Raw genomic sequence first — 114,697 nt, forward strand, 5'->3', positions numbered from 1 at the left:
CGGCGAGGTCACGGCGACGCCGATCGAGATGATCGACGCGACGGCCTGAACTACTTCATCAAGCCCGCGGCGGTCAGCGCGCGGGTAATGATCTGGCCGAGATCGAAGCCGCGGTCGCGCTTCGGCTCGGCCTTCCCGTCGGCGACCTTCGCACGGATCGTGCGGGCGAGATGCGGCGCGGGCGCAGGCTTTTCCTCCACCCGTTTCGCATCATGGATCCAGCCGGTGAGGCCGAAGAATTTTGCGATGTGATACGACGAGGAGATGCCGGCCTCGATCAGGAACGCGCCTTCGATGCCATAGCGCTGGTCGTTGTCGGCAAGGCCGAGCGGCGTGCCGTGCGCCATGCCTGTGATGGCATAAGACTCGACCAGCGTCTCGCCATCCTCGTTCCACCAGGTCTGGCGCGGATAGCCGTCGACGACGGTCTCGGCCATCGGCGCCATCGGCAGATCGTGCAGGTCGAGCCACTGCTTGACGATCTCGTTGGCGTTGCCGGGATTGACGGTGCGGTCGGCACTGCCGTGCCACACCGACATCTTCGGCCAGGGCCCGCGATGATTGGACGCCCGCCGCACGAAATCGCCGAGCTCGCGCTCGGGGCGAACGGGCGAATGAAACATGCCGTCCAGCGCCTCGCGCAGATTCGAGGCGATGCCGTAAGGCAGGCCTGCGATCACCGCGCCGGCCGCGAACACTTCCGGGTAGGTCGCGAGCATCACCGAGGCCATGCCGCCGCCGGCGGAGAGGCCGGTGATGAAGATGCGCCTGGGATCGATGCGATGGGTCTCGACCATATGCGCGACCATGTCGCAGATCGAACGCGCCTCGCCGCTGTCGCGTGTGGTGTCTTCGGGGCTGAACCAGTTGAAGCAGGTGTTGCCGTTGTTGATGCGCTGCTGCTCGGGCATGACAAGCGCGAAACCGTAGTGACGCGCGAGCGTCGACCAGCCCGCGCCAAGATCGTAGGCTGCTGCTGTCTGGCCGCAGCCGTGCAGCACCACGACGAGCGGGCGCGGCATCTGGAGCTGCGCCGGCACGAACGCAAACATGCGCAAGGCGCCGGGATTGTCGCCGAAGCCGGTGACCTCTTGCAGCGGGCTGGAGCTATCGGCGCTCGCGCCGAAGTCGGGCAAGCGCAGACCGTCCATCCTTGGCAGACGTTTCAAGAGGTCGACATTTCTGGCTAGCGACACGGCAAGTTCCTGGTGGGCGGCTTCAACCTTTACCCAGACCAGATAGTTGCTGCAGTGCAAAATGAAAAGGCCGTGTGCTGCCGATCCTCGCTGAAACACGGGAATCCCCGGGGAATTCGCACATATTAACCGCGCTGCCTCAACTTCGTGCAGATGCGCGGCGCATCCACGTCAGGAATGCGGCGCAGATCATGATTAACGCCGCAAACAGCGCGAGCGAGACGAGAAAACCTGCGCGCGCTGATTGCGACGCCTCGATCGCGAAGAACACCGCGCCGATTGCGGCCACTCCGGCCGCGTTTCCGACCTGCGCCGTCGTGCCGTACATGCCGGAGGCCGAGCCCGCGGCGACGGGTTTGACGCTCGCGAGCACCGCGCCCGAGAGAGGCGCCATCACCAGCCCCTGCCCGTAGCCGAAGATGATCATGATCAGCGCAAGCAGGATCGGTGTCGGCGCAGCGACATAAGCTGCAACGAGTGCGAGCGCGGCAAGGCCCGCGATCTGCAGCCCGCAGCCTTCCATCAGGACCTTGGTGCCGCGATGTCTTGCTCGCGCGGCGCTGTGGCGCGAGGCCACGACAAAGGCGAGCGCGAGCGGAATGAAGGCGAGACCGGCGGCGAGCGGCGCAATCTTGAGGCCGCGCTGCATGAACAGCGTCATCACCAGATAGAACGAGAGATTTGCGACGAAGAAAAAGAAGGCGGCGCCGAGCCCGCGCAGGAACGCGGCGTCTTCCAAAAGCGCGAGATCGATCAGCGGCATGCCTCCGGCGCGCGCGACCGCGTGTTCCAGCGTGGGGAAAGCGAACAGGATCATGCCGCCTGTCGCCATCACCGCCCACAGCCATGGTGCCCAGCCGACATCGTGGCCGAACAGCAGCGGCCCGATCAGGCACAGCAATCCCGCGAACAGCACGACGCTGCCCGTGAGATCGAGCTTTGTGCCCGTCCGCCGCGGCACGGCAGGCATGATGCGCCAGGCGGCAACCGCGATGACGAGGCCACTGGGCACGTTGACGAAGAACACCGAGCGCCAGCCGGTATGGGCAAGGTCGATCGTAACCAGCAGGCCGCCGAGCAGAAAGCCGGCGGCGCCCGCAAGGCCAAGCACGATGCCGTAGATGCCGAAGGCGCGGTTGCGTGACCCGTCCGTGAACAGCAGATGCAGCGTCGCCAGCACCTGCGGCACCATCAGCGCCGCGGTGGCGCCCTGCGCCAGCCGGGCAATGATCAGCTCCACGCCCGACTGCGCCAGGCCGCACCACAGCGACGTCGTCGTGAAGCCGAGCACACCGGCGAGAAAGACGTTCTTCGTGCCATGGATGTCGCCGAGCCGACCGCCGGTGACGACCAGCGTCGCATAGGCGATCAAATAGATCGCGATGACGGATTCGATCTGCGCTGGCGTGGCGCGCAGATCGACCGCGATGGTCGGGATCGCGACGTTCACGATGAAGGCGTCGACGCCGAACATGAACTGCGCGGCGACAACGATCGCCAGCACCCACCAGCGGCGAGTCGAATCGACAGGCTTTGTAACGGTTTGATGCATTTTGGCGCAGCCCCGGGATGGTCGCCATCGGACCATTCCAGACTGCGCGCGGTGTTGCGATTACCTCGGAGGTAGGATCCGCGTGCTGTTGGCCTGTCTGCGCGAGCGCGGAGAGGAAGAAGAAACACGCATGCCTGCATTCCGCCATGCGGGACATCGCGCGATTGCGTTCGTGGCATCGCCCAATTAGCCTCACGGCGCCAACAAACAGAAAATGACAGCCGGAGAGAACGCCATGGCGCGCCTGAAGTTTGGAGCCTTTCTTGCCCCGCATCACCCGATCGGGGAGCATCCGATGCTTCAGTTCCGGCGCGATCTCGACCTGGTCGAGCAGCTCGATGCGCTCGGCTATGACGAGTTCTGGTGCGGCGAGCATCATTCCTCCGGCTGGGAGATGATCGCGTCACCCGAGATGTTCCTGGCCGCGGCCGGCGAGCGCACCAAGCGGATCAAGCTCGGCACCGGCGTGATCTCGCTGCCCTATCATCATCCCTTCAACGTCGCCCAGCGCATGGTGCAGCTTGACCACATGACCGGCGGCCGTGCCATCTTCGGCTCCGGCCCGGGCGCACTGGCGTCCGACGCCCACACGCTCGGCATCGACCCGATGACGCAGCGCGACCGCCAGGACGAGGCGATCGGCGTGATCCGGCGCCTGTTCAACGGCGAGCGCGTCACCGCCCAAAGCGAGTGGTTCACCATGAACGACGCGGCGCTGCAGATCCTGCCGTTGCAGGAAGAGATGCCATTCGTGGTGGCGTCGCAGATCTCGCCGTCGGGCATGACGCTCGCCGGCAAATATGGCTGCGGCATCATCTCGCTGGGGTCGATGACGACGCAGGGGCTGATGTCGCTGCAACAGCAATGGCAGTTCGCCGAGGATGCCGCCAAGAAACACGGCACCACGGTCAACCGCGCCGACTGGCGCGTGCTGCTGAGCTTCCACATCGCCGAGAGCCGCGAGCAGGCGCGCAAGGAGGCCGGCGCCGGGCTGATGCGCTGGCACAACGAGTATAATGTCGGCACGCTGCAGCGACCGGGCCTCACCGCATTCTCCTCGCCTGACGAGGCCGTGGACAAGACCGCCTTCGTCGACGGCGCGGCCTCCACCATCGGCACGCCGGACGATCTCGTCAAAACCATCAAGAACGTGATGGAGGTCTCCGGGGGCGTCGGCGCCGTCATCGGCTTCGTGCACGACTGGGCCAATCCGGAGGCGACGCGCCGGAGCTGGGACATGGTGGCCCGCTACGTCGTGCCCGAAATCAACGGCTATATCGACGGCCTGCGCAGGTCGCAAAAATTCGTGATCGAGAACCGCGCGATCTTCGAGCGCGCCGGTCAGGCCGTGATGGCCAAGATCATGCAGAACGAGAAGGCCGCCGAGGCGCTGAAGGTGACCGGCGTCGGTCGCGTCGCCATTCCCGCCGTGAATGCGCCGGATTTGCAGAAGGAGGCGGCCAAGCGATAGGCCTGTCTCCATTCATCGTCCCGGGGTGCGCGCAACGCGAGCCCGGGACCCATAGCCACAGGCCGCAGCTTTACAAAAGCTCGGAGTTACCGGCTTCGCGCCACAAGTTCTCCCTGTAGTTATGGGTCCCCGCCTACGCGGGGACGACGCTGCCGTCTACAATTTGCCGCCAAACAACCGTCGTATCTCGGTGCCCGGATTGTGCTACGCTGACAGCGTCGGCCATCAGGAGCAACGCCATGTCGATGCAGAATGTCGCGCCTGCGCTTCCATACATCGCGCCCAGGCGCAACGAACTGACGCACATTCCCGGCGACGAGGGCTGGCCGATCATCGGCAAGACGTTTCAAACGCTGGCCGATCCCAAGGGGCACGTCGAGGCCAACGGCGTCAAATACGGCCCGGTCTACCGCACCCATATTTTCGGCGAGACCAATGTCGTGCTGCTCGGGCCCGAGGCCAACGAGCTCGTGCTGTTCGACCAGCAAAAGCTGTTTTCGTCCACGCACGGCTGGAACAAGGTGCTGGGCCTGCTGTTTCCACGCGGCCTGATGCTGCTCGATTTCGACGAGCACCGGCTGCATCGCAAGGCGCTGTCGGTCGCGTTCAAGTCCGGGCCGATGAAGTCCTATCTCAGCGATCTCGACCGCGGCATTTCCGCGCGCGTCGCGCAGTGGAAGGCCAAGCCCGGCGAGATGCAGCTTTATCCGGCGATGAAGCAGCTCACGCTCGATCTCGCGGCAACGTCCTTCCTCGGCGCCGACATCGGACCCGAGGTCGACGAGATCAACCGCGCCTTCGTCGACATGGTCGCGGCCGCCGTCGCCCCGATCCGCCGGCCCCTGCCCGGCACCCAGATGGCGGCCGGTGTCAGGGGACGGAAGCGCATCGTCGCCTATTTCCGCGAGCAGATTCCGCTCCGGCGCGGCAATCACGGCGGTGACGATCTGTTCTCGCAGCTCTGCCGCGCCACCCATGAAGATGGCGCGCTGCTGTCCGAGCAGGACATCATCGACCATATGAGCTTTCTGATGATGGCGGCGCACGACACGCTGACCTCGTCGCTGACTTCCTTCATTGGCGAACTCGCCGCCAATCCGGACTGGCAGACCAGGCTGCGCGACGAGGTCGTTGCGCTCGGGCTCGCGGCGGACGCGCCGACAAGCTTCGATGATCTTGAAAAGATGCCGCTCTCGGAGATGGCGTTCAAGGAGGCGCTGCGGATCAAGCCGCCGGTGCCCTCGATGCCGCGCCGCGCGATGCGCGACTTTACGTTCCAGGGCTTTACGATTCCCGCCGGCACCGCGGTCGGCGTCAATCCGCTCTACACGCACCACATGAAGGACATCTGGCCGGAGCCGGATCGCTTCGATCCCTTACGCTTCACCGAGGACGCCCAGCGCAACCGCCATCGCTTCGCCTGGGTGCCGTTCGGCGGCGGCGCGCATATGTGCCTCGGCCTGCACTTCGCCTATATGCAGGCGAAATGCTTCGCGCGGCACTTCTTGCAGAACATCGAGGTCTCGCTCGAGCCCGGATACAAACCGGACTGGCAGATGTGGCCGATCCCGAAGCCGCGGGATGGGCTGAGGGTGCGGATCAAGGCGGCGTAGCCACAGCCGTCATTGCGAGCGCAGCGAAGCAATCCAGAATCTTTCCGCGGGAACAGCCCCGGATTGCTTCGTCGCTTCGCTCCTCGCAATGACGCAAATCAGGTTTTGTGCGCGAAGGGCGCGTCTTTGCCCCCTTACGGCTCCGGCGCCGGAGCCGCTACGCTCCTCCGTCAAATGCTTTGCGCAACGCCGACAGCCCCTGCTGCTGCTGGGTCCAGTTGCGGCCGCCGGTGACGGCACCATCGACGACGAAATCATGACCATTGACGAAGCTGGACTCGTCGCTGGCCAGGAACACCGCGGCGTGGGCGATGTCGTCAGGCAGACCGGCGCGCGGGATCGGCTGCGCGCTCTTGTAGACGTCACGCAACATGGCAGGCGTCTGCTCGGCAGCATCGGTCGAGAGCCCCAGCGCCTTGCCGAAAATGCCTGTCGCGATCGCACCCGGCGAGATCGAGTTGACGCGCACGTTGGATTCACCGAGCTCCATCGCGACGCATTTCGTCAGATGAATCACCGCAGCTTTTGCCGCCCCATAGACCAGCGAGGACGAATAGCCGGCGAGGCGGCCGGCGATGCTGCCGTTGTTGATGATGCTGCCGGAGCCCTGCTTCTTCATATGCGGCGCGGCATGCTTCATGCCGAGCATGACGCTGCGCACCAGGGTCGCCATCGCCGCATCGAAGCGCTCGACCTCGAGGCCCTCGATGCCGCCGGTCTGGGCCGGGCCGCCGGCATTGTTGAACAGGCAATCGATCCGGCCGAATTTTTCCACCGCAAGCGCGATCAGCGCCTGCATCTGCGCTTCGACGGTCACATCCGTCTGACGGAAGACACAGTAGCTGCCGAGCTGCTTCGCCAATGCCTCGCCTTCCGATATACGCCGGCCTGCGATCACAATTTTGGCGCCTTCGGCAACGAAGACTTCCGCAGTCCGCAATCCGATCCCGCTGGTCGCGCCCGTGATCACCGCAACCTTGCCGTCAAGCCTGCCCATGGAATGTCCCTGTTTTCGAATGATTTGAAGCCAAATTGCGGATACCGGTCGATGTCATCGCCGCGACAATCGGCGCCGCAACAATCACTATTCCTGCCTGATGGCGACAAGACAAGCTTTGCTTGCGCATGCGAGATGCGTAACATCATGACCCGTCTCTCGTTTTTCGAAGTTTTACCGCGACCGGGCTGCGCATGGGGAAGCTGATCGACGAATTCCGAAAGGGGTGGCAAGGCGAGGCAGTGCCGTCGCTCGGCCTGAGCATCGCGTTCGCCGTGGCCTGCCTGCTGGTTGCGACCCTGGCCCGCTGGGGCCTCGCGCATGTGCGTCCGGACGTCTACTTCACGCCGTACTTTCCGGCCGTGTTCTTTGCCGCCGCCTTCGGCGGCTTGCGGATCGGCGTGGTGACGGCGCTGGTCGGCGGCGTGCTCGGCGTCGTCGTGAATTTCGATCATTCGTTGGCCGATCGCGCGCGCTTTGCCTTGCTGACACTCTATTGGGGTGTCTCTGCGCTGACCATCTGGGGCGTCGAGCACTATCGCACGATGCTGACGGAGCAGCGCCGGATCTCCAAACGCCTGATCGAGGAAGAGGACTATCGCAAGCTGCTGGTCGACGAGCTTCAGCACCGGCTGAAGAACAAGCTGTCGACCGTGCATGCCGTGCTGCACCAGGTGTTGCATGACCAGCCCCAGGTCTGGGCTCGCATCGACCCGCGGCTACGATCGCTGGCCGCGACCGACGATCTGATCTCGCGGATCGACAAGGCCGGCTGCGACATTCGCGACCTCCTGATTTCCGAGCTCGGCCCCTACGGCCATGTCCGCTTCACCCTCAATGGCGACAGGCTGTTCCTGCCGCCGAAGCTCGCCGTGACGCTGTCCTTGATGTTTCACGAGCTCGCCACCAATGCCGGCAAATATGGCGCGTTCTCTGCGCCGCGCGGATTATTGCAGGTGTCATGGACCGTCAGCGATGATCGCCTGACCATCACTTGGGACGAAACCGAGGGACCGATCGTCGGCGATATCTCCGAGCCAGGGTTCGGCACCAAGCTCCTGAAGTCGGCGCTGTCAGCCTTCGACGGCAAGACCGAGGTCTCCTATTTGAAGACCGGCCTGCATTGCACCATGCAATGTCGCATTCCCCGGAACGGATGACGAGCGGGTAGCTGGTCCCAGCAAAAGCGAAAGAGAACCGCGCCCTTTTGCTCGCGCTTTTGCAAGCGCTGTTGACCCTCTGTTAATGACGATCGATCGCGCGCCTCGCCGCGCGCCAAGTTTCTTGCAAAACACCCCCGTATTTCTGCGGACCCCTTAACCAAACCTAAGAGGGAACTGCGCATGATCGCGCCCATTGCAAACGCGCGCCAACAACAAGATTCATGGCTTCTATGAACGACAATGCTTATAGCGGCGCGAACGAAGCCGAACTCGGATTCCTCAAGGAAATCGTTAGAATGCTGCCTGCCGGCCTGACCGTGCAGGACGCGCAAGGCAAGCTTCTGCTGGTTAACGATGTCGCGGCGTCCCAGCTCGGCATGGACGGCAGCCGACCCTCGCCCGATCTCGCGCCGCGCCGCGAGGCCTGCCAGCAAGCATTGAGGTCCGGCCAGCCCGTTGTCTCCGAGGAAGCGCTCCATGACGGAGCCGCACGCCAGGTGCTGCTGACCACCCATCGCCCGGTCCAGCTTGCCGGACGCGCGCTCCTGATCTCGGCCTCCTCCGACATTACCGAACAGAAGAATTTCGAGGACCAGCTGTTTCGTTCGGCCTATTTCGACGAGCTGACCAGCCTGCCCTCGCGGCGGGTGATCGAGCATCGCGCCAACAGCCTGCTGTCACGCGACCAGGCCGGCGATCGCTTCGCGCTGGCTTTCCTCGACGTCGATAATTTCAAGCACATCAACGACTATTACGGCCACGCCGTCGGCGACGCGCTGCTGATCGAACTGTCGAAGCGGCTCGGGCGGGACCTGCGCGATTCCGACATGCTGTCGCGCATTTCCGGCGACGAGTTCCTGCTGCTGCTGTCGCCGATCCAGAGCCAGGAGGAGGTCGCCGAATTCATGAAGTCGACGCTGGAACGGCTGACCGCGCCGTTCTTCATCGACAATTCGGAGCTGTTCGTTTCCACCTCCGTCGGAGTCAGCCTCTATCCCGATCATGGCCGCAGCTTCGAGACGCTGCGCCAGAATGCCGACATTGCGATGTACCGCATCAAGAACAACGGCAAGGGATCTGCCTCCTTCTTCGATGCCGGCATGGAGCGCGAGGCCCTGGCGAGGATGAAGATCGAGCAGTCACTGCGGCTCGCCATCCTCGAAAAGCGCTTCTGCTGCGCCTTCCAGTCCAAGGTCGATATCCGCACCCAAGCCGTGAAGGGCATCGAGGCGCTGGTGCGCCTGCGCGACGACGAGGGCGTGATCCAGGCACCGGGCTCGTTCATCAACCTCGCAAGCGAGCTCGGACTGATCGACGAGCTGACCCATCTCGTGCTGGCCGAGATCGTCAAGTCGGTCGACCTGATCAACGAGACCTTCGGTGCCGAAGCCACCATCAGCATCAACGTCGCCGCCAAGCAGGCCGGCAACCCCGAATTCATGCGCGATTTCGCGCAGGCGCTCGATGATACCGGCTTTCCACAGCGCTTCATGATCGAAGTGACGGAAGACGCCTTCGTCGCCAAGAATCATTTCCAGAGCGAAATCCTGCCGATGTTCCGCAAGCTCGGCGTCGGCATCTCCATCGACGATTTCGGCACCGGCTATTCGTCGTTGTCGGCGCTGGCTGACATCACCGCCGACGAGATCAAGATCGACCGCTCCTTCATCACCGACATCCATAAGCGCCCGCGCAGCCAGGGCATTCTGCGCGCGATCGAATCCCTGAGCGAGGCGCTCGGCATGACCGTGATCGCCGAGGGCCTCGAATCCTACGAGGAGCTCGCCTATCTCCAGGCCGCGACCAAGATCCGCTACGCACAGGGCTATTATTTCGCCCGGCCGATCTTCCTGGAGGAGTTGAAGCTGGCCACCCCCGCCTCGAGCGAATCCCGCGGCAGCGTGTCCGCGCGCCCGATGCAGCAAAATCGGCAGGGCTATTCGCGCGCGAACGGATATCGTCGATAAGCCAAGAGCGCCTTGCAATAAGCTTCGATTAACGATGCAACGCAGCGTGCCATGCGGGCGCCGCACAGCCGGCACGCAACGCTCCCCGGTTCTCGCGTGGGTGGATCTCCGTAGAAGTCCGCAACCGGTTTAAGCCGCGGGTAACCGGCTTTCCTAAGTATTGCGCCATCTGTCCATAGTATTTCTGGTCCTCCAGGGGAGTGGGATGCGCCAGGTTTTCCAACAGGTGGCAGCTGCAATGTTCTCGGTCGCGAAGAGCGGCCGGGACGCGGCCGTGCGACGTGGGCCCGTGCTGTGGCTGACCCTCTCCGGCGCACTGCTCGTCGCCGGCATCTTCGCCGTGACGGCAATGGCCGTCGGCGAGTTTCGCGAGCGCACGCTGGCCAACCGCGAGCGCGAGCTGGAAAATACCGTCCAGCTAATCGCGCGGCACTTCGATCAGCAGTTTGAAGATTCCGACGTCGTCGCGGCGGATCTGATCGGACAGATGCATCTGCCCGACATCACCTCGGCGCAGATGTTCCGCGAGCACATGTCGGGGCCCGAAGCCAACCGGATGCTGCGGGGCAAGGTCAGCGCGGTCTCCTATCTCGGCGACATCGCGATCTACGACGCGGACGGCGAGTTGATCTCCTGGTCCCGCGCGCAGCCGCTGCCCAAGGTCAACGTGTCTTCCCGCGCCTACTTCCAGACCTTCAAGACCAATCCGATGTCGGAGCCGGTGCTGCTGGAGTCCGTGCGCAGCTTCCTCATCCACAAATGGACCACGGTCGTTGCGCGTCGGCTCAGCCTGCCGGACGGTACCTTCGTCGGCGCGATGGTCCGGCGGATCGATCCCGACAGCTATCAACGCTATTTCGCCTCGGTCGCCCTGGCCGAGGGCGCCGCAATCTCGCTGTTCGACCGCGAAGGCGTGATGCTGGCGCGCTATCCGAATATCGAATCGAGGATCGGCATCAGCTACAAGAGCGCGCCACTGATGCAGAAGGTGCTGACCCAGGGTGGTCAGCAGACGCTTCGCGTCAAGAGCCCGGTCGACGGCGAAGAGAAGCTCGGCTCGGCCGCGTCGCTGACGCATTTTCCGCTGGTCATCATCGCGACCAACACCACGTCGGCCGCGCTGGCCGACTGGCGGCAGCAGACCGGCTTCATGGTCACCACCGCGACGCTGTCGGCGGCGGTGATCGCGCTGATCCTCTTCATGATCATCCGCCAGATCAACCGGCAGAACCGCGAGGCCCAGCAGCGGCTGGAGGCGGAGCGGCTGCGGCTGGACACCGCCCTCAACAACATGTCGCAAGGGCTGATCCTGTACGACGCCGGCGGATATATCGTCACCTGCAATCGCCGCTATGCCGACATGTTCGGCCTCTCGCACGACGTCATCAAGCCCGGCTGCCACATCCACGAGGCGATGTACCACCGCAAGGAGCGCAACGCTTTCAGCGGCAACGTCGAGGAATTTTGCGCCGACGTCTTGAGGGACGTTGCCGAAGGCAAGGTCACCACGAAATTGCATCAACTGCCCAATGGGCGCGCTTTCCAGGTCATCAACACGCCGCTCGCACAAGGCGGATGGGTCGCCACCATCGAGGAGATCACCGAACGGCGCAATCTGGAGCAGGAGCGTGACCGCAATTACACGTTCCTGCGCGAGATCATCGACCACATCCCGTCGCAGATCACGGTGAAGGACGCCTATACGCGGCACTACCTCCTGGTCAACCGGATTGCCGAGGACATCTTTGGGGAAGGCGGCAAGACGATCGTCGGCAAGACGGCGGCCGACATCCTGCCCGAAGCCGATGCCGAGGTCGTCACGCGCGACGATGACATCGTGCTGCAATCGCCCGACCGGCTGCTGCAGAAGGAGCAGAGCTGGAGGACCCCGACCGACGGCCAGCGCCACACCATTTCGAAGCGCATCGGCATCTGCGACAAGGCCGGTGAGCCGCGCTACATCATCAACGTCATCGAGGATGTCACCGAACAGCGCAAGGCGGCCGAGAAGATCGCGCATATGGCACACTACGACGCGCTGACCGACCTGCCCAACCGCGTGCTCTTCCGCGAGCAGATGGAGCGCGAGCTGGAGAAGGTCGCCGGCGGCGCGCAATTCGCGCTGCTCTACATCGACGTCGATGAATTCAAGGGCATCAACGATTCGCTCGGTCATCATGTCGGCGACGAGCTGCTGATGGCGATCGCCGGCCGCATCCGCGCCTGCCTCAAGCCGGGCGACCTGATCGCGCGGCTCGGCGGCGACGAGTTCGCGGTGATCCAGACGGGAATCGAATCATCCGCCGACGTGCTGGCCTTCGTGACGCAGATCCATGAAGTGATCCGCCGCCCCTATCATTGCCTCGGCCACCAGCTCTCCACCGACGCCAGCATCGGCATCGCACTGGCGCCGCAGGACGGCGCCGATCTCGACCAGCTCATCAAGAATGCCGACCTCGCGATGTACGGCGCCAAGGCGGGAGGACGTCGCACCTACCGCTTCTTCGTGCCGGCGATGGATGCGAGCGCCAAGGCGCGCCTCACGCTGGAGCAGGATCTACGCCAGGCGCTGATCGATGGCGGCTTCGAGATCCATTACCAGCCGCTGGTCAATCTGCACACGGGCGTGGTCTCCGGCTGCGAGGCGCTGCTGCGCTGGCGCCATCCCGAACGCGGCATGGTCTCGCCGGCCGAGTTCATTCCGATCGCCGAAGATACCGGCCTGATCAACGAGATCGGCGACTGGGTGCTGCGCACCGCCTGCAACGAGGCCGCGACCTGGCCCGCCGATGTGCGCATCGCCGTCAACGTCTCGCCGGTGCAGCTCAAATGCGACACGCTGGCGCTGCGGATCGCGGGAGCGCTGGCCGCCTCCGGGCTTGAGCCGCGCCGTCTCGAGCTCGAGATCACCGAGGCGGTGCTGATCCGCGACGACGAGGCGGCGCTCTCGATCCTGCACCAGCTCCGCGCGATCGGCGTGCGCATCGCGCTCGACGATTTCGGCACGGGCTATTCCTCGCTGAGCTATCTGAAGCGCTTCCCGTTCGACAAGATCAAGATCGACCGCTGCTTCGTCGCCGACATCGCCGAGACCAGCGGCTCGCCCGTGATCGTGCAGGCGGTGGTGAACATCGCCGCGGCCAGCGACATGACCACGGTCGCCGAAGGCGTCGAGACCGAAGCGCAGCGCGAGATGCTGCGCACGCTCGGCTGCACCGAGATGCAGGGCTACCTGTTCAGCAAGCCGAAGCCGGCCGCCGAGGTGCGCGAGCTGTTCGGCCCTGACAACGCCATGCCTGTGGCAGCGGTGGCCTGACATGGCAAAACTCATCAGGTCTTCCGCCAAGACCGTCGACGTCGCCGATTCCTACGCGGTGCGGCTGATGCAGCATCTGGTGGTGCCGACCTTCGTGATCGATCCGAAGCGGCGTGTCGTGATCTGGAACAGGGCCTGCGAACGGCTGACCGGCGTTGCCGCCGCCGAGGTGATCGGCACCAACAAGCATTGGCAGGCCTTCTACGAGACCAGGCGCCCTTGCCTTGCCGATCTGGTCGCGCAGGATCGGCCCGAGCAATTGCCGGAGTTCTATTCGGAATATGCGGCGCGCGGCCACAACGGGCTCGGCTTTTCCGCGGAGAACTGGTGCGTGATGCCGAAGCTCGGCAGCCAGCTCTATCTCGCGATCGATGCCGGCCCGATCCATGACGAGGCCGGCAATCTGATCGCCGTGGTGGAGACGCTGCGCGACCTTACCGACCAGAAGCGCGCCGAGATGGCGCTGAAGGAGCTCGCTACCAAGGACGGGCTGACAGGGCTCTCGAACCGCCGCTCGTTCGACCAGATGCTGATGAGCGAATGGACCCGCGCGCAACGGACGCAAAAGCCGCTGGCGCTGCTGTTCGTCGACGTCGATCACTTCAAGCTGTTCAACGACGAGCACGGCCACCAGAGCGGCGACGAGTGTCTGCGCGCGGTCGCCGGCGTGGTCAACCGCCACGCGGTGCGCCCGCTCGACCTCGCCAGCCGCTATGGCGGCGAGGAGTTCGCGCTGATCCTGCCTGAGATGAGCTGCGACGATGCCTGCGCTGTCGCCGAGGAAATTCGCCGCGCCGTTATGGCCTTGGCGATTACTCACGGTGCCAACGGCGCCGGTCAGCACGTGACCCTCAGTGTCGGCGTCGCCAGTCACATCCCCGGCGAGGCCGACGGTGCCCCCGACCGGCTGCTGGGTGCGGCCGACCAGGCGCTCTATGCCGCCAAGCGCCTCGGCCGCAACCGTGTCGTCTGCTCCGAGCGGGTGCTGGCCGAATTCGCAGGCCACGGCCGGGATAGCATGCCAGTTCCTGGCCTCACCCCGCGCAAATCGGCCTGAAGCGCGACGTTTGCCGCAGCAAGACCGGTTGCCCGCCCCTCGCCGTTAGGCTAAATGAGGCCTCGCTGCACCCGTAGCTCAGCTGGATAGAGCGTTGCCCTCCGAAGGCAAAGGTCACACGTTCGAATCGTGTCGGGTGCGCCATTTCCTTCCAGACCGACCTCAATGCGGGCCTGGTGCTCCCGATCTCAGTGCCTGATGTGCTCGAACACGACGATCACGCCGGTCGGCTCGGGCTCGTGCGCCATCAGCCGCGTCAGATCCGCATCGCTCCAGTCGGCGAGGCTGACGACTTCACCGGTCTCGCGGTCCGAGCCGAGCGACGGGGCTAATTCCAACACTTTCAATCCCATCTCGTCGACGAAGAACGTGTGTTCCCCGAACATGCTGTTGAGCTGGGGCATGGCGGGATGCTCGTCGGGCAGCACCTGGGCGCCGAGCTGGTTGACGGTTTGCTTCACCTGTTCGGATGTGAGCTTCATGAGCTGCTCCGTTCTGTCGTTCGAGTTTGTGGAACCGAGCCGGAGCGCGTTGTTCCCTGCGCCGTGTTGTCTGGCTCAACCTCCCGAACGGGTGCTGCGCACAAATGTTCCTGCGAAATGAATTTCGTGATCGCACGTGGCGCTCGCCGCGCCGGCGGCGCGAGATCGCCACATGGTCTTCAAGATCCGCACGCCCGCAGCGCTAGTCCGCAGCTTCAACGATCCTGATATCGCGATCGGCGCCGTTGCCGAGCAGATCGTGCGCGGCCTTGTAGGCAGGGCTTTCATAGGCAGCCCTCGCCCGCTCGACGCTGTCGAACTCGATGAGGACGACGCGTTCCATCTGGCCGAGTTCGAAGGTCGCAGCCGGCATTCCCCGCGCCAGCACGCGACCACCGGCGGCCTCGATGGCCGGACGCGACAATTTGGCGTAGGCCGCCATGGCCTCGGGATTCCTGATTGCGCGATAGGTGGCGACCCAATAGGCTTTGGCCATTGTTGTTCTCCTCGCTTGTTTGAGAGCTAATGCTCGCTTCGGTTCTCGCCGACCGAGAGCGCACAGATGCGCGACAGATAGGTGTAGGGCAGACCGGTCTCCTCGGCCCAGGCATTGAATTGCGCCTGCACCTTGGCGAGATCGCCCTTCGACTTGACCTCTTCGGCAATGTCGAGGCCGGTCTCGCGCAGGCAGGCAACGACGTCCTTCGAGGTGACAAAGCCATCCCAGCCGACGAAGCGCAGCAGCATCTGGCCTGTATTGCCGCCGAGCCTGCTACCGCGCTTGGTCAGGAGATCGAGCAGACCTATCTCGTTGGACGGCGGCCATTTCGCCAGAAACTTGCCGAAGCTGCCGTGCTCCTTCGCGACCTCCTGCACGAAGGCGGCATTCTCGCGCACCGACATGATCTTGGCGCCGTTGCGCACGATCCGCGCATCGCGCAGCAGGCCTTCCCAATAGTCTTCGGGCTGGAAGGAGAGCTTGGCCGGCTGGAAGAGATGGAAGGCGTCTTCGAAACCGCCCCACTTCGCGTCGATCACGCTCCAGGCAAAGCCCGCGCAAAACACCCGCTTCGTCATCTCGGCAAGGATGCGATCGTCGCCGAGCCTGGCCAGGCGTTTCAGGTCGGGCTTGTCGGGCATCAGACTGTCGAGCGCCTTGGGGCCGCCCTTGCGCTTCTCGGCGCGGGCACGAATGGTCTTGAAGGACGTCATACGATCACCCGCGTTCAAGGGTACTGCACGACATCAGAATTCAGTGATCCGGTCCAGCCCCGCGACGGCATGCACTCGTCACGCGGCTGAAAGCGAACCCCGCGCTCCTGCATGGGGCGTGTCACGCCCGCGAGAGCGACGGCACCTCCTCCGGCATGATGGCCTGGAGGCCGCCGAAGCGTCGCTCGCGGCCATGGAAGGAGGCGAGCGCCGCGGCGAGATCGCCCGCATCGAACTCGGGCCACATCCGTTCGGTGAAGTGCAACTCGGCATAGGCGCCTTCCCAGAGCAGGAAGTCCGACAGCCGCTTTTCGCCGGAGGTCCGGATGATGAGATCGACGTCGCGCAAACCGGCCTCGCCGGTGACGAGTTGCGAGAACGCTTCGCGGGTCAGGCTGGTCAGCGCGGCGGCCTTCGCCGCGGCATTCAGGATGGCGTCGCGCGCGGAATAGTCGACGGCGATGCGCAGATGCAGCGTGGTGCCGCGCGCTGTAGCGTCCTCCGCGCGCGCGATGGCGTTGGCGATGCCCTCCGGCAGGCGATCGCGGCGGCCGATCACGTTGAGCCGTACGCCGTTCTTCACCAGGCTCTGCACTTCATTGGCGAGGTAGAAGCGCAGCAGCGTCATCAGCGCGGCGACCTCGGTCTTGGGCCGGCGCCAATTGTCCGTCGAGAACGCATAGAGCGTCAGCGTGCCGATGCCCTGCCGGGGCGCGGCCTCGACGATGCGCCGGATGGTCTCGACGCCGGCCTCGTGGCCGCGCACGCGCGACAGGCCGCGCCGCGTCGCCCATCGTCCGTTGCCGTCCATGATGATGCCGACGTGAAGCTTGTCGTTGTGGGACGTGACGTCACTTTGCATCGCAAAGTCTCCGGTCAAAAAGGGGGACGATCAGGTCGGAAGAAAGCCGAGACGGCCGAGCGGCGACGCCTCGCGGCCGGCGGCCTTGGCGGCGTCGCGCACCAGCCGCTCGAGCACGGCAAGATAGTCGAGGAAGCGGCGGCGGCCGGCCTTGGTCAGGCGGCAGGTGGTGTGCGGGCGATTGCCCTCATAGCCCTTGGTCACCTCGACGAGCCCTGCCTCCTGGAGCACCGCGAGGTGCCGGCTGAGATTGCCGTCGGTGAGGCCACAGAGCTGCTTCAGATCGGCGAACGCAAGACCCTTCGGATGCGCCATCAGCGAGGTCAGAAGCCCGAGCCTCGCCTTCTCATGAATCACACGATCGAGCCCTTCATAGGAGAAAGGCGCGCTGTCAGTCTTCGACATCATTGTCTCCAGACGCGAAATACAGAATGGCCGCCATCACCGACTGGCCGATCACGAAAGGCAATCCCATGGTCCATGGCGACAGCATGTGGGTCTGGCTCGCCAGCACCACCACCGCAAAGCCTGAGACGAAGTACCAGGCCCCGGCGAACGCCACGCTGCGTGGCAGCGAACGGACCGATGCGAAAATGCCGAGCGACACCAGGATCTGCCACAGCCCCGGCAGCAGCCACAGCGTCTCAGAAGCGAACTTCCACATCACCACCGCAAGCAGGACACCGGCAACGCCCGCAGGCAGGAACTGCTCGACCGCCTGGTGGATCATGGCGTCGGCAAGACCGGAATGATGGCGACGCGAACGCGCGCGCATCTCGATCCAGATCATCGCCCCGGACAGCGCGGCTGCAATGAACCAGCCGAAAAAGAAACCGAGCGGCTCGCCGGTCGCATCGCCGAGCAACCAGAATTGCAGGATCGCGGTGAGAAGCGCGACCGCACCAGTCGCGGCCATCGTCGCCGGACCGTAACCGCGGAATGCCGTACCGGCCGCAATCTGGCTGCGGATCGCCACGATGTCGGCCAGCGCCTTGTCGAGATCGCGCATCGGCAACGCCAAAACTCCACTCCGCCCGGTTCACGGACTGGCTTGGCCAGTCACTTTGTACTGCAAAGTATACCGCGTCACAAAGCAAAGACAAGCCTGAAAGTCGCTCGGCCGGGACGAGACCTGCGCAAACAACTTCCGGTTGCACGAAACCCGCTCACGCAGCTAGGATGCGGCCAAAGCTTTTGGGGGGAAGTCATGTGGTTGAGGTTGCTTGCCGCTGCGGCTCTGTTGCAGCTGGGTTTTGTCGGGCTAGCGCATGCGGCCGGACCATTCGGCTCCGTCAATGTCGGCAACTGGGTCGGCGGGGCCTTCAGCAACGATCAGACCGGCGCCTTCTCCCATTGCGCGGCAACGACGCCGTATGCAAACGGCGTCAACCTCGTCGTTAGCCAGAATGCCACCGGCATTTGGTCGCTGGCCTTCGCAAGTCCCAGCTACCACTTCAACAAGGGCGAGAATGCTGCGATCGACGTGACCTTTGACGGGCAGGAGCAAGCCAGGCTGTACGCCACGGCCTACCAGACCAACATGCTTACGGCCGTCATGCCAGTCAACGTCGTGCGCAAATTTCAGAAGGCGAGCCTGATGGTCGCAACGGCCGGCCGCGCTGTCCTGAATTTTGACCTGACCTCGACCGGACCGGTGATCGCGGCCCTGGCCAATTGCGTCACTCGCGTGAAGGCCGACGGGCTGAGCAAGGCCGGCGATTTCACCAGGGGCGCGGCGAAGCCGGCAGCCACCGCAGACAAGCAAGGCTCGCCGCCGGCCAGCAAGCCGGGCAGAGGGGCCAAGGATAGCTCCGGCTTTGGCACCGGCTTCGTGGTCAGCGCCAGCGGGCACATCGTCACCAACTACCATGTGATCGACGGTTGCAGCGAGCTCAAGGGCAATCTCACCGGCGAAGCCGCGATGGTGTTGCGCGTCGTGTCGAGCGACGCGAATAACGATCTGGCTTTGTTGCAGCCGTCAACGACGGCGACATTCAAGGACTTTGCCCGGATCCGCGATCGCTCGTTCCACTCCGGCGATTCCGTCGTTGCGATCGGCTTTCCCTATCACGGCTTGCTCACGTCGGACTTCACCGTGACCACGGGCATCGTCAGCTCCCTGAGCGGCATGCGCAACGACACGCGCTTCCTGCAAATCAGCGCACCGGTGCAGCCCGGCAATAGCGGCGGCCCGCTGTTCGACACCAGCGGTCAGATCGTCGGCGTGGTCACCGGAAAGATCCCCGGACTGCGCATCGCCGCAATAACCGGAGACATTCCTGAAAACATCAACTTCGCCATCAAGACCGGCGCGCTGCGCGACTTCCTCGACAATTCGGTGGTGCCGTACCAGACAGCCGAGCCGAAGGGCGAGCTCAAGACCCCCGAGATCGCCGGCAATGCGCGTGCCTATACGATGCTGATCTCGTGCAAAGGCACGGACCAGGCGGACGCGAAAAAGTAGAGCCTGGACGGAAGAAAGGCCGCCGCGCCAACCTCCGCTGTCATTCCCCGCCAAGGCGGGGAATCCAGTACGCCGAGGCCAGTCGATTCAATCACACCTCCCTCGGAGTACTGGATCGCCCGGTCGAGCCGGGCGATGACACCTTTTGACGTAGGCCAGGCGTGCGCCTCACTCGCGGTGGCGCGTCCCCCCTCACCCGTGACAGCACGCGCCCTTTGCTTGCGGCTCGTATTGGTCGCGCAGGCGGACCCAGTCCATCGGATAGGGCAGGCCTTCCTCGTGACGGCCGAGCGGGGTGAGATCGAGATATTGATAGGCTGCGTTCATCATGTCGAGGCCGCGGGCGAAACAGGAATAGGTGTGAAAGATCTCGCCGGCTTCGTTGCGAAAGAACACGCTGATGCCGGGTAGCTCCGGACCGTAGAACGGCGTGGTACCGAAATTGTACTTTGGCACGCCCTGCTCGATCTGCTCGCGCGTGAACGAGACTTCGTAATCGTAGTTGAAGTTGTTGCCGCCTGAAGACACCCAATCGAAGCTCCAGCCCATGCGCCTCTTGAAGGCCTCGAGCTTTGCGACAGGCGCCAGCGAGATGGCCGCCATGGTGGTGTCGCGTGCCGCCAGATGCGGCACCATGCGCTCGAAACCGTCGACCCAGAATGAGCAGCTCTTGCAGGCCGCCTCCCAATCCGGCGCAAACATCACGTGCTGGACCACGAGCTGCGGTCGGCCCTTGAAGAGATCGCCGAGCGTCACCTTGCCGGTCGGGCCTTCGAAGACGTAGCTCTTGTCGACCTTCAACCAGGGCAAGGCGCGACGCTCCTCGGCCAGGCGCTCGCGCGCCTGGCTCAGTTCCTTCTCATGCGCGAGATGTGCTTTGCGCGCGGCGACCCATTGCTCGCGCGAGACGATCTGATGTTGCTGCATGACGTTCTCCTTGCTGTCAGGCGACAAAGGTGTCGAGCTTGTCGAAGAACGAGGTCCAGCCACGCTGGTGGTTGTCGCGTGCGGTCTCGTCGAAGAACTGGGCGTGATGGAAGATCATCAGCGTACCGGCGCTGTCGGGCTTCAGCGTGATCGTCACCAGCGACTCCCGCTCCGGCGTTGAATGCCAGGCCCAGGTGAAGACCAGCCGCTCGTTCGGAACGACCTCGCGATAGAGGCCGCCCGCTTCGAAATATTCGCCGTCATCGCGGGTGAACGAGATGCGGTAACGGCCGCCGCTCCGAACATCGAGCTCAGCGCTGAGCGTCGCCGGCTTCATGTTCGGCGGCCCGAACCATTGCACTAGCTGCGCGGCTTGCGTCCAGGCGGCGAAGACTTTTTCCGGCCGCGCGCGGAGCCTACGCGTGAGCGTGAGGCTTGGACCTTCGTTTGCGCGCTCGGCGGCACCGGCGGCTGCGTTGACCATGGTTTGTCCTCCACAAAGGCGGCAAGGCGGTCGAAACTCTCGGACCAGAATTGGGCGTAGCGATTGAGCCAGTTCATCGCCTGCTCCATCGGCTGCGCGGTGAGCCGGCAAGAGACCGTGCGCCCGGTCTTCTCCCGCACGATCAGGCCCGCATCCGTGAGCACGTCGAGATGCTTCATGATCGCCGGCAGCGAGATCGAGAACGGCGCAGCCAGCTCGCTCACCGACAGGCTGTCCTGCTCGCCGAGACGCGCGAGCAGCGCGCGCCGCGTCGGATCGGACAGCGCCGCAAAGGTGCGGTCGAGCGCCTCACCCTGATACTTAACCATAAGGTTTAATATAGGCGCAAACGCCACCCCGTCAAGCGGGAACCCACGCAAGAAAAACCCCGCCTTTCGGCGGGGCTTCATTCGCGTTCATTTTTCGATATCGCTACTCGACCTTGAGACCGGCGAACTCGACGACCTTCTTCCACTTCGCAGTCTCGGCCTCGACCTCCTTGCCGAACGCTTCAGGCGTCTCGACCAGCGGATCGCCGCCCAGCTCGACCAGACGCTTGGTCATGTCGGGCTCCTTCAAGAGCGTGTTGATCTCGTTGTTGAGCTTGGCGATCATGTCCTTGGGCATGTTCTTCGGCGCGCCCATGCCGAACAGGGCGCTCGCCTCATAGCCCTTCACGGTTTCGCCGATTGCGGGCACGTCGGGCAGCTGCGGTGAACGCTCGGCCGTGGTGACGCCGAGCGCGCGAAGCGAGCCGGAGCGGATGTGCTGGATGATCGAGGGCATGTTGTCGAAGATCACCTGCACCTGGCCGCCGAGCATGTCGGTGATCGCGGGCGCGGCACCACGATAGGGCACGTGCTGCATCTTGCAGCCGGTCATCGCCATGAACATCTCGCCGGACAGATGCACCGAGGTGCCGTTGCCGGAAGAGGCCATGTTCACCTTGCCCGGATTGGCCTTCACGTAGTCGATGAACTCGGCGACGGTCTTGGCCGGGACGTCCTTGTTGACGGTCATCACGTTGGGCACGCGCTGGAAGCCGGCGATCGGCGCGATGTCGCGGACAAAGTTGAACTTGAGGTTCGCGTAGAGCGTGGAGTTGATGTAGTTGGCCGGATTGACCAGCAGCACGGTGTAGCCGTCCGGCTCGGCGTTGACGACGGATTCGGTGGCGATGTTGTTGCCGGCGCCCGGCTTGTTCTCGATCACGAATTGCTGGCCGAGCCGTTCCGACAGCCGCTGGCCAATCAGGCGGGCGAGAATGTCGGTGGCGCCGCCCGGTGGATAACCGACCACGAACTTCACCGGCCGGGACGGATAATCCGCTGCAAAGGCCTTCGACAGCGGACCGGCTGCAAGCGGGGTGGCGGCGAGCAGGCCGAGCGCGGAACGGCGGGTGATCATCTCAAGGGTTCTCCCAGGTGTTGTTCTTCAAAGCGTGTTGTTCTTGAAAGGCAGTTGTCTTGATCGTGGCGTCAGCGGCGTTGTAACAAAGCCTGCCCGCTGCGGAAAGTGCGCAGGTTTCGTGACGACGAAAGGATAAGGCATGCCGGTTAGGGTTCACGCCCTCGATCACCTCGTGATCAACGTCGCCGACGTCGCTGTCACCACCGAGTGGTACCGCAAAATCCTTGGCATGGAAGTCAAGGTGTTCGACCCCGGCGGCGGCAAAGCGCCGCGGACCTCGCTTCAATTCGGTCAACAGAAGATCAATGTCCGGCCGCGCGACGCCGACAAGGTGGAGTGGTTCACCGCCGACCACCAGACCGCCGGCAGCGAGGATCTGTGCTTTCTCACGGCGTCAACACCCGACGAGGTGGTGGCGCATCTGAAGGCACATGGCGTCGCGATCGAGGAGGGCCCGGCTGCGAAGCAAGGTGCCCGCGGCACGTTGCGCTCGGTCTATTGCCGGGATCCGGATGGCAGCCTGATCGAAATTTCCTCGTACGAAGATTAGCGCCGAGATCGGTGCCACACGGCAGCTGCCGTGGGTAACGGAGAACCTGGTCTCAGAACGACCCCAGCGCCACCGGGCGGAACGCCTGCAGCAACTGCTGGTCCAGCTTGCCGCCCATGCCTTCCATCATCGTGAAGGCACGCTCGTGCGTGAAGGGCATGCGGTAGGCGCGCTTCTCGACCAGGGCCGCGTAGATGTCGACGATCGTCGTCAGGCGCACGATGTCGCTGATCTGGTTCGACGACAGGCCGTTGGGATAGCCGCTGCCGTCGAGGAATTCGTGGTGATGCAGGACCACGTCGAGCATCTCCGGCGGGAAACCGCCCTGCTCTGCGAGCGCGTCATAGCCGCGGCGCGGATGCTGGCGGACTTCGGCCATCTCCTCGTCGGAGAGCTTGCCGGGCTTGTCGAGCAGATTGGACGGAACGAAGGCCTTGCCGACATCGTGCAGCAGCGCCGCACGCGTCAGACGGCGCTGGTCGTCCTCGCGCATGCCGAGATGCTGCGCGAAGGCGACGGCGAAGCCGGTGACGAACAGGCAGTGCCGATAGCTGCCGACATGATGACAGCCGACCGTTGTGAGCCATTCGCGCAGCGAGGAGTGCTTGATCGCCTTCAAGATCTTGTTCTCGGCGGCGATGACGTCGTCGAAGGTCAGGGCCACGCCGAGCGGCAGCTTCTCGAACATCTTTGCCAGCACCGCATGGGCCGCCTCGACGCCGCGGTTGAGCGTCTTGCCGCGATCGGTCGCGTCATAGGTCGCGGTGTCGGGGAACGCGGCGCGGATGCGCTGGAGGATAGCCTCGGGCTGCAACGGTCGCGAGATCGTGTCGGTGGCGCCAAGCGCCCAGGCCTGCATGGTGCCGTGATGCAGCGCATCGGCGAGCACGAACAGCCGCGGCATCGAACGATAGCCTTCGCCGCGCAGCTTGTTGCGCACCCGCTGCACGCTTTCGGGCGAGCGCAGGTTGATATCGACCACGAGGCCGGAGAGATCGCGCGACGGCTGCTCGGGGATGTCCTGTGTCGTCACCGTCGAGACATCGCCGACGGCCTTCAGGATGCTGGCGAGCTCGGTGCTCGCATCGCTCCGGTCGGAGGCGAGCAGAAGCCGGCGTTTGGCGGCGGATTTGACTGGCGCGTTCATGGCTTCCCCAAAAGCACGGGAGTGTCTTCGCTCAGCCTAAGCCGGATCAGGTTCTCCGGCCCTTAAGAGGCGTGCTCAACGGAACCTGTCGGAATTGCACGCAATTTTACGGGTCGGGTTGCCCCAAACGACGAAAACAACCCCATGCGCAGTAGACCTACCATTGATAACACTGACTTTTTTGCCAACAAAAAGTCCGCCGGAGGTGCCCCGCCGGCGGACTTCTCAGCTCACAACTTCAAGCCGCAACTTAGGCCTTCATCGCCCCCTTCACGGCTTCCGCCGTGATCGGCAGCGCCCGGACGCGGGCGCCGGAGGCGTTGAAGATGGCGTTGCCGATGGCGGGAGCGACGACCGTCACCGCCGGCTCGCCGACGCCGGTGGCCTTCTCGCCATTGGCGATCACGGCGACCGCGACCTCCGGCATCTGGCTCATCCGCAAGGGCGTGTAGCTATCGAAGTTGGTCTGCTCGATGCCACCGTCCTTCAGCGTCGCCTTCTCGTACAAGGCCAGCGACAGGCCCCACAGTGCCGCACCCTCGACCTGGGCACGGATGTTGTCGGGATGCACCTGCGTGCCGACATCGGTTGCGACCGTGAGCTTCTTCACGGTCACCTCGCCCGAGGGCGCGACGGCCACATGCGCGACGCAAGCGGTCCAGCTTGCGGTCGCACGTTCCTGCGACGACACGCAGGCCACGCCCATGCCTTCGCCCTTCGGCAGCTTCTTGGTGCCGTAGCCGGCGAGGCCCATCGCGGCGAGCAACGTATTGCGCAGCCGCTGCGCGCCGCCGTCGTTCTTGCCGGCACCGTCGAGCAGCGAGATGCGGTACTGCGCCGGATCCTTGCCGGCTGCAGCAGCGATCTCGTCGATCATGCTTTCGACCGCCCAGAAGGTCCAACCCGGAGCCACCGAGCGGAGCTGACCCGACGGGGTGGCGTTGTGCGCCATCTCGTTCTTGATCGCGCGCACATTGTGGTTCGGCACGGTGTAGAAGAAGTCCGAACCATTCACCGTGAACGCATCGAGCGGGCCCTTCTTGTCGACCGAAGGCGACAGGAAGTCGGGGATGCCCCAGCGCTGGGTCGGCCAGGCCGAGACGACGTCGTGGCTGAGTGCCACGAGCTTGCCGTCGCCGTCCATGCCGGCTTTCACTTTCTGGTAGGTGAGCGGACGCGAGAAATCCATCGTCATGTCGTTCTCGCGCGTATAGATCACCTTCACCGGCTTGCCGACGGCCTTGGCCGCCTGCACCGCCGGCACCATCATGTCAGCGTCGAGCCTGCGGCCGAAGCCGCCGCCGAGCCACATCTGGTGCATCACCACGAACTTCGGATCGATCCCGGCGGCACCGGCCGCAATTGCGCCGGAGCGCGTCGCGAACTGGTTGCCGGAATAGATGTGCAGGATGTCGCCCTTGAACTCAGCAGTGGCGTTCATCGGCTCCATCGGCGCGTGGATGTTGATGCTGGTGGTGTATTCCGCCTCCAGCACCTTCGCCGCTGAGCCGAGGGCTGCTCCGACATCGCCGTCCTTGACGAAGAACTGGCCGGAATCGTCGAGCTTCTGAAGCCGCTTGGCTTCATCGAGCAGCGACTGGCTGGACAGCTTTGCGTTCGGGCCGCCGTCATAGCTGACCTTCAGCGCCGCCGCCGCCTTCTTGGCGTTGGCGTAGGTGTTGGCGACAGCAACCACCCATCCCGTCGTCGTCTGGGTCTTGTCGTCGAGGGTGACGGCCTTGATGAAGCCCGGCACCTTCTTCGCGTCGCTGTCGTCGACCGATTTCACGGTGGCGCCGTAGCGCACCGGCGGTGTCACCACCGCACCATAGGCCATGCCGGGAATCATCACGTCCATGCCGTACTTGGCCGTGCCGTTGGTCTTGGAGGGGATGTCGACCTGCGGCACAGACACCCCGATCATGGTGTACTGATCCGGCGTCTTCAGCTTGATCGCCTTCAACTCGTCGGGCGTGAAGGTTTTCGTCGCCTTGCCGCCCTTGACGACGTCGGCGAACGACATGTGTTTCTTCGACTTCGCGTGCGAGATCACGGAATCGCGCACCACGAGCTCGCTTGCCGGCACGCCCATGGATGCGGCCGCGCCTTCCGTCAATGCCATGCGTCCGGCCGCGCCGGCCCGGCTCATTGCGTCGAAGTTCATCATGGTCGACCAGCTGCCGCCGGTGATCTGCGCACCGAGGACCGGGTCGTTGAACTTCGGATCGTTGGAGGCGAGGTTGACCCGCATGTCGCTCCACTTCGCGCCCAGCTCCTCGCAGACGATCTGCGCCATGGTGGAGGCGATGTGCTGGCCCATGTCGGCCTTGCCGCACGTGACGGTGACCAGGCCGTCCGGCGAGATCGCGTACCAGACGCTCGGCTCGAAATTGGCCGGCGCTGCGGCGAGCGCTTCACCGATGCCGGGCACGCCGGCATAGCCGAGCACGAGGCCGGTGGCTGCCGTGCCGACCAGGAAGGAGCGGCGGCTGAGATCCGTCGTCTCGGGTGTGACGTTCTTCACGTGCTTGTTCATGTGGGCCTCCGGTCGTTGCCGGCGGCGGATGCGGTGCGCATCTCGGTAGCCGCACGCATGATTGCCTTCTGGATCCGCGAATAGGTCATGCAACGGCAGAGATTGCCGTCCATGTGCGCCACGACCTCTTCCTTGGTCGGGTTGGAATTCTTCGCCAGCAGCGAAGCCGCCTGCATGATCTGCCCGGACTGGCAGTAACCGCATTGCGGCACCTGCTCGGCAATCCATGCCTTCTGCAAGGGATGATCACCCTTCGCGGATAGGCCTTCGATGGTGGTGATCTTCTTGCCGGCGACGTCGCCGACCATGGTCTGGCAAGAGCGCACGGCTTCGCCGTTGACGTGCACGGTGCAGGCACCGCACAGGCCGGCACCGCATCCGAATTTCGTACCGGTCATCTGCAATTGTTCGCGGATGGCCCAAAGGAGCGGCGTGTCGTTTGCCGCATCCACGGACATACTCCGCCCGTTGATCGTGAGCGTTGGCATAGGCGTCTTCCCCTGCCGGTGCATGAAGCCGCTTACGGCGGCAACTTGTGTAGCGGACGCCCACCGGGTCGGCGGCCGCCTTGCGCGAAGAATGATCGGGTTCGCGCGCGGAGGCAAATGCAATTTGGAATCGATCGAAACTATCTCGGCATCTGCCTGTTGTGCATTGCGACAACTGCGCTGACGTTAGCGACTGAACGCAACAAGCAGCACGTTGGATGTGCCCGTCATCGCGTCGAGGCAGTTTCTTCGAGGTAACTTGGAGGGCTAAGGTTTAACCGCGAGCGCGGACTTCCTTCTCCCCTTGTGGGAGAAGGTGGCGTAGGCGGCCTTCGGTCGCCGTTCTAAAAAAGGGACGCCGAAGCAAAGCTTCGGCTACGGCGCCGGATGAGGGGTATCTCTCCAGTCGCAACACCTGTCGTAAGGATAGATACCCCTCACCCGGCTTCGCTTCGCGAAGCCACCCTCTCCCACAAGGGGAGAGGGTACACTGTCATCGTGGTGCGACGAAAACGAGAAAAAGAAAGGGCGGAAGCAATGCCAAAGATCGATCGGGATGGCGTCGGCATCTACTACGAGGTTCACGGCGACGGGCCGCCGCTGCTGCTCACCCACGGCTACTCGTCGACCTCGGCGATGTGGCATGGCCAGATCGATGCGCTCGCACGCGACCACCGGCTGATCCTGTGGGACATGCGCGGCCACGGCCAGTCCGATTATCCTGACGATGCCAAAGCCTATAGCGAGGCGCTGACGGTCGGCGACATCGCGGCGATCCTCGATGCCGTCGGCGCCACCAGCGCCATCATCGGCGGTCTCTCGCTCGGCGGCTACATGTCGCTCGCGTTCTATCGCACCCATCCCTCACGCACACGCGCGCTGCTGATCATCGACACCGGTCCGGGCTTCAAGAAGGATGACCCGCGCGAGGCGTGGAATGCGCGCGCGCTTGCCACCGCCGACAAGCTCGATCGCGAAGGTCTCGACGTGCTGAAAGCCGCGACCCGTGAGCGCGCCACCGCCAGCCATCGCAACGCCAAGGGCCTCGCGCTCGCCGCGCGCGGCATGCTGACCCAGCGCGATGCCGCGGTGATGGAGTTGCTGCCAGATATCAAGGTGCCCAGCCTGATCGTGGTCGGCGCCGACGACACGCCGTTCCTGGCGGCGTCGGACTACATGGCGGCAAAAATCCCCGGCGCACAAAAGGTCGTGATCCCCGCGGCCGGACACGCCGTCAACATCGATCAGCCCAAGGCTTTTGTTGACGCCGTGGTGCCTTTCCTGAAGAACTTGCCGGCATAGGCGGTCAAACAGGGATCATCATGACCATGAAGCGGGCACTGGTGGCTGCGGGCGCAGCGCTTCTCTCGATGGCGGCGTCCGCACAGGCCGAACCCTTCGGCACGGTGCCGCTGCGCCGTCCCTTCGTCGACACCTTGTCGAACAACACGCCGCTGGCGTTCGGGATGGATGCGGACCAGACCGCGCACGCGCTCGGACAACCCTTGCAATATGTCAAGGGACGTCGCGGCAACGAGATCTATCTCGCGCTTCGCGACATCGGCGGCAGTGGCCTGGTGCCGTACCGCCACCGCCTGTTCCTGCAATTCCGTCATGGACGCCTGGCAGGATGGAAAGAGGATTACGGCGAGAACTGGATGTGGGAATAAGGGCTCTCCATGTCGCAACGAGTTTGCTGAACGAGCGGTAGCTCAATCAACGACGAAACAAGAAGGACAACCCGCGTGGGACAAGACATCAAACTGACGGCGTCGGACAATTTCCAGCTCGGTGCCTATCGCGCTGATCCCTCGGGCAGCCCGAAGGGCGCGGTGGTGGTGATCCAGGAGATTTTTGGCGTCAATCATCACATCCGCTCGGTCTGCGACCGCCTCGCGGGCGAAGGCTATGTCGCGATCGCGCCGTCGATCTTCGACCGCACCTCGCCGGGCTTCCAGTCGGGCTACACGCCCGACGAGATTGCGGAAGCGCGGAAGTTCGTCGCCAATCCGGATTGGGAGGCAATGCTGCGCGACACGCAGGCTGCGATCGATGCGGTGAAGAATGTCGGCCCGGTCGGCATCATCGGCTTCTGCCTCGGCGGCAGCATCGCCTTCGTCGCGGCAACGCGGCTGTCTGGCCTCAAGGCCGCGATCGGCTATTACGGCGGCGCCGTCGTGCGCTTCGCGGACGAGAAGCCGAAAGTGCCGACGCAGCTGCATTTCGGCGAGAAGGATCAGGGCATTCCCCTCACCGACGTCGAGACCGTCAAGGCGAAGCGGCCCGATGTCGAGGTCTTCGTCTATCCCGGCGCCCAGCACGGTTTCCATTGCGACGAGCGGCCGAGCTACGACAAGGCCAGCTCCGACGTCGCCTGGCCGCGCAGCATGGAATTCTTTGCGAAGCATTTGAAATAGCCCGCACCGTCATTCCGGGGCGCGCGTAGCGCGAACCCGGAATGACGAAAGAGGAGAGCAGGAATCGGGTGGCTGCATCGTGGCGCGCGGCGATAGAGCTGGCTGATCAAGCCAGGTCACGCCGGGAGAGCGTCATGCAGCAGGTCAACACGAACATCGTCATCCGCAACCCGTTCGGCACCATGGACGTTCCGGCGCCCGGCGATGCCGAAGTCATGCACTATGCCATATCGGCTTCGCTTGCCGGCGATGCCGCCGACGGCAATGCGGCGCATTGGGCGTCCATCCCTGTCATCTCCGATCCGCTCGACGGCGTCTGGGCGAGCCGCTGGAACGGCGGCGCCGATCCGACCATTGCCGGGGATACACCCGAGACATGGAAACAGGGCCGCGCAGAGGTCCGTGTCATCGGCGAGCGGATTTATCTGCGGTTTGATTGGGACAACGGCCGACGCCACGGGCTGATCGACGCTGTGCGCGAGAGCGGCAATGGCCTGATCGGGAAGTACATCAACCTGACCAACCCCGCGATCATGCGGCCGTGGATCGGGCGCGTGATCGACGCCACGCGCATCGACGGATGCTTCCCGAACGGGCGGCTCGATTTCAGGCGGTAGTTACTCTCGTCATTCCGGGACGCGCCGCGACGCGGTGCGGGCTCGGAATGACAACAAAAAGCTAGAACCAGCGCTCGCCGACGAACACGGTGTCGCCGGGGCTGACGGGTGTGCCAAGCGGCACCGTGGCGCGCATGGAGCCGCCTGCTTCCGTGTGGGTGACGGTGACCACGTCGCGTTTGGCGCGCGGCGAGAAACCGCCGGCGATCGCGACGGCGCTCTCGACCGTCATGTTCGGCACGTACGGGTATTGGCCTGGCGCTGCGACTTCGCCGAGGATGAAGAACGGACGATAGGAGTCGATCTCCACGGCGACGGAAGGCTCGCGGATATAGCCGTTGCGCAGGCGCGCGGCGATTTCACCGGCGAGCCCCGCCGTGGTGCGGCCACGCGCCGGCACCGCGCCGATCAGCGGCATGGTGATGGAGCCGCCGGCATCGATGGCGTAGCTGTTGGTGAGACCTTCCTGGCCGTAGACCACGACACGCAGCTTGTCGCCGGCATCGAGGTGATAGGAGGAGTCGTAGCGCACGGGCGCAGCCATCACCGGTCCGCCATAGGCAACCGGCACGGGTGCGGGACCCGCGGCAAAAGAACTGGCGAGCGCATCGATGGCGCCGCCGCCGCTGTTGGCAACGACAACGGGCGGCGGTGCGCTGTAGGGCTGGCCATAGGCCATGGTGTCGAGATCGGGGCGGGGCTGCACCATCGCGACGGGACCGACGGTCTGCATGCAGCCGCCCAGGGTCAGCGCGGCGGACGCTGCCATGATCGACCATCGAAACGCGCGCAGAACCCGCACCGGACCATCCCTACAACCGAGACAGCCCCAGTGATGCACCGGTTATGGTTAATAAAAGGTTGAGGGGAGCCTGCGCGACGGTCGTAGCATCGTTGGAAGCGCCCGATTTACGCAGACGTTCCCCCCACCGTCATGCCCGGGCTTGTCCCGGGCATGACGAGAGAACGCGACTAGTCTACGCGATCACGCCAACACCGATCGGGCACGACACGCCGGTGCCGCCGAGGCCGCAATAGCCGGCGGGATTCTTCGCCAGATATTGCTGGTGATAGTCCTCGGCGAAATAGAACGCGCCGGCGGGTGCGATCTCGGTGGTGATGGCTCCCAGGCCCTTTGCGCCGAGCGCCTTCTGATAGAGTGCCTTCGAGGCGTCGGCGGCCTGCTTCTGCGCATCGGAATACGTATAGATCGCACTCCGATATTGCGTGCCGACATCGTTGCCCTGACGCATGCCCTGCGTCGGGTTGTGGCTCTCCCAGAACGTCTTCAGCAGCTTCTCATAGGAGATCTTCCTGGGATCGAAAACGACCAGCACCACTTCGGTATGGCCGGTGCGTCCGGAGCAGGTCTCTTCATAGGTCGGGTTCGGCGTGTGGCCGCCCGCATAACCGACGGCGGTCGCATGGATTCCGTCGCCGAGCTCCCAGAACTTTCGCTCGGCGCCCCAGAAGCAGCCGAGCCCGAACACGGCCTGCTCGAGGCCTGCGGGATAAGGCGGCTGCAACTTCGCACCGTTGACGAAATGGATGCTCGCGGTGGGAATGGCTTGCGCACGGCCGGGCAGCGCGTCGGCTGCATCAGGCAATGCGGTGGTCTTGCGCATGAACAGCATGATCGGATCTCCGGGAAAACGAGCTGTTCGTCGCCTGAACCGGAAGCTCAGGCGGCGTGCTCGCGATCGAGTGGGAATATAGGTGTTTACGCAGCGACGGGCAGCGTTGTTACGGCGCCCCGCATCTCGAGCTCAATCCCGGGAATTGAAAGATCAATCCCGGGAATAGCCGATCAGCGGCTTGCGCGGGCGGAACAGGATCATCAGCAGAATGCCGAGGAGGCCGAGGACGGCGAAAACCGGCTGGTCCAGCACCAGGCGGATCACCGAGGTCCAGAGCCAGGGCGCCTTGGCCTCGACCCAGGTCCGGAAGGCGGACTGGCTGGCCTGGTTGATGTCGTTCCAGAACTGGCCGAACCGGGTGAAGTGCAGGGTCTGGTCGGCCACCCAGCGGGCGCCGTCATAGACCATGAAGAAAAACCCGCCGGCCAGCAGCAGCAAGCCAATCAGTCGGAAAAAGCCGCGGATCATGCCCCACCCTATATGGTCACCCGATCGGACGACCCGAAGAACGCCGTCTGCCAATAGCCGGGAGACGGCAGAAATTCAACCTCATCAGGGCGTTACGGCCCCCGCGGCGCGCCCTTTGGGCCTGCTTTTCCAGTCCCTAAAGCGTTGACGGTGCCAAAGACCCCCTCTATAAGGGCGCCAACTGGCGGTGGGCGCAATCCTGCCGCCGCTGTTCTTTGAGCAGTTGCAGGCTCTTTTGGGGCCTCAGAGATAGCCGCAAGGCTTTTCGCTCATGTTCCGGGAACGGCCCAGCAATCGAACACCCTAAATCCGAGCGTCGATTCCGCGGTCAAGCAGCCGGCGCTACCCGACCAAGACGCGACCGGTACCGCATAAGGATATTGAGACCATGGCCAATACCACTTCCGCCAAGAAAGCGACGCGCAAGATCGCCCGTCGCACCGCCGTCAACAAGTCGCGCCGCACCCAGATGCGCGGTGCCGTCCGCATCGTCGAGGAAGCCATCGCGACCGGCGACCGCGCCGCCGCGCTGAAGGCGATGGCGAACGCAGAGCCCGCGCTGATGCAGGCCGCCCAGCGCAACATCGTTCACAAGAACAACGCCAGCCGCAAAGTCTCGCGCCTCACCGCGCAGATCGCCAAGCTCGCCAAGTAAGCTCGCTAAGTAAGCTTGCCAAGCAAGTTCGCGAAGTAAGTCCGCGAAGCAGGTTCTTGGCGCGAGACCGATCTCTTCATTCGATCGGTTGAAGCGAGCATCGCATTGGTCAATCAGCCCGGCTTTCACGCCGGGCTTTTTGTTGCCTTGTCACAATTCCGCCTGCGGTCTTCGGGCAATCAGTCTTTCGTTGGACGAGTCTCGTCGTCCCGCTATGCTGCGTCCGTAATTTTACCTGCCGGTGTTTTTGCAACAGCGGAAACTTTTCGCCGCGCTGCGAAAAATCCCTGTGGCATAGGCTTAAGTTGAATTCGACTGCGCAAGAGTTCTGCACACCGTAGTTTCCCCGGACGACGCTCCAGTGCGGGGTTACCCTGTGAAACGAGACTCAAAAAGCGGTGTCTCGCTAATCACTTATCGACATAGCGGCGACAAGCATTTGGAAAATTCGTTCGCGCGTCGCGTGCGTGACGATTTTGTAAAAATTTTTTGGCAATGGGGGAGTCTTTGTCACACGACGCGCGCGATTTTCGAATCTGTGCACGAATCCAAAAACTTGCTCTCAAGGCTGTGAACAACTCGCGCGCGGCGTTAACGCTGGTCAAGTTTTTTGATGCCTCAAGTGTGAATCAATTTCGTTGCGAGTCTTTCCGCATAGTGTATTCCTTAAGTCGTTCGCGGCGCCCACGATCTTGAGACCAGCGCGGTTTAGGAAACGGGGCGAGCGTGCAAATCGGCGGCGGTGTGCACGTAGGCGACGCTTCAACAAGCGATTGTCGGATCAAAAACCCATAGCAATATGGGAACGGTAGCTCTTTGTCTTGACGTCCTCCAAGCGAGATCCTGGCGATCCCGCTCGCGTTAGGCGCGTGAGAGACATCTTGAGACTGCCCCGACACGCGCGCTGGCGAAGCCGAGCGGACGACACGAGCAGACGGGCAGGACATCCGCGACTTGAGTATAGCGCGGGAGTTCTTTTACGCAGGACCTTGCCGTGAGCGATCACGGCAGGACGGGGAGGTATCATGTCCTACGGATTCAACGCGGTATTGACACACATATCATCGTCCAACGATGCCGTTTCCAATCCGTCCTGCGATCACCCTCCGCGTGAGGGCGCGTACAGTACGCGCTGACCTCGCGACCCCTCCATCACCGACATCGCTGATCTGACCCGCGGCGTTCCCGCCGGACGGTCGAGCTATGCCCGAAGATGGACTCGCTTGAGGTCGCGCCATGGCAGAGGTCCTGGGGGAACTCTGGGTGGCGCCCACCACGCAACCTTATCTCTCAAGAAAAGTTTTCAAATGATGACGACATCGGAACAGGATCGCTGGTCACGCGTGAAGAGCCGGCTGCGCTCGAACGTTGGTGAAGACGTCTATACGAGCTGGTTTGCGCGCATGGATCTCGAAGGCGTGCAGGAAGAGAGCGTGCGTCTGTCGGTGCCGACCCGCTTCCTGAAGAGCTGGATCCAGGCCCATTATGCCGAGCGCGTGCTGTCGTGCTGGCAGGCCGAGATGCCGGAAGTGCATCGCATCGATCTCACCGTTCGCACCGCCGTGCGCCCCGTGGTGCAGCCGAAGGAAGCGCCCGCGCCGGTCGAAGCACGCCGCGTGCCCGCGCCGGAGCTGCGCTCGACCGCGACCGCGCCTGTTTCCGCCAATCATGATGCGCTCGGCGGCTCGCCGCTCGATCCGCGCCTGACCTTTGCGAGCTTCGTCATCGGCCGCTCCAACACGCTGGCGCATGCCGCCGCGCGCCAGGTCGCCGAAGGACGTCGCGGCGACCCGGTGATGTTCAACCCGCTCTACATCCATGCGGGTGTGGGCCTCGGCAAGACGCATCTGCTGCAGGCCGTGACCTGGGCCGGCAATTCCGGCAACGAGCGCAAGGTGCTCTATCTCACCGCTGAAAAATTCATGTACGGCTTCGTCGCGGCGCTGAAGACGCAGACGGCCTTGGCCTTCAAGGAAGCGCTGCGCGGCATCGACGTGCTCGTGATCGACGATCTCCAGTTCCTGCAGGGCAAGTCGACGCAGGCCGAGTTCTGCCACACGCTGAATGCGCTGATCGATGCCGGTCGCCAGGTCGTGATCGCGGCCGACCGTCCGCCGTCCGATCTCGAAAGCCTCGACGACCGCGTGCGCTCGCGACTGGCCGGCGGCCTCGTGGTCGAGATGGCCTCGCTCGGCGAGGAGCTGCGCCACGGCATTCTCAAGTCGCGCGTCGCAGCGGCCCGCGCCCATCATGCGACCTTCGAGGTGCCTGAGGAGGTGCTGCATTATCTGGCGCGCACCATCACCCATAACGGCCGCGACCTCGAAGGCGCGATCAACCGTCTTCTTGCTCACTCCAAGCTGAACAACCGGCCGGTAACGCTGGAAATGGCCGAGCACGAGGTGCGCGATCTGGTCCGGCCGCAGGAGCCGAAGCGGATCAAGATCGAGGACATCCAGCGCGTGGTGGCACGGCAGTATAATGTCAGCCGCTCCGACCTGCTCTCCTCGCGCCGGACCGCCAACGTGGTGCGTCCGCGCCAGGTGGCGATGTACCTCGCCAAGACGCTGACCCTGCGCTCGCTCCCCGAGATCGGCCGCCGCTTCGGTGGCCGCGACCACACCACGGTGCTGCACGCCGTGCGCAAGATCGAGGCCCTGGTCTCCAAGGACAACGCGCTGTCCGAAGAGGTCGAGTCGCTCAAGCGCCAGCTCCAGGAATAAACGCCTCGGGCTCTCCTGCCATTCTCCCGCCGCCCCGGCCATGCCCGGGCGGCGGTTTTCGCTTAGCCGGGCGGCAACCTTCGCCTGCCCGGACGGTGGCCTTTATTTCTGCCTGTAAATCGTGGGGAACCTGCCCCAATCCCTTGAAACCGATGGCTTTCCGCGCCACTTTACGCGGCCCCGACGGCTTTTCGATCCTCTCCGCGATGATCCAGCTTTTGGGGGTCTTCGGTGCCGTGGCGCGCGCTCCTCCGCCCGGCTTTTTCCATCTTTGGGGATCGGGCGAGTAGTGCAATGAAGGTTACGGTCGAACGCGCGCAACTCCTGAAATCGCTGGGCCATGTCCACCGCGTGGTCGAGCGCCGCAACACGATTCCGATCCTGGGCAACGTGCTGGTGCGCGCCGAGAACGCGAAATTGTCGTTGAAGGCGACCGACCTCGATCTCGAGGTGACGGAAACGCTGCCGGCGGAAACCGCCACCGCCGGCTCGACCACCGTGCCGGCGCACATGTTCTACGACATCGTGCGCAAGCTGCCCGATGGCTCGCAGATCGTGCTGGAGGCCGACGGCGACCGCGCCGTGCTGGCGATCCGCGCCGGCCGGTCGCGCTTCACGCTGCAGACCCTGCCGGAGAATGATTTCCCTGACCTCGCCGCCGGCGATCTCTCGCATTCGTTCAATCTCGCCGCCAAGGACGTCAAGCGGCTGATCGACCGCACCCAGTTCGCGATCTCGACGGAAGAGACGCGCTATTATCTCAACGGCATCTATCTGCATGCCGCCGGCACCGCGAAAGCCGCGACCCTGCGCGGCGTCGCCACCGACGGCCACCGCCTCGCCCAGCTCGACCTGGTGCAGCCCAAGGGCGCCGAGGGCATGCCCGGCGTGATCGTGCCGCGCAAGACGGTCGGCGAGGTGCAGCGCCTGATCGAGGATACCGAAGCCGAAATGACGATCGAGCTGTCGCAGGCCAAGATCCGTTTCACCATCGGCAACGTGGTGCTGACCTCGAAGCTGATCGACGGCACCTTCCCCGATTACGGCCGCGTCATTCCGCAGGGCAACGACAAGGAGCTCGTGGTCGACAAGAAGGATTTTGAGAACGCGGTCGACCGCGTCTCCACCATCTCCAGCGAGCGCGGTCGCGCGGTGAAATTGTCGCTGTCGCCGGGCAAGCTGGTGCTGTCGGTGACCAATCCGGATTCCGGCAGCGCCACCGAAGAGATCGAGGTCGAATACGCCTCCGACGCGCTCGATATCGGCTTCAACTCCCGCTACCTGCTCGACATCGCCGCCCAGATCGAAGGCGACGTCGCCACATTGAGGCTCGCCGACCCCGGCTCGCCAACCCTGGTGCAGGACAAGGACGACAAGAGCGCCCTCTACGTGCTGATGCCGATGCGGGTGTGAGACCTACTTTCACGCCACACATTGACTACATGCGTCATGGCCGGGCTTGTCCCGGCCATCCACGTCTTGAGAGCCTGAGAACGTGGGTGACGGCAATGACGAGCTGACATGACCCCTTCCCGCATTCATCGCCTCACGCTGACGCATTTTCGCAACTATCGGGCGGCGGGGCTCGAGACGGCGGCTGACATGGTGGCGCTGGTCGGGCCGAACGGGGCGGGCAAGACCAATTGCATCGAGGCGATCTCGTTCCTGTCGCCGGGACGCGGCCTGCGGCGCGCTACGCTGGAGGACGTCGCCGACAACCAGGGCGACGGGTCCTGGGCCGTCTCCGCGCAGGTCGAGGGCGCGCTGGGGCTTGGGACGCTCGGCACGGGCATCGACGCACCGCGCGCAGATGCTGCGGTGAGCCGCCGCTGCCGCATCGACCGCGAGCCGGTGAATTCGGCGGCCGTCTTCGGCGACCATATCCGCATGGTGTGGCTGACGCCCGCGATGGACCAGCTGTTCATGGGCGCGGGCTCGGAACGGCGACGCTTCTTCGACCGCCTGGTGCTCGCGATCGACAGCGAACATTCCAGCCGCATCAACGCGCTGGAGCGGTCGCTGCGCTCGCGCAACCGCCTGCTCGAGACGCGCAATTACGACGATCATTGGTGTGACGCGATCGAGCGCGAGACCGCCGAGCTCGCGGTCGCCGTCGCCGCGACGCGCGGCCAGACCGCAGCGCGCCTGACCGGCATGCTCAACGCGCGCGCGCAAGCCTCCGCATTCCCGTCGGCGCAGATCGCGCTCGACGGCTGGATGGAGAACGCGCTGCTCAACGAGACCGCGACGTCGATCGAGGACCGCTACCGCCAGATCCTGCGCGACAACCGCCCGCGCGACGCGATCGCCGGCCGCACCACCGACGGCCCGCATCTCACCGATCTCCAGGTGATCTATGCGCCGAAAGCCATGCCCGCGCGCGACGCCTCCACCGGCGAGCAGAAGGCGCTGCTGATCGGGCTCGTGCTGGCGCATGCGACGCTGGTCGCCGAGATGACCGGCATCGTGCCGCTGCTGCTGCTCGACGAGGTCGTCGCCCATCTCGATCCCAACAGGCGTGCCGCGTTGTTCGACGAGCTGCGCAAGCTCGGCGCGCAGGTCTGGCTGACCGGCGCGGACCCGGCTGCGTTTGCCGAGATCGGCGCAGGCGGCGAAGTGTTTGACGTCGAGAGCGGACGCGTTTCCGCCCGGCGATAACCTGATGCGTTGAACCCGGTCTATTCGGGCCGCGACTAGGATTGTGAGGCCGCGCCGGCGGTGTCGCAGCCGTTGCAATCGCGCCATCGACACGCGCGATATCCCTGGAGAAAGACCATGATGACGGTAAGGCCCGGGACGAGAGTCCCGGCACGATGGCGGCTGTTCGCGTGCGGCCTCGCTCTGCTCGCAAGCGGCATCGCTGCGGCAGGAGCGACCGGATGGATGCCGCATCTGCCGCCTCTGTTTTCGTCGGCGCTCACGCCGGATCCTGATGCCGCCCTGCCGGCGCCGACCCGGACCAGCTATCGCGAGATCGGCACCACAAAGATGCTCGGCATCGAGGCGCCGCTGCGGACCAGGCTCTCGGCTCGCATCCCTGCAAAACTCGGCGACGTGCTCGCTTTCTACCGCGCCGAACTCGGCAAGCTCGGCTGGCAGGAACAGCCCGATGGCGCTGACATCGCCAGCGATCACGTTCGGCTTGCCTACGTCACTCCGCTGGGGCCGGCCGCGTTGGAGCTCGATCGCAAGGGCAGCAGCACCTCGGTCGACCTGGTGCAGCGAAACAAGGAAGCCGCCACCATGGCGCATGTGATGCCGAAGCCGGGCCGCGCGGCACTGATGTTCACCAATCTCGGCGACAAGGAGGCCGTGCTCACGCTCGACAATCACACCGTCACGCTTCCACCGCGCGCCGGCAAGGAACGCCCCGAAGCGCCGCTGTTCAACATGCCGCCGGGCAAATATTCATACGCGTTGAAGGTCGACGGCCGATCGGACCGCGACATGACGATCGAGCTCGTCGCCGGCGATGCCTGGGACGTCACGGTCGGTCCCGAAGGCGACCTGTGGTCGCCGCTCCAGCTCTATTGAGAGCCGTCGCTCCCGATCGACCTCGTGGCGCCGCAGGATACCGCTATTGAACCTGCCCGCCTCCATCGGCGACTAGTCGTCTGAGGCCGCGCCGACCATGTCGCAGCCGGCAATGGCGCGAGGGACCAGGACCCGCGCGAAATCCAGGAGTCTTGCCGATGTCGATGATCACGCGCGGGACGCAGGTCCCGGCACGCTGGCGGCTGCTTGCATGCGGCCTTCTGCTGATGGCGAGCACGACGCTGCCCGCGCGCGCCGACGATGGCATCGTCGATGTCCACGGCCTGCCGCAGCTCGAAGGCGCGGTGGAGGATACCTCGCTCGGAAAGAGCGACCGCGTCGAATATCGCATGCCGGCGCCGGAAGCCGTGACATCGCCCGCAGTGAAAAAGCTGCTGAGCGCCAATGGCTGGGTGCCCTATGTGCGGCCGCTGGAGGAGAAGAGCGACAATTTGAACTTCAAGAAGGGACGGCTGGGCCTGTCCGTTCACTTCACACAGGCGCTCGGCCGGCCCGACCAGTCCGTGGTCTATTACACGACTGACCGCATCTACGGGAACGTGCCGTTCCCTGACGGCGCGATCGACATCGTGTTCGATGGCACCAGGCCGTATCTCGGCTGCATCGCGCCCGGCGCGCTCGATGCGACGTCGGATTTCTACGCCAGCCAGATGGCTGCGATCGGCTGGCAAAAGCTCACGCCGGAAACTGCCGCGCGCTGGACGACCAGCCTCGACGAGACCGTTCCCAACGGCTTGCGCATGTTCTACGCGCATCCCGACAGCAGGGAGACCGGATTCTATCAGCAGAAGCCCGTCATGCTGACGCTGACGCGCCGCAACGACGGCAAGACCAATGTCGAGATCAAGGTCGCGCCATTCGCTCTACCTGCCGACCTCAAGCTTGACGGCGATTCCGCGGGATTTCCGCGGCCGGGTTCGACCAAGACGTCCATGGGCAAGGGCAACGCCACCACCGCCAGGCGTGAAATGTCCGCCGCCGTGATGGCCGATCTGCCGGCCGTGCTCGCCTTCTATCACCGCGAGCTCACCGCGCGCGGCTGGCGGGAGGACGGCAATGCGCCGCTCGCGCCTGGTGACGAGGTGGCGATCAAGGTATCCACGGCGGAGGAGACTGGCGTGCTGCGGCTCGGCCGCAGATATGACTTCACCATGGTCAGCCTCGCCACGCAGCTGACGGAAGCGGCGATCGCGGCGCGGATCAAGGCCAAGAAGGAAGCCGACGAAAAATTCTTCAAGGACGCCGAGACGGCGGCAAAGCAGATGATCGCCGCGGATGAAGTCCGCCGCAAGGCGCAGGCGGCCAATCTGTCCGACGCGCCGTTGAATGCACTGGCCGGCAGCAACACGCCGGTGCCGCTGCCGGAGACTGCCGAGGGCGTGAAATTCGAAGGCGACGACGGCAGGCTCGAATTCTCGTCCACATCGAGCGTCAAGGCGCTCGCCACGTTCTACCGAGCATCGATGAAGCAGGCAGGCTGGAAGGAGCAGCCGTCGGTCATCAACCAGCCGAACATGGCCGTGCTGGAGTTCGCCAAGGGCGGCAAGGCGATCTCGTTCACGGTCATGCAGATGGGCCCGAAGGTGAATGTCAGCGCCGACGGCTCGGGCCTCAAGATCGCCGCGGTCAGTCCTGCCTCCAAGGCCAAGCCGGCGAGCGGCGATACAGCCGGCGCGCAGGCCAAAGCGTCCATTCCGCTGGAAGCTGACCCGGAGTCCGCGCTGCCCGTGCCGAAGCAGCGCACGTCGACCTCGCTCGGCACGACAAAACTGCCTGGCGTCGAGGCGCCGTTCCGCCGCGAGCTCGATGCCAGCGTGCCGGCCGAGCTCGGCGATGTGCTCGCGTTCTATCGCAGCGAGTTGACAAAACTCGGCTGGCAGGAGAAGCCGGACGGCGCGGTGACGACCGCCGATCGCGTGCAACTCGCCTTCGCGTCTGCGCAGGGGCCGGCGATGTTGAAGCTGGGCCGCGCCAATGGCGAGACATCAGTCAATCTGGTGCAGAAGAACCCGGATGCCGCGACCAAGGCGGACATCATGCCCAAGCCAGGCCAGGCCAAGCTGCTGCTCGGTAACATGGGTAACCAGGAAGCCGTGCTCACCATCAACAAGCAGACCATCAAGGTTGCGGCCGGCGCCGGTGGCCCTCAATCGCCGAAAGGGCCGATGCTCGATCTGCCGCCCGGCAAGTATCAATACGCGCTGAAGATCGCTGGCCGGCAGGCTCGCACCGACACGATCACGATCGCCGCAGGCGATGCCTGGGGCCTGATGGTGGGGCCGACCGGCGAGGTGCTGCCGCTGCAGATGTATTGATCGGATCGCCAGACCCTTGATGCGGAGAGCTGGCATGACGACCGCAGGGCCTGGAACGACGGGTGCACGATGGTGGCTGTCAGCGTGCAGTCTTGCTCTCGTGCGAGCCCAATGGTCGCCTTGGGCGTCATCTCCGCTGGTGTCGGCAGATGCCGCTCAAGGGGCCTCGGAACAGGCCGCCGCGCCCCCGCAAAATCCACGCCTTTGACGCCCCAAAACAGGGCCTCGAATCGGGCTTTCTGCGAGCCTTGGAATCGGCCTTCGAACACCTTGAAATCAGGCTCAAAAACCCCATCTACTCAAAGGGTTGCCGGGAGATACTTTGCGCTAGGCGCAGGCTCTCTTTCATGGCACAAATAGCTTCCAAATCAGCGCCTTTTGCGCGGCTGATTCGGGCGACATTTCGAAGGCCTCTCATGACAGAACCTGCTCGGCAGCCCGCTGCCGAAAACGAGCCCTCCACCGCGAGCGAATACGGCGCGGAATCGATCCGCGTGCTCAAGGGGCTCGATGCCGTCCGCAAGCGCCCCGGCATGTATATCGGCGACACCGATGACGGCTCGGGCCTGCACCACATGGTGTACGAGGTCGTCGACAACGCGATCGACGAAGCGCTGGCGGGCCACGCCACGCGCGTCGATGTCGTGCTCAATGCCGACAATTCCGTCACCGTGCGCGACGACGGCCGCGGCATTCCCGTCGACATCCACAAGGGCGAAGGCATCTCGGCGGCCGAGGTCATCATGACCCAGCTCCATGCTGGCGGTAAGTTCGACCAGAACTCCTACAAGGTCTCCGGCGGCCTGCACGGCGTCGGCGTCTCCGTGGTCAACGCGCTGTCGAGCAAGCTCGGCTTGCGCATCTGGCGCGACGACAAGGAGCACTACATCGAGTTCGCCCATGGCGATGCGGTCGCACCACTGAAAGTGGTCGGCGATGCGCCGGGCCGGCGCGGCACCGAGGTGACGTTCCACGCCTCGACCGAGACGTTCAAGAACGTCGAATATGATTTCGCCACGCTCGAGCACCGGCTGCGCGAACTCGCCTTCCTCAATTCCGGCGTCAACATCGCGCTGTCAGACATGCGTCACGCGGTCGAGAAGCGCGAGGAGATGCACTATTCCGGCGGCGTCGAGGAATTCGTCAAATATCTCGACCGCAACAAGAAGGCGATCGTGCCGGCACCGATCATGGTGCGCGCGGAGAATAACGGCATCGGCGTCGAGGCCGCTTTGTGGTGGAACGACAGCTACCACGAGAACGTGCTGTGCTTCACCAACAACATCCCGCAGCGTGACGGCGGCACCCATCTGGCCGGCTTCCGCGGCGCGCTGACACGCCAGGTCAACGGCTATGCCGAAGCCAACGCCAAGAAAGAAAAGATCGCGCTCACGGGCGACGATTGCCGCGAAGGCCTCACGGCCGTTTTGTCGGTGAAGGTGCCGGACCCGAAGTTTTCGTCGCAGACCAAGGACAAGCTGGTGTCCTCGGAAGTGCGGCCCGTGGTCGAGAACGTGCTCAACGAGGCGCTCCAGGCCTGGTTCGAGGAGCATCCGTCCGAAGCCAAGATGATCGTCGGCAAGGTGATCCAGGCCGCCGCCGCCCGCGAAGCCGCGCGAAAGGCGCGCGAGCTGACGCGCAAGAGCCCGCTCTCGGTCTCCTCGCTGCCCGGCAAGCTCGCCGACTGCCAGGAGAAAGATCCGGCCAAGTCCGAACTCTTCATCGTCGAGGGTGACTCGGCGGGCGGCAGTGCCAAGCAGGGCCGCAACCGCGAATTCCAGGCCGTCTTGCCGCTCCGCGGCAAGATCCTGAACGTAGAGCGCGTCCGCCCCGACAAGATGCTGCACAGCGAGCAGATCGGCACCCTGATCACCGCGCTTGGAACCAGCATCGGTGACGAATTCTCTGTCGATAAGCTGCGCTATCACAAGATCATCGTGATGACGGACGCCGACGTCGACGGCGCCCACATCCGTACGCTGCTGCTGACCTTCTTCTATCGGCAGATGCGCGACATCATCGACGGCGGCTATCTCTATATCGCGCAGCCGCCGCTCTATAAGGTCTCACGCGGCAAGTCCGAGCAGTATCTGAAGGACGAGCGCGCGCTGGAAGATTATCTGATCGACGCCGGCCTCGACGATTGCGTCTACATTCCCGGCAACGGCGGCGACCGCACCGGGCGCGATCTGCGCTCTCTGGTCGACGACGCCCGCGTGGTCCGCAGCATCCTGCGCAACCTGCACAGCCGCTATAACCGCAGAGTGATCGAGCAGGCCGCCATCACCGGCGTGCTGAACAAATCGGTCTACGGCAACCCCGAGAACGCCACGGCCGCGGCGAAGTACATCGCGACCCGGCTGGACAGCCAGGCCGAAGAGGTCGAGCGTGGCTGGGTCGGCCAATTCGTCGAGGGCCAGGGTTTTCTGTTCGAGCGTACCGTGCGCGGCGTCAAGGAAGCCGCGATCATCGACGACGCGCTGCTCGGCTCCGCCGAGGCCCGCAAGCTCGACGAGTACGCGCCGAAGCTCCAGGACGTCTACGCGCGCTCGGGCAAGCTGCGCCGCAAGGACAGCGAGCATGTGGTGCACGGTCCGTCCGACCTGTTCGAGGCCGTGACCGAAGCCGGCCGCAAGGGCATCTCGCTGCAGCGCTACAAAGGTCTGGGCGAGATGAACCCCGAACAGCTCTGGGAGACGACGCTCGACACCGACGTGCGCTCGCTGCTCCAGGTGAAGGTCAAGGAAGTCGACGAGGCCGACGACATCTTCACCAAGCTGATGGGCGACGTGGTCGAACCGCGCCGTGACTTCATCCAGGAACATTCGCTGAGCGCGACGATCGATATCTGATCTCGCTGCCTCCACGGCGTCATGGCCGGGCTTGTCCCGGCCATCCACGTCCTGCGCCGCGAAACAAAGAACTTGGATGCCCGGGACAAGCCCGGGCACGACGGCCAGACCCAGTCTCCTGAACCTCACCACCCGCAATCACGACGAAGTAGCGTGAACCCATTGGCCTGTTCCGGCCGGAAGCGCGATGTCATGAGTGCCCCTGCATTGAAGCCGGCGATCCCTTCGCGCCGCCTGGGCGTGATCGGGAGCCTCGTTGGGCTATTGGCCTTCATTGCAGCCCTCCTGCCCCATTGGGTCGTGCCGATCATGTATCCGCCGCCGCCAGTCGATCAGGTCATCGTCGACACCGGGCACCGCATCAAGGATCGTGTCATCGCGCGCGTGAAGGGCGTGGAGTATCAGGCGCCGAAGGTTGAAAAATCGGCTGGAAGAAGCTGGAGCGAAGCGGCTTCCGTCACCGCAATCTCGCTCGGCCTGCTTGCCATTCTGCTCTCGGTCCTCGCGCTCATCTCCAGGGAGGAGCGCCTCCTTGCCGCCGTCGCCGCCACACTCGGCACCGGCGCCATTGCGATCGAAATCTCATTCGTCATGATCGGCGCGCTGATCCTGCTCGCGATCCTCTATGTGGTGGGAAATATCATCGGGCTGCTCTGAAACTGCCTGGCTGGCAGAGGGCCTCGAGCCACAGCCTGCACAATTGCTACCGCGCTCAATTCCCTATAGTTTCCGCCTCCAAAGCAGCCCGCCCCAACCCAGCAGGACGGAGAGATCCCGTGGCGCCCATTCAGTACATTGTCGAGGGCGGTCACCGGCTCTCGGGCTCGATCGAGCCGGCCGGCAACAAGAATTCGGCGCTGCCGATCATCGCCGCCGCCTTGCTCACCGAGCATCCGGTGACGCTTGAGAACGTGCCGCGGATCCGCGACACCGAGACGCTGGTCGAGTTGATCGGGTCGGTCGGTGCGTCCGCGGAATGGACGGCCCGCAACACGCTCCGCATCCACGCCAAGAGCATCCGCGCCGCCGATCTCGATCCCGAGCTCTGCGTCCGCATTCGCGCCTCGATCCTGCTTGCAGGTCCCCTGCTCGCCCGCTGCGGCGAGGTGATGCTGCCGCCGCCCGGCGGCGACGTGATCGGCCGGCGCCGGCTCGACACCCACGTGCTGGCGCTGGAACAGCTCGGCGCAAAGGTCATTGCAACGGACCGGCTGGAATTCCGCGCGCCAAAACTCACCGGCGCCGATGTATTCCTGGACGAGCCGAGCGTCACCGCGACCGAGAATGCCCTGGTCGCTGCCGTCGCCGCCGACGGCGTCACTTATCTGCGCAACGCGGCCTCCGAGCCGCATGTGCAGGATCTCGCCAATTTCCTGGTCGCGCTCGGCGCCAAGATCGAGGGCATCGGCACCAACACCATGGTCATCCATGGCCCGGCGACGCTGGGGGAAGCGACCTACAGGATCCAGCCCGACCATATCGAGGTCGGCTCGCTGATCGGACTTGCCGCCGTGACGCGCTCGCCCCTGCGCATCGTGCGCGCGGGCGTCGAGCATCTGCGCTCGATCCGCATGGGCTTTGAGCGGCTCGGCATCGTCTGCCGCGTCGAGGGTGACGACCTCATCGTGCCGTCGAACCAGACGCTGAAGATCCAGGACGATTTCGGCGGCCACGTGCCGAAGCTGGAGGACCAGCCTTGGCCGGCCTTCCCGGCCGACCTGATGTCGATCGCGATCGTCACCGCCACGCAATGCGAGGGCGTGATCCTGATGTTCGAGAAGATGTTCGAGTCGCGGATGTTCTTCGTCGACAAGCTGATCGGAATGGGCGCGCGCATCGTGCTCTGCGATCCGCATCGCGCCATCATCGCCGGCCCTAGCCGCCTGCACGGCGCGACGATGACCTCGCCCGACATCCGCGCCGGCATGGCAATGCTGCTCGCCGCGGTCTGCGCCGAGGGCACCTCCACGATCAACAATGCCGACCAGATCGAGCGCGGCTATGAGCGCATCGACGAGCGGCTGAATGCGCTGGGTGCGAAGATCCGTCGCGTGCCGGAGCGGAAGGGCTGAGAGCGTTTTCTTCCTTCTCCCCTTGTGGGAGAAGGTGGCGCGAAGCGCCGGATGAGGGGTTGCTTCAGCGAGCTCCATAAGAAATTGACTCGCGGATAGAGACCCCTCACCCGTCTCGTCGCTGCGCGGCGAGCCACCCTCTCCCACAAGGGGAGAGGGGAAAAAACAGGGCCATGTTTTCGACGTGCGGCTGTGCTATTTCACCCGCAATGCTCGACACTGTCCAACCACAACAGCAGCCCCAAGCCGGACTGCAAAGCCATCTCGCCGAAGAGTTCGTCGAGACGCTGCGACTGGCTGTGCCGATGATGCTGACGCAGCTCGGGCAGATCGCGATGATCACGAGCGATCTCGTGCTGATCGGGAGGCTCGGTGAGGATTCGGTCGCCGCTGCGGCACTTGCGCACACCGTCTATTTCGTCAGCTTCACCTTCGGTCTCGGCTTGATGGCTGCGGTGTCGCCGCTGGCAGCGCAGGCGTTCGGCGCCGGCGACGTCAGGCGCATCCGCCTCTCCCTGCGCGTCGGCCTGTGGGTCGCACTGCTGATTTCGCTGCCGATGATGGCCTCGCCGCTCTATGGCGAGCACATCCTGATCGCGCTCGGACAGGCGCCGCATTCAGCCGCGCTCGCCCAGCGCTATCTGAATGGGCTGGCCTGGGGCATTGCGCCGGCGCTCGGCTTCATCGCGCTGCGCAGCATGATGAGCGCGGTGAACCGGCCGCAGGCGCCCTTGTGGATCACGCTCGCCGCGATCCCGGCGAACTTCGCGCTGGTCTATTGCCTGATCCATGGCTTGTTCGGCCTGCCGGAGCTCGGCCTGTTCGGCGCGGGGCTTGCGACCACACTGGTCAATCTCGGCACCTTCGTCGCCGCCCTCACCATCGCGGCGTTGCGCAGGCCGTTCGCCGACTACCATCCGCTCACGCGTCTCTGGCGGATCGACTGGCCCTTGATGCGCCAGCTGATCGCGATCGGCGCGCCGATCTCGTTCTCGCTGCTGCTGGAATACGGCCTGTTCTCTTCGGCCGCACTCTTGATGGGGCTGATCTCGACCACTGCCCTCGCCGCGCACCAGATCGCGCTGCAGGTCACGGCCGTGCTGTTCATGGTCCCGCTCGGCGTCGGCATGGCCGCGACGGTGCGTGTCGGTCATGCCTTCGGCCGCGACGACCCTGCCGGCGTCCGACGCGCGGGCCTCGTCGCCGCCGTGCTCGGCGTTGCCTTGGTCGCGGTGCTGACAGTCGCCATCATCCTCGGGCGCTACGAGTTGGGGCGGCTGTTCTTCGGCAGCAGCGAGGCCAGCGCACCCACTGTCAGCCTGACCGCGACGCTGCTCATGGTTGGCGCGACCTTCTTCATCGCCGACGCGCTGCAGACCATCATGGGCGGGTCGTTGCGCGGCCTCAATGACACAAGGATGACTTTGGTATTCGCGGCGATCGGCTATTGGTGCGTCGGTTTTCCGATCGCCTGGATGCTCGCCTTCCACGCCGGCCTTGGCGCGGTCGGTGTCTGGATCGGGTTGTCGATCGGATCGTTCGTCTATGCCGGCCTGCTGATCTTGCGCTTTCGGATGCTGACGCGCAGACTGGCGGGATGACAGAACCAGTTCGTGAAATCACCCCCGATGTCGATGCCGGCACGGTCCTGGCAGGTGCGCAGTTCATGGACGCGTTTCGCGTCGACGTCGGCTCAACAAACGTGAACGCCCGCGAAGCCTGCACACGGATGGTCCTGAACGGGCCGCGCTGGGTCGATGCGCTGGTGCGCCTGCGCAACATTCTCGTCACGCCATTCGGCCTAAAAAAATCAGGCGAAGGCGCGCCTGCGCCCGGCGGCCTGATCGGGCTGTTTCCAGTCTTGAGCGAGACCCCGGAGCGGCTGATCGCCGGCTTCAACGATTTTCACCTCGATTTTCGCATTGTCGTCGACGTGGCCAAGGATGCAGCGAGCCGCCAGGTCACCGTGACCACGCTGGTAAAAACCAACAATCTCCTCGGCCGGACCTACCTCACGCTCATCACGCCGTTCCACAAGATCGTAGCTCGCGGCATGATGGGGAGGATCGCGGAGCCGGTGCGATGACGCTGTCCGTCGATCTCTTCTTTTCCTTTCGCAGCCCCTACAGCTATCTGGCGCTGCCGAAGACGCTGAAGCTGGTCGAGGCGTACGATCTCTCGGTCAATTTGCGGCCGGTCTACCCGATCGCAGTCCGCGTACCCGGCTTCTTCAAGAAGGCCAGTCCGCAATTCGCGCGCTACATCGTCATGGACAGCCGCCGCGTCGCCGAGCACGCGGGCATTCCATTCCGCTTTCCCCGGCCCGACCCGATCGTGCAGGATATGACGACGCTCGATGTCGCGGCCGAACAGCCCTACATCCATCGCCTGACACGATTGGGCACGATGGCGCAGCTCGACGGCCGCTCGCTCGCTTTCACATCCGCGATCGCGCCTGTGCTCTGGGACGGTTCGGTCGCCGGATGGAATGAGGGCGATCACCTCGCCCGCGCCGCCGAGAAGGCCGGCTTCGATCTCGCCGCGATGGATGCGGCGATCAGCGCCGATCCGGATCGCTACGAGCAGGTGATCACGGAGAATGAAAAGGACCACGCCGCGTCAGGTCATTGGGGCGTGCCGACCTTCGTGTTCGAAAACGAACCGTTTTTCGGCCAGGACCGCATCGATCTCCTCGTCTGGTGCTTGCAAGGCAAGGGCCTGACGAGGAGATAGATTCACTTCGCGATCTTCACCGGTCCATTCGCCACGGCCTCCGACCATTCGCCGACGACGCGGTCGAGGTCGCAGAGATTCTGGTGCATCTGCTCCAGCGAGAATCCCAGTGCGAAGAAGCGCTCCGCAGTATCGCCGGGGTGACCGCGGATCAGGCCGTCCTGACGCACGGCCGCGACCGCCTCGGCATAGTGCTGAAGCGCGACGTGCACGGGATGGATCGGCGGCGCGCCGGCGCCCTCGCGCAGGGCTTCGGCCGCCGACTTCAGGAAGCGCATGATCGCCGCGCTGACTTCCGACAGCGGCCCGGCAAGCCTGACCTGCACGTCGACCGGCAGCGGGACCACAGTGGCGCGGCCGATCATCACGACGTCGTGGCGCAGCCGCAGGATCGTGCGCAGCAGGGGGCCGGTGTCGGGACCGCTCGACAGCCACGCCGAACGCTCGCGCTCGGCCTCTGTGCCGATGGTATTCATGCCCACCAGGGCAGTGCCGATACCGTCCTGGATCCGATGCAGCGCGTCGTTGTCGCGGCCACGCGTCAGGCCGGCGAGCAGCTCCATGAAAGCCTCCGCGATCAGCTCGAGCAGTGTCGCCGCACTGGCGCGAATCTGCCGCACCGCGCGCGAGGGCAGCACCAGGAAGGAGACGAGCAGCCCCGTGACCGCGCCAACCGAGACCTCGCTGACGCGATCGATCGCGGAGGCCATGGGATCGGCATGGTGCATGCTCGGAAGCACGAGCACGATCACGGCCGTCACCGTCGCAGAGCTCAGGTTCGGATAGATCGAGGCGGTAAAGGCCAACGGCGCCACAGCCAGCACCAGCAAACACAGCAGGCCCAGTTCGCCGGAATAGGGAATCAGGATCGCGATCGCGCCGCCATAGACGGCGCCCCCGATCGTACCGAGCATGTAATCGCGCGTCGCCTTCAGCGAGCGGCCGACACTCATCTGGGTCACGATGATGGACGTCAGAACCGCCCAGAGCGGCAGCAGGAGATGCAGCGCAGTGGCGACGGCATAGGCCGAGGTGGCTGCGACCGTGACCCGGATCGCCAGCCCCAATTGCGTCCTGCGCGACCAGACGCGGTCGAACAATTGTCTTGCTGAAACCATCGCCTGATGTCCCCGACCCCGTCCTCGTCAACCGGCCAAAAGCATAGCTGATGCCCGCGCCCCCAAGTCCGCTTGAAAGGGGGGATTAGCCCGCCTAATTTGCCGGCCAAAACGAGGAAACACGATGGCTCACGAAACCGCAACGCTCGCCGCCTATGTCGCCAACCTGAAATTCGCCGACATCCCGGCGGAGGTGCTGGATCGCGCCAAGGTGCTGACGCTGGATTTCCTCGGCAGCGCCATCCGGGCGCGGAGCGAGGCCGAATCCACCCCGTCGATCCTGAAGATGCTGGAAGCGCTGGCGCTCGACACCAAGGGCGAGTCCACCGTGTTCGGCGATTCCAAGACATGGACACCGGCGGTGGCGGCCCTGCTCAACGGCGCGCTCGGCCATTCCCTCGATTTCGACGATACGCATGCGGATTCCTCGCTGCATCCGAGCGCACCGGTGGTTCCGGCCGCGTTCGCCGTCGGCGAGATGGTCGGTGCCTCCGGGCGCGACGTGCTGACGGCGATCGTTGCGGGCTATGAGGTCTGCTGCCGGCTCGGCAACGCGCTCGACCCGACCTCGCATTATGCGCGCGGCTTCCATCCGACCGCCACCGCCGGCACCTATGGTTCGGCAGCTGCGGCAGCGAAACTATTCGGCCTCTCCGAGGCGCAGATCATCGCAGCCTTCGGCGTCGCCGGCAGCCAGGCCGCGGGCTCGCTGCAATTCCTGATGAACGGCGCCTGGAACAAGCGCTACCAGGTCGGCGCCGCCGCGATGAACGGCGTGATCGCGGCGACCCTGGCGCGCAACGATTTCGTCGGCGCCACGGAATCGGTCGAAGGCAAGCACGGCCTGCTCGCCGGCTACACCGACGATGCGCATCCCGACAAGGCAGTGGCCGGGCTCGGCAAAACCTATGAGACCATGAAGATCGGCGTGAAGCCGTATCCGAGCTGCCGCTACACCCATGCCGCGATCGATGCACTGATCGCGATGCGGCGCGAGCACAATCTGACGCCCGACCAGGTCAAGCGGGTCGAGATCGGCCTTCATCGCAACGGCATCACGCTGACCGGCGACGCCGCGACCAAGCGGCATCCGACCTCCATCGTCGGCGGCCAGTTCTCGATGTTCTTCACCGGCGCGCTCGCGCTCGACCAGGGCTCGTTCGGCTGGGACGATTACGGCCGTCTCGGCGATGCCGCGATCGACGCGCTCGCCGACAAGTTCGACGTTGTGCAGGACGAACGGCTCGAGGTCGGTCGCACCCATCCCTTCGGCGCCCGCGTCAGCATCACCACTGATGACGGCGTGCATGAGCGGCTCTACGCCGATCCCTCGGGCGAGCCGAACTCGTTCCCGGATGCACTGGCGATGCAGCAGAAGTTCCTGACGCTGGCGCGGCCCGTGCTGAATGCACGGGCCGACAAGTTCGCCGATGCGATCATGACGCTGGAGCGGTTCGATCGCGTGGCGAAGGCGACGGAGCTGGGGCGGCAATAGCCGCTCTGTCTTCCCTTCCCCCTATGGGAGAGGGAAGAAAGGGCGCTAATTCGTCCCCGCGACCTTCCCGGTCTCGCGCGTTGTCGCAACGACGTCGCGCACGAGATCGAACACGCCGTCGGCTTGCGGCGGCACGTTCGGCGAGCGGCCGAGGCGCACGATCACCAGCTTCTCCGAGGGGATCACGATGGTGTACTGCCCGATCGTGCCCTTGGCGAAGAAGGCATCGCGCGGCCAGCCGTGCTTGATCCGAAATTTTGCACCAAAGCTGTCGCCCTGGTTGGTCCAGAAGCCGGCGCCGATGCCGACCCACGCGTTCGGCGTGGCTGTGGCCGAATAGTTCACCCAGCCCTCCGGCAGGATGCGCTTGCCACCGGCGACGCCGTCGTTGAGGTAGAGCTGGCCGAAGCGCGCCCAGTCGCGCGCGGACGCCAGCATTTTGCTGGAGCCCTCGATCGTACCTGCACCATCGAACTGGAGCGTGACGTGGCGCATGCCGAGCGGCGCGAACAATTCGCGGCGCGCGAAGGCCAGCGTATCGCCGGGCTTGCCGCCGACGGCGTTGCGGATCAGATGCGCAAGGATGAGGAAGTTGCCGTCATGATAATTCCAGGTGGTGCCCGGCGCGGTCGCGAGCGGCGTGCGCTCGGCAAAGCCGGCCATGTCGTCCTCCACGAATTTCATGACGTTGACCGGCTCGACCACGGAGCCGAGCGAGGCCTCCAGCGAGCTACCGAGCGCAATACCTGCGGTGTGACGCAGCAACTGGTCGACCGTGATGGCGTGACGCGGGTCATCAGGAGCTTGCCAGGCGGCAATCGGCGCGGGCCCGTCGAGCTTCAATTTGCCCTGCCGCACGAGAATGCCTGTGAGTGCCGACATCACCGACTTGGTCATGGAGAAGCCGAGCAGTTGCGTCTCCGGTCCGATGCCGTCGGCATAGCGTTCGGCGATGATGCGGCCCGCCTTCATGACGACAATCGCGCGGGTGCGGCGATGAGGCGGCTGGGCGGGCTCGGCAAAGGCGCGGTCGAGCGCGGCCGACAGGCCCTCGCTTTGCGGCGCCACGAGCCCCGGGCCGGCGACCTCGGGCAACAACGCCGGCTGCTTGTCGTCAGGCGGCAACGCGACATCGGCGATGCCCTGGCCGTGCTCGAGCGTGCAACCAAGTCCCTCGCGATAGACGGCATGGCTGCGGCCGATCCCGAACAGGGACACCGTGACATCCTTGCGGGTACGATCGACCTGAAAGTCCATGGCCCAAGTGAGCAGACTCACGCCTGGCATCGCGTCGGTGGTCTCGGCGAGATCGCGCACGGGATCGAGGCCGGAAACGAAGGTTTCCGCGCAGAGCGTATCGGCGATGAAGCCGGTGGCGATCCTGGGTACGTCGCGGGCTCGCGCCGCGCCGAACGCGAGGCCGGCACAGGCGATGGCGGTGGTGAGGAGGACGATCTTGCGGCGACGGGTCACGGCTTTCTCCGGCTTTCGGGGGCGAGTGCGGGGAGAAAGCCGGAGGTGGGTGATACGTGCTCGCCGGATTCGGAAAACGACCTTGCCGAAACTGATCGGCGGCTAGTCGATTTCAGAATTATTACGTAGTTTCAATTACTTATAATCTAGGCCGCTTCGGCCTTGAGCCGCCGATATTCCGTCGGCGTCACGCCCGTGACTGCCTTGAAGGCGCGGTTGAACGGGCCGAGCGACTGGAATCCGGCGTCCATCGCGATGGTGATGACGGGAACCTCGGCTTGGGTGGGGTCGGCGAGCGCAGCCTTGGCTTCCTCGATGCGGTGGTTGTTCAGGAACACATTGAAGTTGCGGTAGCCGAGCCGCTGGTTGATCAGCCGGCGCAGCCGGTATTCCGGAATCTTCAGCCGGCCCGCCAACGCGCCGATGGTGATGTTCTCCTGGCGATAGATCCGCTCGTCCGCCATCAGCCGCATCAAGGCGTCGATGAGCTTCTGGTCGGCGGCGCCTTCGGCCGCGGGCTGACTGAAAACATCAGTCGCGGGCTCCACTGCTGCCGGAAACAGATCTGCCCCATCGACGCGCATCATGGCATAGACGATCGCTGCGACGGTGCAGGCGAGCGCGCCGGCATTGATGGTTTCGGCTGCAGCGCCGACGTGGTGGCCGGCGACGGCGATCTGGAGCACCGCGTTCAGCCCGCCATAGAGTGCGGTTGCGCAGACGATGAACACACGAACGCGGCGGCGGCGCTCGACCAGATCGGTCGGCCAGGAGGCGATCATCTGCCCGATCGCCAGCGCGATGAAACCGAGCACAATCAGATTGACCACCGTCACCGAGAACCGCACATGGCCGCTCGGTGCAATCCAGACGCAGCCGGCGAAACTAAAGGCCGTCACCAGCGCCCAGACCCATCCGTGCCACCAGCGAAGGCGAAACTCGTCGTCGAACAGGGAGCGTGTGAACAGCCAGAACACCACCATGGTGCCGGTCGATATTGCGATCAACGGTGCATGCCAGAGCGGGATCCGCGACGTGACATCGACCGAATAGCTCGCCGCATGCGCGGCCGAGCCCAGCGCAAAGGCCGCACCGAGGCGGGCAGCCAGCACCTTGCGAAAATCGGAGAGCAGCGACACCGCCAGCATCAACAGCAGCGCGACGCTGGCGGCGCGAAAGGCGAGGTCGAGATTGGTCAGCAGCATCCGTCAGTCCGATCGTCCGACCTGCAACTTAAGTCAGAACACATGCCGATTCAATTTCGTCGCCAAGTTGAACGCGACGTCAGCCAGACGTCGGCCGGCTTGCCGAACAGATCGATCTCACGATTCTTCCGCGCGCCGAGCTTGCGCGCCACGGCCTGCGACGCTTCATTCACGCTTTCGATACAATGCATGATCTCGTCGATCTCAAAACTGTCAAATGTCCAGTCGATCGACGCACGGGCCGCCTCCAGCGCATAGCCCTTGCCTCGAAACTCCTTTGCGATGCCCCAGCCGATCTCGAAGCCGGGCCAGCCCGGCGGGCACCATGGGCCGACACGCCCAACGTAGTTGCCGCTGGGCTTTTCCTCGACCACGAACATGCCGAAACCATAGAGCGCCCAGTGCCCTGATATCACCGCCGCGTTGCGCCACCCGGCGATAGCGGTGGTGACCGGCTTGCCATCGGCTGCAATGAAACGCGCAGTACCGGGATCGCTCAGCATCGTGGCATTTGGCGCGATGTCGCTAGCGCGCCATGGGCGCAGGATAAGACGTTCCGTCTCGATTTGGGGGCCCGAGACCTCAAGCAGCCTGGCGCCAGGCTTGAGCGGCGGAATCATCTGTCTCCTCCCGTTCCCTTTGATGTTCTGCTACGATCATACCAGCAAGAAACAGGAGTCCACCATGAGCTGGCAACCCTCCAACGATCCCGTGCTCGGCGATCCCATGTCCTGCGACGCGCTCGATCTCGTCATCGTGCCGCGCACCCGCGATCTCGGTGACGGATTCGCGGTGCGGCGCGCGCTGCCGCATGGCAAGCGGCAGATGGTCGGGCCTTTCATCTTCTTCGATCATTTCGGCCCGGTGCAGTTCGTTTCCGGCAAGGGCATGGACGTGCGGCCGCATCCGCATATTGGGCTTGCCACCGTCACCTACCTGTTCGACGGCTCCATCATGCATCGCGACAGCGAGGGCAATGTGCAGGAGATCGCGCCCGGCGCGATGAATTTGATGACCGCGGGCCGCGGCATCGCGCATTCCGAGCGTACCCCGGACGCACAGCGCGCCTCGGGACAGCAGATGCTCGGCCTGCAAAGCTGGATCGCGCTGCCGGCGGGATCGGAAGAAATCGATCCCTCGTTCCAGCATTATGCGGCGGGCGAATTGCCGATGATCTCCGAGCGCGATTTTACCGCGCGGGTGATCGCCGGCTCCGCCTTCGGCATCGCCTCGCCGGTGAAAATGGTCTCGCCATGGTTCTACACCGAGGTCACGGCGCTCGCAGGCGCCAGCGTGCCGCTCGATCCTGATCATGAGGAGCGCGCCATCTACGTCGTCGACGGCGAAATCGAGATCGCGAATGAGCGCTACGAGGGACCGCGGCTGCTGATCTTCCGCCCCGGCGACCGCATCACCGTGAAGGCGCTGAGAGCCACGCGGATGATGTTTCTCGGCGGCGATGCATTGGAAGGCCCGCGCCACATCTGGTGGAATTTCGTCTCCTCCAGCAAGGAGCGGATCGAACAGGCCAAGCAGGACTGGAAAACCGGCCGCTTCGCCGCGGTTCCGCAGGAACATGAGTTCATTCCGCTGCCGGAATAGGCTAATGCGGCTTCCGGCCGTGCCATCACGCCCGGCCGGATAACCTGCCTTATAGCCGTCTGTCCGAAAGCCAAGTTGACGAAAGCCTTGCGATGACCACCATGCTCTCCAGCGACCTGCCCCTGACCAAGATCGGCCGCGGCAAGGTGCGCGACATCTACGCCGTCGACGACGACCGCCTGCTGCTCCTCACCACCGACCGCATCAGCGCCTTCGACGTCGTGATGGGCGAGACCATCCCGATGAAGGGCGCGGTGCTCACCCAGATCAGCGCATTCTGGTTCAACAAGCTCGAAGGCGTGGTGCCGCATCACATGATCAGCGCCGATGCCGACGAGATCATTGCGGCGGTGCCGGCCTTGAAGCCGCATCGCGCCGAGATCCTCGGCCGCGCCATGCTGTCCCGGCGCACCACCGTGTTTCCGATCGAATGCGTAATCCGCGGCTATCTCTCCGGCTCGGCCTGGAAGGAATATGCGGCGAGCGGCACATTGGCCGGCGAGAAGCTGAAGCCAGGTCTGGTCGAAAGCGAGAAGCTCGATCCCTCGATCTTCAGCCCCGCGACCAAGGCCGAGACCGGCCATGACGAGAACATCACCATCGCGAAGATGCGCGCGGTCGTCGGCGACGACGTCGCCTACACGCTCGAGAGTATGACGCGCGCGATCTACACGCTCGGCGAAGAGCTGGCGCGCGAGCAGGGCATCATCATCGCCGACACCAAGTTCGAGTTCGGCCGCGACAAGGACGGCCGTATCATCCTGATCGACGAGGTCATGACGCCGGATTCGTCACGCTTCTGGGCGGTCGATGCCTACAAGCCCGGCCAGCCGCAGGCGAGCTTCGACAAGCAGCCCTTGCGCGACTATCTCGACGTCGAGCGCCACGCCGGCCGCTGGAACGGCGACGCCCCGCCGCCGCCACTGCCCGCGAGCGTGGTGGACGCAACCAGCAAGCGATACCTGGAAGCGTATCGGCGCGTGACGGGGAACGAACTGAGGATTTAGGCCGAGCTGTTTATTGTCGTCCTGGCGAAGGCCAGGACCCATAGCCACCGGCCGCGATGTTGCGAAGACTCGTAGTGACCTGCTTCGCGTCAAACTACTCCCTAGGGTAATGGGTCCTGGCTTTCGCCAGGACGACCAGACTCACACCCCCGCCATCATCACGTATTTGATCTCGACATATTCTTCCATGCCGTGACGCGAGCCTTCGCGGCCGAGGCCGCTTTCCTTGACGCCACCGAAGGGCGCAACCTCGGTGGTGATCAGGCCGGTGTTGACGCCGACCATGCCTGACTCCAGTGCTTCGGCGACGCGCCAGACGCGGCCGAGATCGCGGGAGTAGAAGTACGACGCCAAGCCAAACGGCGAAGCGTTGCACATCGCGACCACATCGGCCTCGTCCTTGAAGCGGATCACCGGTGCAATCGGGCCAAAGGTCTCTTCCTGCGACACCAGCGAGTCGGGCTTCACATCGGCCAGCACGGTCGGCTCGAAGAAGGAGCGCCCGAGCTCGCTGCGCTTGCCGCCGGTGACGACCTTGGCGCCGCGCTTGACGGCATCCGCAATGTGGCGTTCGACCTTGTCGATCGCCTTCATGTTGATCAGCGGCCCTTGCGTGACGCCGGCTTCCGTGCCGTCGCCGATCTTCATCGCCGCGACCTTCGCCGACAGCTTCTTGACGAACTCGTCATAGATCCTGTCCTGGGCGTAGATGCGGTTGGCGCAGACGCAGGTCTGGCCCATGTTGCGGTACTTCGAGACCATCGCGCCTTCGACCGCGGCGTCGATGTCGGCATCGTCGAACACCACGAACGGCGCGTTGCCGCCAAGCTCGAGGCCGAGCCGCTTCACGCCGACGGACGCCTGCTGATAGAGGATCTTGCCGACCGCGGTCGAGCCGGTGAAACCGACGAAGCGCACGGCCGGATGCTCGCACAGCACCTTGCCGATCGGCGGCGCGTCACCGGTGATGATGTTGAGCACGCCCTTGGGGATGCCGGCCTTCTCGGCGAGCACGGCCAGCGCCAGGGCCGAGAGCGGCGTCTCGTTGGCGGGCTTGAGCACCACGGTGCAACCTGCGGCGAGCGCCGGCGAGACCTTGCGCGTGATCATCGAGTTCGGAAAATTCCACGGCGTGATGGCGCCGCAGACGCCGATCGGCTGCTTGATCGCGAGCAGGCGCGCGTCGGCCCGCTGCGTCGGGATGGTCTCGCCATAGACGCGACGGGCTTCCTCGGCGAAGAACTCGATATAGGCGGCACCGATATCGACCTCGCCAAGCGCTTCCGACAACGGCTTGCCTTGCTCGGACGTGAGGATCAGCGCGAGGTCCTCGCGGTTGGCGATGATCAGCTCGAACCATTTGCGCAGGATGTTGGAGCGCTGCTTGGCGGTGTGCTTGGCCCAGGCCGGGAAGGCACGCTGGGCGGCTTCGACCGCCTTCGTCGTATCATCCGCGCCAAGCTGCGGGACTTTTGCGATTTCGACGCCGGTGGCGGGATTGTTCACGGCGAAGACTGATGTGCCGACCCAGGCGCCGTCGATATAGCAAGCCTCCTTGAGCAGCGATGGGTCCTTCAACCGGTCACGCAGGTTGGCGGTGGCGTGCTGGGCGCGTGCGGCGGCGGTCGGCGTCATGGCGTTACTCCCTCGGGGCGATCAGATCGGCCCGGAATATAGGGATATCAGGCGCGCAATGCACCGTCCCGCAACGCACATCTGATGGGAGTTAAGCTGAGAGCCGCGGGATTACGCCGCGCCGTTGATATAGGTCTCGCGCCTGCCGATCATGCGTTCGGCGGCTGCCTTGGCGCCGGCCTTCGAGGAGGTCGCACAGGTCCGATACTCAAGATCGGGCGCGTCCGAGGTGTCTCGGCGGCCGAACCAGGATTTCGAGCCGACCGGCAGCAGCGCCAGCGACTGCGCCAGATTGTCGACCGCGTCGAAGGAATAGAGTGCACCGGTGCCGGCAACGCGCACCTCGTAAATACCGGGCGAGATCGGCGCTTCCAGATTGTCGCCCCGTCCAGGACGGGGATAGCGCTTCCATTCACTCCAGGTCGAAATCATCTCAGGTCCCCTCGCGGCCGGAGGACGGCCGCCAAATTTGCTTCAAGTCTTAACGTCAGCCGCCGATCGGGCCGTAAACTGAACGCCGCAACGCACAAAATGTTTCTAGTGCTTCAAACACCCAAAACATATCGCCTGAGCCCATCCAAGGTCACGGCTGGTTGCGGCCATCCACCGCAGATTGTGAAAAAGTGTTGCAGATCAGTCGTCCCGCGCAGAGCACAGACCGTCAAGTCACGACATCGCGACCGCAGGGTGCATATCGCCACGCTTGCCGCGCAGCGGATGCGGGAGGACAATCCGATCACTTCCAAGAATAATCAAACCGGAGGAAACGCGTATGCAAAGCAAAGCTGAGATCGATCAGATTCTGAGCAAGACAAGCGACGCCAAGGAAATTCCCGGCGTTGTTGCGATCGCCGCCAGCGGCAGCGAAGTTCTCTATCAGGGCGCATTCGGCAAGCGCGACCTTTCCAAGCCCGATGCGATGACGGCGGACAGTGTGTTCTGGATCGCCTCGATGACGAAGGCGGTGACATCGGCCGGCGCGATGCAGCTGGTCGAGCAGGGCAAGTTGTCACTTGACGCGCCGATCGGATCCCTGCTGCCCGATCTCGCCAAGCCGCAGGTGCTGGAAGGCTTTGATGCCAAGGGCGAGCCAAAGCTGCGGCCGGCGAAGACCGCGATCACCTTGCGCCAGCTCATGACGCACACCGCCGGCTTCGCCTACAACATGTGGAACGCCGATCTCGCCGTTTACCTGGAGAAGGCCGGCATCCCCCCGATCACCACCTGCCAGAACGCCGCGCTGAAGACGCCTGTCATGACCGATCCCGGCACGCGCTGGGAATACGGCACCAATATCGATTTCATCGGCAAGGCGGTGGAAGCCGTCAGCGGCAAGCGGCTCGATGCTTACTTGCGTGACAATATGTTTGCGCCGCTCGGCATGTCCGACACCGGCTTCAAGATCACCGACGACATGCGCAAGCGTCTCGTCGGCATGCATGCGCGCGGCGAGGATGGCCAGCTTGCCGCAATTCCGTTCGAGCTCGAGCAGAATCCGGAATTCCACATGGGCGGCGGCGGCCTCTATTCGACCGCGGCCGATTACATCAAGTTCACCCAGATGATCCTGAACAAGGGCCGCGGCAACGGCAACCAGGTGCTGAAGCCAGAGACGATCGCCGCCATGAGCCAGAACCAGATGGGCGATCTGAACATGAACCGGCTGGCGACGGCCGCGCCGATGTACACCAACGACGTCGATCTCTACCCGGAGCAGGTGAAGAAATGGGGCCTCAGCTTCATGATCAACACCGCCAAGACTGCGGAGGGCCGCAGCGCCGGCAGCCTCGCCTGGGCGGGCCTTGCCAACACCTATTACTGGATCGACCCGGCGCGCGACGTCACCGGCGTGATCCTGATGCAGCTCTTGCCGTTTGCCGACGCGAAATGCCTGCAGGCATTCGCGGGATTCGAGCGTGGCGTCTATGCCGGGCTCGATGCGGGGAGCGGCAAGAAGGCGGCCTAACCCCTTAGTATGAGGCGCGCGGCGTCGCGCGCCTTCCCGGCAAGGGATAACCTCGTGCCCAAGCGCGATCGGCTTCGGGCACGAGGCAATCATTTCGAGGAGACGACCTTGGCGAACGATCTTGCAGGCAAAGCCGACAGCTACGTTTGCGGCATCTCGGATACGCCGCTGCTCGGTGACACCATCGGTCGCAGCCTCGACCATGCGGTACGGCGCTGGGGGAAGCGCGAGGCGCTGGTCTCGCCCAGCCATGGCGTGCGATGGACCTGGGCGGAGTTCGCCGAGCGCGTCGACGCGCTCGCTGCGGGCTTTCTCGCGCTCGGCCTCGAACGCGGCGAGCGGATCGGCATCTGGTCGCTGAACCGGCCGGAATGGACGCTGACCCAGTTCGCCGCCGCCAAGGCGGGCCTGATCCTGGTGACGATCAATCCCGCCTATCGGCTCAGCGAGCTGGAGTTCGCGCTGAAGAAGGTCGGCTGCGCCGCGATCGTCAGCGCGACGGCGTTCAAGACCAGCAACTACATGGAGATGCTCAATACGCTGCTGCCCGAGTTGGCGAGCGCTACGCCGGGGAAACTGCGGGCGGCACGGCTGCCAGCCCTGCGGATGGTGATCCAGATTGGCGGCCCGTCAGCATCCGGCACGGTCGCCTTCGAGGAAGTCGCGCGCATGGGCAAGGCGGAGCGTCGCGAGCAGCTCGCCGCGCTCGGCGCGGCGCTTCAGTTCGACGATCCCGTCAACATCCAGTTCACCAGCGGCACCACGGGCTCTCCCAAGGGCGTGACGCTGACGCACCACAATATCCTCAACAACGGCTATTTCACCGGCCGCGCGATGCGCCTCACCGAACAGGACCGCATCTGCATTCCGGTGCCGCTCTATCATTGCTTCGGCATGGTGATGGGCAATCTCGCCTCCGTCACGCTCGGCACCACCATGGTCTATCCCGGCGAGGGCTTCGATCCGCTGGCGACACTGCGCGCGATCGAACAGGAGAAATGCACGACGCTCTACGGCGTGCCGACCATGTTCATCGCGGAGCTCGACCACCCCGAGTTCAAGAATTTCAATCTGAAATCGCTGCGCACCGGCATCATGGCCGGCGCGCCCTGCCCGATCGAGGTGATGAAGCGCGTCAACACCGAGATGAACATGCGAGAGGTCACCATCGCCTATGGCATGACCGAGACCAGCCCCGTCAGCTTCCAGAGCGCGACGGACGATCCGCTCGAGCGGCGCGTCTCCACCGTCGGGCGGATTCATCCGCATGTCGAGGTGAAGGTCGTCGATCTCGAAGGCAGGATCGTCAAGCGCGGCGAACGCGGCGAGCTCTGCACCCGCGGTTACAGCGTCATGCTGGGCTATTGGGAGGAGGCGGAAAAGACCGGCGACGTGCTCGACACCAATGGCTGGATGCACACCGGCGATCTCGCCACCATCGACGATGAGGGCTATTGCAACATCGTCGGCCGCATCAAGGACCTGGTGATCCGCGGCGGCGAGAACCTCTATCCGCGCGAGATCGAGGAGTTCCTGTACCGTCACCCCAAGATCCAGGACGTACAGATTTTCGGCGTGGCAGACACCCGCTATGGCGAAGAGCTCTGCGCCTGGATCCGCGTTCGGTCAGGCGAGACGCTGACCGCGGAAGAAGTCCGCGCCTTCTGCGACGGCCAGATCGCCCACAACAAGATCCCGCGCTACGTGGAATTCGTCGACGAATTTCCAATGACAGTGACCGGCAAGATCCAGAAATTCGTGATGCGCGATGCGGTGGAGCAGCGGTTGGGGCTGAAGGCGGCGAAGACGGCGTGACGCCAATCGGGCTTGTCTATCGGCGTCGTCCTGGCGAAAGCCAGGACCCATTATCCCAACTCTGCGTTGCGACGGACGCCTCATCGGCATCGATTCAAGCAACAGCCCGCAGGGGTAATGGGTCCTGGATCAGCGCTCGCTCCGCTCGCCTGTCCAGGACGACAGAAACTAAACCGTCAGCCCGCGCTGCCGGGCCAATTCCTTCAGCGACACCTGCGGCCTTGCACCGATGTGCTGGATGACTTCGGCTGCGGCGAGCGCACCGAGCTCACCGCACTGCTTGTGAGAGAGATCGCGCGCGAGGCCGTAGAGGAAGCCGGCGGCGAAGAGATCGCCGGCGCCGGTGGTGTCGACAAGCTGCGTGATCGGCGAGGCCGGCGCTGCGACGGCGTCCGTCGGCGTGACCACAACGCAACCCTTCTCGCTGCGGGTGACCACGCCGAGCTTGACGTCGCTGCGCAGCTGCTTGAGCGCGGTGTCGAAATCGGAGGTCTCGTAGAGCGAGTGCAGCTCCGACTCGTTGGCGAACACGATGTCCGCGGTGCCGTTGCGCATCAGCCCCAGAAACTCGTCGCGATAGCGGCCGACGCAGAAGGAGTCCGACAGCGTCAGTGCCACCTTGCGGCCGGCCTCGTGAGCGATCTTGGAAGCCTTCAGGAAGGCTTCCTTGGCGCCCGGCGGATCCCAGAGATAGCCCTCGAGATAGACGATCTTGGCAGCCGCGATGTCGGCCGGATCGATATCGGCGGACGAGAGATCCTGCGCGGCGCCGAGATAGGTGTTCATGGTGCGCTCGCCATCGCCCGTCACCAGAATGTAGGAACAGCCGGTGGCGGGGCCGTCCTTGGCAGCGGGCGTGTTGAAGGCGACGCCAGCGGCGCGGATGTCGTGGACGTAGAGCTTGCCGATCTGGTCGTCCTTGACCTTGCCGACATAGGCGGCACGCGCACCGAGGCTGCCGATGCCGACGATGGTGTTGGCGGCCGAGCCGCCGGAGACTTCCGTCGCCGGGCCCATGTCGGCGTAGATCGCGGCGGCTCGCGCCTCGTCGATCAGGGACATGCTGCCCTTGGTCATGCCGTGCCTGGCGAGAAAAGCCTCGTCGGTCCGAACCAGCACGTCGAACAACGCGTTGCCGATGCCGAGAACGTCATATTTCACGTCAGCCATTCACCTTGATCCTGTTTGCCGGATTGCGATACCCGCCAAAATCCGCTTCCTGTCGGTCTGAAATCTGGCTCGCGGCCTATCACGACCGGCCCTTCGCGGGCAAGCAACGGTATTATTAAAGAGCATGATCCGCTCCTTCCTGACCGTCTCAACGGGAACACTGGCCTCGCGGCTGCTGGGCTTCGCGCGCGATTCCCTGATCGCGGCGCTGCTCGGCACCGGCGCCGTGGCGGATGCGTTTCTGGCGGCCTTTCAGCTCGTCAATGTGGTACGCCGGCTGCTCAGCGAAGGAGCGCTGAATGCGGCGCTGGTCCCGGCCTGGCTGCGCGTCCGTGAGCGCGATGGCGCAGAGGCCGCCTCCGCATTCGCCGGACGTGTACTCGGCACGGTCAGCGCGGCGCTGATCCTGATCTCGATCGGCATTGCCGTCGCGATGCCTGTGATCATCATGGTCATCGCGCCGGGCTTCGTCGGAAGCCCCACGCTCGATCTCGCGGTCCAGAACGCGCGGCTGATGCTGCCCTATCTCGCCTTTGCCGGCCCGGTCACCGTGCTGATGGGGCTGCTGAATGCGCAGCGACGATTTGCTCTCACGGCGTTCTCGCCACTGCTGTTCAATATCGCGCTGATTGCGACCATCGTCGCGCTGCTGCTGCGGCACGCCGATGCGTCCCTTGCCGCATGGATGCTCGCGGCGACCGTCGGAATCGCCGGGCTGCTGCAACTGCTGATGCTGGTCTCGCAACGAAGTGCGCGTCTTGCGACGCCGTTGCGTGCAAGCTTCGACAAGGAGATGCGCAGCTTCTTCGCGAAAGCCATTCCCGGCATGATCGCAAGCTCGGGCCCGCAATGGCTGATGGTAGCAGGTGCGATCATCGCCTCGGCGACGCCGTCGGCCCTGTCCTGGCTCTATTTCGCCAACCGCCTGATCGAACTGCCGCTCGGCATTGTCGGCGTCGCCATGGGTACGGTGCTGGTGCCGGAATTGACGCGTGCGGTCGGAAGCGGCGACCGCGAGGCCGTCGCGCATGCGGAATCGCGCGCGCTGGAACTTGCGACCGGGCTCGCGCTGCCGGCCACGCTTGGTCTCGCCATACTGGCCGAGCCGATCGTTCGGCTGTTGTTCGAGCATGGCGCATTCGGTGCGGGGGACAGCGCGGCGACTGCACACGCGCTGATGTGGCTGGCGCTCGGCCTGCCGGCGCATGTGCTGATCAAGGCGCTGTCGCCGGCCTTCTATGCGCGCAGCGACACGATGACGCCGCTGCTCGCCACGGCCAAAGGCCTTGTGGTCGCGGTGGCGCTTGCTGTCCTGCTCGGCCATTTCTTCGGCGCGAGCGGGATCGCCGCCAGCATCGCGGCCGGCGCCTGGAGCAGCGCAGTCTCGCTGCTTCGGAAGGGCACCAGCGAATTCGGCTTTTCGGTCGACGCGGCCGCCCGCAAGCGGCTGCCGCGGATCGTGCTCGCCGCCGCCAGCATGGGTGCCCTGCTCTGGCTGACAACGGGGCTGATGCCGGCGGAGGCCCACGGCCTCGTCCGGCTCGTCGTGCTGGGCCTGCAGATCGCGGCAGGCATCGCCGTCTACGTCCTGCTCCTGCAAATCCTCGGCGCAGCCTCCTGGCGCGAGGCGGTTAAGGCCCTGAAGCGGCCCGCCTGACGAATTGCCCTTGACGGAGCAGCGCCGCTGTTGGAAACGACGGCGACCTCTCAGGAAAACTGACCATGCCATTCGTTGAACGGGTTTTTTCAGGCGTCCAGCCGACGGGCAATCTGCACCTCGGCAATTACCTCGGCGCGATCGTCAACTTCGTGAAGATGCAGGAAACTCATAACTGCATCTATTGCGTCGTCGACATGCACGCGATCACGCAAGGCCTGGACGTCTGGGGCGGACCGGTCGAGCTCGCGCGCAACACCCGTGAGGTGACCGCGGCGTTCATCGCGGCCGGCATCGACCCGAAGAAGCACATCGTGTTCAACCAGAGCCAGGTCTCCGGCCATGCCGAGCTTGCCTGGATCTTCAACTGCGTCGCGCGCACGGGCTGGCTCGACCGCATGACCCAGTTCAAGGAGAAGGCTGGCAAGAACCGCGAGAACGCATCCGTCGGGCTATACGACTATCCCGTGCTGATGGCCGCCGACATTCTGGTTTATCGCGCCACCCACGTTCCTGTCGGCGAGGACCAGAAGCAGCATCTCGAGCTCTCGCGCGACATCGCGCAGAAGTTCAACAATGACTTCGGCGATTCCATTCGCGCGCAGGGCACCAATGACGGCCTGTTCTTCCCGCTGCCGGAACCCTTCATCACGGGCCCGGCGACGCGCGTGATGTCCTTGCGCGACGGCACCAAGAAGATGTCGAAGTCGGATGCGTCGGACAATTCGCGCATCAATCTGACCGACGACGCCGACACCATCGCGCAGAAGATCCGCAAGGCGAAGACCGATCCGGAGCCGTTGCCATCAGAGGAAAAAGGCCTGGAAGCGCGCCCCGAGGCCGACAATCTCGTCGGCATTTTCGCCGCGCTCTCCGACCGCTCCAAGGCCGACGTGCTCCGCGAATTCGGCGGTGGCCAGTTCTCCAGCTTCAAGAACGCGCTGGCGGAGCTGTGCGTCACCAAGCTCGCGCCGATCGCCGGCGAGATGAAGCGCCTGGTCTCCGATCCCGGCCATATCGACACCATCCTGAACGACGGTTCCGACCGGGCCCGTGTCATCGCCGAGGAGACCATGAACCTCTCCAAGGACATCGTCGGCTTCATCCGCCGGCGCTGATCGCGATCTTCACCCTCCCTGAGCGGAGGGTGAAGACGCCTTAACCTGCTGAAATCTCAGGGTGAACCTTGCTTCACCCCTTGATCGTGCGTTCTCCGTCGCCATCTGCTAGTGGATAGGGCACGCGCTGGCCTTGAACCGGCGACGTCTGGAGAAAACCATGTTCATTCAAACCGAAGCCACCCCCAATCCCGCCACGCTGAAGTTCATCCCCGGCCGCGCCGTTTCCGACGGCAGCCCGATGGAGTTTGCGAGCCGCGAATCTGCAACGCGCTCGCCGCTCGCGGAAAAGCTGTTCGAGGTGCCTGGCGTCACGGGCGTGTTCTACGGATCGGATTTCATCACCGTCACCAAGGCGGACGGTGAATGGCAGCAGCTCAAGCCCGCGATCCTGGGTGCCATCATGGAGCACTACATGTCCGGCGCGCCGTTGCTCGCCGACGGCACGGTGCACAGCGATGCCGATCTCGACGACGGGGACGAGTTCTTCGACGAAGCCGATGCCGAGACGGTCGACATGATCAAAGACCTGATCGAGACGCGGGTGCGGCCGGCCGTCGCCAATGACGGCGGCGACATCACCTTCCGCGGCTTCAAGGACGGGATCGTCTATCTCAACATGAAGGGCTCATGCGCCGGCTGCCCGTCATCGACCGCGACGCTCCAGCACGGCATTCAGAACTTGCTGAAGCACTTTGTGCCCGACGTGGTTGAAGTGCGGCCGATGTAGGCGCGAGATCGGCGCGCCGATGTGACTGCGTCAGGCCCGGGCAAAAGCGCGAAGCGCGTCTTCGCGCTGGACGTCCCGGGCATCCATGTTCTCGGGGTTGCAAAGTCGTGGATGGCCGGGTCAAGCTCGGCCATGACGGCAAGAAGCTTAGGCATCATCCGGTTGGCGATGCTATGATCGCGCCATGCTGATCCTTGCCCTCGATACCGCGCTGGAGGCGTGCGCGGCCGCCGTTCTCGACACCGACGCCGGTGAGCTCCTGGCGCAGGAGCAGTTGCTGATGAAGCGCGGCCATGCCGAGGCGCTGATGCCGATGATCGCGCGCGTGATGCAGTCGGCCGATCTCGCCTTCACCGCGCTCGACCGGATCGCCGTCACGGTCGGCCCCGGCAGCTTCACCGGCCTGCGCGTCGGCATTTCGGCCGCCCGCGGACTTGCGCTCGCGGCCAAGCGGCCGGCCGTCGGCCTCACGACCCTATCGGCCTATGCAGCCCCCATTGTCGGCCGGAGTGGATCAGCGCCTGTGATCTCGGCGATCGATGCGCGGCACGATCACGTCTATTTCCAGATCGTCGGCGGCGACGGCGGCCAGCTGGTGCGGCCGGGCATCGCTTCCATCGACGAGGCGATCGCGGCCTCGCAATTCGGCGCAGCGCATCTGGTCGGCAACGCCGCCAAAATTCTCGCCGAGCGCTGGCCGAAGGATGGACCGCAACCCGCTTCGGTCGACGCACAACCCGCACCCGACATCAGCTGGGTGGCGTGGCTCGGTGCGGCGGCCAATCCCGGCACCAATCCGGCGCGGCCGTTCTATCTGAAGGCCCCCGATGCAAAGCCGGCCGCGCAACCGCCGCTCGCACAAGCCGCAAGCTCATGATGAGATCGATTCTGGAATGGTGGCGCGGCGGCACCGCCGCCGTCGAAACGGCGTCGACCCGCGACGCGGCGCGATTGGCGCAACTCCACGGCGCGTCCTTCGCGCACGGCTGGGGCGAAACCGAATTCGAGACCATGCTCACCGAGCGCAATACGCTCGTGCATCGGTTGCGCCTGGGGCGCAAGACGATCGGCTTTGCGGTGTCGCGGATCGGCGCGGACGAGGCCGAAATTCTCTCCGTCGCGGTCGACCAGTCCCATCGCGGCCGCGGCCTGTCCCACACGTTGCTGATGACCCATCTCGGTCATCTCGCGGGGCGCGGCGTTCGCACGATATTTCTGGAGGTCGAGGAGAACAACCAGCCGGCGCGACGGCTCTATGACAAAGGCGGATTCGTGGTGGTCGGGCGCCGCGAACGCTACTATAAGCAGGCCAACGGGGAACAATTGAACGCACTTCTGATGCGCCGTGACTTGTCGTAATATTGGTGGCAGAAAGCGCCCCGTCAGACGGACACGATATGACTGGACTTAAACCTTCCTCCGCATCCAAGGCGACCGGCATCGAGGCGCGCTGTGCCGCCACCGGCATGCGCATGACCGAGCAGCGCCGCGTCATCGCGCGCGTGCTTGCGGAAGCGGTCGATCACCCCGACGTCGAAGAATTGTATCGACGCTGTGTCGCGGTCGACGACAAGATCTCGATCTCGACGGTCTATCGCACCGTGAAACTGTTCGAGGATGCCGGCATCATCGAACGCCACGATTTCCGCGAAGGCCGCGCACGCTACGAGACGATGCGTGACAGCCATCACGACCACCTCATCAATCTGCGCGACGGCAAGGTGATCGAGTTCACGTCCGAAGAGATCGAAAAGCTCCAGGCCGAGATCGCCCGCAAGCTCGGCTACAAGCTGGTCGATCACCGGCTCGAGCTCTATTGCGTGCCGCTCGACGACGACAAGCCGACGTCTTGAGTCTCGTGTCCATCGATCTCATCATTTTCGATTGCGACGGCGTGCTCGTGGACAGCGAGGTGATCTCCTGTCGCGCACATGCGGACGTGCTCACCCGGCACGGTTACCCGATCACCCCGACGCAAGTGTCCGCGCGCTTCCTCGGCCGCTCGACCAAACAGGCCAATCTCGAGATCGAAACCGAACTCGGTCGCAAGCTGCCCGAGGCCTATCACGGCGATCTCCAGGACGAGCTGTTTCGCGCCTTCGAGGCCGACCTCGAAGCGATCCGTGGCATCCACGACGTGCTCGATGTCGTGACGCAACGCGTCTGCGTTGCCTCGAGCGGCTCGCATCCACGCATGCGTGTGAGTCTCGGAAGCACGGGACTCTATGAGCGCCTCGCGCCGAACATCTTCTCGTCCTCGCAAGTGGCCAACGGCAAGCCCGCACCGGACCTGTTCCTGTTTGCAGCGAGGGAAATGGGCGTCTCGCCCGAGCGCTGCGTCGTGATCGAGGACAGCCTCGCCGGCATCGCCGGCGCGCGGGCAGCCGGGATGAGGGTGTTCGGCTTTTGCGGTGGCAGCCATTGCGGGACCGGGCATGCCGAGACCCTGCGCCAGTCCGGTGCTGACCTGACCTTCTCGGACATGCATCAGTTGCCGGACCTGGTCCGGCGGGTCGCGGCGGACGCCCTGACGGGCTGATTTCGTCCCTTTTGGTCATTCCGGGGCATGTGCGGCGCGCGTGAACCCGGAATCCTGAGGTTTTGGCGCGAAATTCCGGGTTCGCGCTGACGCGCGCGCCGGAATGACCGCTTGCAGGCCCCAATCGCTGGATTTTCGGCCCCCCAGCCTATATTTGAGGGCCGTCCTCCACCTCACCTCCGGGTTCCATGAAGCCGCCGCGCAAGCTGCACATCAAATCATATGGCTGCCAGATGAATGTCTACGATGCCCAGCGCATGGTGGACACGCTGGCTTCGGAAGGATTCGTGGAGACTGATAACGCCGAGGACGCCGACCTCGTCATCCTCAATACCTGCCATATCCGCGAGAAGGCCTCCGAAAAGGTCTATTCCGAGCTTGGCCGGCTGCGCGTCGCCAAGGACGAGGCCGCGCGCGGGGGCCGCGCCATGCAGATCGCCGTCGCCGGCTGCGTCGCCCAGGCCGAAGGTGGAGAGATCACGCGCCGCGCGCCCGTGGTTGACGTCGTGGTCGGCCCGCAGAGCTATCACCACCTTCCGGAGCTCTTGAAGCGGGCGCGCGACGAGGGCCGCGCGATCGAGACCGAGTTTCCGGCCGCAGACAAGTTCGGCTTCCTCGCCCAGCCGAAACCCGACGCGATCCGCGCGCGCGGCATTTCCGCTTTCGTCACGGTCCAGGAAGGCTGCGACAAGTTCTGCACCTTCTGCGTCGTGCCCTACACGCGCGGCGCCGAGGTCTCGCGTCCGGTCGCGAAGATCATCGACGACGTGAAAAGACTCGCCGACAACGGCGTGCGAGAGCTCACGCTGATCGGACAGAACGTCAACGCCTATCACGGCGAGGGACCGGACGGAAAAACCTGGGGCCTCGGCAAGTTGCTGGAACGCCTGGCGCAGATTCCCGGTATCGCGCGGCTACGCTACTCGACCAGCCATCCCCGCGACGTCGATGACAGTTTGATTGCAGCTCATCGCGATCTCGGTGCCTTGATGCCGTTCGTGCACCTGCCGGTGCAGTCGGGTTCGGACCGGATTCTCGCCGCCATGAACCGGAAACATACCGCCGATGATTATCGAGGGGTCATCGACCGTTTCCGCTCCGCGCGCCAAGACATTGCTTTTTCATCAGATTTCATCGTCGGCTTCCCCGGCGAGAGCGAGCAAGATTTTCTCGCCACCCTCGCGCTTGTCACGCAAATCGGCTACGCTGCTGCGTATTCGTTCAAATACTCCGCCCGGCCGGGAACGCCGGCCGCGGATATGCAGGAGACGGTGTCCCCCGCCGAGATGGACCAGCGATTGGAGCGGCTCCAGGAATTGATCGACGGCCAGCAATCGGCCTTCAACAGGGCTGCGATTGGCTCAACGGTCGATGTGCTGTTCGAACGCCCGGCGCGCAGGGATGGCCAGATCGTCGGCCGCACCGCCTTCCTCCAGCCCGCGCATGTGATGGCCTCGCCCGATATCATCGGCCAGATCCTGCCGGTCAGGATCGACAGCCTCGAGCGCTACAGTTTCCTCGGTGAGCTCGTGACGCCGCGCAATGCGCGCGAGCCCGCTTCATCATCCATCGCCACTGGAGCCTGAACCCTTGCCCAAAAGCGCATCGGATTCGTCTTCTATCGCTCCCAGCCGCAAATTTGACCGCGACATGCAAGTTCCGCCCGAGACCCAGGTCGTCATCGACTTCGACGACAACCGCGCCGCATCCGCGCTGGTCGGCCCCTACGGCCAGAACCTGGCGCAGATCGAGCGGCGGCTCGGCGTCGTCGTGGACTCCAAGGGCAACCACATCACCATCGGCGGCACCCGCGACGGCTGCGACGCGGCGCGCCGCGTGCTGGAGACGCTCTACGCCCACGCCGTGAAGGGACAGGATGTCGATCAGGGCGAAGTCGAGGGCGCGATCCGCGCCGTGATCGCACAGGGGTCGCTGTTCGAGTTCGACGCCAAGTCGGCGAAGTCGGCCTTCGATAGCATCAACTTGCGCAAGCGCCCCGTGCGCGCGCGCACCGCCGCGCAGGACTCCTACATTCGCGCGCTGAAGCGCCACGAGCTGGTGTTCGGCATCGGCCCCGCCGGCACCGGCAAGACATGGCTCGCAGTCGCGCATGCCGCGCAATTGTTCGAGCGCAAGGAGGTCGACAAGATCATCCTGTCGCGTCCGGCGGTGGAAGCCGGCGAACGGCTCGGCTTCCTGCCCGGCGACCTCCGCGAGAAGGTCGACCCTTATTTGCGCCCGATCTACGACGCGCTCTATGACCTCATGGACGCGCGCATCGTCGAGCGCGCATTGCAAACCGGCGAGATCGAGATCGCGCCGCTCGCCTTCATGCGCGGACGCACGCTGACCAACGCCGCGATCATCCTCGACGAGGCCCAGAACACCACATCGATGCAGATGAAGATGTTCCTGACGCGCCTTGGCGAGAACAGCCGCATGATCGTCACGGGCGATCCCTCGCAGATCGATTTGCCGAACGGCCAGACCTCGGGTCTCGCTGAGGCCACCCGCCTGCTCAGCGGCGTTGAAGGCATTGCGCAAGTTCATTTCAAGGCTGAAGACGTGATCCGCCATGAACTCGTGGCAAGAATCGTCTCCGCCTACGAAGGGTTGCCGCAACGGCCACCCGCCGGCAACAAATCCTGACGAGACAACAGCGGGGCCATGCTGGCGCGGATACGCGCCTTATCGTTCCGAACAAAGCCATGTCGCATCCCAACCTTCCCACCACCGAGGTCCTCGTCGTCGCCGATTGCTGGCAGAGCGAGCCTGACGCTGAAACCGTGATCCAGCGCGCCGTTGCGGCTGCCGCCGAATCTGTCGACGAAGATGTCGCGGACGCGGAAATAGCCGTGATGCTGACCGATGATGCCGGCATCCGCACGCTCAACAGCAACTGGCGCGGCCTGGACAAGCCGACCAACGTGCTGTCGTTTCCCGCGCTCCAGCCGGAAGGCGAATGGAAGCCGGGCGACGCGCCGCGCATGCTCGGCGACATCGCGATCGCCTATGAGACCATGCGGCGGGAGGCGGATGAAGAACACAAGCCGTTCGATCATCATTTGAGTCATCTCGCCGTGCATGGTTTCCTGCACCTGATCGGCTACGATCACGAGAACGACGACGACGCGGAAGAGATGGAAGCGCTCGAAACCGAGATCCTGGCTCACCTCGGCATCCCCGATCCCTATGCAGACCGCGCGGGGACGCACTGAGATGCCTGACTCCGAGCCTACCCACGACAATCCGCGCAACACGGCCAATCTGCCGGCCGTGGTGACGTCAGGTGAGGTGCTGCGCCCGACCGCGGATGGCTGGCTACTGCGTGCGATCCGCACGCTGTTCGGCTGGAAGGCCGGATCGGTGCGCGACGATCTCCAGGTCGTGCTCGATGCGACGACGCCCGGCGACACCGGCTTCTCCGCGGTCGAGCGCACCATGCTGCGCAACATCCTCGGCCTGCACGAGCGGCGCATCGCCGACGTCATGGTGCATCGCGCCGACATCATCGCAGTGAAGCGCGACATTCCGCTCGGCGAATTGATGGACCGTTTCGAGAGCGCCGGCCATTCGCGCCTCGTCGTCTACAACGAGACGCTCGACGATCCCGTCGGCATCGTCCACATTCGCGATTTGCTCGCCTTCATGACCGCGCGGGCGCGCGTGACGGAAGCCACCAAGACCAAGCGCAAGAAGCCGCTGCCGGCCGGGCTGGACTTGCGCGCCGTCGACCTCGCGATGCCGCTGCAGGATGCGCGCATCATCCGCAAGCTGCTCTATGTGCCGCCGTCGATGCGCGCGATCGACCTGCTGGCGCAGATGCAGGCCACACGGATTCATCTCGCCCTGGTCGTCGACGAATATGGCGGCAGCGACGGGCTGGTTTCGCTCGAAGATATCGTCGAGCAGATCGTCGGCGAGATCGACGACGAGCATGACAGCGACGAGCCGCCGTCGATCGTGCGGCTGCCCGACAACGCCTTCATTGCCGACGCGCGCGCCAGCCTCGACGATGTGCGCAATGTCATCGGCGAGGACTTCGTCACCGGCGAAGCCGGCGAGGAAGTGGAGACGCTGGGCGGCTATCTCGTCAGTCACGTCGGTCGCCTGCCGGTCCGCGGCGAGGTCATCTCGGGTCCCGGCAATTACGAGGTCGAGGTGCTCGATGCCGATCCGCGCCGCGTCAAGCGGCTGCGCATCTCGACGCGGAAGGAACGCCCTGCGCCGCGCACCCAGCGCGAGAGAAGCCGCCGCGAGGCAACGCCCGAGAGCGGTCAGCCGCCGGCCGGCGACACGCCGACACCGCCGCCTGCCGACGGGACCGGCCCGCAGTGACCGCATTTCAGCGACTTCGGCAGATTGCACTTGCGATCATCCTGACCTGGGGATGGAAGCGCGCGGTGCTTGCGATGGTGTGCGGTGCATTCTCCGTGCTGGCGCTGGCTCCGTTCAATGTCTTTCCGGTGCTGTTCATCACCTTCCCGGTGCTGGTCTGGCTGATCGACGGCGCAGGCGCCGGACGACATGGCGGCGTGCCCGCGGCGGCGCTGACCGGCTTCTGGTTCGGACTCGGCTACTTCGTTCCCGGCCTCTACTGGATCGGGAAAGCCTTCTTCGTCGATGCCGACGTATTCGCCTGGCTGACGCCTTTCGCCGTGCTGGGCCTGCCGGCCTATCTCTCCATTTTCACCGCGATCGGTTTCGCGCTGGCCCGTCTGCTCTGGACCAAGGATGCCACCCGCATTCTCGCGCTCGCAGCGAGCCTCACGGTGAGCGAGTGGTTGCGCGGACATGTGCTCACGGGCTTTCCCTGGAACGCATTCGGCTATGCTTTGTCGGAGCCGCTGGCGCTGGCGCAGACCGCCTCGCTGATCGGCCAGTGGGGCATGACCTTCCTCACGGTTGCGATCTTCGCAAGCCCCGCAACGCTGATCGACCGCACGCGCGATCGCAGCCTGGCGTGGCGCGTGCCGGCCGCTGCGCTCGCGCTGCTGGTCGTCATGGGCATCTTCGGCGCCATCCGCCTGTCGCTGCATCCGACCACGATGGTCGCGGGCACCAAGCTGCGCCTGATGCAGCCGGACCTCCAGCAGGACGCCAAGTTCAACTACTCCGCCAAAGCGGAGGTGATGAAGAAGTATCTGGCGCTGTCCGACCGCGCATCCGGTCCCCAATCGACCGGCGTGCGCGATGCCACCATCCTGATCTGGCCGGAATCCGCCTTTCCGTTTTTCCTGACCCGCGAAGCCGATGCGATGGCTGAGATCGCCGAGCTGCTGCCCAAGGGCACGGTGCTGATCACCGGTTCGGTCCGCGCTCCCGATCTGCCGCCGGGCACACCGATCACGCGCGCCTACAATTCGATCTATGTGATCGACCACGACGGCAGCGTGCTCGCGGTGTACGACAAGCTGCATTTGGTTCCGTTCGGCGAATATCTTCCGTTCCAGGACACCATGGAGAAGCTCGGCTTCGAGCAACTGACGCGGGTTCGCGGCGGCTTCATTCCCGGTACGGTGCGGCACGTGCTGCGGGTGCCGGGAGCACCACCCGCGCTCCCCTTGATCTGCTACGAGGCGATCTTCCCCGGTGAAGTCGGCACGCGTGACGAGCGTCCGGGCTGGATGGTGAACCTGACAAATGACGGCTGGTTCGGCATCTCGACCGGTCCGTACCAGCATCTGGAGCAGGCGCGGATGCGCGCCGTCGAGCTCGGACTGCCGTTGGTCCGCTCGGCCAACACCGGCATCTCGGCGGTAGTCGATCCGGTCGGACGCACGGTGGCCAGCCTCGGCCTCGGGATCGAAGGCATTTTGGATGCAAACCTGCCCACCGCAATTCCGCCCACGGTCTATGCGAGAGTCGGTGACATCCCCGCAGCCATGCTCGTCGCGCTGGCTGTGATTTTCGCGGTGCGACGCCGTGTTGCCAAACGGCACCCCTGATCACACCGTCGCTCGCGGTTTCCGGCGATGCGGCCGGAATCCTTTGACAACCGTAGTCCCACGGTTGACAGACCGCACGCGGGCTCCTCATTCTGCCCCGGCTGCACAAGACAGTGGTGCATTGCTAAATTTCTCCGCAATGTTTCCCCAATCAGAGTGAAGTTTTGAGTCGCTGTCACCTGAGGCATTTCTTTCTATTGCGCCGACGGTGGTGTTTGGAGGGCTGAGGAAATGTCGAAAGCGCCCAACCCTGTTGACAAATATGTCGGCAGTCGCGTGCGTATGCGCCGCATCATGTTGGGCATGAGCCAGGAAAAGCTTGGGGAAGCTTTAGGCCTGACTTTCCAGCAAATTCAGAAGTACGAGAAGGGCACAAACCGTGTTGGTGCAAGCCGAATCCAGCAGATCGCCGAGATTCTGCAGGTGCCGGTGTCGTTCCTGTTCGAGGGCGGACCGAGCGGGGTCGCCGGACCAGACGGCTTCGCGGAAGGCGCTTCGCCCTCCTATGTCTCCGACTTCCTCGCAACCTCCGAAGGGCTCGCCTTGACCAAGGCGTTCACGCGAATCACCGATTCGAAGCTGCGCCGTTCGATCGTCGACCTCGTCGAGCAGATCGCCGCCCGCGAAGGTCCCGACAAGCGCTGAAGCGCCTTCATTCCGATTTGAGACTGCGCCAAATCTGGCCTATGTCGTCATTTGCGGACTGCGCTTTGCGCCGCTTCCGCCGAGATGATGAGATTTGAAGGCACAGATACGTTCATGGCGAACTCCAATCCGTTCGATACCCAAACTATCCTCGCTGGTATCCGCCGCTGGGTGGAGATCGAGACGCCGACGGAAGTACCGGAGCAGGTCAACAAGCTGACCTCGATGGTTGCCGATCATTATCGCGATCTGCCCGTGACGCTCGAACGCGTCGCCGGCGTCGATGGCTGCGGCGATCATCTCGTGGTGCGATCGAGCTGGGGCCAGGACCGACCCGGTATCCTGGTGCTCAGTCATCTCGATACCGTTCATCCCATGGGCTTCATCGCGCGCCTGCCGTTCAAGGTCGAAGGCGACAGCGCGTTCGGTCCCGGCATCTACGACATGAAGGGCGGTGCCTACATCGCCTATCACGCCTTTCGCGAGCTTTGCGCTGCACCCAACCAGCCGCCGCTCGGCATCACCCACATGTTCACGTCCGACGAGGAGATCGGCAGCCCGACCTCGCGCGCGCTCATCGAGCAGGAAGGACGCAAGGCCAAATATGTGCTCGTGACGGAGCCGGCGCGCGACGGCGGCAAGATCGTCACCGGACGCAAGGGCGTCGGCCGATTCAGGATTTACATCAAGGGCGTGCCCGCACATGCCGGCTCGCGCCCCGAAGACGGCCGCAGCGCCGTGCGCGAGCTCGCCAATGTGATCCAGACTCTGGAGGCGATGAACGATCTGAAGCGCGGCGTCACCGTCAATGTCGGCGTGGTGCGCGGCGGCACACGTCCCAACGTCACGCCTGAAGAAGCCTATGCCGAAGTCGATCTGCGCGTGCCGAGCTTCGCTGACGCAGAAGAATTCGTCGGCAGGATTCTCGGACTGACGTCGAAGACCGAAGGCGTGACCGTCACCGTCACCGGCGAGCTCAATCGTCCGCCCTATGAGAAGGGCAATGCGGGCGCCTCGCTCTACGAGCATGCGAAGACGCTCGCCGCGGAGATCGGCTTCGAGCTGATCGACACCCACACCGGCGGCGGCTCGGACGGCAATTTCACCGCGCCGCACACCGGCACGCTCGACGGGCTCGGCGTCGACGGCAAGGGTGCGCACACGCACTATGAGCAGCTCTACGTCTCCTCGCTCGAGCCGCGCGCCCGGCTGCTCTATCGCCTGTACCAGACGCTGCGATGAGCGAACGCAAATCGGATCCCGATCGCGCGGACGGCGAGCGAGCGTTCTTCGGACGGCGCAAGGGCCACAAGCTCAGGCAGCACCAGGCCGAGCTGGTCGATCATCTGCTGCCGCATCTCGCGCTCGACATCACGACGGAGCGCCCCGCGAACGCCGCCGAGATCTTCGATCCCGCGGCCGAAGATGTGCGGCTCGAGATCGGCTTCGGCGGTGGCGAGCATCTCGCCGCGGAAGCGCAGGCCTTTTCGACGACCGGCTTCATCGGCTGCGAGCCCTATGTCAACGGCATGGCCAAGATCCTCGCGCAGATCGAGGCGGCCAACATCGCCAACATCCGCCTGTTCGCAGGCGATGCGGCCGAGCTGCTGGCCTGGTTGCCCGATGCCTCGCTGTCGCGGGTCGATCTGATCCACCCCGACCCCTGGCCGAAACGGCGACACTGGAAGCGGCGCTTCGTCCAGGACCGGACGATCGCTGCGATGGCGCGCGTGCTCAAGGCTGGCGGTGAATTCCGCTTCGTCTGCGATATCGACGATTACTGCGCCTGGACGCTGTCGCATCTTGCGCGCGCGCCGGATTTTCATTGGCTTGCGGAGCGCGCCGACGATTTTCGCCAGCCCTGGGCCGGCTACACCATGACGCGCTATGGGCGAAAGGCCGCGCGCGAAGGACGCAAGGCGGCATATCTGCGCTTTCGACGGCGCTAGATCGTTTGCCGGTTGCGCCAGAAATTCACGACACGGTCGGCCGTCGCCGGCATCAGGCGGGTGAAGTTCATGCGCGCCTGCTCAAGATCGGCATCGGCCGGCGCGCGTTGCGGTCCGTACCACATTAGGACCAGCGCGCGCACAGTCGGCCAGCCGAGATTCAGGACGCGGCCAAGGACCAGGATCGGATCGTAGCGATCGCCCGAGATCAGGCGGTCAAGGATCGGAAGCCGGACACCAGCCATCGCCGACAGCGAGGCGATTGACTCTTCGTATTTGTGCGCTTTGGCGAAACCGAGCAGCGCACTCTCGCCGAGATGGCCGCCGCGATGCAGGCCGAGCACCGTGCGTTGCGCGTCCGAGAAATCGCGTCGTGGGCCCGATGGCCGCGCGGCTTCCTCGATCGCGGCCATGGCACGCTTGATCTCGACCTGACGCGCCGGATTGACCACGGTGGAGAGGCGACGACGAATGACGTCGAGCGTGCCGTCCAGAAGCTCTTTGAGGTGTTCGCCCGAGAGATCCGCGCGCTGGCCGATCTTGAGCGTCAGCACGCCGTCCTGGCTCGCGCGCTTGATCAGCTCCGAGTAGCCGCCGGCAGAGAACATCGCGCCGGCATTGCCGGCGGCGCGGCGCACCACGTCGCGGTCGCCGCGCTCGACCAGCACGTCGGTGATCTCGGTCGACAAGGTCGGCCGCTCCGTCATCGCCAGCAAATGGCCCTGGCCTTTCAGCCGGGCGATCTCGACGAGCGCGGCTTCATCGAGCACGGGTGAGCGGCGCAGCACCGGGGCCGCCACGAGGATCTCGTTTTCGCGGGCGAGCTGACCGACGAGATGCGGCGGCGCATTGTCCAGCCGCGAGAAGCGCTCGGCGAGGTCGACGCGTGAGGCGAGCTCGGCATGCGGGACGAGATCGATCAGAAGGTTGTCGAAGAGATCGATGAGCTCGGGACGGAGTCTTGAAGCGTCCTGAAAGAACAGCGCCGCAATGGCGCTCGCGATCTCGCCACGACGCCGGGGATCGCCACGCCTGACGATATCGTCCAATCCTGGAATGAGTGACGTGGCAACGGACATGAAACGCAACTCGGATCTGGCACGCCGTGGGCGCGCCATAGGCTCAAGCCGCCCCACAGGCGTGAAATTTAGGCCCGTTTTGTGAAGGAAGCGTTGCTCCCTGAGGCGCCTGTCGGCGCTCCCAGGGGCCGCCGGCCAGGGCGCAAAAAGCCCGCATCCGCTTGCGATGGGCCTTGTCCGGGCCGGCGGAAAGAGCTATATCAGCGCCAATTCATCTTCTCATACGATCCGCGTAGTGAGAGTGGGCCCGAAAGGACCCGCTCTTTTTTATTACCTGAACGCGGCTTGGCGGAAGATGCGGCCCGACGCTGTCGGGAAAGTTCCGAAGCGGGCTTGAAGTCTTAACCAAGCCTTAACCCAAGCTTTAACCAACGCGCGCCTTGACCCCTGATATGACCGAACCGACCACTGGTTCCACCGATGCCGAGTTGCTGGCCGAGCCGAGGCTCGTGGTCGAGCCGGGCGTGGCGGCACGGGTGTCGGCGGTCGCAGGCCCCGTGCTCGAAGGCATGGGCTACCGCCTGGTGCGGATCCGCATCTCTGGCGAGGCCGGCTGCACCGTGCAGATCATGGCCGAACGGCCGGACGGTTCGATGCAGCTTGAGGATTGCGAAGCGATCTCGCGGGCACTGTCGCCCGTGCTCGACGTCGCCGACCCCATCGACCGCGCCTATCGGCTGGAAATCTCCTCGCCGGGGATCGACCGTCCGCTGGTACGCCGCTCCGATTTCGAGCGCTATTCCGGCCATCTGGTGAAGGTCGACATGGCCGTCGCCCATGAAGGCCGCAAGCGGTTCCGTGGCACGCTTGGTGCCGTCGAAGGCGACCGCGTGCATCTGCGTCGCGACGACGCCAAGGCGAGCGACGATGCCGACGTGCTCCTGACGATGGAAGATATCGGCGAGGCACGGCTGGTGCTGACCGATGAGCTGATCGCGGAATCCATGCGCCGCGGCAAGGCCGAAGAGCGCCAGATGCGCCGCGATCTCGGCATCGAGCCGCCGCAGGCGCCGCACGCCGAGATCAGTGCGAAAACCACCAAGAACACCAAGCCGCAAAAGCAAAAGAAGCCGGCCCCGACCAATACCAAGAAACATCGCCTTGCCGCCGAACGCGCGCGACGGGGCGAGATCGAGCCTGACGAAGGAGACTAGCCATGGCAGTCAGCGCCAATCGACTTGAGTTGCTCCAGATCGCCGACGCCGTCGCGCGCGAGAAATCGATCGATCGCGGCATCGTCATCGCGGCGATGGAAGATGCCATCGCCAAGGCCGCGCGCGCCCGTTACGGCAGCGAGACTGACGTTCACGCCGAGATCGACCCGAAGAAGGGCGAACTGCGGCTGTCGCGCCATATGCTGGTGGTCGACAAGGTCGAGAACCACTCCAACCAGATCTCGCTGGTCGACGCGCAGCGCGCCAATCCGGGCGCCCAGGTCGGCGACACCATCGCAGACACCCTGCCGCCGCTCGAATACGGCCGCATCGCCGCGCAGTCGGCCAAGCAGGTGATCGTGCAGAAGGTGCGCGAGGCCGAGCGTGACCGGCAATATCAGGAATTCAAGGACCGCATCGGCGACATCGTCAACGGCGTCGTCAAGCGCGTCGAATATGGCAGCGTGATCGTCGATCTCGGCCGCGGTGAAGCCATCATCCGCCGCGACGAGATGCTGCCGCGCGAGGTGTTCCGCAACGGCGACCGCGTCCGCGCCTACATCTTCGACGTCCGCCGCGAAACCCGCGGCCCGCAGATCTTCCTGTCCCGCACCCATCCGCAGTTCATGGCAAAGCTGTTCGCGCAGGAAGTGCCCGAGATCTATGACGGCATCGTCGAGATCAAGGCAGTAGCCCGCGATCCGGGCTCGCGCGCGAAAATCGGCGTGATTTCCCGCGATTCCTCGGTTGATCCGGTCGGCGCCTGCGTCGGTATGCGCGGTTCGCGCGTGCAGGCCGTGGTGAACGAATTGCAGGGCGAGAAGATCGACATCATTCCGTGGTCGCCCGACATCGCGACCTTCGTGGTCAATGCGCTGGCGCCGGCCGAAGTCTCCAAGGTCGTCATCGACGAAGACCGCGAGCGTATCGAAGTCGTCGTGCCCGACACCAACAACCAGCTTTCGCTGGCGATCGGCCGTCGCGGCCAGAACGTCCGCCTCGCCTCGCAGCTCACCGGCTGGGACATCGACATCCTGACCGAGCAGGAGGAATCGGAGCGCCGCCAGGCCGACTTCGAGAATTCCACCCGCGTCTTCATGGAATCGCTCAACGTCGACGAGGTCGTCGGCCAGCTGCTCGCGTCCGAAGGCTTCACCTCGGTCGAGGAACTCGCGATGGTGGACCTCAAGGAGCTCGCAGGCATCGAGGGCTTTGACGAGGAGACCGCACAGGAGCTCCAGAACCGCGCCCGCGAATATCTCGATCAGCAGGAAGCCGAGATCGAGGCCCGCCGCAAGGAGCTCGGCGTCGAGGACGCCGTGAAGGACGTGCCCGGCGTGACCTCGAAGATGCTGGTGAAATTCGGCGAGAACGACATCAAGACGGTCGAGGACCTCGCCGGCTGCGCCACCGACGATCTGGTCGGCTGGACCGAGCGCAAGGAAGGCGGCGAGCAGACCAAGTTTGCCGGTGCGCTCGACGGCCTCGGCATCTCCCGCGACGACGCGGAAGCCATGATCATGCAGGCCCGTGTCAAGGCCGGCTGGATCACCGAGGCTGACCTCGCCAAGCCGGCCGAAGAGGCTGACGCGGCCGAAGATCAGCCGGCTTAAGGGCGAAGGAGAATGTCGCCCGGATGCTTGCCAGCACTGACAACGAACTTGACCATGGACCGCGGGCCGAAAGGTCCGCGACCATGCGCATGTGCGCTGTCAGCCGCGAGGTCCGGCCGATCGACGAACTGATCCGTTTCGTCGTATCGCCCGGGGGCGACATAGTTCCCGATCTCAAGCGCAAGCTGCCCGGGCGGGGCATGTGGGTCACGGCGTCGCGACAGGTGGTTGCGGAAGCGGTCCGGCGTCACCAATTTACCAAAGCCTTCAAGCGCGACCTGCGCATCCCTCCGACGCTTCCCGCCGACATCGAGACGCTGCTGGTTCGGAGCGTGGCAGAGGCCCTTGGGATTGCCGCCAAGGCGGGCCAGATCGTTGCCGGTTTCGGCAAGGTCGAAAGCGCCCTGCGGGGAGGCACGGTCGAGGTCCTGATCCACGCCAGCGACGGGGCCGCGGACGGAATCCGCAAATTGGACATGCTGGCGCGGCAAAAAGGCGGAAATGACGGCGTCCAGCCGTTGATTCCGGTCGTCACCGCATTGAAATCTGAAGAATTGGATTTGGCACTTACCCGGTCAAATGTGATACATGCTGCCCTGCTCGCGGGCCCGGCGAGCAAGTCATTCCTGTCACGTAGCCAGATGCTGGTCCGATACCGGATGGCGGACGCTGACAAGACTGCCGAAAAGCCCGGCCAGGATTTCTGAGAGACACGACGACCCGATAGGACGGTGCGGCAACGCACAACACTGATAAATCAGGATTAGGACTGCTTAATGGTTGATACCAAGACCCCTGACGACAAGAAGCTGAGCGTTCCGAGCAAGACGCTATCGCTCAAGCCGCGCGTCGAAACGGGCACCGTACGCCAGAGCTTCAGCCACGGCCGCAGCAAGCAGGTCGTGGTCGAGAAGCGCGGCAAGCGCCGCATCGACGGCAGCCCCGAGCCGCAGGCTCCCACGGTTGTTGCGAAGCCGGCACCGGCCGCGCCTGCGCCCGCCCCCGCACGCCAGGCGCCGCCACGCAACGCCGGCTCCGGCGTGGTGCTGCGTACGCTGACCGAGGACGAACGCTCCGCCCGCGCCAGTGCGCTGGCAGACGCGAAAGTGCGCGAAGTCGAAGAGCGCCGCCAGGCCGAGGAAGAGGCGCAGCGCCGCTCGGTTCGCGAGGCCGCCGAGCGCGCCGACCGCGAAGCCGCCGAATCCCGCCGCAAGGCCGAGGAAGAGCGCCACCGTCACGAGGACGAGGCCAAGCGCAAAGCCGAGACCGAAGCCAAGAAGCGTTTTGGCGAAGGCGAGCAGCCCGCATCCGCCGCACGCCCGGCAACGACGGCGGCTCCGGCCACCTCTGCGCCCCGGCCAGGAGCTCCCGCAGCCAGGCCCGGAACCACTACGACGACCGCACGCCCTGGAACGACGACGGCGCGGCCCGGAACGACCACGGCCAGGCCGGGCGTCCCGGCGGCTCGTGCTCCCGGTGTCGCGGCCGGACCGGACGAGGATGACGGTCCGCGCCAGATCCGTCGCGGTCCCGGCGGCGCAGCGCGTCCTGTGGTGGCGCCCAAGCCGACCCATAAGCCTGGCCCGCAGAAGGAGCGTGGCCGCCTGACCGTCGTCACCGCGCTCAATGCCGACGAGGTGCGCGAACGCTCGATCGCCTCGTTCCGTCGCCGCACCCAGCGCCTGAAGGGCCATGTCTCGAACGAGCCGAAGGAAAAGCTCATCCGCGAGGTGGTCATTCCTGAAGCCATCACCATCCAAGAGCTCGCCAACCGCATGGCCGAGCGCGCGGTGGAAATCATCCGCATGCTGATGAAGCAGGGCGCGATTCACAAGATCACGGACGTGATCGACGCCGACACTGCGCAGTTGATCGCCGAAGAACTGGGCCACACCGTCAAGCGCGTTGCCGCATCCGACGTTGAAGAAGGCCTGTTCGACTCGATCGACGATTCCACCGATACCGAGACGCGTTCCCCCGTCGTGACCGTGATGGGCCACGTCGACCACGGCAAAACCTCGCTGCTCGACGCGCTCCGCCATGCCAACGTGGTCTCCGGCGAAGCCGGCGGCATCACCCAGCATATCGGCGCCTATCAGGTGCTGTCGCCCGAAAGCGGCAAGAAGATCACCTTTATCGACACGCCCGGCCACGCCGCGTTCACCGCGATGCGCGCCCGCGGCGCCAAGGTCACCGATATCGTCGTGCTGGTGGTTGCGGCCGATGACGGCGTGATGCCGCAGACCGTCGAAGCCATCAACCACGCCAAGGCGGCACGGGTGCCGATCATCGTTGCCATCAACAAGATCGACAAGCCCGATGCCAAGCCCGAGCGCGTCCGCACCGAGCTGCTCCAGCACGAGGTGCAGGTGGAATCTTTTGGCGGCGAAGTCGTCGACGTCGAAGTGTCTGCCAAGAACAAGACCAATCTCGACAAGCTGCTCGAGATGATCGCGCTCCAGGCCGATATCCTCGACCTGAAGACCAATTCGGAGCGTCCGGCCGAAGGCACCGTGATCGAAGCCAAGCTCGATCGCGGCCGGGGTCCGGTCGCAACCGTGCTGGTCCAGCGCGGCACGCTCCGTGTCGGCGACATCATCGTCGCCGGCGCTGAAATGGGCCGCGTCCGCGCGCTGATCTCGGATCAGGGCGAGACGGTGCAGGAAGCCGGTCCCTCGGTGCCGGTCGAGGTGCTCGGCTTCAACGGTCCGCCGGAAGCAGGTGATCGTCTCGCCGTGGTCGAGAACGAAGCCCGCGCCCGTCAGGTCACCAGCTACCGCGCACACCAGAAGCGCGAGAACGCGGCTGCCTCGATCTCCGGCATGCGCGGCTCGCTCGAGCAGATGATGTCGCAATTGAAGACGGCGGGCCGCAAGGAATTCCCGCTGATCATCAAGGCCGACGTGCAGGGTTCGCTGGAAGCGATCCTCGGCTCGCTGGAGAAGCTCGGCACCGACGAAGTCGCGGCCCGCATCCTCCATGCCGGCGTCGGCGGCATCTCGGAATCCGACGTGACGCTCGCGGAAGGTTTCAACGCCGCGATCATCGGCTTCTCCGTTCGTGCCAACAAGGAAGCCGCTGCGGCCGCCAAGCGCAACGGCATCGAGATCCGTTACTACAACATCATCTACGACCTCGTGGACGACGTGAAGAAGGCGATGAGCGGCCTGCTCGCGCCGACCTTGCGCGAAACCATGCTGGGCAATGCCTCGATCCTGGAGATCTTCAACATCTCCAAGGTCGGCAAGGTTGCCGGCTGCCGCGTCACCGACGGCACCGTGGAACGCGGCGCCAATGTGCGCCTGATCCGCGACAACGTCGTCGTGCACGAAGGCAAGCTGTCGACGCTGAAGCGCTTCAAGGACGAAGTGAAGGAAGTCCAGTCCGGTCAGGAATGCGGCATGGCCTTCGAGAACTATCACGACATGCGTGCCGGTGACGTGATCGAGTGTTATCGCGTAGAGACGATCCAGCGCTCCCTGTAAGTCCAAATCTTACCGAAGCGCCCGGATCTTTTTGAGCTGAAATTGCGGGAGTGCGATGGCCGGATTTTTTCCGGCCATCCGCGCCGCGTTCGTTTCAACAGGACAAACGACAATGCTCGTGTCCCAAACGCGGGCACGACAAGGTGATTTTCGACTATGCCGCGCCATCATCAGAAAAAAAGCTCCGCGCCCGGCGGGTCGCAGCGTCAGCTGCGCGTCGGCGAGCAGGTTCGCCACGCGATAGCCGAGATTCTGGCGCAAGGCAGCGTGCATGATGCGGACCTCGAAGGTCACATCATCACCGTGCCGGAGGTTCGGATGTCGCCCGACCTGAAGCTCGCGACAATCTACGTGATGCCGCTTGGTGGCCGCGACACCGAGCTCGTCATCACTGCGCTCGATCGCAACAAGAAATTCCTGCGCGGCGAGGTCGCGCGGCGCGTTAACCTGAAATTTGCACCTGACATTCGCTTCCGCGTCGACGAGCGATTCGACGAAGCGGAACGGATCGAGAAGCTTTTGCGAACACCTGCGGTGCAGAAGGACCTGGAACAGGATCCGGATTCGGATCGGGAAGAAGAGCAATGATGATGGACCCGGCTCAGGGCACGATCGGCAGCGAAGAGGCCGATACGCGCGACATGCAGAAAAATAATTTTGCAGATGTCGGCGGCAATGCGCAGCCGCATCAGGAGGCGCGTCGTGTCAACAACGATCCGCGCGCCAACAACAAGCAGAAGGGCAACCAGGTCCGCCGCGACCGGCGCGACGTCCACGGCTGGGTCGTGCTCGACAAGCCGATCGGGATGACCTCGACGCAGGCTGTTGCCGTGCTCAAGCGCCTGTTCAATGCCAAGCGCGCGGGCCATGCCGGGACGCTCGACCCGCTCGCCTCCGGCGGCCTGCCGATCGCGCTCGGCGAAGCCACCAAGACGGTCCCCTTCGTCATGGACGGCCGCAAGCGCTACCGCTTCACCGTGTGCTGGGGCGAGGAGCGCGATACCGACGACATCGAGGGCCAGGTCACCGCGACCTCGGACCAGCGTCCGACCCGGGAGGCCATCGAAGCCCTGTTGCCCCGTTTCACCGGGGTGATCGAGCAGGTTCCGCCGCGCTATTCGGCGATCAAGGTCCAGGGCGAGCGGGCCTATGATCTGGCCCGTGACGGCGAGATCGTGGAACTGGCACCCCGCCCGGTCGAGATTCACCATTTAACCCTTGTGGATCAACCGGATAATGACAGGGCCGTGTTCGAAGCCGAGTGCGGCAAGGGTACCTATGTCCGGGCACTGGCCCGCGATATGGGCCGGATTCTCGGTACTTTCGGTCATATCTGCGCGCTGCGGCGGACCCTGGTCGGCCCATTCAGCGAAAATGACATGATTCCGCTGGATCAGCTGGAGGCTTTGTGCGATAGAGCCGCGTCCGGCGAGGGAAGCCTCGCCGACGCGCTGATGCCCGTTGAGACCGCGCTGGACGACATCCCGGCACTGGCCGTCACTCGGGCTGATGCGGCAAGGCTCCATCGGGGCCAAGCCGTTTTGTTGCGCGGACGGGATGCGCCCACTTGTAGCGGCACAGTCTATGTCACGGTGGCAGGCCGTCTTTTGGCGCTTGCTGAAGTTGGCAATGGCGAAATCATCCCCAAGCGTGTGTTCAACCTGACCGGCTTGACTGCCTCAACCGGTCGCAACGAGAGAAATTGACGATGTCGATTGCCGCAGAACGCAAAGCGGAAGTCATCAAGACGAATGCCACCAAGGCCGGCGACACCGGCTCGCCGGAGGTTCAGGTTGCGATCCTGTCGGAACGCATCAACAACCTCACCAGCCATTTCAAGACCCACGTGAAGGACAACCATTCGCGTCGTGGCCTCTTGAAGCTGGTCTCGACTCGCCGTTCGCTCCTCGACTACCTCAAGAAGAGGGACGAGGCGCGTTACAAGGCGCTGCTCGAGAAGCACAACATTCGTCGTTAAGAGTTCTTGCGCGCGCCACTGGCGCGCGTTTTAGCGCGTGGTTTCGAGCGAAAGCGCTTATTTCAGGGTTTTTGATCGAGCCTCACGCGTACGTCCGGTGTGCGGGCCAACGGTGCTTCGCATCCGGGGCACGATGAGCGAAGACCGCGGTTCGGTGTTCGCGAACGTGCCGACTGACAGTCCAGCAGCAATCCGGCGGCTGGGCGCAACGGGCAAGGTGCCCGTATGACCCGAAAGGATGGACGCCATCCGACATCCAAAAACCATGGCAGGATCGCAGGACGCTGATCGCCCGCTCCGATCAGCGTCCTGCAATCTTGACATGGTTTTTGTTTTTCGAGCCGTCCCTTCTTTCGAGAACCCATGAAAGAAGACCTCTATGTTCAATAAGCATTCAGTCGAGATCGACTGGGGCGGACGCCCTCTCAAGCTCGAAACCGGCAAGATCGCCCGCCAGGCCGACGGCGCCGTCCTCGCCACCTACGGCGAGACCGTGGTGCTCGCCACCGTCGTCGCCGCGAAGGCGCCGCGTGAAGGCGTCGACTTCCTGCCGCTGACCGTCGACTACCAGGAAAAGACCTACGCAGCCGGCCGCATTCCCGGCGGCTATTTCAAGCGCGAGGGCCGTCCGACCGAGAAGGAGACGCTGGTCTCTCGCCTGATCGACCGTCCAATCCGTCCGCTGTTCGTCGACGGCTGGCGCAACGAAACCCAGGTGATCGCCACCGTGCTGTCGCACGACATGGAGAACGATCCCGATATCGTCGCGCTGGTGGCCTCCTCGGCCGCGCTGACCCTGTCCGGCGCGCCGTTCAAGGGCCCGATCGGCGCGGCCCGCGTCGGTTTCGCCAATGACGAGTTCATCCTCAACCCGACGCTCGACGAGATGGCCGACACTCAGCTCGACCTGGTCGTCGCCGGCACCGCCGACGCCGTGCTGATGGTGGAATCGGAAGCCAAGGAACTGAACGAAGAGATCATGCTCGGCGCGGTGATGTTCGGTCACCGTCACTTCCAGCCGGTCATCAAGGCGATCATCGAGCTCGCCGAGAAGGCCGCCAAGGAGCCGCGCGAAGTCACCGTCATCGACAATGCCGCGCTCGAGAAGGAAATGCTCGGCCTCGTCGAGCAGGACCTGCGCTCCGCCTACGCCATTCCGGTCAAGCAGGATCGCTACGCCGCGGTCGGCAAGGTCAAGGAAAAGGTGATTGCCCACTACTTCCCCGAAGGGCAGGAGCCGAAATACGACAAACTGCGCATCAGCGCCGTGTTCAAGGAGCTCGAGGCGAAGATCGTTCGCTGGAACATCCTCGACACCGGCAAGCGCATCGACGGCCGTGACTCAAAGACCGTGCGCAACATCATCGCCGAAGTCGGCGTGCTGCCGCGCGCCCACGGCTCGGCGCTGTTCACCCGCGGTGAGACGCAGGGCCTTGTCGTCACCACGCTCGGCACCGGCGAGGACGAGCAGTACATCGACGCGCTGTCAGGAACGTACAAAGAGACGTTCCTGCTGCACTACAACTTCCCTCCCTACTCGGTCGGTGAGACCGGTCGCCTCGGCGGCACCAAGCGTCGCGAGATCGGCCACGGCAAGCTCGCCTGGCGCGCGATCCACCCGGTGCTGCCGCCGCATCACGAGTTCCCCTACACGATCCGCGTCGTCTCGGAGATCACCGAGTCGAACGGTTCGTCTTCGATGGCTTCGGTCTGCGGCGCTTCGCTCGCGCTGATGGATGCCGGCGTGCCGTTGAAGCGGCCGACCGCGGGCATCGCGATGGGCCTCATCCTCGAAGACAAGCGCTTCGCGGTTCTCTCTGACATCCTCGGTGACGAAGACCATCTCGGCGACATGGATTTCAAGGTCGCCGGCACGGAGCAGGGTATCACCTCGCTCCAGATGGACATCAAGATCGAGGGCATCACCGAAGAAATCATGAAGGTCGCCCTCGGCCAGGCCAAGGACGGTCGTATCCATATCCTCGGCGAGATGGCGAAGGCGCTCACCAACGCCCGCGCCGAGCTCGGCGAATACGCGCCGCGCATCGAGACCTTCAAGATCGCCACCGACAAGATCCGCGAAGTGATCGGTACCGGCGGCAAGGTGATCCGCGAGATCGTCGAGAAGACCGGCGCCAAGGTCAACATCGAGGACGACGGCACCGTGAAGGTCGCCTCCTCCGACGGCGAGGCGATGAAGGCCGCGATCAAGTGGATCAAGTCGATCGCGTCCGATCCGGAAGTCGGCCAGATCTATGACGGCACCGTCGTCAAGGTGATGGAGTTCGGTGCTTTCGTGAACTTCTTCGGCTCCAAGGACGGTCTCGTCCACATCAGCCAGCTCGCTTCGGCGCGCGTGCAGAAGACCTCCGACGTCGTCAAGGAAGGCGACAAGGTCAAGGTCAAGCTGCTCGGCTTCGACGATCGCGGCAAGACCCGCCTCTCGATGAAGGTTGTCGACCAGACCACCGGCGAAGACCTCGAAGGCAAGGACAAGGGCGGCGAAGGCGAGAAGGCCCCGCGCGAAGCGGCCGGCGAGTAATCGCTCAAGCCAAACCCAGAAAGCGAAGGGCGGCCGAGAGGCCGCCCTTTTTGTTTGTGCTGGCTCCGGAAGAGCGACCTCTCCCGCACGCGGGAGAGGTGCAACAACTCAAGCCCCGAGGTCGAACCGGTCGGCGTTCATCACCTTGGTCCAGGCCTTGGCGAAATCCTGCACGAACTGCTGCTTCGCATCCGACGAGGCATAGACCTCGGCGAAGGCGCGGAGCTGCGAGTGCGAGCCGAAGATGAGATCGGCGCGCGTGCCGGTCCACTTCACCGCATTGGTCTTGCGGTCGCGGCCCTCGTAGGAGCCGTCGGCAACCGGTGTCCAGGCCGTGCTCATGTCGAGCAGGTTGACGAAGTAGTCGTTGGAGAGCGTGCCCACCTTGGCGGTGAAGACGCCGGCCTTCGACCCGTTTGCATTGGCCCCGAGCACGCGCAGGCCGCCGACCAGCACGGTCAGCTCAGGCCCCGAGAGCTTCAGAAGCTGCGCGCGATCGACGAGCGCTTCTTCCTGCTTTAGGAACTGATGCTTCTTGCTAACGTAGTTACGGAAGCCATCGGCGCGCGGCTCGAGCGGAGCAAAGGACTCGACGTCAGTCTGATCCTGCGTCGCATCCATGCGGCCCGGCGTGAAGCCGACCTTGACGTCGACGCCGGCATCCTTGGCGGCCTTCTCGACCGCGGCAGAACCGCCGAGGACGATCAGGTCGGCCAGCGAGACCTTCTTCGCACCCGCATTGAAGTCCTTCTGGATCGCCTCGAGCTTGCCGAGCACCTTGGAGAGCTGCGCCGGCTGGTTCACGTCCCAGTCCTTCTGCGGGGCAAGACGGATGCGCGCGCCGTTGGCGCCGCCGCGCTTGTCCGAGCCGCGGAACGTCGAGGCCGAGGCCCAGGCCGTCGAGACAAGCTCGGACACCGAGAGGCCCGAGGCCAGGATCTTCGACTTCAGCGAGGCGATGTCCTGATCGTTGGCGAGCTCGTGATTGACCTTCGGAATCGGATCCTGCCAGATCAGCGTCTCCTTCGGCACCAGCGGCCCGAGGTAGCGCACAACAGGACCCATGTCGCGATGGGTGAGCTTGAACCAGGCGCGGGCAAACGCGTCCGCGAACTGATCGGGGTGCTCGAGGAAGCGACGCGAGATCTTCTCATAGGCCGGATCGAAGCGCAGCGAGAGGTCGGTGGTCAGCATCGTCGGTCGATGCTTCTTCGACTTGTCGAACGGATCGGGGATGATCGCGTCGGCACCCTTGGCGGTCCACTGGTTCGCGCCACCCGGGCTCTTCGTCAGCTCCCATTCGTAGTTGAACAGGTTCTCGAAGAAATAATTGCTCCACTTCGTCGGGGTCTGGGTCCAGGTCACTTCGAGACCGCTGGTGATGGAATCACCCGAGTGACCCGAAGCGTGCTTGCTCTTCCAGCCGAGGCCCTGGTCCTCCAGCGCGCCCGCTTCCGGCTCGGGACCAACCAGCGACGGATCACCGGCGCCGTGGGTCTTGCCGAAGGTGTGGCCGCCGGCGATCAGTGCAACCGTCTCTTCGTCGTTCATCGCCATGCGAAAGAAGGTTTCGCGGATGTCCTTGGCCGCGGCGACCGGATCCGGCTTGCCGTTGGGGCCTTCCGGGTTGACGTAGATGAGACCCATCTGCACCGCGCCGAGCGGCTCGGCGAGCTGACGTTCGCCGCTGTAGCGCTCATCGCCGAGCCAGGTGCCTTCCGGACCCCAATAGAGTTCTTCCGGCTCCCAGACGTCGGCGCGGCCACCGGCGAAGCCAAACGTCTTGAAGCCCATCGATTCCAGCGCGACATTGCCAGCGAGCACCATCAGGTCGGCCCAGGAAATCTTGCGCCCATATTTCTGCTTGATCGGCCAGAGCAGACGGCGCGCCTTGTCGAGATTGGCGTTGTCAGGCCAGCTGTTGAGCGGAGCGAAACGCTGCTGACCGGCACCGGCGCCGCCGCGGCCGTCGGTGATGCGATAGGTGCCCGCGCTGTGCCAGGCCATGCGGATCATGAGACCGCCGTAGTGACCGAAGTCGGCCGGCCACCATTCCTGCGAATCCGTCATCAGAGCCGTCAGGTCCTTGATGACCGCATTCAGGTCGAGCGTCTTGAACTCCTTGGCATAGTCGAACGCCTCGCCCATCGGGTCGGACAGGCCGGAATTCTTGTGCAGCATCTCGATGCTGAGATTGGTGGGCCACCAGTCACGGTTCACCGGCGTGGGTTTTCCGCCCGAAAACGGGCACTTCGAAGTGTCGTCCATGAATACCTCCTCTGGTGGCGTCGCACTCGCGCCATTGACCAGGTAGAACCACTCTAAGCGCGGCCTTCGATCAGGGGAAGTTGACTTTAATGATCGCTGCGATAGGTTTTTCTGATGATCAATCTGACGCTGCGTCAGCTGCGGTATTTCGACGCGTTGGCTCGCCATGGTCATTTTGGCCGCGCCGCAGAGGCCTGTTCCATCTCGCAGCCGGCGCTGTCGATGCAGATCAAGGAACTCGAGGAGGCGCTCGGCGGCCTGCTGCTGGAGCGCAGTGCGCGCCAGGTGGCATTGACCCGGTTCGGCGAGGAGCTCGCGCCGCGCGTCCGCGAGATCCTGCGCTCGGTCGATGAGCTCGGTGATTTTGCCCGCGCCTCGCAGGACCGTTTTGCCGGGCGCTTGCGCATCGGCATGATCCCGACGATCGCGCCCTATCTGCTGCCCAAGATCACCAAGAATCTCACGCGCTTGCATCCGGAGCTCGACATCCGCGTGCGCGAGACGATGACGCCGCGGCTGATCCAGGAACTGGTGGAGGGCCGGCTCGACACGGCCATCGTCGCGCTGCCGGTCTCCGAACCGTCGCTCACCGAGGTTGCCCTGTTCGAGGAAAAATTCCTGCTGGTGCGGCCGGGCACGGATGCGGGCACGCCGGCGCCTTCGCGCGAGATGATGCGCGAAATGCGGCTGCTTCTGCTCGAAGAAGGCCATTGCTTCCGCGACCAGGCGCTGTCGTTCTGCAACATGCAATCGGCCCCGCCACGCGAGATGCTGGACGCGAATTCGCTGTCGACGCTGGTCCAGATGGTCAGCGCCGGCATCGGTGTCACCTTGATTCCGGAGATGGCGGTGTCGGTGGAGACGCGATCGGCTTCCGTCTCGCTGTCGCGCTTCCGGGACCCCGAGCCCTCGCGCACCATCGGCATGGTCTGGCGCAAGACAAGTCCACTGGCGCGCCAGTTGCTGCAAATCTCCGAAGTGGTGTGCCTGTCAGCCGGCAAGGCGCGCCCGCGGCAGGCCGCGCGCAACCAGAGGGCTTGAGAGACCGCAATGTCGGACCTGATCATCCGCCCCGCACGCGCTGAGGAATATGACGAGATCGGCCGCGTCTGGATGGAGAGCTGGGTCTCGACCGGCCTCGCCGAGACCAGCGAATTCCTGCTGGCCAATTTGCGTGCACGCATCCGGCGCGAGATGGAGAACGGCTGGAGCCTGTTCGTCGCCGACGACAACGGCACCATCGCCGCCATGCTCGCGCTGCATCTGCCAAAGCTTTATCTCGATATGCTGTTCGTCGGACCCGCCTATCAGGGGCAATCGCTCGGTCGGAAGCTGCTTGCCTTCACACGCACGCAAATGCCCGACGAGATGTACCTGCGCTGCATCCGCGAGAACGAAAAGGCCTGGCGCTGGTACGAGCGCGAAGGATTCATGTTCGAGAAGGAAGAGATCGAGCCATCGAACGGGTTCATCATGAAATACTACCGGTGGAGGCGAGAGCCCGCCGGATAGGCCCGACCTCCCGATGCAGCTTGCGGTTGTCATGATCCCCACCTAGTGTGGCGTGACCGATCACCGCCTGCCTCTGATCTCCCCGGAATCCATGGTTCGAATTGCTGTCTCGCTGATCGCGCTGCTGTCCCTTCTGACCTCGGCAGTCGCGCAAACGCCTCCCGCACCCACTGCGGCGCCCGCTCAGGCTGCGACGCCGGCAAAGCCGGCGGCCAAGAAGGCCGCAAAGCCGAAGGCCAAGCCGATTACGAAGCTGCCGGTCGCGGCAGAGAGCGGCCCGTGCCGGCTTGGCGTGATTTCCGTGATCGGAGAGCACTACTCCGTGCAGAAATTCGGTCTCACGATTTTCGAGAATGAAGCAAGCGAGATCCCAATCGACTGGGGCCTCGATGATCTCGTCTTTGCGCGGGTGCGCGCGGCAACGGGCAACGATCCTGCGGTGCGCAGGATCGCCTATCCCAGGGGCGTCTTCGAGCCCTTCTATAATCCGAAGACGATTCTCATCCGGGATCCCGGAGAGCCTCTGCCGGTCATAGTGCGGAGCTTCACTGCGAATGCGCATTGCGAGCGCTATCTTGTCGCAACCACGTTCAAGGCTGAGTTGCCGAATTCCCACATGACGCTGAACGGCATCGGCACCTACAATCAGGGTATCGGCGGCATCCTCCGTCACTCGCACCTGTTTGCCAATGTTGCGATCACAATGATCGACGGCCGCAGCTACGAGGAGATCAAGCGCCCCTTTGTGAATTTCGGCGCGAACTTCGCCGCGAGCATGCGACTGACCGAAGACCCGCTCACCAAGCTCGACAACTCGCTGTTTCCCGACCCGCCGGCGGCAGCTTCGGCCAACACCACGCTGCGCGAAAGGACTCGGGCACTCGTCGCTGACAGGCTCGATCGGGGCCTGCCCGGCTATCTCAAGGAAGACTGATCCGGACTGGCGGCGGTCTGCGCCGTCGTGCATTGCGGATTCGATGCAGACGCGTCATGAATCCGCCCCGGCTTACCTCATGCCGACGAAAGGTCTGCGCCATGATCAAGCTCTATTGGTCGCCTCGCTCGCGCTCGTTCTCGACACTCTGGCTGATGGAAGAGAGCGGACTGCCCTATGAGCGCGTGCTGACCGACATTTCGACGGGTGCCCAGAAAGCGCCGGACTATTTGAAGGTCAACCCGATGGGCAAGGTGCCGGCGCTCAGCGATGGCGAGGCCGCGCTCGGCGAATCCGCGGCGATTTGCGCCTACATCGCCGATCGTTATCCGGAGACGAAGCTGGCCCCTGATGTGACCGATCCGCGTCGCGCGCGCTATCTGCAATGGCTGTTCTTCTCACCGAGTTGCATTGAACCGGCGATCATCCAGATCTTCACCAAGATCGAGGTGCCGACCTCGACCGCCGCGTGGGGCAGCGCGGCGCAGGTGTTCGACGTGCTGGAAGCGGCGCTCGAAAAGGGGCCGTGGATTCTCGGCGAGAAATTTTCCGCCGCCGACATCACGATCGGCTCGGGCCTGAACTTCGCGGTGCGCCTGTTCAAGATGGTGCCGACCCGCCCGGCCTTCGATGCCTATATCGCGCGCTGCATGGCGCGGCCGGCATTCCAGCGCGCGGAGAAGATCGCGGCGGGTTAGTCCTAGTCCGGCGTCTTCAGATCGTCCGGCCGCGGCATCAGGACGATGTTGTAGCCGGAGTCGACATAGTGAATCTCGCCGGTCACTCCGCCGGAGAGATCCGACAAGAGATACAGCGCCGAACCACCGAGCTCATCGAGCGTGACGCCGCGGCGGAGCGGCGAATGCTTCTGCATGTATGCAAACATCGCACGCGCCTCTCCGATGCCGGAGCCGGCGAGCGTGCGGATGGGACCCGCAGAGATCGCGTTGACGCGGATGCCGCGCGGTCCGAAATCGGAAGCGAGATAGCGCACGGAGGCTTCCAGCGCCGCCTTGGCCACGCCCATCACGTTGTAGTTCGGCATCGCGCGCTCCGACGCACCGAAGGTCAGCGTGATCATGCTGCCGCCGTCCGTCATCAGTTCGGCGGCGCGCTTCGCGACCTCCGTGAACGAGAAGCAGGAGATCACCATGGTGCGCGAAAAATTCTCGCGGCTGGTGTCGGCGTAGCGGCCCTTCAGCTCGTTCTTGTCAGCGAAGCCGATCGCGTGGATGACGAAGTCGAGCTTGCCCCAATTTTCGCGCAAGACGTCGAACGTGGCGTCGACGCTGGCGATGTCCTCGACGTCGCACGGCAGCACCAGTTCCACACCCAACGATTCCGCCAACGGCTTGACGCGCTTGCCGAGGGCCTCGCCCTGGAAGGTGAAAGCAAGCTCGGCGCCGTGGGCGTGCAGCGTCTTCGCCATGCCCCAGGCGATCGAATGATCATTGGCGATGCCCATGATCAGACCGCGCTTGCCTTTCATCAGACCTTCCATGTCGCGATCACCTTCCGCTGTCCGTCATGCCCGGGCTTATCCCGGGCATCCACGCTCTTCCGCACCGGTAGCAAAGACGTGGATGGCCGAGACATCTAGCGCGAAGACGCGCTTCGCGCTTTTGCTCCGGCCATGACGAAAAAACTACCAATGCGTCCGCCGGGACGTCACACGTCCATCCGGCTGAACACCAGGGTGGCGTTGGTGCCGCCGAAGCCGAACGAGTTCGACAGGACCGTGCCGATCTTCACGTTGTCGATGCGCTTGCGCACGATCGGCATGTCGGCGAACGCGGGATCGAGTTCCTGGATGTGTGCGCTCTCGCAGATGAAGCCGTTGTTCATCATCAGCAGCGAGTAGATCGCTTCCTGCACGCCGGTGGCGCCCAGCGAGTGGCCGGTCAGCGCCTTGGTCGCCGAGATCGGCGGGCACTTCTCGCCGGCGCCGAACACGCGGCGAAGCGCGTCGATCTCAGGCGGATCGCCCGCCGGCGTCGAGGTCGCGTGCGGATTGATGTAGTCGACCTTGGTCTTCACGGTCGACATCGCCATGCGCATGCAGCGCTCGGCGCCTTCGCCTGACGGCGCGACCATGTCGTAGCCGTCCGAGGTCGCACCATAGCCGACGATTTCGCCGTAGATGCGTGCGCCGCGGGCCTTGGCATGCTCGAGCTCTTCGAGCACCAGCACACCGGCACCGCCGGCGATGACGAAGCCGTCACGGTTGACGTCGTAGGGACGCGAGGCGGTGGCGGGCGTGTCGTTATACTTCGAGGACATCGCGCCCATGGCGTCGAACAGCACCGACAGCGACCAGTCGAGCTCCTCGCAACCGCCGGCGAAGACGACATCCTGCTTGCCGATCTGGATCGTCTCATAGGCATTGCCGACGCAATGGTTCGATGTCGCACAGGCCGAGGAGATCGAATAGTTCACGCCCTTGATCTTGAACCAGGTCGCAAGCGTGGCCGACGCCGTCGACGACATCGCCTTCGGCACGGCAAACGGACCGACGCGCTTCGGTCCCTTGGTGCGGGTGACGTCGGCGGATTCCACGATGGTGCGGGCGGACGGGCCGCCGGAGCCCATGATGATGCCGGTGCGGATGTTGGAGACGTCCTCGGGCGACAGACCGGAGTCCTGGATCGCCTGCTCCATCGCGACGTGATTCCACGCCGCACCCTGACCGAGGAAGCGCATCGCACGCCGGTCGACCACCGTCGAAGGATCGAGTGTGGGCGCACCTTGCACCTGCGAACGGAAGCCGAGCTCGGCATATTTCTCGGCCCGCGAAATGCCCGACTTCGCCTCGTGAAGGCTCGCAAGCACTTCCTGGGTGTTGTTTCCGATCGACGAGACGATACCCATCCCGGTGACCACAACCCGCCTCATGACAGCCTCGCCTAAATCGTTGTCTTCTTGGTACGCTTGATAATGCGCTTAGCCCAGGCTCGTGCCCTGCTTGAACAGGCCGACCTTCAGATCCTTCGCGCGATAAATAATCTGGTCGTCGACCGAAAGCCATCCGTCGGCAATGCCGAGGACGAGCTTTGAACGCATCACGCGCTTGATATCGACGTTGTACACAACCTTGCGGGCCTCGGGCAGCACCTGGCCGCTGAACTTCAGTTCGTTCAGACCGAGCGCACGGCCGCGACCTTCGCCTCCGGTCCAGCCCAGAAAAAATCCGACCATTTGCCACAGCGCATCGAGGCCGAGGCAGCCAGGCATCACGGGATCATTCTTGAAGTGGCAGCCGAAGAACCAGAGGTCGGGTTTCACGTCGAGCTCGGCGCGCACCACGCCCTTGCCGAATTCGCCGCCATCGTCGCTAATTTCCGTGATGCGGTCGAACATCAGCATCGGCGGCAGCGGCAGCTGAGCATTGCCCGGGCCGAACATTTCGCCGCGGGCACATGCCAGCAGATCTTCGTATTCGTAACCGTTACGCCTGTTCAGCATGCGGAAGCCTCTGTTTGAACCCCGATTGAGCGGCGTTTCTGGCAAAAATGGGCCCCGTTTCGCTCGGAAAGCAACGCCTTTGACCGCCGTTAGGCGGGCGCGAATGCCGGTAGCCCGGATGGACCTGCAAGCCCGGCCTCAATGCCCGGCCGCGCCACATCAGGCCAAGCGGAACCGCGCGCTCTCTAACACAGGGCATTTCGGTGGCAAAGCAATCTCATGAAGGTAAAATGACGGGGGCCCGGACCGGGTTCCTTCTCGGATTAGAACCACTCTAGTTGCGAGAAACTTGCATCTGCATCTATCTGTCCATATATTGCAGATAGATAGTGTTCACGCGTGCCCGAATTCTGGAAATGAGCGAAAATAGCGCCACCCATCACGACGAGGACGCCCATGTGGCGGCCCTTCTGTCCGGCCGCCAGCCGGCCCTGACCGGCTGCCCCTGGCATGACGTCAACGAAATGCTCCAGTCGGCCGGCCTGCGCCCGACGCGCCAGCGCATGGCTCTCGGCTGGCTGCTGTTCGGCAAGGGTGCACGTCACCTCACGGCCGAAATGCTCTATGAGGAAGCGACACTGGCCAAGGTGCCGGTCTCGCTCGCGACCGTCTACAACACGCTGAACCAGCTGACCGATGCCGGCCTGCTGCGCCAGGTCAGCGTCGACGGCACCAAGACCTATTTCGACACCAACGTCACCACCCACCACCATTACTACCTCGAGAACAGCCACGAGCTGGTCGATATCGAGGATCCGCATCTGGCGCTGTCCAAGATGCCGGAGGTGCCGGAAGGCTACGAGATCGCGCGCATCGACATGGTCGTGCGCCTGCGCAAGAAGCGCTGAGATCGATCCAGTCTGCTGAATTCGCCGTCATGGCCGGGCTTGTCCCGGCCATTGTCGTTTTAGAGCGTCAGTTCACCTGCTCGTCGGCATAGACGCCCCAGAGCCGCTCCTGCTGGATCCAGCCGTCAAAGCCGTTGCCGGTGACGTGGCACCAGCTGGTGGTGCATTTTTTCACCTGCGTGACGACACCGGCCTGGAGCTTTGCGGCCACCGCGCTGTCGGGATCGGCCCGGTCATAGATCGGCGCGAGCTCGTCCTTGTGCTTCATGGTGACTACCGCGGTGCGACGGCCCGACAGGAGGGAGTGATAGACCCAGCCCTCGGAGCCTTCGGAATCGCGCACCCGGCGCCAGTTCTCGAACTCGGCGGTGATTTCGACCGGCAGGCCGGCGCGGGTGTAGACCCAGGCGACGTCATTGTCCTTGGTCGGGCCGGCGCGAACGTTCACATGATCCGATTTGAGGCTGACATAGCGCGGCACAGGCAATCCGCTGGCCGTCTGGGGTGTCGCGTCCTTGGCCGAATGCCCGGGGCCGACCGAGGCGCTCCACCAGGTGCAAACGAGCGCCATCACCGAACAAAAACGCCCCAACGCCATCAACCCGTCTCCTGTCGAAGACCCGGCTAGACCAGATCCTCACCCCGATTCCAAACCCTGCCGCGTAAATCCCTCTCCCGCCCCACGCGGGTGTTCCGTCAAGCCTTGACCCGTGGTTCTTGTCTTGGCCCGGCCTTCTGCTAGAGAGGACGGACGCTTGAACAACCAGTTTGCCCCGATTTTCCGGCCGGAAATCTCGGGAAAGCTTGAAGGAAACGCCGGGGACGACACGGCAAGGCCAGTGTCGAACAACCGGGTTAATGAGGCCTCAACGGCCGGCCTTTGGCGACAGAGGCGGCCTGCTATGCCTCATGAGGGCAGGACATGTCGGTGAAGAAAAAGCCCCTCGTCGTGGTGACGCGCAAGCTGCCGGACTCGATCGAGACCCGGATGCGCGAACTGTTCGACGCACGCATCAATCTCGACGACACGCCGATGTCGGCCGATCAGATCGCCGAAGCCGCGCGAACCGCCGACATTCTGGTTCCAACGGTGACCGATCACATCAGCGCCGACATCGTCAACCAGCCCGACTGCAAGCTCCGCCTGATCGCCAATTTCGGCAACGGCGTCGACAATATCGACGTCGAGGCCGCACATGCCCGCGGCATCACCGTCACCAACACGCCGAAGGTCCTCACCGAGGACACCGCCGACATGACCATGGCGCTGATCCTGGCCGTGCCGCGCCGGATGATCGAAGGCGCGTCCGTGCTGACGGAGGGGAAACCCTGGGCCGGCTGGTCGCCGACCTGGATGCTCGGCCACCGCATCGGCGGCAAGCGTCTCGGCATCATCGGCATGGGCCGGATCGGCCAGGCCGTCGCACGCCGCGCCCGCGCGTTTGGCCTGCAGATCCACTATCATAACCGCCGTCCCGTGGCGCCGAAGATCGCCGAAGAGCTTGGCGCGACCTATTGGGAAAGCCTCGACCAGATGTTGGCGCGGATGGACATCATCTCGGTGAACTGTCCGCATACGCCGGCGACGTATCATCTGCTGTCAGCGCGTCGGTTGAAATTGATCCGCAAGGACGCCTACATCGTCAACACCGCGCGCGGCGAAGTGACTGATGAAGACACCCTGATCAAGCTGATCGAAGGAGGCGAGATCGGCGGCGCCGGCCTCGACGTCTATGAGCACGAGCCCGCGGTCAATCCAAAGCTGGTACGGCTTGCGAAAGCCGGCAAGGTGACGCTGATGCCACATATGGGCTCGGCCACGATCGAGGGCCGCGTCGAGATGGGCGAGAAGGTGATCATCAACATCCGCACCTTCCTCGACGCCCACAAGCCGCCGGATCGCGTGCTGCCGAGCATGCTTTGAGGCTCAATAACTGATCGCAATCAGGTGCGATGGGTGCTGAGATCGGTGAGCACGGGCCCATCGCCATTGAGCGGATTGGCGGGATCGCGCGCGTAGCGGAGCGTCTCGAAGCGCATCGCGCGCGCATCGATCATCAGCAGGCGTCCGACCAGGCCGTCGCCGAAACCGACGATCTCGCGGATCGCCTCCAGCGCCATCATCGAGCCCATCACGCCCGCAAGCGCGCCCATGACGCCGGCCTCGGCGCAGGCCGGCACGGTGCCCGGCGGCGGCGCTTCCGGAAACAGGCAGCGATAGGTCGGATTGAATTCGCCCTGCTCGTTCTTGTCGTGCGCGCGGATGGTGGTGAGCGAACCGTCGAAGGTGCCGAGCGCCGCCGTGATCAGCGGCCGCTTCACAAAGAAGCAGGCGTCCGAGACCAGATAGCGCGTCGAGAAATTGTCGGAACCGTCGAGCACGAGATCGTAATCGCCGATCAGGCCGAGCGCATTGTCGGCATTGAGCCAGGTCGCATGGCCGACGAAGCGAACATGAGGATTGAGCGCCGCGATCCGCTCGGCCGCGCTCTCGACCTTGTGCCGGCCAATGTCCGGCGTGGTGTGAATCACCTGGCGCTGAAGATTGGACAGCGACACCACGTCGTCATCGACCACACCGAGCGTTCCGACGCCGGCGGCAGCCAGATACATCAATGCAGGCGCACCGAGCCCGCCGGCGCCGATCACCAGCACCGAGGCCCGCTTCAGCGCGGCCTGGCCGGGACCGCCGACATCGCGCAGCACGATGTGGCGGGCATAGCGTTCGAGTTCGTCCGGGCTCAGCACCTTCTCTAACTCCTGAACCAGCCCAACATTGTTCGCGACCAACGAGATGTGCTTCAATGGCAGCGCGTTCAATGGGCTGGCTGGATTTGTCATGAGATCGATGCTTGCGGCAACACTGATGTTGGCGTCCGCCACAGGCGCCAGTGCCCAGATGACGACGCCACAGGTCCCCGGCACCAAGCCGAAAGTGGTCCAGACCGTGCCGATCAAGCCGCCCGCCCTGCAAACGCCGTCGGAAACGGCCGACGCAATGGCGAAGGCCGAGCGGCTGTCGCTCCAGTCCGACCTCGCCTGGGTCGGCGAATATAACGGCGCCATCACCGGCGACGTCAGTTCGCGCATGGTCGACGCCATCAAGGAGTACCAGAAGGCCAAGGGCGGCAAGCCGACCGGCGTGCTCAACCCGCAGGAGCGCGCTGCGCTCGCCGACACCGCACGGCGCAAGCAGGACAGCGTCGGCTGGAAATTGGTGACGGAGATGACGAGCGGCGCGCGGCTCGGCATTCCCTCAAAGCTGGTGCCGCAGCAGGCGACCGACGCCAACGGCTCGAAATGGACCTCGCCGACCGGAACCGTGCAGGTGCTGCTCAGCCGCCGCAAGGAGGCCAACCCGACCACCGCAAAACTCGCTGAGATCGAGAAGAAGGAGCCGGCCGGACGCAAGGTCGACTACACCGTGGTGAAGCCCGACTTCTTCGTGCTTTCAGGATTGCAGGGCCTGAAGAAGTTTTACATCCGCGGCACGTTCAAGGGTGACGAGGTCCGCATCATGACGATCCTGTACGACCAGGCGACCGAGAACACGGTCGAGCCGGTCGTGATCGCGATGTCGAGCGCGTTCAACGCGTTTCCAGCGGGGCCACAGGCCGGCCCACCACCACGCAAGACCGTCGAATACGGCACCGGCATCGTCGTCAGCGACGACGGTGCGATCATCACGGATCGTCTCGTCACCGACTCCTGTCTCGCCATCGCCATCGGCGGGTTCGGCAACGCCGATCGTCTCGCCGAGGACAAGGAGCACGACCTCGCGCTGCTGCACATCTATGGCGCGCGTGGCCTGAAGCCGTTCAGCCTCGCGAGCGGTGCGGCAAGGACGAGCGTCGATGTCGTCGGCATCGCCGATCCGCAGAGCCAGGGCGGCGCGGCCAACGTGTCGAGCCTCAAGGGCGCTCTGGCGCCGGTGACATCAAGCGATTCCGCGCTCTCTCCCCCGCCGGCGGTCGGCTTCTCCGGCAGCCCGGCGATCGATGGCGACGGCAAGTTCGCCGGCATCGCGCTGTTGAAGCCGACACTGGTCGCGGGACCCGCGACAGCGGTGCCGGCATCACAGGCGGTGATGGTCTCCGCCGACACGGTGCGCGACTTCCTGAAGGCGAACGCCGTCACCGCAAACGGCACGTCGACGGATGTGAAAGCCGCAATCGTGCGCGTGATCTGCGTGCGGAAGTAGCAATCAACCCAACCTGAACCTGATTCCGCTCTTTGCGAGCCCGCCGGAAATGCCGACCGGCGTGCCGTCCGCGCGCCAGCAGGCGGCGCCGGTCATGGTGCCGTCGTCGTGGAATGCGATGCCGTTCATGCCGCCGGCAACCGTCGCGACGGGCTGCACCTCGTGGCCGAGCGCCGCGAGCTTCGCGCGGACGCTCTCCGGCACGGCCTGCTCGACCTCGAGCGCGTTGCCTTCGGTCCAGACGCGCGGCGCCTCGACCGCTTCCTGCAAGCTCATCCCGTGGTCGATCAGATTGACCAGCGCTTGCATCGCGCTCGGGAAGATTCGTTTTCCGCCGGGCAAGCCCAACGCGTAGCGCAGCTTTCCATCACGCAAAGCCATCATCGGCGACATCGACGTGGTCACGCGCTTGCCCGGCGCCAGTGACAGCGCATGGCCCGGCCGCGGATCGAACAGGTTCATGTAATTGTTGGCGATGGCCCCCAACCCCGGAATCATGATCTTGGCGCCGAACAGATTGTTGATGGTCTGCGTGGTCGCGACCACGTTGCCGAAGGCATCCGCCGCCGTCATGTGCGTGGTGTGTGCACTTTCGAGCTGCGTCACGCCGGCGCCAAAGGCCTGCGCTCGCGCTGGATCGATCGTGCGGCGGCGCTCTTCGGCATAGGCCTTCGAGGTCAGCTTCTCCACGGGCACGCCGACATAATCGGGATCCCCGCTGGCCGCGGCTCGATCGGCGAAAGCGATCTTGAGCACCTCGGCGAGGTAGTGAATGGTCTCTGACGTGCCGAAGCCGATGGCGCCGATGTCGTAGCCTTCCAGAATGTTCAGCATCTGCGCGATGTGCACGCCGGAGGCCGCAGGCGGCGGCGGTCCAAAGATGGTCCAGCCGCGATAGTCGGCGCGGATGGGCTGCCTCTCGACGGTCTTGTAGTTGATGAGGTCGTTGCGGCGGATGAAACCGCCGGCCTTCTCCATGTAGTCGGCGAGGATGTCGCCGAGCGGCCCTTCGTAAAGAGCCTTCTCGCCGTGGTCAGCGATATAGCGCAAGGTCTCGGCATATTCCGATTGCACCACGCGCTCGCCGACCTTCAGCGGCTCACCATCAGGCAGATAGATCGCCGCAATCGGCTTGTCCTTGCGCATCTCGGCGGCGCTCTCGCTGATGCATTCGTGCAGATAAGGCGTCGCCGCATAGCCGCGCGCGGCGTGCTTGATCGCGGGCTGGATGACGTCCGCGAGGCTCATGGTGCCGAACCGGCGCAGCGTCTCGCACCAGGCTTTCAGCGAGCCCGGTACTGCGACCGCCTTCGGACCATTGAGGTTCTCGTTGCCGACGGTGTCGAACACATCATGCGCCGAGCCCGGCCGGGAAGTGTAGGTGGTGTCGCGCACCGAAGCGGGCACGGTGCTCTGGCCGTCGATGAAGCGGTGGCTGCCGTCGGCGAGCCTGATGTGCGCCATGCCACCGCCGATGATGCCGACCATCATCGGCTCGACCACGGTCAGCGTGAACAGGGTGGCGATCGCGGCGTCGATGGCGTTGCCGCCGGCCGCCAGCATCTCCGCGCCGGCGCTGGAGGCCAAGGGATGGTTGCTCACCACCATGCCGCGGCTCGAGACCGCCGGCATCTTCTGGCACTCAAAAGTGGTTGCCGTCCGGTCGCGCCAGTTTCCGCCCATCTCGTTGACCCTTCTTGTTGTTCGCGATGGCGAGCACATCACAGGCACAACCACTGGTCCAGTACTGGTACGGATTAACTGGCATTCCTGATTCTGCCATCATCGTCAGCGTTGATTCGGACATCCGCGGTCCCCTTTGGATCGGGCAGGGCACGTCCTGAGCGAGAAGAGCTCAGCATCGAGAAACGATGCACGTTCGCGTGGCGTTACCCAGACCCAAGCACTCCAGAGGATTCAACTTTCCATGCATACGATCGTACTGGCCACCCAAAAGGGCGGCAGTGGCAAGAGCACGCTCGCCATCGGCCTCGCGCTGGCTGCCAAGCAGGCCGGCTTCACCGTCCGCCTGATCGAGACCGACCCGCAGGGCACTCTCTCCAACTGGCAGCGCCGCCGCAACAACGACGACATCGTCGTCGAGCCGATCTATCACGCCACCGATTTCGCACCGCGGCTGAAGATGCTGGCCGACAGCGGCCTCCAGCTCGCGATCGTCGACACCGCGGCCGGCCTTTCCGCCGCCACCACCGCCGCGATCCGCTACTCCGACCTCTGCCTGATCCCGGCCCGCCCGAGCGTCGCCGACATCGAGGCGACCGTCTCCACCGTCAGCGTCGCGCGCGCCTGGAAGCGTCCCTACAGCTTCGTGCTCAACCAGACGCCGATCCGCGGCCAGCGCATCGACAACGCGGCCAACGCGCTCGCCGAGGAAGCTGCGCTCGATCTCGCCGAAGTGCTCGCACGCCCGCTGATCGTGATGCGCAACGACCACCAGGACTCGCTCGCCTCGGGCCTCGCCGTCAGCGAGTTCGCGCCGAACGGCAAGTCGACCGAGGAGATCCGCGGCCTCTGGCGCTGGATCGAGAACCGTCTCGAACTCTCCGCCGGCAATCTGCTGATCGATCAGGTCCTGTCGGCGACAGGCGGAATGCTGCACGCCGCCGGCGAGCCTTCGGTGGATGAGACCACCGTTCTGGCATCCTGAGCGGGGCGATCGCTCAGGCCGAGGGGACTCTTCGCTCCGGTGAATGAGCCCAGGCGACGAAGCAATCCGGCGACCAGTCCGGCCGGATTGCTTCGCTTCGCGTTTCCCGGCGAGGACGAACGCGTGCCCTCGAACAAAATCTCGAAAACAACCCCATGCACAGTAGAACGGCGTCCGGTCAGGCCGACCCGGTGACGATGCGTAGACATCTGACCTGTCAGGCAAAATGACGCTTCGCCGGATTTTGCAGCGACGTTACGTCACTTCTGACATTTCGGACACCAGAACGTCGAGCGGCCGTTCTGGGTGAAGCGCTTGATGGTGCCGCCGCAACGCGGCGTCGTGCATGTCTCGCCTTCGCGGTCATAGACCTTGAAGGAATGCTGGAAATAGCCGAGCTCGCCCGAGGTCTGGCGATGGTCGCGCAGTGACGAGCCGCCGGCCTTGATGGCGTCGTTGAGCACGGTGTGGATCGCACCGACCAATCCCTTGGCATGGTCTGTTGGCTCGCCCTTTTTGGTCGACAGCGTCGCGGCGATCCGGCGCGGCGACAGATGCGAGCGGTGCAGGGCTTCGCAGACATAGATATTGCCGAGACCCGCGACGACGCGCTGGTCGAGCAGCGCGGCCTTCAGGTTCGTCTTCTTGCCTTCGCAAGCGCGCGCCAGCATCGCGGCATCGAACTCGTTGCCGAGCGGCTCGGGCCCGAGGTCGCGCAGCAGCGGCTCGTCCTCGAGCGCATTCCGCGCGATCACTTTCATGTAACCGAAGCGGCGCGGATCATTGAAGACAATGTCGGCGCCCGAGGACATCCGAAACAGCACGTGGTCGTGCGCGGAATCCTTTCCCTTTGGATAGTGAAACTCGCCGGGCGCAGCCTCGTTGTCCGGCTTGATGACGCGAAACGAACCGGACATGCCCAGATGCATGAGCAGGACGTCGCCGGAGGCGAGATCGGCCATGAGATATTTTGCACGCCGGCCTAGGCCCGTAACGACCTGCCCCTGGAGCCGGGCCACGAAATCAGGCTGGAACGGAAAGCGCAAATCGGGCCTGCGGGCCTCGGCGACGACGATTTTCGCGCCCTCCATGACGGGCTGAAGGCCACGGCGGACGGTCTCGACTTCGGGCAATTCGGGCATGGTCAGGCATTCACCTTATGAGGGCGGTGTGATAGCGCCATTGCGGCGGGCGGGCTATGGTCCGCCCAGTGGAGTAGAGTAATGGATCGGCCGGGCGAAACCACGCATTTTGGCTTCAGGGACGTCCCCCTGGGGGACAAGCAGACGCTGGTGAACGATGTGTTTCACAGCGTAGCGTCACGCTATGATCTGATGAACGATTTGATGTCCGGTGGCCTGCACCGGGTCTGGAAGGACATCATGATCAGCGCGCTCGACCCGCCCAGGGGCGACCGGCCGTTTGCGTTGCTCGACGTCGCCGGCGGCACCGGCGACATCTCGTTCCGCGCTGCCAAGGCGGCGGGCGCCGGCTTCCATGCCACCGTCTGCGACATCAATTCCGACATGCTGGCGGTGGGCCGCGAGCGTGCCGCCAAGCGCCACCTCGACACCCAGGTCGATTTCGTCGAAGGCAATGCCGAAGCGCTCGCCTTCGCCGACCGGAGCTTTGACGCATATACGATCGCTTTCGGCATTCGCAACGTGCCTGAAATCGACAAGGCGCTGCGCGAGGCCTATCGCGTGCTCAAGCCCGGCAGCCGCTTCCTGTGCCTGGAATTCTCCACCGTCGAGATGCCCGGGCTCGACAGGATCTACGACCTGTTCTCGTTCAAGGTGATCCCGCCGCTCGGCCGCATGGTCACGGGCGATTCCGAGTCCTACCAATATCTCGTCGAATCGATCCGCAAGTTTCCGAAGCCCAATGCCTTCGCCGACATGATCCGGGACGCCGGCTTTTCCCGCGTCAGCTTTCAGACCCTGACCGGCGGCATCGTGGCACTGCATTCGGGCTGGCGTTTGTGATCTCTGCCATCACCCACATTACGCGCCTGATCCGCGCCGCGTTCGTGTTTGCGCGCGAGGGCGTGTTCGGCTCCGTCGATCCGAGCTTGGTGCCGCCACCCGGGCAGCTTGCGTTGAAGCTTGCTCGCATTGTCGAGCGCCGCGGTGCCAAGCACGGCCCGCGAATCTCACGCGCGCTGACGCGGATGGGGCCGGCCTATCTCAAGCTCGGCCAATTCCTGGCGACGCGCCCTGACGTCGTCGGTTTCAACATGGCCCGCGACCTCGAAAGCCTCCAGGATCGCCTGCCGCCGTTTCCGCAGGAGGAAGCCGAAGCGGCCATCGCGACGTCGCTGGAGCGGCCCCTGAAGGATGTCTTCATCAGCCTCAGCGCGCCTGTGGCGGCCGCCTCGATCGCGCAGGTGCATCGCGGCGAAATCGAGCGCGATGGCATCCGCAGGCCTGTGGCGGTCAAGGTGCTCCGGCCGAACGTGGCGTCGCGCTTTCGTCGCGACCTCTCCGATTTCTTCTTCGTCGCGCACAAGGCCGAGGCCTATTCGGCCGAGGCGCGGCGGCTGCGCCTGATCGAAGTCATCAACACCATGTCGCGCTCGGTCGCGATGGAGATGGACCTGCGGCTGGAAGCTGCGGCGCTGTCGGAGATGGCGGAGAACACGCGCGACGATCCTGATTTCCGCGTGCCGACCGTCGACTGGGACCGCACCACGCACAACGTGCTGACGATGGAGTGGATCGACGGCATCGCGCTGAACGACCACAAGCGCCTGGCCGAAGCGCAGGTCGACCTGCCCGATCTCGGCCGCAAGGTGATCCAGAGTTTCCTGCGCCACGCACTGCGCGACGGCTTCTTCCACGCCGACATGCATCCGGGCAATCTGTTCCTCGATGACGCCGGTCGCCTCGTCGCGGTCGATTTCGGCATCATGGGCCGCCTCGGCATGAAGGAGCGGCGCTTCCTCGCCGAAATCCTGCTCGGCTTCATCACGCGCGATTATCGCCGCGTCGCCGAGGTGCATTTCGAGGCGGGCTACGTCCCCTCGCATCACTCGGTCGAGAATTTTGCGCAAGCCATCCGTGCCATCGGCGAGCCGATCCACAATCGCACGGCCGAGGAAATCTCGATGGCGCGGTTGCTGACGCTGCTGCTTGAGGTCACCGGCCTGTTCGACATGACGACACGGCCCGAGCTGATCCTGCTGCAGAAGACCATGGTGGTGGTCGAGGGCGTGGCGCGCGGCTTCGATCCCAAGCTCGACATCTGGAAGGTCGCCGATCCCGTCGTGCGCGAATGGATCGAGCGCAATCTCGGACCGATCGGCCGTGTCCAGGGTGCCTTGGCCGGCGGCGGCGACATCGCCCGGGTGCTGATGCGCCTGCCCGACATCGTGCAGCGCTCGGTCACGGTGCTCGAACAGTTCGAGACCATGACCCGGGACGGGATCAGGCTGTCGCCGGAGAGCATCGCGGCGATGGGGCGCAGCGAAGGCCGCAAGAACCGCTGGCGCACCGTGGCGCTCTGGATCATTGCCGCGACCTTCATCGGCATCCTGATCGCCGTCCGGAACCTGTAATTTGTCAAAAGCTTGATTGCACTGCAATCACACGAGTGATAGCATCGCTATCATTCCGTGCTGGAGGGGCGCCATGGCAAGCCTGACCATCCGCAAGCTCGACGATGCCGTCAAAGCCTATTTGCGGCTGCGCTCGGCCAAGAACCACAGGTCGGTCGAGGAAGAGGTCCGGGTCATCCTCAGGGAGTTGATCGAAGGCCGCGAGGAGCCCCTGACACCGTTTGCGGTGCCGCCCGAAGCATCCCCTGCGCCGGCTTCGCTGCGCCCCGGCGCTGTCCCTGAGGCCAGCGTCACCCTGATCATCGGCGGCGGCATTGCGGCCTTCAAGTCGCTCGACCTGATCCGCAGGCTGAAGGAGCGGCGCATCGAGGTTCGCTGCGTGCTGACCAAGGCCGCCGAGCAATTCGTCACGCCACTCTCGGTCAGCGCCCTCTCCCATGAGCGCGTCTACACGGATTTGTTCGATCCGCAGAGCGAGTTCGACGCCGGGCATATTCGCCTCGCGCGCGACTGCGACCTGATCGTGGTGGCGCCGGCCACCGCCGATTTGATGGCGAAGATGGCCAACGGCCATGCCGACGATCTCGCCAGCGCGATCCTGCTCGCGACCAATCGCAAGGTGCTGATCGCGCCGGCGATGAATCCGCTGATGTGGAACAACGCCGCAACCCGCCGCAACGTCGCGCAGCTTCAGCGCGACGGCATCCTTTTCATCGGCCCCAATTCGGGCGAGATGGCCGAAGCGGGCGAAGCCGGCGTCGGCCGCATGTCGGAGGCCATCGAGATCGCCAGCGCCGCCGAGAAGCTGTTGCGACCGCCACTGCCACGCCCACTCGCCGGCAAGCGCGTGCTGATCACCGCGGGTCCGACGCACGAGCCGATCGATCCGGTGCGCTACATCGCCAACCGCTCCTCCGGCAAACAGGGTTTTGCGATTGCAGCCGCAGCCCAAGCTGCCGGCGCCGAAGTGATCTTGGTCAGCGGCCCCGTGGACCTCGGCAATCCCGCCGGCGTGACGGTGAAGCGCGTGGAATCCGCGCGGCAGATGCTGGAGCAGGTGCAATCAGCGCTTCCCGCCGACATCGCAATCTTCGCCGCCGCGGTTGCCGACTGGCGCGTCGTCAACGAAGGCGAACAGAAGCTGAAGAAGACATCGGCCGGCATGCCGCCGCTTCAGCTGGTCGAGAACCCAGACATCCTCGCCACGATCTCCAAGCTCACCGACAAGCGTCCGCCGCTGGTGGTCGGCTTTGCCGCCGAGACCGAGCACCTCATCGACAACGCCAAGACCAAGCTCGCCCGCAAGGGCTGCGACTGGATCGTCGCCAACGACGTCTCACCCGCCACCGGCGTGATGGGCGGCGACCGCAACACCGTGCACCTCATCAGCAGGAATGCTGCGAACAACGGCGAGATCACGGTTGATTCCTGGCCGGTGATGACCAAGGAACAGGTCGCCATCGAACTGGTCGCGCATATCGTGAAAAGCATGACCGACACATCCCTGGAGCCGGCATCTTGAGCAGCAAAGTCACGGTCGAACTGCAACGCCTGCCCCATTCGGAAGGCCTGCCGTTGCCGGCCTACCAGACCGCAGAGGCCGCCGGCCTCGATTTGATGGCGGCGGTGCCGGAAGGCGAGCCGATGACGCTCGCACCAGGCCAATATGCGCTGGTGCCGACGGGCCTCGCGATCGCCCTGCCGCCAGGACATGAGGCGCAGGTGCGGCCCCGCTCCGGGCTTGCGGCCAAGCACGGCGTCACCGTGCTCAACACGCCCGGCACCATCGACGCCGATTACCGCGGCGAGATCAAGGTGATCCTGATCAACCACGGCGCCGCTCCTTTCGTGATCAAGCGCGGCGAGCGCATCGCGCAGATGGTGATTGCGCCGGTGCTCCAGGCCGCGCTGGTTCCAGTTGCGACGCTGTCCTCGACCGATCGCGGCGCCGGCGGTTTCGGGTCGACGGGGCGCTAGGCGCGCATCGCGTTCGATTGATCGCGACGCTCTCTCCGTTCCCTCCCCTAGTGGAGGAGGGAATGCACCTCCGTTGAAGCGCGACCGTGTCTCATCCCATCTGCCGCTAACGCGCGGGACCACCAGCCGAATCTCCCGCAGAATTACGTGGAACTGGAACCCGGCGTTCGGCATTTTTTTGGGACCGTGTTTGCGTTCACGGTCTGGACTCTTACCGGTGGAGTCGCGGTGAGGGTATTGTCGTTTGATTCGCGCACGACGGGGGTCGGCGCGCGTCAATTCGTGCGGTCTTGGGGCAACTATGTCAGGCGTGATCGTGTCGATGCGTCGGACGCTGCTGTCGTGCACTTCGCTGGTGCGCAACGGCTTGTTGGGAGGCGCTCTCGCAGCGCTGCTGCCGGCCGAGCCGGCCAAAGCTTCCGACAAGGCCGCCGACCTGGTCGACACACTCTCGATATTGCTGGATTTCAACCGGCAGGAACTCGCGGTGCTGGCCACCGCGCTGGCGTTGCTCGGCTTCACGGTCCTGGCGGCGATCCTGCTGATGCGCACGCGCGTGCGCACCGCCAGGAACGAGACGGCGTTGCGCGGGCGGATCCGGGAACTCCAGCTGCAGACCGACCGCTTCGGTGCGCTGCTGTTCGCCGAGCCGCAGGTGCTGATCTCCTGGCCGGCCGGCGATGATCGCGCGCAGATCTCGGGCGATATCTCCATGGTGCTGCCGCGCGATTCGTCGCCGCAGCGCGTGCTCGCCTTCGGAACCTGGCTGCCGCCGGAACCGGCGCTGCAAATGGATCACGCCGTCGACGGCTTGCGCGAACGCGGCGACGGCTTCCAGCTCACGCTGACCACCGCCAATGGCCACACGCTGGAAGCGATCGGCCGCGCGATCGGCGGCCAGGCCATTGTCCGGATTCGCGAATTATCGGGCCTGCGGCGCGACTTGGCCGAGACCAATCTACGCTACAAGGCGCTCTCCGACGAAACCGAGATGCTGCGCGGCTTCGCGACTGCCGCGCCATGGCCGATCTGGGCGAGAGGCGAGAACGGCGCGCTGATCTTCGCCAATCCGGCCTATGTCCGCGCCACGGAAGCGACCAGTGTCGCGGACGCCCAGGAGCGCAAGCTCGAGCTGCTCGACAGCGCCGATCGCGGCGCGATGGAGCGCAGCCTGAAGGACGCAGCTCACTTCACCTCCCGGCTGCCGATCGTGATCGGCGGCGAGCGGCGCATGTTTGACGTGCGCTCCGTCAATGTCGGCCGTGGCAGTGTCGGCGTCGCGATCGATGCATCCGAAGCGGATGCGCTGAGCGCGGCACTGGTGCGGATGGCGGATGCGCACCGCCGCACGCTCGACCAGCTCTCGTCCGGTGTGGCTGTGTTCGACGGCCAGCGGCGGCTCGCCTTCTACAACGATTCCTACCGCCGGCTGTGGGATCTCGACCGTACCTTCCTCGACGCCCATCCGGACGATTCCAGCGTGCTCGACCAGCTCCGCGCCGCGCGCAAATTGCAGGAGCAGCCGGACTTCCGCGCCTGGAAGGCCAAGCTGCACGAGGCCTATCGTGCGGTCGAGGCCGCCAAGGACACCTGGTACCTGCCCGACGGCCGCGCGCTTTCGGTCGTCACGACGCCCAATCCCGAAGGCGGCGTCACCTATCTGTTCGACGACGTCACCGAGAGCCTCGAGCTTGCCCGCCGTTTCGACGGCATGATCCGGGTCCAGCGCGAGACGCTGGACAGCCTCGCCGAGGGCGTCGCCGTGTTCGGCAGCAACGGCAAGGCGCAACTGTTCAATCCGGCGTTCGTGCGGATGTGGAAGCTGTCGAACGACGCCATGCGCGAGGAGCCGCATATCCAGACCGTCGAAGGCTGGTGCCAGCAGCTGTTCGACGAGCCCGCGGTTTGGCGCCAGATCCGCGAGGCCATCACCTCGATCGAGAACCGCGCCGACGTGCCGCTGAAGCTCGAGCGCAAGGACGGCAGCGTGCTCGACGGCATGATCCGTCCGCTGCCCGATGGCGCGACCATGCTGACCTTCCTCGACATCACCGACACCGAGAATGTCGAGCGCGCGCTGCGCGAACGCAACGAGGCGCTGGAGACCGCCGACCAGATGAAGGTGGATTTCGTCCACCACGTCTCCTACGAGTTGCGCTCCCCGCTCACCACCATCATCGGCTTCGCGCACTTCCTCAGCGATCCCTCGACCGGACCGCTGACACCGAAGCAGGCCGAATATCTCGACTACGTCACCAAATCGACCAATGCGCTGCTGGCGCTGACCAACAACATCCTCGATCTCGCCACCATCGACGCCGGCGCCATGAAGCTGGAGCTCGGCCCGGTCGATGTCAGCAAGACCATCGAGCTCGCCGCCGAAGGTATCCAGGACCGGCTCGCCACCGACCGCATCCGCCTCAAGGTCGAGATCGCGCCCGATGTCGGCAGCTTCGTCGGCGACGAGAAGCGCGTGGTGCAGGTGCTCTATAACCTGCTCGCCAACGCCGTCGGCTTCTCGCCGCAGGATTCCACCGTCGGGATCAGCGCACGCCGCAACGAGCGCAGCGTGGTCTTCATTGTGACAGATTCCGGACCTGGAATACCCGCCGACATGAAGGACAAGGTGTTCAACTGGTTCGAAAGCCGCTCGCAGGGCTCGCGTCATCGCGGCGCCGGGCTCGGGCTGTCGCTGGTGCGCTCCTTCGTCGAGCTGCATGGCGGCAAGGTGCAGGTGGATTCGGTCGTCGGCAAAGGCACGGTCGTGATCTGCGATTTCCCGACCGACCAGGCGGCGCATCGCGACGCCGCCGAATGACAGAGCCCACCAAACTCTCCGTCGCGCTTCATAACGAGACGGCCACTGCGCAATTGATGGCCGATCTCGCGCTGCTGGTCGGCCCCGGCGATACCATCACGCTGACCGGCGATCTCGGTGCCGGCAAGACCGCGTCGGCACGCAGCCTGATCCGCTACCTCGCCGGAGACGACGAGCTGGAAGTGCCGAGCCCGACCTTCACGCTGGTGCAGGGCTACGAGCTGCCGGCGTTTGCGGTGATGCACGCCGATCTCTATCGCGTCGAGGACGAGAGCGAGCTCGAGGAGATCGGGCTGTCGCCGCTTCCCGATGCCACGCTGGTGCTGATCGAATGGCCCGAGCGGGCGCCGTCGGCGATGCCTGAAGACCGCATCGACATCGCACTGACACATCGCCCGGCGCTGGGCTCGAACGCGCGCGCCGCCGATATCACCGGCTACGGCAAGGGCGCAGCGATCGTTGCGCGGCTGACGACGCTGCGCGAATTTCTCGACGCCTCAGGCTATATCGACGCCACGCGCAAGCGCATGGCCGGCGACGCCTCGACACGCTCCTATGCGCGCCTGATCCGTGATGACGGCGTCGTCATCCT

104 protein-coding genes and 1 tRNA gene (2 of these 105 running past the window's edge) are annotated in these 114,697 nt (G+C 64.5%); 68 read left to right on the plus strand and 37 right to left on the minus strand.

The annotated features are described in order from the left end of the window. Window positions 1–49, plus strand: partial view of a hypothetical protein gene (locus JQ631_RS17980; RefSeq protein ID WP_249160322.1) — the 3' portion only. It extends 254 nt beyond the left edge of the window; the window shows 49 of its 303 coding nt (coding positions 255–303); its start codon lies off the left edge, out of view; it ends in the stop codon at window positions 47–49. A 1-nt stretch (window position 50) separates the two neighbouring features. Here JQ631_RS17980 and JQ631_RS17985 read toward each other — a convergent pair whose 3' ends face one another. Both JQ631_RS17985 and JQ631_RS17990 read right to left on the minus strand, forming a co-directional pair. Continuing rightward, complete coding sequence (locus JQ631_RS17985) at window positions 51–1,196, minus strand: extracellular catalytic domain type 1 short-chain-length polyhydroxyalkanoate depolymerase (protein WP_212328014.1); 1,146 nt, start codon at window positions 1,194–1,196, stop codon at window positions 51–53. A gap of 139 nt (window positions 1,197–1,335) precedes the next feature. Further along, window positions 1,336–2,748: an MFS transporter gene (locus JQ631_RS17990; protein WP_212328015.1), complete on the minus strand. Its 1,413-nt coding sequence runs from the start codon at window positions 2,746–2,748 to the stop codon at window positions 1,336–1,338. 235 nt (window positions 2,749–2,983) lie between these two features. Between JQ631_RS17990 and JQ631_RS17995 the strand changes: the two genes are divergently transcribed. Both JQ631_RS17995 and JQ631_RS18000 read left to right on the plus strand, forming a co-directional pair. Next, window positions 2,984–4,219, plus strand: coding sequence for an LLM class flavin-dependent oxidoreductase (locus JQ631_RS17995; RefSeq protein WP_212328016.1), 1,236 nt, complete (start codon window positions 2,984–2,986; stop codon window positions 4,217–4,219). Window positions 4,220–4,458: 239 nt separating this feature from the next. Continuing rightward, window positions 4,459–5,832, plus strand: a complete 1,374-nt coding sequence (locus JQ631_RS18000) for a cytochrome P450 (RefSeq protein ID WP_212328017.1) — start codon at window positions 4,459–4,461, stop codon at window positions 5,830–5,832. Window positions 5,833–5,989: 157 nt separating this feature from the next. Here the strand turns inward: JQ631_RS18000 and JQ631_RS18005 are convergent, their stop codons facing one another. Further along, window positions 5,990–6,829 (minus strand): SDR family NAD(P)-dependent oxidoreductase, encoded by an 840-nt coding sequence (locus JQ631_RS18005; RefSeq protein WP_212328018.1) that lies wholly within the window; start codon window positions 6,827–6,829, stop codon window positions 5,990–5,992. Between the two features lie 194 nt (window positions 6,830–7,023). Here JQ631_RS18005 and JQ631_RS18010 point away from each other — a divergent pair, with 194 nt between their 5' ends. The 5 genes from JQ631_RS18010 (at window position 7,024) to JQ631_RS18030 (ending at window position 14,476) form a co-directional block, all read left to right on the plus strand. Then, window positions 7,024–7,989, plus strand: a complete 966-nt coding sequence (locus JQ631_RS18010) for a sensor histidine kinase (protein WP_212328019.1) — start codon at window positions 7,024–7,026, stop codon at window positions 7,987–7,989. Between the two features lie 233 nt (window positions 7,990–8,222). Further along, window positions 8,223–9,959 carry a putative bifunctional diguanylate cyclase/phosphodiesterase gene (locus JQ631_RS18015; protein WP_212328020.1) on the plus strand — a complete coding sequence of 579 codons (1,737 nt, stop codon included), beginning with the start codon at window positions 8,223–8,225 and terminating at the stop codon, window positions 9,957–9,959. Window positions 9,960–10,164: 205 nt separating this feature from the next. Next, window positions 10,165–13,275, plus strand: a complete 3,111-nt coding sequence (locus JQ631_RS18020; protein ID WP_212328021.1) for a bifunctional diguanylate cyclase/phosphodiesterase — start codon at window positions 10,165–10,167, stop codon at window positions 13,273–13,275. A gap of 1 nt (window position 13,276) precedes the next feature. After that, window positions 13,277–14,332: a sensor domain-containing diguanylate cyclase gene (locus tag JQ631_RS18025; RefSeq protein WP_212328022.1), complete on the plus strand. Its 1,056-nt coding sequence runs from the start codon at window positions 13,277–13,279 to the stop codon at window positions 14,330–14,332. A 67-nt stretch (window positions 14,333–14,399) separates the two neighbouring features. Next, window positions 14,400–14,476 (plus strand) — tRNA-Arg (locus JQ631_RS18030). Window positions 14,477–14,520: 44 nt separating this feature from the next. On the opposite strand, the gene JQ631_RS18035 is transcribed toward JQ631_RS18030, so the two are convergent. The 6 genes from JQ631_RS18035 to JQ631_RS18060 all read right to left on the minus strand — a co-directional run bounded on the left by JQ631_RS18035 (window position 14,521) and on the right by JQ631_RS18060 (window position 17,897). Then, window positions 14,521–14,814 (minus strand): hypothetical protein, encoded by a 294-nt coding sequence (locus JQ631_RS18035; RefSeq protein WP_212328023.1) that lies wholly within the window; start codon window positions 14,812–14,814, stop codon window positions 14,521–14,523. Window positions 14,815–15,016: 202 nt separating this feature from the next. Then, a complete protein-coding gene (locus JQ631_RS18040; RefSeq protein WP_212328024.1) occupies window positions 15,017–15,310 on the minus strand; it encodes a DUF1330 domain-containing protein in 294 nt (97 codons plus the stop codon). Window positions 15,311–15,336: 26 nt separating this feature from the next. Beyond that, complete coding sequence (locus JQ631_RS18045) at window positions 15,337–16,026, minus strand: DNA-3-methyladenine glycosylase I (protein WP_212328025.1); 690 nt, start codon at window positions 16,024–16,026, stop codon at window positions 15,337–15,339. A 121-nt stretch (window positions 16,027–16,147) separates the two neighbouring features. Continuing rightward, window positions 16,148–16,888 carry a di-trans,poly-cis-decaprenylcistransferase gene (locus tag JQ631_RS18050; protein WP_212328026.1) on the minus strand — a complete coding sequence of 247 codons (741 nt, stop codon included), beginning with the start codon at window positions 16,886–16,888 and terminating at the stop codon, window positions 16,148–16,150. A 30-nt stretch (window positions 16,889–16,918) separates the two neighbouring features. Then, window positions 16,919–17,293 (minus strand): winged helix-turn-helix domain-containing protein, encoded by a 375-nt coding sequence (locus tag JQ631_RS18055; protein WP_212328642.1) that lies wholly within the window; start codon window positions 17,291–17,293, stop codon window positions 16,919–16,921. Further along, a complete protein-coding gene (locus JQ631_RS18060) occupies window positions 17,280–17,897 on the minus strand; it encodes a hypothetical protein (RefSeq protein WP_212328027.1) in 618 nt (205 codons plus the stop codon). The genes JQ631_RS18055 and JQ631_RS18060 overlap by 14 nt, the downstream gene beginning before the upstream one ends. A 198-nt stretch (window positions 17,898–18,095) precedes the next feature. Between JQ631_RS18060 and JQ631_RS18065 the strand changes: the two genes are divergently transcribed. Further along, window positions 18,096–19,352, plus strand: a complete 1,257-nt coding sequence (locus JQ631_RS18065; protein WP_212328028.1) for a S1C family serine protease — start codon at window positions 18,096–18,098, stop codon at window positions 19,350–19,352. Between the two features lie 192 nt (window positions 19,353–19,544). On the opposite strand, the gene JQ631_RS18070 is transcribed toward JQ631_RS18065, so the two are convergent. From JQ631_RS18070 to JQ631_RS18085, 4 genes are read right to left on the minus strand one after another with little or no spacing between them, the layout of a single operon-like run. Continuing rightward, the gene (locus JQ631_RS18070) at window positions 19,545–20,279 is read right to left on the minus strand and encodes a DUF899 domain-containing protein (protein WP_212328029.1); all 735 of its coding nucleotides are present in this window, start codon (window positions 20,277–20,279) and stop codon (window positions 19,545–19,547) included. Window positions 20,280–20,295: 16 nt separating this feature from the next. After that, window positions 20,296–20,640, minus strand: a complete 345-nt coding sequence (locus JQ631_RS18075) for an SRPBCC family protein (RefSeq protein ID WP_349644988.1) — start codon at window positions 20,638–20,640, stop codon at window positions 20,296–20,298. Next, entirely contained in the window at window positions 20,640–21,173 is a 534-nt protein-coding gene (locus JQ631_RS18080; RefSeq protein ID WP_249160324.1) for an ArsR/SmtB family transcription factor, read from the minus strand. The genes JQ631_RS18075 and JQ631_RS18080 overlap by 1 nt, the downstream gene beginning before the upstream one ends. 22 nt (window positions 21,174–21,195) lie before the next feature. Further along, complete coding sequence (locus JQ631_RS18085) at window positions 21,196–22,170, minus strand: Bug family tripartite tricarboxylate transporter substrate binding protein (protein WP_212328031.1); 975 nt, start codon at window positions 22,168–22,170, stop codon at window positions 21,196–21,198. 142 nt (window positions 22,171–22,312) lie between these two features. Here JQ631_RS18085 and JQ631_RS18090 point away from each other — a divergent pair, with 142 nt between their 5' ends. Continuing rightward, window positions 22,313–22,723: a VOC family protein gene (locus JQ631_RS18090; protein ID WP_212328032.1), complete on the plus strand. Its 411-nt coding sequence runs from the start codon at window positions 22,313–22,315 to the stop codon at window positions 22,721–22,723. Between the two features lie 52 nt (window positions 22,724–22,775). On the opposite strand, the gene JQ631_RS18095 is transcribed toward JQ631_RS18090, so the two are convergent. The 3 genes from JQ631_RS18095 to JQ631_RS18105 form a co-directional block, all read right to left on the minus strand. After that, entirely contained in the window at window positions 22,776–23,870 is a 1,095-nt protein-coding gene (locus JQ631_RS18095) for an HD-GYP domain-containing protein (protein WP_212328033.1), read from the minus strand. Window positions 23,871–24,120: 250 nt separating this feature from the next. Then, a complete protein-coding gene (locus JQ631_RS18100) occupies window positions 24,121–26,406 on the minus strand; it encodes a xanthine dehydrogenase family protein molybdopterin-binding subunit (RefSeq protein WP_212328034.1) in 2,286 nt (761 codons plus the stop codon). Further along, window positions 26,403–26,894, minus strand: a complete 492-nt coding sequence (locus JQ631_RS18105) for a (2Fe-2S)-binding protein (RefSeq protein ID WP_212235719.1) — start codon at window positions 26,892–26,894, stop codon at window positions 26,403–26,405. The genes JQ631_RS18100 and JQ631_RS18105 overlap by 4 nt, the downstream gene beginning before the upstream one ends. 537 nt (window positions 26,895–27,431) lie before the next feature. Here JQ631_RS18105 and JQ631_RS18110 point away from each other — a divergent pair. The 4 genes from JQ631_RS18110 (at window position 27,432) to JQ631_RS18125 (ending at window position 29,928) form a co-directional block, all read left to right on the plus strand. Next, window positions 27,432–28,196, plus strand: coding sequence for an alpha/beta fold hydrolase (locus JQ631_RS18110; protein WP_212328035.1), 765 nt, complete (start codon window positions 27,432–27,434; stop codon window positions 28,194–28,196). 26 nt (window positions 28,197–28,222) lie between these two features. Beyond that, window positions 28,223–28,564 (plus strand): hypothetical protein, encoded by a 342-nt coding sequence (locus JQ631_RS18115; protein ID WP_212328644.1) that lies wholly within the window; start codon window positions 28,223–28,225, stop codon window positions 28,562–28,564. Between the two features lie 75 nt (window positions 28,565–28,639). Next, window positions 28,640–29,311 (plus strand): dienelactone hydrolase family protein, encoded by a 672-nt coding sequence (locus JQ631_RS18120; RefSeq protein WP_212328036.1) that lies wholly within the window; start codon window positions 28,640–28,642, stop codon window positions 29,309–29,311. 134 nt (window positions 29,312–29,445) lie between these two features. After that, on the plus strand, window positions 29,446–29,928 hold the full coding sequence (locus JQ631_RS18125; RefSeq protein ID WP_212328037.1) for a hypothetical protein: 483 nt from the start codon (window positions 29,446–29,448) through the stop codon (window positions 29,926–29,928). Window positions 29,929–29,989: 61 nt separating this feature from the next. Here JQ631_RS18125 and JQ631_RS18130 read toward each other — a convergent pair whose 3' ends face one another. The 3 genes from JQ631_RS18130 to JQ631_RS18140 all read right to left on the minus strand — a co-directional run bounded on the left by JQ631_RS18130 (window position 29,990) and on the right by JQ631_RS18140 (window position 32,033). Then, window positions 29,990–30,697 carry a polysaccharide biosynthesis/export family protein gene (locus JQ631_RS18130; protein WP_212328038.1) on the minus strand — a complete coding sequence of 236 codons (708 nt, stop codon included), beginning with the start codon at window positions 30,695–30,697 and terminating at the stop codon, window positions 29,990–29,992. Between the two features lie 208 nt (window positions 30,698–30,905). After that, on the minus strand, window positions 30,906–31,562 hold the full coding sequence (msrA, locus tag JQ631_RS18135; RefSeq protein WP_212328039.1) for a peptide-methionine (S)-S-oxide reductase MsrA: 657 nt from the start codon (window positions 31,560–31,562) through the stop codon (window positions 30,906–30,908). Between the two features lie 153 nt (window positions 31,563–31,715). After that, on the minus strand, window positions 31,716–32,033 hold the full coding sequence (locus JQ631_RS18140) for a hypothetical protein (RefSeq protein ID WP_212328040.1): 318 nt from the start codon (window positions 32,031–32,033) through the stop codon (window positions 31,716–31,718). Window positions 32,034–32,421: 388 nt separating this feature from the next. Between JQ631_RS18140 and rpsT the strand changes: the two genes are divergently transcribed. From rpsT to JQ631_RS18200, 12 genes are all read left to right on the plus strand, one after another. After that, complete coding sequence (gene rpsT / locus JQ631_RS18145; protein ID WP_212328041.1) at window positions 32,422–32,688, plus strand: 30S ribosomal protein S20; 267 nt, start codon at window positions 32,422–32,424, stop codon at window positions 32,686–32,688. A 1,310-nt stretch (window positions 32,689–33,998) separates the two neighbouring features. Then, window positions 33,999–35,411, plus strand: a complete 1,413-nt coding sequence (gene dnaA / locus JQ631_RS18150; RefSeq protein ID WP_212328645.1) for a chromosomal replication initiator protein DnaA — start codon at window positions 33,999–34,001, stop codon at window positions 35,409–35,411. Between the two features lie 294 nt (window positions 35,412–35,705). Further along, window positions 35,706–36,824, plus strand: coding sequence for a DNA polymerase III subunit beta (gene dnaN, locus JQ631_RS18155; RefSeq protein WP_212328042.1), 1,119 nt, complete (start codon window positions 35,706–35,708; stop codon window positions 36,822–36,824). 108 nt (window positions 36,825–36,932) lie between these two features. Continuing rightward, window positions 36,933–38,069, plus strand: coding sequence for a DNA replication/repair protein RecF (recF, locus tag JQ631_RS18160; protein ID WP_212328043.1), 1,137 nt, complete (start codon window positions 36,933–36,935; stop codon window positions 38,067–38,069). 117 nt (window positions 38,070–38,186) lie between these two features. Continuing rightward, the gene (locus JQ631_RS18165) at window positions 38,187–38,945 is read left to right on the plus strand and encodes a hypothetical protein (RefSeq protein ID WP_212328044.1); all 759 of its coding nucleotides are present in this window, start codon (window positions 38,187–38,189) and stop codon (window positions 38,943–38,945) included. 158 nt (window positions 38,946–39,103) lie between these two features. Next, window positions 39,104–41,281 carry a hypothetical protein gene (locus JQ631_RS18170; RefSeq protein ID WP_212328045.1) on the plus strand — a complete coding sequence of 726 codons (2,178 nt, stop codon included), beginning with the start codon at window positions 39,104–39,106 and terminating at the stop codon, window positions 41,279–41,281. Window positions 41,282–41,697: 416 nt separating this feature from the next. Further along, complete coding sequence (gene gyrB, locus JQ631_RS18175) at window positions 41,698–44,133, plus strand: DNA topoisomerase (ATP-hydrolyzing) subunit B (RefSeq protein WP_212328046.1); 2,436 nt, start codon at window positions 41,698–41,700, stop codon at window positions 44,131–44,133. A gap of 192 nt (window positions 44,134–44,325) precedes the next feature. Then, the gene (locus tag JQ631_RS18180) at window positions 44,326–44,790 is read left to right on the plus strand and encodes a hypothetical protein (RefSeq protein WP_212328646.1); all 465 of its coding nucleotides are present in this window, start codon (window positions 44,326–44,328) and stop codon (window positions 44,788–44,790) included. 119 nt (window positions 44,791–44,909) lie between these two features. Further along, window positions 44,910–46,205 (plus strand): UDP-N-acetylglucosamine 1-carboxyvinyltransferase, encoded by a 1,296-nt coding sequence (murA, locus tag JQ631_RS18185; protein WP_212328047.1) that lies wholly within the window; start codon window positions 44,910–44,912, stop codon window positions 46,203–46,205. A gap of 209 nt (window positions 46,206–46,414) precedes the next feature. After that, window positions 46,415–47,806 (plus strand): MATE family efflux transporter, encoded by a 1,392-nt coding sequence (locus JQ631_RS18190; RefSeq protein ID WP_212328048.1) that lies wholly within the window; start codon window positions 46,415–46,417, stop codon window positions 47,804–47,806. Then, a complete protein-coding gene (locus JQ631_RS18195; RefSeq protein WP_212328049.1) occupies window positions 47,803–48,291 on the plus strand; it encodes a DUF2867 domain-containing protein in 489 nt (162 codons plus the stop codon). The genes JQ631_RS18190 and JQ631_RS18195 overlap by 4 nt, the downstream gene beginning before the upstream one ends. Continuing rightward, entirely contained in the window at window positions 48,288–48,938 is a 651-nt protein-coding gene (locus JQ631_RS18200) for a 2-hydroxychromene-2-carboxylate isomerase (protein WP_212328050.1), read from the plus strand. The genes JQ631_RS18195 and JQ631_RS18200 overlap by 4 nt, the downstream gene beginning before the upstream one ends. Before the next feature lie 2 nt (window positions 48,939–48,940). Here JQ631_RS18200 and JQ631_RS18205 read toward each other — a convergent pair whose 3' ends face one another. Further along, window positions 48,941–50,056 (minus strand): FUSC family protein, encoded by a 1,116-nt coding sequence (locus tag JQ631_RS18205; RefSeq protein ID WP_212328051.1) that lies wholly within the window; start codon window positions 50,054–50,056, stop codon window positions 48,941–48,943. Between the two features lie 124 nt (window positions 50,057–50,180). On the opposite strand from JQ631_RS18205, the gene JQ631_RS18210 reads away from it, so the two are divergent. Then, window positions 50,181–51,551, plus strand: a complete 1,371-nt coding sequence (locus tag JQ631_RS18210) for an MmgE/PrpD family protein (RefSeq protein ID WP_212328052.1) — start codon at window positions 50,181–50,183, stop codon at window positions 51,549–51,551. Between the two features lie 45 nt (window positions 51,552–51,596). Here JQ631_RS18210 and JQ631_RS18215 read toward each other — a convergent pair whose 3' ends face one another. The 3 genes from JQ631_RS18215 to JQ631_RS18225 form a co-directional block, all read right to left on the minus strand. Further along, window positions 51,597–53,024 (minus strand): serine hydrolase domain-containing protein, encoded by a 1,428-nt coding sequence (locus JQ631_RS18215; RefSeq protein WP_212328053.1) that lies wholly within the window; start codon window positions 53,022–53,024, stop codon window positions 51,597–51,599. Between the two features lie 146 nt (window positions 53,025–53,170). Continuing rightward, complete coding sequence (locus JQ631_RS18220) at window positions 53,171–54,229, minus strand: AraC family transcriptional regulator (protein ID WP_212328054.1); 1,059 nt, start codon at window positions 54,227–54,229, stop codon at window positions 53,171–53,173. 50 nt (window positions 54,230–54,279) lie between these two features. Further along, on the minus strand, window positions 54,280–54,849 hold the full coding sequence (locus JQ631_RS18225; protein ID WP_212328055.1) for a GNAT family N-acetyltransferase: 570 nt from the start codon (window positions 54,847–54,849) through the stop codon (window positions 54,280–54,282). A 64-nt stretch (window positions 54,850–54,913) separates the two neighbouring features. On the opposite strand from JQ631_RS18225, the gene JQ631_RS18230 reads away from it, so the two are divergent. Together JQ631_RS18230 and JQ631_RS18235 are read left to right on the plus strand one after the other, a co-directional pair. Next, window positions 54,914–55,831, plus strand: a complete 918-nt coding sequence (locus JQ631_RS18230; RefSeq protein ID WP_212328056.1) for a pirin family protein — start codon at window positions 54,914–54,916, stop codon at window positions 55,829–55,831. A gap of 92 nt (window positions 55,832–55,923) precedes the next feature. Next, entirely contained in the window at window positions 55,924–56,838 is a 915-nt protein-coding gene (locus JQ631_RS18235) for a phosphoribosylaminoimidazolesuccinocarboxamide synthase (RefSeq protein WP_212328057.1), read from the plus strand. Window positions 56,839–56,979: 141 nt separating this feature from the next. Here the strand turns inward: JQ631_RS18235 and JQ631_RS18240 are convergent, their stop codons facing one another. Next, on the minus strand, window positions 56,980–58,473 hold the full coding sequence (locus JQ631_RS18240) for an NAD-dependent succinate-semialdehyde dehydrogenase (protein WP_212328058.1): 1,494 nt from the start codon (window positions 58,471–58,473) through the stop codon (window positions 56,980–56,982). Window positions 58,474–58,584: 111 nt separating this feature from the next. Then, window positions 58,585–58,905, minus strand: coding sequence for a hypothetical protein (locus JQ631_RS18245; protein ID WP_212328059.1), 321 nt, complete (start codon window positions 58,903–58,905; stop codon window positions 58,585–58,587). 340 nt (window positions 58,906–59,245) lie between these two features. On the opposite strand from JQ631_RS18245, the gene JQ631_RS18250 reads away from it, so the two are divergent. Both JQ631_RS18250 and JQ631_RS18255 read left to right on the plus strand, forming a co-directional pair. Beyond that, complete coding sequence (locus tag JQ631_RS18250; RefSeq protein ID WP_212328060.1) at window positions 59,246–60,439, plus strand: serine hydrolase domain-containing protein; 1,194 nt, start codon at window positions 59,246–59,248, stop codon at window positions 60,437–60,439. Between the two features lie 9 nt (window positions 60,440–60,448). Then, entirely contained in the window at window positions 60,449–62,254 is a 1,806-nt protein-coding gene (locus tag JQ631_RS18255) for an AMP-binding protein (protein WP_249160326.1), read from the plus strand. 168 nt (window positions 62,255–62,422) lie between these two features. On the opposite strand, the gene JQ631_RS18260 is transcribed toward JQ631_RS18255, so the two are convergent. After that, a complete protein-coding gene (locus JQ631_RS18260; RefSeq protein ID WP_212328062.1) occupies window positions 62,423–63,424 on the minus strand; it encodes an adenosine kinase in 1,002 nt (333 codons plus the stop codon). Window positions 63,425–63,548: 124 nt separating this feature from the next. Between JQ631_RS18260 and murJ the strand changes: the two genes are divergently transcribed. The 15 genes from murJ (at window position 63,549) to trmB (ending at window position 78,010) form a co-directional block, all read left to right on the plus strand. Beyond that, window positions 63,549–65,081, plus strand: a complete 1,533-nt coding sequence (murJ, locus tag JQ631_RS18265) for a murein biosynthesis integral membrane protein MurJ (RefSeq protein ID WP_212328063.1) — start codon at window positions 63,549–63,551, stop codon at window positions 65,079–65,081. Between the two features lie 65 nt (window positions 65,082–65,146). After that, window positions 65,147–66,199 carry a tryptophan--tRNA ligase gene (gene trpS / locus JQ631_RS18270; protein ID WP_212328064.1) on the plus strand — a complete coding sequence of 351 codons (1,053 nt, stop codon included), beginning with the start codon at window positions 65,147–65,149 and terminating at the stop codon, window positions 66,197–66,199. Window positions 66,200–66,359: 160 nt separating this feature from the next. Then, on the plus strand, window positions 66,360–66,929 hold the full coding sequence (locus JQ631_RS18275) for a NifU family protein (RefSeq protein WP_212328065.1): 570 nt from the start codon (window positions 66,360–66,362) through the stop codon (window positions 66,927–66,929). A gap of 184 nt (window positions 66,930–67,113) precedes the next feature. Then, a complete protein-coding gene (tsaB, locus tag JQ631_RS18280; protein WP_212328066.1) occupies window positions 67,114–67,806 on the plus strand; it encodes a tRNA (adenosine(37)-N6)-threonylcarbamoyltransferase complex dimerization subunit type 1 TsaB in 693 nt (230 codons plus the stop codon). Then, window positions 67,803–68,288: a ribosomal protein S18-alanine N-acetyltransferase gene (rimI, locus tag JQ631_RS18285; RefSeq protein ID WP_212328067.1), complete on the plus strand. Its 486-nt coding sequence runs from the start codon at window positions 67,803–67,805 to the stop codon at window positions 68,286–68,288. The genes tsaB and rimI overlap by 4 nt, the downstream gene beginning before the upstream one ends. Before the next feature lie 38 nt (window positions 68,289–68,326). After that, window positions 68,327–68,782, plus strand: a complete 456-nt coding sequence (locus JQ631_RS18290) for a Fur family transcriptional regulator (RefSeq protein ID WP_057746941.1) — start codon at window positions 68,327–68,329, stop codon at window positions 68,780–68,782. Window positions 68,783–68,787: 5 nt separating this feature from the next. Next, window positions 68,788–69,468 (plus strand): HAD family hydrolase, encoded by a 681-nt coding sequence (locus JQ631_RS18295; protein ID WP_212328068.1) that lies wholly within the window; start codon window positions 68,788–68,790, stop codon window positions 69,466–69,468. A 188-nt stretch (window positions 69,469–69,656) separates the two neighbouring features. Further along, window positions 69,657–71,054, plus strand: a complete 1,398-nt coding sequence (gene miaB, locus JQ631_RS18300; RefSeq protein ID WP_212328069.1) for a tRNA (N6-isopentenyl adenosine(37)-C2)-methylthiotransferase MiaB — start codon at window positions 69,657–69,659, stop codon at window positions 71,052–71,054. A gap of 64 nt (window positions 71,055–71,118) precedes the next feature. Then, window positions 71,119–72,117: a PhoH family protein gene (locus JQ631_RS18305; protein ID WP_027531542.1), complete on the plus strand. Its 999-nt coding sequence runs from the start codon at window positions 71,119–71,121 to the stop codon at window positions 72,115–72,117. Window positions 72,118–72,176: 59 nt separating this feature from the next. Continuing rightward, complete coding sequence (gene ybeY / locus JQ631_RS18310; RefSeq protein WP_212328070.1) at window positions 72,177–72,686, plus strand: rRNA maturation RNase YbeY; 510 nt, start codon at window positions 72,177–72,179, stop codon at window positions 72,684–72,686. 1 nt (window position 72,687) lies between these two features. After that, entirely contained in the window at window positions 72,688–73,806 is a 1,119-nt protein-coding gene (locus JQ631_RS18315; RefSeq protein WP_249160330.1) for a hemolysin family protein, read from the plus strand. Next, a complete protein-coding gene (gene lnt, locus JQ631_RS18320) occupies window positions 73,803–75,416 on the plus strand; it encodes an apolipoprotein N-acyltransferase (RefSeq protein WP_212328072.1) in 1,614 nt (537 codons plus the stop codon). Before JQ631_RS18315 ends, lnt begins: the two co-directional genes overlap by 4 nt. A gap of 231 nt (window positions 75,417–75,647) precedes the next feature. Beyond that, window positions 75,648–76,061, plus strand: coding sequence for a helix-turn-helix domain-containing protein (locus JQ631_RS18325; RefSeq protein WP_057746952.1), 414 nt, complete (start codon window positions 75,648–75,650; stop codon window positions 76,059–76,061). Between the two features lie 84 nt (window positions 76,062–76,145). Then, complete coding sequence (locus JQ631_RS18330) at window positions 76,146–77,303, plus strand: M20 family metallopeptidase (protein ID WP_212328073.1); 1,158 nt, start codon at window positions 76,146–76,148, stop codon at window positions 77,301–77,303. Further along, a complete protein-coding gene (gene trmB, locus JQ631_RS18335) occupies window positions 77,300–78,010 on the plus strand; it encodes a tRNA (guanosine(46)-N7)-methyltransferase TrmB (RefSeq protein ID WP_212328074.1) in 711 nt (236 codons plus the stop codon). Before JQ631_RS18330 ends, trmB begins: the two co-directional genes overlap by 4 nt. Here trmB and JQ631_RS18340 read toward each other — a convergent pair. Then, window positions 78,007–79,089 carry a DUF2336 domain-containing protein gene (locus JQ631_RS18340; protein ID WP_212328075.1) on the minus strand — a complete coding sequence of 361 codons (1,083 nt, stop codon included), beginning with the start codon at window positions 79,087–79,089 and terminating at the stop codon, window positions 78,007–78,009. The genes trmB and JQ631_RS18340 overlap by 4 nt on opposite strands. Before the next feature lie 392 nt (window positions 79,090–79,481). Between JQ631_RS18340 and rimP the strand changes: the two genes are divergently transcribed. The 4 genes from rimP to infB all read left to right on the plus strand — a co-directional run bounded on the left by rimP (window position 79,482) and on the right by infB (window position 85,341). Next, complete coding sequence (rimP, locus tag JQ631_RS18345; RefSeq protein ID WP_212328076.1) at window positions 79,482–80,243, plus strand: ribosome maturation factor RimP; 762 nt, start codon at window positions 79,482–79,484, stop codon at window positions 80,241–80,243. A gap of 2 nt (window positions 80,244–80,245) precedes the next feature. Further along, the gene (gene nusA, locus JQ631_RS18350) at window positions 80,246–81,856 is read left to right on the plus strand and encodes a transcription termination factor NusA (protein ID WP_212328077.1); all 1,611 of its coding nucleotides are present in this window, start codon (window positions 80,246–80,248) and stop codon (window positions 81,854–81,856) included. Between the two features lie 23 nt (window positions 81,857–81,879). Further along, complete coding sequence (locus tag JQ631_RS18355) at window positions 81,880–82,563, plus strand: RNA-binding protein (protein ID WP_212328078.1); 684 nt, start codon at window positions 81,880–81,882, stop codon at window positions 82,561–82,563. Between the two features lie 69 nt (window positions 82,564–82,632). Then, window positions 82,633–85,341, plus strand: coding sequence for a translation initiation factor IF-2 (gene infB / locus JQ631_RS18360; protein WP_212328079.1), 2,709 nt, complete (start codon window positions 82,633–82,635; stop codon window positions 85,339–85,341). 9 nt (window positions 85,342–85,350) lie between these two features. On the opposite strand, the gene JQ631_RS32575 is transcribed toward infB, so the two are convergent. After that, window positions 85,351–85,635, minus strand: a complete 285-nt coding sequence (locus JQ631_RS32575; RefSeq protein ID WP_349645007.1) for a hypothetical protein — start codon at window positions 85,633–85,635, stop codon at window positions 85,351–85,353. On the opposite strand from JQ631_RS32575, the gene rbfA reads away from it, so the two are divergent. From rbfA to pnp, 4 genes are all read left to right on the plus strand, one after another. Further along, window positions 85,552–85,929, plus strand: coding sequence for a 30S ribosome-binding factor RbfA (gene rbfA / locus JQ631_RS18365; RefSeq protein ID WP_349645002.1), 378 nt, complete (start codon window positions 85,552–85,554; stop codon window positions 85,927–85,929). The two genes, JQ631_RS32575 and rbfA, sit on opposite strands and share 84 nt — an antisense overlap. After that, window positions 85,926–87,047, plus strand: a complete 1,122-nt coding sequence (gene truB, locus JQ631_RS18370) for a tRNA pseudouridine(55) synthase TruB (protein WP_212328081.1) — start codon at window positions 85,926–85,928, stop codon at window positions 87,045–87,047. The genes rbfA and truB overlap by 4 nt, the downstream gene beginning before the upstream one ends. A gap of 2 nt (window positions 87,048–87,049) precedes the next feature. Further along, entirely contained in the window at window positions 87,050–87,319 is a 270-nt protein-coding gene (rpsO, locus tag JQ631_RS18375; protein ID WP_011083602.1) for a 30S ribosomal protein S15, read from the plus strand. 379 nt (window positions 87,320–87,698) lie between these two features. After that, the gene (gene pnp, locus JQ631_RS18380; RefSeq protein ID WP_212328082.1) at window positions 87,699–89,861 is read left to right on the plus strand and encodes a polyribonucleotide nucleotidyltransferase; all 2,163 of its coding nucleotides are present in this window, start codon (window positions 87,699–87,701) and stop codon (window positions 89,859–89,861) included. A 108-nt stretch (window positions 89,862–89,969) separates the two neighbouring features. On the opposite strand, the gene katG is transcribed toward pnp, so the two are convergent. Next, window positions 89,970–92,129 carry a catalase/peroxidase HPI gene (katG, locus tag JQ631_RS18385; RefSeq protein WP_212328083.1) on the minus strand — a complete coding sequence of 720 codons (2,160 nt, stop codon included), beginning with the start codon at window positions 92,127–92,129 and terminating at the stop codon, window positions 89,970–89,972. Between the two features lie 114 nt (window positions 92,130–92,243). On the opposite strand from katG, the gene JQ631_RS18390 reads away from it, so the two are divergent. The 4 genes from JQ631_RS18390 (at window position 92,244) to JQ631_RS18405 (ending at window position 95,273) form a co-directional block, all read left to right on the plus strand. Continuing rightward, window positions 92,244–93,170, plus strand: a complete 927-nt coding sequence (locus JQ631_RS18390; RefSeq protein ID WP_212328084.1) for a hydrogen peroxide-inducible genes activator — start codon at window positions 92,244–92,246, stop codon at window positions 93,168–93,170. A gap of 9 nt (window positions 93,171–93,179) precedes the next feature. Then, on the plus strand, window positions 93,180–93,641 hold the full coding sequence (locus JQ631_RS18395) for a GNAT family N-acetyltransferase (protein ID WP_212328085.1): 462 nt from the start codon (window positions 93,180–93,182) through the stop codon (window positions 93,639–93,641). Window positions 93,642–93,732: 91 nt separating this feature from the next. Beyond that, window positions 93,733–94,575, plus strand: coding sequence for a hypothetical protein (locus JQ631_RS18400; protein WP_212328086.1), 843 nt, complete (start codon window positions 93,733–93,735; stop codon window positions 94,573–94,575). Between the two features lie 101 nt (window positions 94,576–94,676). Then, a complete protein-coding gene (locus JQ631_RS18405) occupies window positions 94,677–95,273 on the plus strand; it encodes a glutathione S-transferase family protein (protein ID WP_212328087.1) in 597 nt (198 codons plus the stop codon). Between the two features lie 2 nt (window positions 95,274–95,275). On the opposite strand, the gene fabI is transcribed toward JQ631_RS18405, so the two are convergent. The 3 genes from fabI to fabA all read right to left on the minus strand — a co-directional run bounded on the left by fabI (window position 95,276) and on the right by fabA (window position 98,037). Next, window positions 95,276–96,076, minus strand: coding sequence for an enoyl-ACP reductase FabI (gene fabI / locus JQ631_RS18410; protein WP_212328088.1), 801 nt, complete (start codon window positions 96,074–96,076; stop codon window positions 95,276–95,278). A 167-nt stretch (window positions 96,077–96,243) separates the two neighbouring features. Next, window positions 96,244–97,467: a beta-ketoacyl-ACP synthase I gene (gene fabB / locus JQ631_RS18415; RefSeq protein WP_212328089.1), complete on the minus strand. Its 1,224-nt coding sequence runs from the start codon at window positions 97,465–97,467 to the stop codon at window positions 96,244–96,246. Between the two features lie 48 nt (window positions 97,468–97,515). Beyond that, window positions 97,516–98,037: a bifunctional 3-hydroxydecanoyl-ACP dehydratase/trans-2-decenoyl-ACP isomerase gene (fabA, locus tag JQ631_RS18420; RefSeq protein WP_212328090.1), complete on the minus strand. Its 522-nt coding sequence runs from the start codon at window positions 98,035–98,037 to the stop codon at window positions 97,516–97,518. Between the two features lie 356 nt (window positions 98,038–98,393). Between fabA and irrA the strand changes: the two genes are divergently transcribed. Further along, a complete protein-coding gene (irrA, locus tag JQ631_RS18425) occupies window positions 98,394–98,885 on the plus strand; it encodes an iron response transcriptional regulator IrrA (RefSeq protein WP_212328091.1) in 492 nt (163 codons plus the stop codon). A 67-nt stretch (window positions 98,886–98,952) separates the two neighbouring features. Here irrA and JQ631_RS18430 read toward each other — a convergent pair whose 3' ends face one another. Next, window positions 98,953–99,483, minus strand: a complete 531-nt coding sequence (locus JQ631_RS18430; protein WP_212328092.1) for an SH3 domain-containing protein — start codon at window positions 99,481–99,483, stop codon at window positions 98,953–98,955. A gap of 324 nt (window positions 99,484–99,807) precedes the next feature. On the opposite strand from JQ631_RS18430, the gene JQ631_RS18435 reads away from it, so the two are divergent. After that, complete coding sequence (locus JQ631_RS18435; protein ID WP_212328093.1) at window positions 99,808–100,809, plus strand: 2-hydroxyacid dehydrogenase; 1,002 nt, start codon at window positions 99,808–99,810, stop codon at window positions 100,807–100,809. A gap of 20 nt (window positions 100,810–100,829) precedes the next feature. Here the strand turns inward: JQ631_RS18435 and JQ631_RS18440 are convergent, their stop codons facing one another. Then, on the minus strand, window positions 100,830–101,633 hold the full coding sequence (locus JQ631_RS18440; protein ID WP_212328647.1) for a HesA/MoeB/ThiF family protein: 804 nt from the start codon (window positions 101,631–101,633) through the stop codon (window positions 100,830–100,832). A gap of 91 nt (window positions 101,634–101,724) precedes the next feature. Between JQ631_RS18440 and JQ631_RS18445 the strand changes: the two genes are divergently transcribed. Beyond that, window positions 101,725–103,086 (plus strand): serine protease, encoded by a 1,362-nt coding sequence (locus JQ631_RS18445; RefSeq protein WP_212328094.1) that lies wholly within the window; start codon window positions 101,725–101,727, stop codon window positions 103,084–103,086. A 3-nt stretch (window positions 103,087–103,089) separates the two neighbouring features. On the opposite strand, the gene ggt is transcribed toward JQ631_RS18445, so the two are convergent. Both ggt and JQ631_RS18455 read right to left on the minus strand, forming a co-directional pair. Then, a complete protein-coding gene (gene ggt / locus JQ631_RS18450; protein WP_212328095.1) occupies window positions 103,090–104,769 on the minus strand; it encodes a gamma-glutamyltransferase in 1,680 nt (559 codons plus the stop codon). After that, window positions 104,729–104,893 (minus strand): hypothetical protein, encoded by a 165-nt coding sequence (locus JQ631_RS18455; RefSeq protein ID WP_212328669.1) that lies wholly within the window; start codon window positions 104,891–104,893, stop codon window positions 104,729–104,731. Before JQ631_RS18455 ends, ggt begins: the two co-directional genes overlap by 41 nt. Window positions 104,894–105,013: 120 nt before the next feature. Here JQ631_RS18455 and JQ631_RS18460 point away from each other — a divergent pair, with 120 nt between their 5' ends. Continuing rightward, on the plus strand, window positions 105,014–105,754 hold the full coding sequence (locus tag JQ631_RS18460) for a ParA family protein (protein WP_212328096.1): 741 nt from the start codon (window positions 105,014–105,016) through the stop codon (window positions 105,752–105,754). 260 nt (window positions 105,755–106,014) lie between these two features. Here JQ631_RS18460 and mutM read toward each other — a convergent pair whose 3' ends face one another. Further along, window positions 106,015–106,896 (minus strand): bifunctional DNA-formamidopyrimidine glycosylase/DNA-(apurinic or apyrimidinic site) lyase, encoded by an 882-nt coding sequence (mutM, locus tag JQ631_RS18465; protein ID WP_212328097.1) that lies wholly within the window; start codon window positions 106,894–106,896, stop codon window positions 106,015–106,017. An 81-nt stretch (window positions 106,897–106,977) separates the two neighbouring features. Between mutM and ubiE the strand changes: the two genes are divergently transcribed. The 6 genes from ubiE to tsaE form a co-directional block, all read left to right on the plus strand. Continuing rightward, window positions 106,978–107,739 carry a bifunctional demethylmenaquinone methyltransferase/2-methoxy-6-polyprenyl-1,4-benzoquinol methylase UbiE gene (gene ubiE / locus JQ631_RS18470; protein WP_212328098.1) on the plus strand — a complete coding sequence of 254 codons (762 nt, stop codon included), beginning with the start codon at window positions 106,978–106,980 and terminating at the stop codon, window positions 107,737–107,739. Beyond that, window positions 107,736–109,310 (plus strand): 2-polyprenylphenol 6-hydroxylase, encoded by a 1,575-nt coding sequence (gene ubiB, locus JQ631_RS18475; RefSeq protein WP_212328099.1) that lies wholly within the window; start codon window positions 107,736–107,738, stop codon window positions 109,308–109,310. Before ubiE ends, ubiB begins: the two co-directional genes overlap by 4 nt. Window positions 109,311–109,383: 73 nt before the next feature. Beyond that, a complete protein-coding gene (gene coaBC / locus JQ631_RS18480; protein WP_212328100.1) occupies window positions 109,384–110,832 on the plus strand; it encodes a bifunctional phosphopantothenoylcysteine decarboxylase/phosphopantothenate--cysteine ligase CoaBC in 1,449 nt (482 codons plus the stop codon). Continuing rightward, window positions 110,829–111,287, plus strand: coding sequence for a dUTP diphosphatase (dut, locus tag JQ631_RS18485; RefSeq protein WP_212328101.1), 459 nt, complete (start codon window positions 110,829–110,831; stop codon window positions 111,285–111,287). Before coaBC ends, dut begins: the two co-directional genes overlap by 4 nt. Before the next feature lie 301 nt (window positions 111,288–111,588). Next, window positions 111,589–114,105 (plus strand): PAS domain-containing sensor histidine kinase, encoded by a 2,517-nt coding sequence (locus JQ631_RS18490; RefSeq protein WP_212328102.1) that lies wholly within the window; start codon window positions 111,589–111,591, stop codon window positions 114,103–114,105. Next, window positions 114,102–114,697, plus strand: partial view of a tRNA (adenosine(37)-N6)-threonylcarbamoyltransferase complex ATPase subunit type 1 TsaE gene (gene tsaE / locus JQ631_RS18495; protein ID WP_212328103.1) — the 5' portion only. The gene runs 937 nt beyond the window's last position; 596 of the gene's 1,533 nt are visible here — the first part of the coding sequence; its start codon is at window positions 114,102–114,104; its stop codon lies off the right edge, out of view. Before JQ631_RS18490 ends, tsaE begins: the two co-directional genes overlap by 4 nt.

Source organism: Bradyrhizobium manausense, from assembly GCF_018131105.1.
Taxonomy (GTDB): domain Bacteria; phylum Pseudomonadota; class Alphaproteobacteria; order Rhizobiales; family Xanthobacteraceae; genus Bradyrhizobium; species Bradyrhizobium manausense_B.

Coding starts and splice junctions, on each gene's coding strand:
- JQ631_RS18080 (WP_249160324.1), bottom strand. CDS start 21,173: ATGAAGCCCCGCCGAAAGGCGGGGTTTTTCTTGCGTGGGTTCCCGCTT.
- JQ631_RS18195 (WP_212328049.1), top strand. CDS start 47,803: ATGACAGAACCAGTTCGTGAAATCACCCCCGATGTCGATGCCGGCACG.
- pnp (WP_212328082.1), top strand. CDS start 87,699: ATGTTCAATAAGCATTCAGTCGAGATCGACTGGGGCGGACGCCCTCTC.
- JQ631_RS18435 (WP_212328093.1), top strand. CDS start 99,808: ATGTCGGTGAAGAAAAAGCCCCTCGTCGTGGTGACGCGCAAGCTGCCG.
- JQ631_RS18430 (WP_212328092.1), bottom strand. CDS start 99,483: ATGGCGTTGGGGCGTTTTTGTTCGGTGATGGCGCTCGTTTGCACCTGG.
- JQ631_RS18305 (WP_027531542.1), top strand. CDS start 71,119: ATGCAAGTTCCGCCCGAGACCCAGGTCGTCATCGACTTCGACGACAAC.
- JQ631_RS18395 (WP_212328085.1), top strand. CDS start 93,180: ATGTCGGACCTGATCATCCGCCCCGCACGCGCTGAGGAATATGACGAG.
- coaBC (WP_212328100.1), top strand. CDS start 109,384: ATGGCAAGCCTGACCATCCGCAAGCTCGACGATGCCGTCAAAGCCTAT.
- JQ631_RS18090 (WP_212328032.1), top strand. CDS start 22,313: ATGCCGGTTAGGGTTCACGCCCTCGATCACCTCGTGATCAACGTCGCC.
- JQ631_RS18115 (WP_212328644.1), top strand. CDS start 28,223: ATGAAGCGGGCACTGGTGGCTGCGGGCGCAGCGCTTCTCTCGATGGCG.
- nusA (WP_212328077.1), top strand. CDS start 80,246: ATGGCAGTCAGCGCCAATCGACTTGAGTTGCTCCAGATCGCCGACGCC.
- JQ631_RS18045 (WP_212328025.1), bottom strand. CDS start 16,026: ATGACGTCCTTCAAGACCATTCGTGCCCGCGCCGAGAAGCGCAAGGGC.
- recF (WP_212328043.1), top strand. CDS start 36,933: ATGACCCCTTCCCGCATTCATCGCCTCACGCTGACGCATTTTCGCAAC.
- JQ631_RS18290 (WP_057746941.1), top strand. CDS start 68,327: ATGACTGGACTTAAACCTTCCTCCGCATCCAAGGCGACCGGCATCGAG.
- JQ631_RS18065 (WP_212328028.1), top strand. CDS start 18,096: ATGTGGTTGAGGTTGCTTGCCGCTGCGGCTCTGTTGCAGCTGGGTTTT.
- JQ631_RS18130 (WP_212328038.1), bottom strand. CDS start 30,697: ATGGCAGCGTCCGCCGCGCTGACCCTGGGCGGCTGCATGCAGACCGTC.
- mutM (WP_212328097.1), bottom strand. CDS start 106,896: ATGCCCGAATTGCCCGAAGTCGAGACCGTCCGCCGTGGCCTTCAGCCC.
- JQ631_RS18405 (WP_212328087.1), top strand. CDS start 94,677: ATGATCAAGCTCTATTGGTCGCCTCGCTCGCGCTCGTTCTCGACACTC.
- infB (WP_212328079.1), top strand. CDS start 82,633: ATGGTTGATACCAAGACCCCTGACGACAAGAAGCTGAGCGTTCCGAGC.
- JQ631_RS18035 (WP_212328023.1), bottom strand. CDS start 14,814: ATGAAGCTCACATCCGAACAGGTGAAGCAAACCGTCAACCAGCTCGGC.
- murJ (WP_212328063.1), top strand. CDS start 63,549: ATGATCCGCTCCTTCCTGACCGTCTCAACGGGAACACTGGCCTCGCGG.
- JQ631_RS18050 (WP_212328026.1), bottom strand. CDS start 16,888: ATGCAAAGTGACGTCACGTCCCACAACGACAAGCTTCACGTCGGCATC.
- irrA (WP_212328091.1), top strand. CDS start 98,394: ATGAGCGAAAATAGCGCCACCCATCACGACGAGGACGCCCATGTGGCG.
- JQ631_RS18255 (WP_249160326.1), top strand. CDS start 60,449: ATGAGGCGCGCGGCGTCGCGCGCCTTCCCGGCAAGGGATAACCTCGTG.
- JQ631_RS18005 (WP_212328018.1), bottom strand. CDS start 6,829: ATGGGCAGGCTTGACGGCAAGGTTGCGGTGATCACGGGCGCGACCAGC.
- JQ631_RS18095 (WP_212328033.1), bottom strand. CDS start 23,870: ATGAACGCGCCAGTCAAATCCGCCGCCAAACGCCGGCTTCTGCTCGCC.
- JQ631_RS18325 (WP_057746952.1), top strand. CDS start 75,648: ATGTCGAAAGCGCCCAACCCTGTTGACAAATATGTCGGCAGTCGCGTG.
- fabB (WP_212328089.1), bottom strand. CDS start 97,467: ATGAGGCGGGTTGTGGTCACCGGGATGGGTATCGTCTCGTCGATCGGA.
- JQ631_RS18250 (WP_212328060.1), top strand. CDS start 59,246: ATGCAAAGCAAAGCTGAGATCGATCAGATTCTGAGCAAGACAAGCGAC.
- fabI (WP_212328088.1), bottom strand. CDS start 96,076: ATGGAAGGTCTGATGAAAGGCAAGCGCGGTCTGATCATGGGCATCGCC.
- JQ631_RS18230 (WP_212328056.1), top strand. CDS start 54,914: ATGAGCTGGCAACCCTCCAACGATCCCGTGCTCGGCGATCCCATGTCC.
- JQ631_RS18020 (WP_212328021.1), top strand. CDS start 10,165: ATGCGCCAGGTTTTCCAACAGGTGGCAGCTGCAATGTTCTCGGTCGCG.
- ybeY (WP_212328070.1), top strand. CDS start 72,177: ATGTCGCATCCCAACCTTCCCACCACCGAGGTCCTCGTCGTCGCCGAT.
- JQ631_RS18170 (WP_212328045.1), top strand. CDS start 39,104: ATGTCGATGATCACGCGCGGGACGCAGGTCCCGGCACGCTGGCGGCTG.
- JQ631_RS18040 (WP_212328024.1), bottom strand. CDS start 15,310: ATGGCCAAAGCCTATTGGGTCGCCACCTATCGCGCAATCAGGAATCCC.
- JQ631_RS18015 (WP_212328020.1), top strand. CDS start 8,223: ATGAACGACAATGCTTATAGCGGCGCGAACGAAGCCGAACTCGGATTC.
- rimI (WP_212328067.1), top strand. CDS start 67,803: ATGATGAGATCGATTCTGGAATGGTGGCGCGGCGGCACCGCCGCCGTC.
- JQ631_RS18445 (WP_212328094.1), top strand. CDS start 101,725: ATGAGATCGATGCTTGCGGCAACACTGATGTTGGCGTCCGCCACAGGC.
- JQ631_RS18490 (WP_212328102.1), top strand. CDS start 111,589: ATGTCAGGCGTGATCGTGTCGATGCGTCGGACGCTGCTGTCGTGCACT.
- JQ631_RS18275 (WP_212328065.1), top strand. CDS start 66,360: ATGTTCATTCAAACCGAAGCCACCCCCAATCCCGCCACGCTGAAGTTC.
- JQ631_RS18060 (WP_212328027.1), bottom strand. CDS start 17,897: ATGCGCGATCTCGACAAGGCGCTGGCCGACATCGTGGCGATCCGCAGC.
- JQ631_RS18235 (WP_212328057.1), top strand. CDS start 55,924: ATGACCACCATGCTCTCCAGCGACCTGCCCCTGACCAAGATCGGCCGC.
- JQ631_RS18400 (WP_212328086.1), top strand. CDS start 93,733: ATGGTTCGAATTGCTGTCTCGCTGATCGCGCTGCTGTCCCTTCTGACC.
- JQ631_RS18140 (WP_212328040.1), bottom strand. CDS start 32,033: ATGATCCGCGGCTTTTTCCGACTGATTGGCTTGCTGCTGCTGGCCGGC.
- trmB (WP_212328074.1), top strand. CDS start 77,300: ATGAGCGAACGCAAATCGGATCCCGATCGCGCGGACGGCGAGCGAGCG.
- JQ631_RS18455 (WP_212328669.1), bottom strand. CDS start 104,893: ATGTCCGAATCAACGCTGACGATGATGGCAGAATCAGGAATGCCAGTT.
- JQ631_RS18190 (WP_212328048.1), top strand. CDS start 46,415: ATGCTCGACACTGTCCAACCACAACAGCAGCCCCAAGCCGGACTGCAA.
- miaB (WP_212328069.1), top strand. CDS start 69,657: ATGAAGCCGCCGCGCAAGCTGCACATCAAATCATATGGCTGCCAGATG.
- JQ631_RS18055 (WP_212328642.1), bottom strand. CDS start 17,293: ATGTCGAAGACTGACAGCGCGCCTTTCTCCTATGAAGGGCTCGATCGT.
- JQ631_RS18355 (WP_212328078.1), top strand. CDS start 81,880: ATGCTTGCCAGCACTGACAACGAACTTGACCATGGACCGCGGGCCGAA.
- JQ631_RS18315 (WP_249160330.1), top strand. CDS start 72,688: ATGCCTGACTCCGAGCCTACCCACGACAATCCGCGCAACACGGCCAAT.
- JQ631_RS18000 (WP_212328017.1), top strand. CDS start 4,459: ATGTCGATGCAGAATGTCGCGCCTGCGCTTCCATACATCGCGCCCAGG.
- rpsO (WP_011083602.1), top strand. CDS start 87,050: ATGTCGATTGCCGCAGAACGCAAAGCGGAAGTCATCAAGACGAATGCC.
- JQ631_RS18390 (WP_212328084.1), top strand. CDS start 92,244: ATGATCAATCTGACGCTGCGTCAGCTGCGGTATTTCGACGCGTTGGCT.
- JQ631_RS18460 (WP_212328096.1), top strand. CDS start 105,014: ATGCATACGATCGTACTGGCCACCCAAAAGGGCGGCAGTGGCAAGAGC.
- JQ631_RS18220 (WP_212328054.1), bottom strand. CDS start 54,229: ATGCTGCTGACCAATCTCGACCTCGCCTTTCGCGCCGCCAGCGTCGCG.
- gyrB (WP_212328046.1), top strand. CDS start 41,698: ATGACAGAACCTGCTCGGCAGCCCGCTGCCGAAAACGAGCCCTCCACC.
- trpS (WP_212328064.1), top strand. CDS start 65,147: ATGCCATTCGTTGAACGGGTTTTTTCAGGCGTCCAGCCGACGGGCAAT.
- JQ631_RS18100 (WP_212328034.1), bottom strand. CDS start 26,406: ATGAACAAGCACGTGAAGAACGTCACACCCGAGACGACGGATCTCAGC.
- JQ631_RS18340 (WP_212328075.1), bottom strand. CDS start 79,089: ATGTCCGTTGCCACGTCACTCATTCCAGGATTGGACGATATCGTCAGG.
- JQ631_RS18105 (WP_212235719.1), bottom strand. CDS start 26,894: ATGCCAACGCTCACGATCAACGGGCGGAGTATGTCCGTGGATGCGGCA.
- JQ631_RS18180 (WP_212328646.1), top strand. CDS start 44,326: ATGAGTGCCCCTGCATTGAAGCCGGCGATCCCTTCGCGCCGCCTGGGC.
- JQ631_RS18025 (WP_212328022.1), top strand. CDS start 13,277: ATGGCAAAACTCATCAGGTCTTCCGCCAAGACCGTCGACGTCGCCGAT.
- fabA (WP_212328090.1), bottom strand. CDS start 98,037: ATGCTGAACAGGCGTAACGGTTACGAATACGAAGATCTGCTGGCATGT.
- JQ631_RS18205 (WP_212328051.1), bottom strand. CDS start 50,056: ATGGTTTCAGCAAGACAATTGTTCGACCGCGTCTGGTCGCGCAGGACG.
- truB (WP_212328081.1), top strand. CDS start 85,926: ATGATGATGGACCCGGCTCAGGGCACGATCGGCAGCGAAGAGGCCGAT.
- JQ631_RS18210 (WP_212328052.1), top strand. CDS start 50,181: ATGGCTCACGAAACCGCAACGCTCGCCGCCTATGTCGCCAACCTGAAA.
- JQ631_RS18165 (WP_212328044.1), top strand. CDS start 38,187: ATGATGACGGTAAGGCCCGGGACGAGAGTCCCGGCACGATGGCGGCTG.
- JQ631_RS17990 (WP_212328015.1), bottom strand. CDS start 2,748: ATGCATCAAACCGTTACAAAGCCTGTCGATTCGACTCGCCGCTGGTGG.
- dnaN (WP_212328042.1), top strand. CDS start 35,706: ATGAAGGTTACGGTCGAACGCGCGCAACTCCTGAAATCGCTGGGCCAT.
- JQ631_RS18200 (WP_212328050.1), top strand. CDS start 48,288: ATGACGCTGTCCGTCGATCTCTTCTTTTCCTTTCGCAGCCCCTACAGC.
- JQ631_RS18245 (WP_212328059.1), bottom strand. CDS start 58,905: ATGATTTCGACCTGGAGTGAATGGAAGCGCTATCCCCGTCCTGGACGG.
- JQ631_RS18010 (WP_212328019.1), top strand. CDS start 7,024: ATGGGGAAGCTGATCGACGAATTCCGAAAGGGGTGGCAAGGCGAGGCA.
- rpsT (WP_212328041.1), top strand. CDS start 32,422: ATGGCCAATACCACTTCCGCCAAGAAAGCGACGCGCAAGATCGCCCGT.
- JQ631_RS18085 (WP_212328031.1), bottom strand. CDS start 22,170: ATGATCACCCGCCGTTCCGCGCTCGGCCTGCTCGCCGCCACCCCGCTT.
- rimP (WP_212328076.1), top strand. CDS start 79,482: ATGACCGAACCGACCACTGGTTCCACCGATGCCGAGTTGCTGGCCGAG.
- msrA (WP_212328039.1), bottom strand. CDS start 31,562: ATGCTGTTCATGCGCAAGACCACCGCATTGCCTGATGCAGCCGACGCG.
- JQ631_RS18070 (WP_212328029.1), bottom strand. CDS start 20,279: ATGCAGCAACATCAGATCGTCTCGCGCGAGCAATGGGTCGCCGCGCGC.
- tsaB (WP_212328066.1), top strand. CDS start 67,114: ATGCTGATCCTTGCCCTCGATACCGCGCTGGAGGCGTGCGCGGCCGCC.
- dnaA (WP_212328645.1), top strand. CDS start 33,999: ATGACGACATCGGAACAGGATCGCTGGTCACGCGTGAAGAGCCGGCTG.
- ggt (WP_212328095.1), bottom strand. CDS start 104,769: ATGGGCGGAAACTGGCGCGACCGGACGGCAACCACTTTTGAGTGCCAG.
- JQ631_RS18260 (WP_212328062.1), bottom strand. CDS start 63,424: ATGGCTGACGTGAAATATGACGTTCTCGGCATCGGCAACGCGTTGTTC.
- JQ631_RS18330 (WP_212328073.1), top strand. CDS start 76,146: ATGATGAGATTTGAAGGCACAGATACGTTCATGGCGAACTCCAATCCG.
- JQ631_RS17995 (WP_212328016.1), top strand. CDS start 2,984: ATGGCGCGCCTGAAGTTTGGAGCCTTTCTTGCCCCGCATCACCCGATC.
- JQ631_RS18125 (WP_212328037.1), top strand. CDS start 29,446: ATGCAGCAGGTCAACACGAACATCGTCATCCGCAACCCGTTCGGCACC.
- ubiE (WP_212328098.1), top strand. CDS start 106,978: ATGGATCGGCCGGGCGAAACCACGCATTTTGGCTTCAGGGACGTCCCC.
- JQ631_RS18240 (WP_212328058.1), bottom strand. CDS start 58,473: ATGACGCCGACCGCCGCCGCACGCGCCCAGCACGCCACCGCCAACCTG.
- JQ631_RS18225 (WP_212328055.1), bottom strand. CDS start 54,849: ATGATTCCGCCGCTCAAGCCTGGCGCCAGGCTGCTTGAGGTCTCGGGC.
- katG (WP_212328083.1), bottom strand. CDS start 92,129: ATGGACGACACTTCGAAGTGCCCGTTTTCGGGCGGAAAACCCACGCCG.
- JQ631_RS18110 (WP_212328035.1), top strand. CDS start 27,432: ATGCCAAAGATCGATCGGGATGGCGTCGGCATCTACTACGAGGTTCAC.